The 115,343-nt window shown below is 51.0% G+C and carries 101 protein-coding genes and 5 pseudogenes (2 of these 106 cut by a window edge); 64 read left to right on the forward strand and 42 right to left on the reverse strand.

The genetic code is table 11. The features are described from left to right. Positions 1-308: the 5' portion of a phosphoketolase gene (locus ACM1PF_RS09585; RefSeq protein ID WP_416674260.1), read on the reverse strand. Its footprint begins 1,894 nt before the window's first position; only the first 308 of its 2,202 coding nucleotides appear in the window; the start codon lies at positions 306-308; the stop codon falls past the left edge of the window. Positions 309-665: 357 nt separating this feature from the next. On the opposite strand from ACM1PF_RS09585, the gene ACM1PF_RS09590 reads away from it, so the two are divergent. Continuing rightward, on the forward strand, positions 666-1,304 hold the full coding sequence (locus ACM1PF_RS09590; RefSeq protein WP_416674261.1) for a hypothetical protein: 639 nt from the start codon (positions 666-668) through the stop codon (positions 1,302-1,304). On the opposite strand, the gene ACM1PF_RS09595 is transcribed toward ACM1PF_RS09590, so the two are convergent. The 4 genes from ACM1PF_RS09595 to ACM1PF_RS09610 form a co-directional block, all read right to left on the reverse strand. Continuing rightward, a complete protein-coding gene (locus ACM1PF_RS09595) occupies positions 1,301-1,624 on the reverse strand; it encodes a PepSY domain-containing protein (RefSeq protein WP_416674262.1) in 324 nt (107 codons plus the stop codon). The two genes, ACM1PF_RS09590 and ACM1PF_RS09595, sit on opposite strands and share 4 nt — an antisense overlap. Further along, on the reverse strand, positions 1,617-2,228 hold the full coding sequence (locus ACM1PF_RS09600) for a PepSY-associated TM helix domain-containing protein (RefSeq protein ID WP_416674263.1): 612 nt from the start codon (positions 2,226-2,228) through the stop codon (positions 1,617-1,619). Before ACM1PF_RS09600 ends, ACM1PF_RS09595 begins: the two co-directional genes overlap by 8 nt. Positions 2,229-2,737: 509 nt before the next feature. Beyond that, positions 2,738-3,226 (reverse strand): tRNA (adenosine(37)-N6)-threonylcarbamoyltransferase complex ATPase subunit type 1 TsaE, encoded by a 489-nt coding sequence (gene tsaE, locus ACM1PF_RS09605; RefSeq protein ID WP_416674264.1) that lies wholly within the window; start codon positions 3,224-3,226, stop codon positions 2,738-2,740. 81 nt (positions 3,227-3,307) lie between these two features. Then, complete coding sequence (locus ACM1PF_RS09610; RefSeq protein ID WP_416674265.1) at positions 3,308-3,538, reverse strand: Calvin cycle protein CP12; 231 nt, start codon at positions 3,536-3,538, stop codon at positions 3,308-3,310. A 407-nt stretch (positions 3,539-3,945) separates the two neighbouring features. Between ACM1PF_RS09610 and ACM1PF_RS09615 the strand changes: the two genes are divergently transcribed. The 3 genes from ACM1PF_RS09615 to ACM1PF_RS09625 all read left to right on the forward strand — a co-directional run bounded on the left by ACM1PF_RS09615 (position 3,946) and on the right by ACM1PF_RS09625 (position 8,390). Further along, positions 3,946-5,184, forward strand: coding sequence for an FIST signal transduction protein (locus ACM1PF_RS09615; protein WP_416674266.1), 1,239 nt, complete (start codon positions 3,946-3,948; stop codon positions 5,182-5,184). A 272-nt stretch (positions 5,185-5,456) separates the two neighbouring features. Then, a complete protein-coding gene (locus ACM1PF_RS09620) occupies positions 5,457-5,981 on the forward strand; it encodes a hypothetical protein (RefSeq protein WP_416674267.1) in 525 nt (174 codons plus the stop codon). Positions 5,982-6,782: 801 nt separating this feature from the next. Then, the gene (locus ACM1PF_RS09625) at positions 6,783-8,390 is read left to right on the forward strand and encodes an NAD(P)H-quinone oxidoreductase subunit 4 (RefSeq protein ID WP_416674268.1); all 1,608 of its coding nucleotides are present in this window, start codon (positions 6,783-6,785) and stop codon (positions 8,388-8,390) included. Between the two features lie 104 nt (positions 8,391-8,494). Here ACM1PF_RS09625 and ACM1PF_RS09630 read toward each other — a convergent pair whose 3' ends face one another. The 3 genes and pseudogenes from ACM1PF_RS09630 to ACM1PF_RS09640 form a co-directional block, all read right to left on the reverse strand. Beyond that, positions 8,495-9,361, reverse strand: coding sequence for an alpha/beta fold hydrolase (locus tag ACM1PF_RS09630; RefSeq protein WP_416674269.1), 867 nt, complete (start codon positions 9,359-9,361; stop codon positions 8,495-8,497). Between the two features lie 155 nt (positions 9,362-9,516). Continuing rightward, positions 9,517-11,153 (reverse strand): annotated as a pseudogene (locus tag ACM1PF_RS09635) (acetolactate synthase large subunit). A gap of 95 nt (positions 11,154-11,248) precedes the next feature. Further along, a complete protein-coding gene (locus ACM1PF_RS09640) occupies positions 11,249-12,619 on the reverse strand; it encodes an NAD-dependent succinate-semialdehyde dehydrogenase (RefSeq protein ID WP_416674270.1) in 1,371 nt (456 codons plus the stop codon). A 902-nt stretch (positions 12,620-13,521) separates the two neighbouring features. On the opposite strand from ACM1PF_RS09640, the gene ACM1PF_RS09645 reads away from it, so the two are divergent. The 3 genes from ACM1PF_RS09645 to pntB all read left to right on the forward strand — a co-directional run bounded on the left by ACM1PF_RS09645 (position 13,522) and on the right by pntB (position 16,785). Further along, positions 13,522-14,037 carry a hypothetical protein gene (locus tag ACM1PF_RS09645; RefSeq protein WP_416674271.1) on the forward strand — a complete coding sequence of 172 codons (516 nt, stop codon included), beginning with the start codon at positions 13,522-13,524 and terminating at the stop codon, positions 14,035-14,037. Continuing rightward, complete coding sequence (gene pntA, locus ACM1PF_RS09650; RefSeq protein WP_416674272.1) at positions 14,007-15,137, forward strand: Re/Si-specific NAD(P)(+) transhydrogenase subunit alpha; 1,131 nt, start codon at positions 14,007-14,009, stop codon at positions 15,135-15,137. The genes ACM1PF_RS09645 and pntA overlap by 31 nt, the downstream gene beginning before the upstream one ends. A gap of 211 nt (positions 15,138-15,348) precedes the next feature. Further along, positions 15,349-16,785 carry a Re/Si-specific NAD(P)(+) transhydrogenase subunit beta gene (gene pntB / locus ACM1PF_RS09655; protein WP_416674273.1) on the forward strand — a complete coding sequence of 479 codons (1,437 nt, stop codon included), beginning with the start codon at positions 15,349-15,351 and terminating at the stop codon, positions 16,783-16,785. A gap of 500 nt (positions 16,786-17,285) precedes the next feature. On the opposite strand, the gene ACM1PF_RS09660 is transcribed toward pntB, so the two are convergent. After that, positions 17,286-17,723: a pentapeptide repeat-containing protein gene (locus tag ACM1PF_RS09660; protein ID WP_416676605.1), complete on the reverse strand. Its 438-nt coding sequence runs from the start codon at positions 17,721-17,723 to the stop codon at positions 17,286-17,288. Between the two features lie 223 nt (positions 17,724-17,946). Between ACM1PF_RS09660 and ACM1PF_RS09665 the strand changes: the two genes are divergently transcribed. Together ACM1PF_RS09665 and ACM1PF_RS09670 are read left to right on the forward strand one after the other, a co-directional pair. Continuing rightward, positions 17,947-18,525, forward strand: a complete 579-nt coding sequence (locus tag ACM1PF_RS09665) for a YraN family protein (RefSeq protein ID WP_416674274.1) — start codon at positions 17,947-17,949, stop codon at positions 18,523-18,525. A 164-nt stretch (positions 18,526-18,689) separates the two neighbouring features. Next, positions 18,690-19,601, forward strand: coding sequence for an oxygenase MpaB family protein (locus ACM1PF_RS09670; protein ID WP_416674275.1), 912 nt, complete (start codon positions 18,690-18,692; stop codon positions 19,599-19,601). Positions 19,602-19,631: 30 nt separating this feature from the next. Here ACM1PF_RS09670 and pyrC read toward each other — a convergent pair whose 3' ends face one another. Then, positions 19,632-20,690 carry a dihydroorotase gene (pyrC, locus tag ACM1PF_RS09675; RefSeq protein ID WP_416674276.1) on the reverse strand — a complete coding sequence of 353 codons (1,059 nt, stop codon included), beginning with the start codon at positions 20,688-20,690 and terminating at the stop codon, positions 19,632-19,634. 263 nt (positions 20,691-20,953) lie between these two features. Here pyrC and ACM1PF_RS09680 point away from each other — a divergent pair. From ACM1PF_RS09680 to ACM1PF_RS09710, 7 genes and pseudogenes are all read left to right on the forward strand, one after another. Beyond that, positions 20,954-23,775: pseudogene (locus tag ACM1PF_RS09680) on the forward strand (cyclic nucleotide-binding domain-containing protein). 169 nt (positions 23,776-23,944) lie between these two features. Then, positions 23,945-24,634 (forward strand): NAD(+)--rifampin ADP-ribosyltransferase, encoded by a 690-nt coding sequence (arr, locus tag ACM1PF_RS09685; protein ID WP_416676606.1) that lies wholly within the window; start codon positions 23,945-23,947, stop codon positions 24,632-24,634. A gap of 434 nt (positions 24,635-25,068) precedes the next feature. Then, positions 25,069-25,299: a DUF433 domain-containing protein gene (locus ACM1PF_RS09690; protein WP_416674277.1), complete on the forward strand. Its 231-nt coding sequence runs from the start codon at positions 25,069-25,071 to the stop codon at positions 25,297-25,299. A 3-nt stretch (positions 25,300-25,302) separates the two neighbouring features. Continuing rightward, positions 25,303-25,653: a DUF5615 family PIN-like protein gene (locus ACM1PF_RS09695; RefSeq protein ID WP_416674278.1), complete on the forward strand. Its 351-nt coding sequence runs from the start codon at positions 25,303-25,305 to the stop codon at positions 25,651-25,653. Positions 25,654-25,757: 104 nt separating this feature from the next. After that, entirely contained in the window at positions 25,758-26,150 is a 393-nt protein-coding gene (locus tag ACM1PF_RS09700; RefSeq protein WP_416666324.1) for a helix-turn-helix domain-containing protein, read from the forward strand. Continuing rightward, complete coding sequence (locus tag ACM1PF_RS09705) at positions 26,138-26,704, forward strand: IS630 family transposase (RefSeq protein ID WP_416666323.1); 567 nt, start codon at positions 26,138-26,140, stop codon at positions 26,702-26,704. Before ACM1PF_RS09700 ends, ACM1PF_RS09705 begins: the two co-directional genes overlap by 13 nt. A 197-nt stretch (positions 26,705-26,901) precedes the next feature. Further along, positions 26,902-26,970: pseudogene (locus tag ACM1PF_RS09710) on the forward strand (XisI protein); the annotation flags it as partial. 429 nt (positions 26,971-27,399) lie between these two features. On the opposite strand, the gene ACM1PF_RS09715 reads toward ACM1PF_RS09710, so the two are convergent. Beyond that, a complete protein-coding gene (locus tag ACM1PF_RS09715; RefSeq protein ID WP_416670324.1) occupies positions 27,400-28,299 on the reverse strand; it encodes an IS982 family transposase in 900 nt (299 codons plus the stop codon). Between the two features lie 197 nt (positions 28,300-28,496). Here ACM1PF_RS09715 and ACM1PF_RS09720 point away from each other — a divergent pair, with 197 nt between their 5' ends. Both ACM1PF_RS09720 and ACM1PF_RS09725 read left to right on the forward strand, forming a co-directional pair. Then, positions 28,497-28,733: a hypothetical protein gene (locus tag ACM1PF_RS09720; protein ID WP_416674279.1), complete on the forward strand. Its 237-nt coding sequence runs from the start codon at positions 28,497-28,499 to the stop codon at positions 28,731-28,733. 2 nt (positions 28,734-28,735) lie between these two features. Continuing rightward, positions 28,736-28,972: a hypothetical protein gene (locus tag ACM1PF_RS09725; RefSeq protein WP_416674280.1), complete on the forward strand. Its 237-nt coding sequence runs from the start codon at positions 28,736-28,738 to the stop codon at positions 28,970-28,972. Positions 28,973-29,193: 221 nt separating this feature from the next. On the opposite strand, the gene ACM1PF_RS09730 is transcribed toward ACM1PF_RS09725, so the two are convergent. Continuing rightward, on the reverse strand, positions 29,194-29,547 hold the full coding sequence (locus tag ACM1PF_RS09730) for a site-specific integrase (RefSeq protein WP_416676607.1): 354 nt from the start codon (positions 29,545-29,547) through the stop codon (positions 29,194-29,196). Positions 29,548-29,639: 92 nt separating this feature from the next. Here ACM1PF_RS09730 and ACM1PF_RS09735 point away from each other — a divergent pair, with 92 nt between their 5' ends. Both ACM1PF_RS09735 and ACM1PF_RS09740 read left to right on the forward strand, forming a co-directional pair. Continuing rightward, complete coding sequence (locus ACM1PF_RS09735; protein WP_416674281.1) at positions 29,640-30,539, forward strand: PIN domain-containing protein; 900 nt, start codon at positions 29,640-29,642, stop codon at positions 30,537-30,539. 316 nt (positions 30,540-30,855) lie between these two features. Further along, positions 30,856-32,391, forward strand: a complete 1,536-nt coding sequence (locus ACM1PF_RS09740) for a hypothetical protein (protein WP_416674282.1) — start codon at positions 30,856-30,858, stop codon at positions 32,389-32,391. A 258-nt stretch (positions 32,392-32,649) separates the two neighbouring features. On the opposite strand, the gene secA is transcribed toward ACM1PF_RS09740, so the two are convergent. The 3 genes from secA to ACM1PF_RS09755 form a co-directional block, all read right to left on the reverse strand. After that, complete coding sequence (secA, locus tag ACM1PF_RS09745) at positions 32,650-35,469, reverse strand: preprotein translocase subunit SecA (RefSeq protein WP_416674283.1); 2,820 nt, start codon at positions 35,467-35,469, stop codon at positions 32,650-32,652. Positions 35,470-35,594: 125 nt separating this feature from the next. Next, entirely contained in the window at positions 35,595-36,986 is a 1,392-nt protein-coding gene (locus tag ACM1PF_RS09750; protein WP_416674284.1) for an NAD(P)/FAD-dependent oxidoreductase, read from the reverse strand. A gap of 22 nt (positions 36,987-37,008) precedes the next feature. Continuing rightward, complete coding sequence (locus tag ACM1PF_RS09755) at positions 37,009-38,661, reverse strand: sensor histidine kinase (RefSeq protein WP_416674285.1); 1,653 nt, start codon at positions 38,659-38,661, stop codon at positions 37,009-37,011. Positions 38,662-39,426: 765 nt separating this feature from the next. Here ACM1PF_RS09755 and ACM1PF_RS09760 point away from each other — a divergent pair. The 4 genes from ACM1PF_RS09760 to ACM1PF_RS09775 all read left to right on the forward strand — a co-directional run bounded on the left by ACM1PF_RS09760 (position 39,427) and on the right by ACM1PF_RS09775 (position 46,590). Further along, entirely contained in the window at positions 39,427-41,085 is a 1,659-nt protein-coding gene (locus ACM1PF_RS09760) for a type I secretion C-terminal target domain-containing protein (protein ID WP_416674286.1), read from the forward strand. A gap of 234 nt (positions 41,086-41,319) precedes the next feature. Further along, positions 41,320-43,290: a response regulator gene (locus ACM1PF_RS09765; RefSeq protein WP_416674287.1), complete on the forward strand. Its 1,971-nt coding sequence runs from the start codon at positions 41,320-41,322 to the stop codon at positions 43,288-43,290. Continuing rightward, positions 43,287-46,130, forward strand: a complete 2,844-nt coding sequence (locus ACM1PF_RS09770; RefSeq protein WP_416674288.1) for a PAS domain-containing protein — start codon at positions 43,287-43,289, stop codon at positions 46,128-46,130. Before ACM1PF_RS09765 ends, ACM1PF_RS09770 begins: the two co-directional genes overlap by 4 nt. An 85-nt stretch (positions 46,131-46,215) precedes the next feature. After that, entirely contained in the window at positions 46,216-46,590 is a 375-nt protein-coding gene (locus ACM1PF_RS09775) for a response regulator (RefSeq protein ID WP_416674289.1), read from the forward strand. 103 nt (positions 46,591-46,693) lie between these two features. Here the strand turns inward: ACM1PF_RS09775 and ACM1PF_RS09780 are convergent, their stop codons facing one another. Next, entirely contained in the window at positions 46,694-46,996 is a 303-nt protein-coding gene (locus ACM1PF_RS09780; RefSeq protein WP_416674290.1) for a hypothetical protein, read from the reverse strand. A gap of 126 nt (positions 46,997-47,122) precedes the next feature. Between ACM1PF_RS09780 and ACM1PF_RS09785 the strand changes: the two genes are divergently transcribed. Together ACM1PF_RS09785 and ACM1PF_RS09790 are read left to right on the forward strand one after the other, a co-directional pair. After that, positions 47,123-47,524: a tetratricopeptide repeat protein gene (locus ACM1PF_RS09785; protein WP_416674291.1), complete on the forward strand. Its 402-nt coding sequence runs from the start codon at positions 47,123-47,125 to the stop codon at positions 47,522-47,524. After that, positions 47,485-48,453, forward strand: a complete 969-nt coding sequence (locus tag ACM1PF_RS09790) for a tetratricopeptide repeat protein (RefSeq protein ID WP_416674292.1) — start codon at positions 47,485-47,487, stop codon at positions 48,451-48,453. Before ACM1PF_RS09785 ends, ACM1PF_RS09790 begins: the two co-directional genes overlap by 40 nt. Before the next feature lie 3 nt (positions 48,454-48,456). Here ACM1PF_RS09790 and mnmE read toward each other — a convergent pair whose 3' ends face one another. After that, complete coding sequence (mnmE, locus tag ACM1PF_RS09795; RefSeq protein ID WP_416674293.1) at positions 48,457-49,830, reverse strand: tRNA uridine-5-carboxymethylaminomethyl(34) synthesis GTPase MnmE; 1,374 nt, start codon at positions 49,828-49,830, stop codon at positions 48,457-48,459. A gap of 630 nt (positions 49,831-50,460) precedes the next feature. On the opposite strand from mnmE, the gene ACM1PF_RS09800 reads away from it, so the two are divergent. After that, entirely contained in the window at positions 50,461-51,036 is a 576-nt protein-coding gene (locus ACM1PF_RS09800) for a DUF2062 domain-containing protein (RefSeq protein WP_416674294.1), read from the forward strand. A gap of 6 nt (positions 51,037-51,042) precedes the next feature. Next, the gene (locus ACM1PF_RS09805; RefSeq protein ID WP_416674295.1) at positions 51,043-51,960 is read left to right on the forward strand and encodes a DMT family transporter; all 918 of its coding nucleotides are present in this window, start codon (positions 51,043-51,045) and stop codon (positions 51,958-51,960) included. Positions 51,961-51,986: 26 nt separating this feature from the next. On the opposite strand, the gene ACM1PF_RS09810 is transcribed toward ACM1PF_RS09805, so the two are convergent. Together ACM1PF_RS09810 and cysC are read right to left on the reverse strand one after the other, a co-directional pair. Next, positions 51,987-53,210 (reverse strand): SpoIID/LytB domain-containing protein, encoded by a 1,224-nt coding sequence (locus ACM1PF_RS09810; RefSeq protein WP_416674296.1) that lies wholly within the window; start codon positions 53,208-53,210, stop codon positions 51,987-51,989. A gap of 496 nt (positions 53,211-53,706) precedes the next feature. Beyond that, positions 53,707-54,279 (reverse strand): adenylyl-sulfate kinase, encoded by a 573-nt coding sequence (cysC, locus tag ACM1PF_RS09815; RefSeq protein ID WP_416674297.1) that lies wholly within the window; start codon positions 54,277-54,279, stop codon positions 53,707-53,709. 295 nt (positions 54,280-54,574) lie between these two features. On the opposite strand from cysC, the gene ACM1PF_RS09820 reads away from it, so the two are divergent. From ACM1PF_RS09820 to ACM1PF_RS09830, 3 genes are all read left to right on the forward strand, one after another. Continuing rightward, complete coding sequence (locus ACM1PF_RS09820; RefSeq protein ID WP_416674298.1) at positions 54,575-55,246, forward strand: ParA family protein; 672 nt, start codon at positions 54,575-54,577, stop codon at positions 55,244-55,246. A 76-nt stretch (positions 55,247-55,322) separates the two neighbouring features. Next, positions 55,323-56,135: a hypothetical protein gene (locus tag ACM1PF_RS09825; protein ID WP_416674299.1), complete on the forward strand. Its 813-nt coding sequence runs from the start codon at positions 55,323-55,325 to the stop codon at positions 56,133-56,135. A 119-nt stretch (positions 56,136-56,254) separates the two neighbouring features. After that, a complete protein-coding gene (locus tag ACM1PF_RS09830; RefSeq protein ID WP_416676608.1) occupies positions 56,255-57,553 on the forward strand; it encodes a M16 family metallopeptidase in 1,299 nt (432 codons plus the stop codon). Between the two features lie 154 nt (positions 57,554-57,707). On the opposite strand, the gene ACM1PF_RS09835 is transcribed toward ACM1PF_RS09830, so the two are convergent. Further along, on the reverse strand, positions 57,708-57,956 hold the full coding sequence (locus tag ACM1PF_RS09835; RefSeq protein ID WP_416676955.1) for a hypothetical protein: 249 nt from the start codon (positions 57,954-57,956) through the stop codon (positions 57,708-57,710). On the opposite strand from ACM1PF_RS09835, the gene ACM1PF_RS09840 reads away from it, so the two are divergent. Both ACM1PF_RS09840 and ACM1PF_RS09845 read left to right on the forward strand, forming a co-directional pair. Beyond that, a complete protein-coding gene (locus ACM1PF_RS09840) occupies positions 57,911-58,852 on the forward strand; it encodes a DMT family transporter (protein ID WP_416674300.1) in 942 nt (313 codons plus the stop codon). The two genes, ACM1PF_RS09835 and ACM1PF_RS09840, sit on opposite strands and share 46 nt — an antisense overlap. A 293-nt stretch (positions 58,853-59,145) precedes the next feature. Further along, positions 59,146-59,781, forward strand: coding sequence for a peroxiredoxin (locus ACM1PF_RS09845; RefSeq protein ID WP_416674301.1), 636 nt, complete (start codon positions 59,146-59,148; stop codon positions 59,779-59,781). A 251-nt stretch (positions 59,782-60,032) separates the two neighbouring features. On the opposite strand, the gene ACM1PF_RS09850 is transcribed toward ACM1PF_RS09845, so the two are convergent. Next, positions 60,033-60,644: a hypothetical protein gene (locus tag ACM1PF_RS09850; RefSeq protein ID WP_416674302.1), complete on the reverse strand. Its 612-nt coding sequence runs from the start codon at positions 60,642-60,644 to the stop codon at positions 60,033-60,035. A gap of 204 nt (positions 60,645-60,848) precedes the next feature. Between ACM1PF_RS09850 and ACM1PF_RS09855 the strand changes: the two genes are divergently transcribed. The 3 genes from ACM1PF_RS09855 to cysE all read left to right on the forward strand — a co-directional run bounded on the left by ACM1PF_RS09855 (position 60,849) and on the right by cysE (position 64,517). Next, positions 60,849-62,840: a S8 family serine peptidase gene (locus tag ACM1PF_RS09855; RefSeq protein WP_416674303.1), complete on the forward strand. Its 1,992-nt coding sequence runs from the start codon at positions 60,849-60,851 to the stop codon at positions 62,838-62,840. A gap of 155 nt (positions 62,841-62,995) precedes the next feature. Continuing rightward, positions 62,996-63,463: a resolvase gene (locus ACM1PF_RS09860; protein ID WP_416674304.1), complete on the forward strand. Its 468-nt coding sequence runs from the start codon at positions 62,996-62,998 to the stop codon at positions 63,461-63,463. Positions 63,464-63,743: 280 nt separating this feature from the next. Continuing rightward, positions 63,744-64,517: a serine O-acetyltransferase gene (gene cysE / locus ACM1PF_RS09865; protein ID WP_416676609.1), complete on the forward strand. Its 774-nt coding sequence runs from the start codon at positions 63,744-63,746 to the stop codon at positions 64,515-64,517. 149 nt (positions 64,518-64,666) lie between these two features. Here the strand turns inward: cysE and ACM1PF_RS09870 are convergent, their stop codons facing one another. Together ACM1PF_RS09870 and ACM1PF_RS09875 are read right to left on the reverse strand one after the other, a co-directional pair. Then, positions 64,667-65,248 carry an Npun_F5749 family FMN-dependent PPOX-type flavoprotein gene (locus ACM1PF_RS09870; RefSeq protein ID WP_416676610.1) on the reverse strand — a complete coding sequence of 194 codons (582 nt, stop codon included), beginning with the start codon at positions 65,246-65,248 and terminating at the stop codon, positions 64,667-64,669. A 104-nt stretch (positions 65,249-65,352) separates the two neighbouring features. Next, positions 65,353-65,787, reverse strand: a complete 435-nt coding sequence (locus ACM1PF_RS09875; RefSeq protein ID WP_416674305.1) for an NUDIX domain-containing protein — start codon at positions 65,785-65,787, stop codon at positions 65,353-65,355. 237 nt (positions 65,788-66,024) lie between these two features. Here ACM1PF_RS09875 and ACM1PF_RS09880 point away from each other — a divergent pair, with 237 nt between their 5' ends. The 6 genes and pseudogenes from ACM1PF_RS09880 (at position 66,025) to ACM1PF_RS09905 (ending at position 72,171) form a co-directional block, all read left to right on the forward strand. After that, on the forward strand, positions 66,025-66,447 hold the full coding sequence (locus ACM1PF_RS09880) for an acyl-CoA thioesterase (RefSeq protein WP_416674306.1): 423 nt from the start codon (positions 66,025-66,027) through the stop codon (positions 66,445-66,447). Further along, positions 66,444-67,331: an alpha/beta fold hydrolase gene (locus ACM1PF_RS09885; RefSeq protein ID WP_416674307.1), complete on the forward strand. Its 888-nt coding sequence runs from the start codon at positions 66,444-66,446 to the stop codon at positions 67,329-67,331. The genes ACM1PF_RS09880 and ACM1PF_RS09885 overlap by 4 nt, the downstream gene beginning before the upstream one ends. Positions 67,332-67,563: 232 nt before the next feature. Next, a pseudogene (locus ACM1PF_RS09890) lies at positions 67,564-68,918 on the forward strand (NAD(P)/FAD-dependent oxidoreductase). Between the two features lie 168 nt (positions 68,919-69,086). Then, positions 69,087-69,788 (forward strand): precorrin-2 C(20)-methyltransferase, encoded by a 702-nt coding sequence (locus tag ACM1PF_RS09895; protein ID WP_416674308.1) that lies wholly within the window; start codon positions 69,087-69,089, stop codon positions 69,786-69,788. Positions 69,789-69,926: 138 nt separating this feature from the next. Continuing rightward, on the forward strand, positions 69,927-70,490 hold the full coding sequence (locus tag ACM1PF_RS09900; RefSeq protein ID WP_416674309.1) for a DUF721 domain-containing protein: 564 nt from the start codon (positions 69,927-69,929) through the stop codon (positions 70,488-70,490). Between the two features lie 184 nt (positions 70,491-70,674). Beyond that, positions 70,675-72,171, forward strand: a complete 1,497-nt coding sequence (locus ACM1PF_RS09905; protein ID WP_416674310.1) for an MBOAT family O-acyltransferase — start codon at positions 70,675-70,677, stop codon at positions 72,169-72,171. Between the two features lie 113 nt (positions 72,172-72,284). On the opposite strand, the gene ACM1PF_RS09910 is transcribed toward ACM1PF_RS09905, so the two are convergent. The 3 genes from ACM1PF_RS09910 to holA form a co-directional block, all read right to left on the reverse strand. Continuing rightward, the gene (locus ACM1PF_RS09910; RefSeq protein WP_416674312.1) at positions 72,285-72,773 is read right to left on the reverse strand and encodes a DUF4168 domain-containing protein; all 489 of its coding nucleotides are present in this window, start codon (positions 72,771-72,773) and stop codon (positions 72,285-72,287) included. A gap of 112 nt (positions 72,774-72,885) precedes the next feature. Further along, positions 72,886-73,788 (reverse strand): DMT family transporter, encoded by a 903-nt coding sequence (locus tag ACM1PF_RS09915; protein WP_416674313.1) that lies wholly within the window; start codon positions 73,786-73,788, stop codon positions 72,886-72,888. 126 nt (positions 73,789-73,914) lie between these two features. Beyond that, positions 73,915-74,892, reverse strand: coding sequence for a DNA polymerase III subunit delta (gene holA, locus ACM1PF_RS09920; protein WP_416674314.1), 978 nt, complete (start codon positions 74,890-74,892; stop codon positions 73,915-73,917). A gap of 478 nt (positions 74,893-75,370) precedes the next feature. On the opposite strand from holA, the gene leuC reads away from it, so the two are divergent. The 3 genes from leuC (at position 75,371) to ACM1PF_RS09935 (ending at position 78,232) form a co-directional block, all read left to right on the forward strand. Further along, positions 75,371-76,774 (forward strand): 3-isopropylmalate dehydratase large subunit, encoded by a 1,404-nt coding sequence (gene leuC, locus ACM1PF_RS09925; protein ID WP_416674315.1) that lies wholly within the window; start codon positions 75,371-75,373, stop codon positions 76,772-76,774. A gap of 437 nt (positions 76,775-77,211) precedes the next feature. Beyond that, positions 77,212-77,814 (forward strand): 3-isopropylmalate dehydratase small subunit, encoded by a 603-nt coding sequence (gene leuD, locus ACM1PF_RS09930; protein ID WP_416674316.1) that lies wholly within the window; start codon positions 77,212-77,214, stop codon positions 77,812-77,814. Between the two features lie 70 nt (positions 77,815-77,884). Then, complete coding sequence (locus ACM1PF_RS09935; RefSeq protein ID WP_416674317.1) at positions 77,885-78,232, forward strand: DUF2283 domain-containing protein; 348 nt, start codon at positions 77,885-77,887, stop codon at positions 78,230-78,232. Positions 78,233-78,334: 102 nt separating this feature from the next. Here ACM1PF_RS09935 and ACM1PF_RS09940 read toward each other — a convergent pair whose 3' ends face one another. The 5 genes from ACM1PF_RS09940 to prfB form a co-directional block, all read right to left on the reverse strand. Then, positions 78,335-78,943 (reverse strand): anthranilate synthase component II, encoded by a 609-nt coding sequence (locus ACM1PF_RS09940; protein WP_416674318.1) that lies wholly within the window; start codon positions 78,941-78,943, stop codon positions 78,335-78,337. Further along, on the reverse strand, positions 78,940-79,401 hold the full coding sequence (locus ACM1PF_RS09945) for a diacylglycerol kinase family protein (RefSeq protein WP_416676611.1): 462 nt from the start codon (positions 79,399-79,401) through the stop codon (positions 78,940-78,942). The genes ACM1PF_RS09940 and ACM1PF_RS09945 overlap by 4 nt, the downstream gene beginning before the upstream one ends. Before the next feature lie 147 nt (positions 79,402-79,548). Beyond that, complete coding sequence (ybeY, locus tag ACM1PF_RS09950) at positions 79,549-80,127, reverse strand: rRNA maturation RNase YbeY (RefSeq protein ID WP_416676612.1); 579 nt, start codon at positions 80,125-80,127, stop codon at positions 79,549-79,551. Between the two features lie 299 nt (positions 80,128-80,426). Continuing rightward, positions 80,427-80,687 carry a DUF3285 domain-containing protein gene (locus ACM1PF_RS09955; protein ID WP_416676613.1) on the reverse strand — a complete coding sequence of 87 codons (261 nt, stop codon included), beginning with the start codon at positions 80,685-80,687 and terminating at the stop codon, positions 80,427-80,429. Between the two features lie 96 nt (positions 80,688-80,783). Continuing rightward, positions 80,784-81,915, reverse strand: a protein-coding gene (prfB, locus tag ACM1PF_RS09960) for a peptide chain release factor 2 (protein ID WP_416674319.1) whose coding sequence is annotated in 2 segments (ribosomal slippage) — positions 80,784-81,839 and positions 81,841-81,915 — 1,131 coding nt in all. Because the reading frame shifts where the segments join, the coding sequence is not laid out codon by codon here. 453 nt (positions 81,916-82,368) lie between these two features. On the opposite strand from prfB, the gene ACM1PF_RS09965 reads away from it, so the two are divergent. From ACM1PF_RS09965 to ACM1PF_RS09975, 3 genes are all read left to right on the forward strand, one after another. Continuing rightward, positions 82,369-84,030, forward strand: coding sequence for an AAA family ATPase (locus tag ACM1PF_RS09965; protein ID WP_416674320.1), 1,662 nt, complete (start codon positions 82,369-82,371; stop codon positions 84,028-84,030). A gap of 179 nt (positions 84,031-84,209) precedes the next feature. Then, positions 84,210-86,567, forward strand: a complete 2,358-nt coding sequence (locus ACM1PF_RS09970; RefSeq protein WP_416674321.1) for a protein kinase domain-containing protein — start codon at positions 84,210-84,212, stop codon at positions 86,565-86,567. Continuing rightward, positions 86,564-87,229 carry a hypothetical protein gene (locus ACM1PF_RS09975; protein WP_416674322.1) on the forward strand — a complete coding sequence of 222 codons (666 nt, stop codon included), beginning with the start codon at positions 86,564-86,566 and terminating at the stop codon, positions 87,227-87,229. Before ACM1PF_RS09970 ends, ACM1PF_RS09975 begins: the two co-directional genes overlap by 4 nt. 6 nt (positions 87,230-87,235) lie before the next feature. Here the strand turns inward: ACM1PF_RS09975 and ACM1PF_RS09980 are convergent, their stop codons facing one another. Further along, positions 87,236-87,436, reverse strand: coding sequence for a hypothetical protein (locus tag ACM1PF_RS09980; protein ID WP_416674323.1), 201 nt, complete (start codon positions 87,434-87,436; stop codon positions 87,236-87,238). A 113-nt stretch (positions 87,437-87,549) separates the two neighbouring features. Here ACM1PF_RS09980 and ACM1PF_RS09985 point away from each other — a divergent pair, with 113 nt between their 5' ends. Continuing rightward, positions 87,550-89,484, forward strand: coding sequence for a DUF4394 domain-containing protein (locus ACM1PF_RS09985; RefSeq protein WP_416674324.1), 1,935 nt, complete (start codon positions 87,550-87,552; stop codon positions 89,482-89,484). Positions 89,485-89,500: 16 nt separating this feature from the next. On the opposite strand, the gene ACM1PF_RS09990 is transcribed toward ACM1PF_RS09985, so the two are convergent. After that, positions 89,501-90,013, reverse strand: coding sequence for a hypothetical protein (locus tag ACM1PF_RS09990; protein WP_416674325.1), 513 nt, complete (start codon positions 90,011-90,013; stop codon positions 89,501-89,503). 156 nt (positions 90,014-90,169) lie between these two features. Here ACM1PF_RS09990 and ACM1PF_RS09995 point away from each other — a divergent pair, with 156 nt between their 5' ends. Next, the gene (locus tag ACM1PF_RS09995; RefSeq protein WP_416674326.1) at positions 90,170-91,777 is read left to right on the forward strand and encodes a peptide ligase PGM1-related protein; all 1,608 of its coding nucleotides are present in this window, start codon (positions 90,170-90,172) and stop codon (positions 91,775-91,777) included. Here the strand turns inward: ACM1PF_RS09995 and ACM1PF_RS10000 are convergent. The 3 genes from ACM1PF_RS10000 to ACM1PF_RS10010 form a co-directional block, all read right to left on the reverse strand. Further along, the gene (locus ACM1PF_RS10000; protein WP_416674328.1) at positions 91,732-92,163 is read right to left on the reverse strand and encodes a Uma2 family endonuclease; all 432 of its coding nucleotides are present in this window, start codon (positions 92,161-92,163) and stop codon (positions 91,732-91,734) included. The genes ACM1PF_RS09995 and ACM1PF_RS10000 overlap by 46 nt on opposite strands. A gap of 90 nt (positions 92,164-92,253) precedes the next feature. Further along, positions 92,254-92,556 (reverse strand): fertility inhibition FinO-like protein, encoded by a 303-nt coding sequence (locus tag ACM1PF_RS10005; RefSeq protein ID WP_416674329.1) that lies wholly within the window; start codon positions 92,554-92,556, stop codon positions 92,254-92,256. 264 nt (positions 92,557-92,820) lie between these two features. Further along, positions 92,821-93,291: a DUF1810 domain-containing protein gene (locus tag ACM1PF_RS10010; protein ID WP_416674330.1), complete on the reverse strand. Its 471-nt coding sequence runs from the start codon at positions 93,289-93,291 to the stop codon at positions 92,821-92,823. A gap of 271 nt (positions 93,292-93,562) precedes the next feature. On the opposite strand from ACM1PF_RS10010, the gene uvrB reads away from it, so the two are divergent. Together uvrB and ACM1PF_RS10020 are read left to right on the forward strand one after the other, a co-directional pair. Then, positions 93,563-95,629, forward strand: coding sequence for an excinuclease ABC subunit UvrB (gene uvrB, locus ACM1PF_RS10015; protein WP_416674331.1), 2,067 nt, complete (start codon positions 93,563-93,565; stop codon positions 95,627-95,629). A 200-nt stretch (positions 95,630-95,829) separates the two neighbouring features. Further along, positions 95,830-96,393: a hypothetical protein gene (locus tag ACM1PF_RS10020; RefSeq protein WP_416674332.1), complete on the forward strand. Its 564-nt coding sequence runs from the start codon at positions 95,830-95,832 to the stop codon at positions 96,391-96,393. A 419-nt stretch (positions 96,394-96,812) separates the two neighbouring features. On the opposite strand, the gene ACM1PF_RS10025 is transcribed toward ACM1PF_RS10020, so the two are convergent. Together ACM1PF_RS10025 and ACM1PF_RS10030 are read right to left on the reverse strand one after the other, a co-directional pair. Further along, the gene (locus tag ACM1PF_RS10025) at positions 96,813-98,729 is read right to left on the reverse strand and encodes a GTPase family protein (RefSeq protein ID WP_416674333.1); all 1,917 of its coding nucleotides are present in this window, start codon (positions 98,727-98,729) and stop codon (positions 96,813-96,815) included. Between the two features lie 303 nt (positions 98,730-99,032). Continuing rightward, a complete protein-coding gene (locus ACM1PF_RS10030) occupies positions 99,033-99,965 on the reverse strand; it encodes a methylenetetrahydrofolate reductase (RefSeq protein ID WP_416674334.1) in 933 nt (310 codons plus the stop codon). Between the two features lie 210 nt (positions 99,966-100,175). On the opposite strand from ACM1PF_RS10030, the gene ACM1PF_RS10035 reads away from it, so the two are divergent. From ACM1PF_RS10035 to ACM1PF_RS10055, 5 genes are all read left to right on the forward strand, one after another. Further along, positions 100,176-100,556: a cupin domain-containing protein gene (locus tag ACM1PF_RS10035; protein ID WP_416674335.1), complete on the forward strand. Its 381-nt coding sequence runs from the start codon at positions 100,176-100,178 to the stop codon at positions 100,554-100,556. Between the two features lie 721 nt (positions 100,557-101,277). Beyond that, positions 101,278-102,648 (forward strand): magnesium transporter, encoded by a 1,371-nt coding sequence (gene mgtE / locus ACM1PF_RS10040; protein WP_416674336.1) that lies wholly within the window; start codon positions 101,278-101,280, stop codon positions 102,646-102,648. Positions 102,649-102,698: 50 nt separating this feature from the next. Next, positions 102,699-102,971, forward strand: coding sequence for a DUF7219 family protein (locus ACM1PF_RS10045; protein WP_416674337.1), 273 nt, complete (start codon positions 102,699-102,701; stop codon positions 102,969-102,971). 17 nt (positions 102,972-102,988) lie between these two features. Continuing rightward, on the forward strand, positions 102,989-103,690 hold the full coding sequence (locus tag ACM1PF_RS10050) for an MgtC/SapB family protein (RefSeq protein WP_416674338.1): 702 nt from the start codon (positions 102,989-102,991) through the stop codon (positions 103,688-103,690). Between the two features lie 371 nt (positions 103,691-104,061). Then, on the forward strand, positions 104,062-106,086 hold the full coding sequence (locus tag ACM1PF_RS10055; protein WP_416674339.1) for a hypothetical protein: 2,025 nt from the start codon (positions 104,062-104,064) through the stop codon (positions 106,084-106,086). Positions 106,087-106,274: 188 nt separating this feature from the next. On the opposite strand, the gene ACM1PF_RS10060 is transcribed toward ACM1PF_RS10055, so the two are convergent. The 3 genes from ACM1PF_RS10060 to ACM1PF_RS10070 all read right to left on the reverse strand — a co-directional run bounded on the left by ACM1PF_RS10060 (position 106,275) and on the right by ACM1PF_RS10070 (position 107,788). Continuing rightward, positions 106,275-106,712 carry a peroxiredoxin gene (locus ACM1PF_RS10060; protein WP_416674340.1) on the reverse strand — a complete coding sequence of 146 codons (438 nt, stop codon included), beginning with the start codon at positions 106,710-106,712 and terminating at the stop codon, positions 106,275-106,277. 152 nt (positions 106,713-106,864) lie between these two features. After that, a complete protein-coding gene (locus tag ACM1PF_RS10065) occupies positions 106,865-107,257 on the reverse strand; it encodes a hypothetical protein (RefSeq protein WP_416674341.1) in 393 nt (130 codons plus the stop codon). A 165-nt stretch (positions 107,258-107,422) separates the two neighbouring features. Next, positions 107,423-107,788: a response regulator gene (locus ACM1PF_RS10070; RefSeq protein WP_416674342.1), complete on the reverse strand. Its 366-nt coding sequence runs from the start codon at positions 107,786-107,788 to the stop codon at positions 107,423-107,425. A gap of 395 nt (positions 107,789-108,183) precedes the next feature. On the opposite strand from ACM1PF_RS10070, the gene ACM1PF_RS10075 reads away from it, so the two are divergent. After that, the gene (locus ACM1PF_RS10075) at positions 108,184-108,384 is read left to right on the forward strand and encodes a chlorophyll a/b-binding protein (RefSeq protein WP_416674343.1); all 201 of its coding nucleotides are present in this window, start codon (positions 108,184-108,186) and stop codon (positions 108,382-108,384) included. A 415-nt stretch (positions 108,385-108,799) separates the two neighbouring features. On the opposite strand, the gene ACM1PF_RS10080 is transcribed toward ACM1PF_RS10075, so the two are convergent. Continuing rightward, positions 108,800-110,275, reverse strand: coding sequence for an aminobutyraldehyde dehydrogenase (locus ACM1PF_RS10080; RefSeq protein ID WP_416674344.1), 1,476 nt, complete (start codon positions 110,273-110,275; stop codon positions 108,800-108,802). Between the two features lie 633 nt (positions 110,276-110,908). Here ACM1PF_RS10080 and ACM1PF_RS10085 point away from each other — a divergent pair. From ACM1PF_RS10085 to ACM1PF_RS10110, 6 genes and pseudogenes are all read left to right on the forward strand, one after another. Then, complete coding sequence (locus ACM1PF_RS10085) at positions 110,909-112,246, forward strand: TldD/PmbA family protein (RefSeq protein WP_416674345.1); 1,338 nt, start codon at positions 110,909-110,911, stop codon at positions 112,244-112,246. Between the two features lie 590 nt (positions 112,247-112,836). After that, on the forward strand, positions 112,837-113,169 hold the full coding sequence (locus tag ACM1PF_RS10090) for a Mo-dependent nitrogenase C-terminal domain-containing protein (RefSeq protein WP_416674346.1): 333 nt from the start codon (positions 112,837-112,839) through the stop codon (positions 113,167-113,169). A 30-nt stretch (positions 113,170-113,199) separates the two neighbouring features. Then, positions 113,200-113,448, forward strand: coding sequence for a hypothetical protein (locus ACM1PF_RS10095; RefSeq protein WP_416674347.1), 249 nt, complete (start codon positions 113,200-113,202; stop codon positions 113,446-113,448). A gap of 149 nt (positions 113,449-113,597) precedes the next feature. Then, positions 113,598-113,984, forward strand: a pseudogene (locus ACM1PF_RS10100) (phosphate-starvation-inducible PsiE family protein); the annotation flags it as partial. Positions 113,985-114,056: 72 nt separating this feature from the next. After that, a protein-coding gene (locus tag ACM1PF_RS10105; RefSeq protein WP_416668472.1) for an IS630 family transposase occupies positions 114,057-115,195 on the forward strand; the annotation gives its coding sequence in 2 pieces (ribosomal slippage) (positions 114,057-114,492 and positions 114,492-115,195; 1,140 coding nt in all). 16 nt (positions 115,196-115,211) lie between these two features. Then, positions 115,212-115,343 carry the 5' portion of a hypothetical protein gene (locus tag ACM1PF_RS10110; protein ID WP_416676956.1) on the forward strand. Its footprint extends 9 nt past the window's final position, so 132 of the gene's 141 nt are visible here — the first part of the coding sequence; the start codon lies at positions 115,212-115,214; the stop codon falls past the right edge of the window.

A 115,343-nucleotide genomic window follows, 5' to 3' on the forward strand; every position in this document is an offset into this window, starting at 1 on the left:
TGGTGGCCCACTTCCGTGACGATGTTTTTATACCCCAGCATCACTAATGCGGCGTAGGCTTCCGCTTGACTGGCAAAACCGCCTGGGTGCCCAGAGGCTTTACTGGCCGTCATTTGCAAAATTAAATAGCGCAGCGCATCGGCATACAGTAGGGTCTGATAAATGGCAGTCGGATCAGTTGGATCAGGAATGGACGCTTGCCCATCTGCGATCGCTGGAGTTTTGCCGTATTTCTCAAACTCTGGCGGCAATTCACCAAAGTATTGAATTCCATCGCAGAAGGCAGGAGCAGAGCTTACAGCAACCATGTATCTAGACCTCTCACAAATTGACGGCGGGGTGGACTCGCACGAGTGATTGAATAACTTAACAATCACTTAACACTTCATCCTATCGCTTGATGGAACGTAGCGGGAGAGGGCAGGTAATGGGTCTACCCAGAAATTTGTAATGGTCTACCTAGAGAGAAGCCAGGGAAGGACACTGCGGATCACAGTGCTGATTTCGGAAGGATAAAGTTGGCACTCTGTCAACATCAAGAATTCATGAAACCCTTGTGATCTGGCTAATTCAGTAAAGCTTCAGTCAAGTCCGGGAAATCGTGCCAGGAATCCACTTTTGCCTGAGTAGGCTGGATTAAGAACCATTCAGGCAGGACAAACCCCATGATTAGTGCAACTGAGGAATTGAAGGAGGTTACGAAACTGGTACTGTATGGCTGGGGCTACCCGGCAATGTTTAGCACCTCAGAAGGGCAACCGTTGCAGAATCGGATGGTGCGATTTCCCCTGGATGCGGCTCCAGCGATCGAAGGGGTCAACCCGTCCGCGTTTCGTCCGATTCGCGCCAGGCTAGAACTGGTCAAAGCCAACTATTTGGAGACCATTACTAATCATTCCGGTATCAATCCGGTTTGGGTCTGGATCGATACCCCTGACCTGACCGAGGAAGAAATTGTCAATTATCAGCAGCAATTTATGGTGTGGGCAACTCAGAGGGGGTTGACTGACGAAGAAGTGAACTCAGTCGCCTGGGATTGGAGGCAGTTTGTGCCGCAATTGATTGACCGCTTCACCCGCCAACCCCTAAAAACAGCAAACGCCTGGAAGCGAACCGTTCTGGCAATCAGCTTGGGGATTGTTCTGCTGGTTGCCCATTGGTTAACTTCACCTGCCGCCGCCTGTCCCACTGTCGCTGCGCCCACCGGAATCGATCAATGCGTAGAGACGATCGGCCTTTCGCCTGAATCATCTGGTACGGATTTCGATCGGTCTGGGATACCGACCCACTCGATCAACCCTTAACCCAGAAACCGCTTGAGGCTGGGAACTCTTTGCAGGATCAGGAAATCCAACAGCAGCACCCCGATCAGGGAGATGCCCACTAACGGAAAAACGACTCCCATAATCGCCACGATCGCCAGCGGAATCTTCCATTGATTGCCCTCCATTGGCACGATCGGTGCGCCTAACTGACCTGATGGACGACGGATCCACCACAGTACGACTCCACTCATACAGAGCAGAATCAGGATCAGGCAAGCCAACAGCATCAGCAGTTTATTGGGCAAACCGAAGTATTTCCCCATATGAATGGCAATGCCCATTTCTACTGCCTTAGGCACAAATCCGTCGCCTGCTCTGGCTCCAGAAGCGCGGAATCAACGTTCCGAACAGGCTGAACCGATGACGGGGCAACCAGAGATAGAGTCCGCTAATTAACAAGACCAGCCCCCAACAGGCAGCAAGCTCCACCAAATAATCCCCCCATTTGCCGATCATCAGCTCGCCATGCAGCTTACGGGCGATCGCCTGGAGATTATTATCCTCATCCCGATCGCCTAATACCTGCCCTGTGTAGGGATTGACAAACACAGCCAGATTGCGCTCATCGGTCGTCGTAATCTGCACTTCCGTACTGTGGTCAGGTGCGATCGGCGGAATGATTCTGGTAATTGTTGCCTCTGGATAACCCCGCTCTACTGCGGCCACCTGCTGAGTGTAGGAAACCGGAGTAGCCGTTGGTTGAACCGTCAGCAAATGGGGATACATCATGCCATCGAGCTGCGGCTTAAACAGGTAAATGCTCCCCGTAATGGCCAGCACCAGCATAAACGGAATTACCAGGAGTCCTGCAAAAAAATGCCAGCGCCAGAACGCTCGGTAGAGGCGATTTTCGGGTGTTCCAGAGGGAAGCAATGTGTCATTAGATGAGGCAATTTGAGACATAGAGAATTTTTGTGAAGATATGCTGTGGGCCGAAATTGATCGGGATTTCATCTCCATGCCAAAATCCTGACTGGACTGATTTCCCGATCGTTGAAGAATGCGAATGAATCACCTGAAATCCTTCTGGGGGGATCTTTCCCCCAGTCAAAGCAGCAGAATGGACAGGTGATTTAATCCCCAATCCCTAGCCCAGTCAAAAATTGCCTCACTCAAAGTCAAAAGTCAAAAGACAGCCTGTCAAACCCTGCCTCGATCGCTCAGATTCAGCGGATTCATCCCATCCAGGTCTGCCTCATCAACCAGCCCCCAATCTCATCCTTTGCTTTCCCTTTTCTATCTCCCTTCTCCTTTTGAGACTTACCGCCTCATCCGGTGGGCACTGCCCACCCTACTCCTCTCCGTGAACACTCCCCACTCCTACGGGCTTCGCCCCCACTCCCCACTCCTCACTCCTCACTCCCCACTCCTCACTCCTCACTCCTCACTCCTCACTCCTCACTCCTCACTCCTCACTCCTCACTCCTCCTCAAACAAACCTCCCGTTCCCCCAAAGCTGTATAAGTAAGCTGAATCTTAAGGGCATTGGGAGGAATATAGGACAGCCGATCGGCCCACTCGATCGCCACAATGCCAGGGGGATATTCTCCACCGCTCCAGTAGGTTTCCAGGCATAAAGCTTCTACTTCGGACGGATCCAGGCGGTACAGGTCGAAGTGATAAAGCGGAATTCGTCCTTCCGGGTATTCGTTCAACAGGATAAAGGTGGGACTGGCGATCGGCTCTTTAATCCCCAATCCCTGACCGATTCCCTGCACCAGTGTCGTTTTGCCGCTACCTAAATTGCCCTCCAGCAAGAGAATACTGCCTGCTGGCAAGGTTTTTCCGAGGGAAATGCCGAGCTGACGAGTTGCATCTGCATTGGGCAGCCCCAGGGTGAGAGGATGGATGAAGGGATCAGGAAGAGTGAACCCTGAAGTTGGTATCGGTAAGTCGCCCATAAACACCAAAATTAATGGGCACCCTTGCGGATGCCCGTACCTTAAAACCTAGCCTAATACACTAGTTTTCTGAAAAAAGACTTAGTTGTCGTAAACCCGACACTCATCTGCGTCAGGATTGGCATCACAGTACTGTTCAAAGGAGGTCTTTGACGGCTTTGCCTTCTGCTTCTGGTGAGATGCCTCTGCTTGAAGTTCTTCGACCGCATCCCAAGCAGCAGCACACTCCGAAGACTCGGATCCCTGCGTGTCACATACTACACGCGCTTCAGAACGCTCTCTGTCGATTTGATCTTGGATATTGTTGCTCATGGACTTCCTGTTTTTTATCGATTCGATTAAGGTACGGAACATTTCACATTCCAGAGTAACTCAATCGGAAGCACCGCCAAGTCACCCTGTAGAATGGTTTCTGACTCACCCCTTACTACTAACGCATGAGATGGTGGAGGAGGGCTAAAATTTAATCCATTTATTAGGATTTTACTTTCATCTTCCATAGTAAGCGGCAAACGGCTCGTTGCTTGTGAATTTTGTTACTAAAACCGGGTTACTGAAACGGCAAAGTCCCTCAAGCGGTAAGATCCACAAGTAAGACTGAATTTTGAATTAAAAAATCTAATCTACCGGATAATAGCCGCTCGCTAATCTTTTTACGGAACTTTTACAAAAACTTTTCACAGCAAACTTGTAGCAAATCCTCAGTTTTGGTTGAATCCATGATGAACTCTATGCAGTGGGCAAACGCGCTCTCAACTCGGCCCTCTCTAGAAGCGGCGATCGAAGAGGTTGTGACAGAGGCACAGGCACAACTCCAAACCGATGCAGACTTGGGCTTAGTGTTTATTTCAGCCGCCTTTGCCAGTGAATATACGCGGGTGATGCCTTTGTTACGGAAGCATCTATCAGTGCCTGCCCTGGTGGGCTGTAGCGGGGGTGGAGTGGTTGGCATGAGTGGAGGACAAGCCGAGGAAATTGAGGAAGAAGCGGCTGTGAGTCTAACGCTGGCCCATCTCCCCGATGTTCAAGTGCAAACTTTCCACATTGATACCGAGCACCTGCCCGATCTGGATAGTCCACCTGCGGACTGGATTGAGCTGGTGGGAGTTGACCCGCAAGACAATCCCCAGTTTATTCTGCTGTCCGATCCAGCATCCTCTGGAATCAATGAGCTGTTGCAAGGCCTAGATTTTGCCTACCCCGATGCTGTGAAAGTCGGTGGGATGGCTGGAATGAACCCCATGACCGGATACGGTGGCTTATTTCTGGATGCTGAACGTCTTCGCGGCGGTACGGTTGGCGTGGCATTAATGGGCAATATTGTCCTGGAAACGATCGTGGCGCAGGGATGCCGCCCGATTGGTCAGCCCTACCGTGTGGCGGAAGCAGAGCGCAATATTCTGACGCAGCTCGAAGAACAATCCCAGAGCGATTCTATGACTTGTGGACTGACCCAAACCCCACTGGAAGTCCTCCAAAACCTGATTCAAACCCTGGATGAAGCCGATCGCCAGTTAGCCCAGCGAGCCTTATTTGTTGGAGTTGCCCAGAGCGCATTTAAGCAAAATCTGGAGCAGGGGGATTTTCTTATTCGGAATTTACTGGGGGTTGATCCACGGACAGGAGCCATTGCCATTGGCGATCGAATTCGCGTTGGTCAACGTATTCAGTTTCATTTGCGAGATGCTCAAGCTTCAGAAGCCGATCTGAGAAGTTTATTGATCCGCTATCAATCCCAGCGGAAAATGTCTTCTCCCATAGGAGCACTGATGTTTGCTTGCCTGGGTAGAGGCGAAGGATTATATCAGCAGCCTAACTTCGATTCCCATTTATTTAATCAATATGTTCCTGTGCCAATCAGCGGTTTTTTTTGCAGTGGAGAAATTGGCCCCGTTGGTGATACAACCTTTTTACACGGCTATACCTCTGTATTCGGAATTTGCCGTCCCAAAGCCTGATCTGTCAATCAATTCAGCCCTGCGATAGAGCCAGTTTTCCCCTCCATTGGCAGAGTAGTTTTGAATTCAAGACCGCTAATCTTTTAACTAAGCGAATGCATTGTTTATTTGCAGGTTGTTGGCACTACTCCAACTGAAGATAGTGCGGCAATAGCTAGAAGTTTCCATCAAGATGTTTGGAAAAAGTTGCAGATAAGCGCGGGTATCAAGGTTAAAAAACGGTTTAACGTTCTGACTAAACGCTCTACTAATGAACTAGGAGGATGGTGTTCATGGTTGATAATCATAATTTTCGTAATCGGTCATATGATGATCCCTACAACAACCCGCGGGATTATCCCAATTCCGACGATATGTACGATCGCTCCGGAGATCGGGTTTACTCACGGCATTATTACGAGCCAGGTGAAGAACCTGTTAGTTATTCAACCAGAAATGCTTCCGTAGACCGTCCTTATGATCCAACTGTAAGAACCGATGTGGATCGTTCCGTAGACCGGCGACCTGCTAATCCAACGGAGGTTTCATCGACGCGCGGATTGACCCGCAGAAACCGTTATTCTGACGATCGCCCGGTGGATCCGTACTATCGGAGTGACATTCAGGAAGTGCACCGCAGTAACAACATTGCAATCGGTTTACTGTTGGGGGTTCTCCTGACTTCGATCATCGGTATCCTGGCTGCCATCTTCTATTTCGCTACAGCTGAACCGCAGCCAACCAACCCACCAACGACTGCGCCGAATACAACTGAGCCTGCGCCCACGGAGCCCCAAGATACTCCTACCCAGCCTTAGTGAGCACTCGAGATTAATCGATCGATTAATCTCGATCGAGTATATTGATCGGCTTGGCGTTTCAATCGGTCATTGATATATCCACTCCTGTGAATCTAATCAGGTCAGCCCTATTGGGGCTGGCTTTTTTTATCAAAGGGAAGCAGGAGCTGCGGCTGTGCGCGTTTAAAGAATTGAGTGACCAAAGGGCTGGATGGCTCCGTGGGTTTGTCCTGTTTGCCAGGATTTCTTGACAAACTCGATCGCAGAGACTGCGGAAAATCCTTTTTGAAGTTTGTAAACTAATATTACGAAGGTCGATCGTCGCCACCCCTGTGCTTTCTGGACTAAATCAACTTTGACCCAGGTGGTTGAAGCTTTTGACTGGGAAGCACCTGAGGCTCTCTAGAGGTTTATCTATGCTTCATCTAACGAAATGTTTTCCAAAGAAACACCAGATTTACTGCACGAAAGTTAATTTAACTTAACAAATGAGGTATCCTGGTCAATAGAGGAAAGCTAGGTACATATTCCTAGTCCGTCCGACTGTACTGATCGGGTATTTCAGTCAATGACTTGGTCTGTTAAGCCAAATTTTAGTGGGAGAGGCGTAAGCTTACAGCCGATTAATCACGGGATTAATAGGATTGGCCACCAACTGCACGACTCGCATCTTGCTTTAGCCAGGTTCGAGAATGTCCAGCCTCTAGCCTCCAGTCTCACGCTAGAGATGTGTTTTGACAGACTGAGCGATCGGTTGCTGCTTGTTCCTCTAGTTCGCAGCCTGAATCTTCTGTTTCATTCTCTTTTGGGTAGGCTCTCATGATGAGTATGCAATTTCCCTGGCTAACTGTTCTGATTGCGTTTCCGCTACTGGCCGCTCTGCCGATTCCGTTTCTTCCAGACAAGTACGGTAAAACGGTTCGTTCTTATACTCTGGCGGTAGCCCTGACTGAATTCGCTGCCATGATCTATGCCTTCTGGCAGCAGTATGACTTCAGCAGTCCCGACTTTCAGCTCGTTGAAACCTATGCCTGGGTTCCGCAAATTGGGCTAAATTGGTCTGTCGCAGTGGATGGACTCTCTGTGCCGCTGGTCATTTTGAGCGGATTGGTAACGACGCTGGCAATTTTTGCCTCCTGGAAGATTAAGCACAAGGTTCGCCTGTTCTACGTCCTGATGCTGGCTTTGTACAGTGCTCAGATTGGCGTTTTCGTAGCCCAGGATGTGCTTCTGTTCTTCTTTATGTGGGAACTGGAGTTGGTTCCGGTCTATCTGTTGATTGCCACCTGGGGTGGCCAGCGACGCTTGTATGCTGCAACGAAATTTATTCTCTACACGGCGATCGCCTCTATCTTCATTCTGGTGGCTGCCCTGGCCATGGCCTTCTACGGAGATACCTTCACCTTTAACATGCAAGAACTGGGGTTGAAGGATTATTCCCTCAGCTTCGAGCTATTAATGTATGCCGCGCTTCTGGTCGCCTTCGGGGTTAAGCTACCGATTTTCCCCCTTCACACCTGGCTCCCCGATGCCCACAGCGAAGCTCCGGCCCCGGTGTCCATGATTCTGGCTGGGGTACTGTTGAAGATGGCGGGCTATGCCCTGATTCGCTTCAATATTGAAATGTTGCCGAATGCCCATGTTTACTTCGCGCCTGCATTGGCGGTACTGGGGGCGGTTGGTATCATCTATGCTTCTCTGACTGCCTTTGCCCAGGTCAATCTGAAGCGGCATTTGGCCTACTCTTCGATCGCCCACATGGGGTTTGTGCTGATTGGTATTGCAGCCTACACAGACCTGGGAATGAGCGGGGCAGTTCTGCAAATGGTGTCCCACGGATTAATTGCCGCCAGCCTCTTCTTCCTGTCAGGGGTGGCCTACGATCGGACTCATACCCTGATGATGGATCGGATGGGTGGCATGGCCAAGCAAATGCCCACGGTGTTTGCCCTATTCACAGCCGGTTCGATGGCTTCATTAGCACTGCCGGGAATGAGCGGTTTTGTGGGTGAGTTGGCGGTCTTCCTGGGCTTTGCCACCAGCGATGTTTACAGTACCACCTTTAAGGCTGTGATTATCCTGCTGTCGGCGGTGGGAGTCATTCTCTCTCCGATTTACCTGCTGTCCATGCTGCGTACTGTGTTCTATGGACAGGAAAACAAGGAGCTGGCATCGAGCTACAAACTGACGGATGCCAATCCGCGTGAAGCGTTCATCGCCCTGTGTCTCCTGATTCCCATCATCGGCATCGGGTTCTATCCCAAGCTGGCAACTCAAACCTACGATGTCAAAACGGTGGCAGTCACCGCCGAGGTGCGGAACTCTCTGCCGGTCGTAGCGGCGCAACCCTTCCATCTGAACCTCCCCCTTTCAACGCCAACGGTGTTGGGGGCTGAGACGAAGGAGTTGTCAGGAGTGGTGAAATAGCTGGGTCGTAACGGCAGGGTGGGTATTGCTCACCGGCCTCGGTTGAACCATTCCGTACGGTTTAACTCTCCTAACGTTTGACCGTCTACCCGATCGATGGAGTGCTACAGCGATGTGGCACTCTTTGTCGTTTGGGCGTTCAGGAAGGGCAGAATATGGGTTGCCAGATCGGGCGCGTAGTCCTGGGGAAGATTATGAGCTGCTCCAGGCAGGATCACCAACTGGGCATCGGCGATCTGGTCGGCGTAGGTTTGGCTGTGCCAGAGGGGAATGGTTTCGTCGCAGTCGCCCGTAATCACCAGGGTAGGAATCTGCAACTGATGGATCTCTTTTTCGACCGTGTCGATCGCATCTTCGGGGCGCATTCGATCGAGCAGGAACGAGCGAGGGGCGGGTTGGGCGTTCAGCTCACGGCGAATCCAGCGAATGGTCTGGAGATCCTGGTTTTTTCTCAGTAAGAGGGCGATCGGCTGCATCAGCCACAGAGCCGCATCCACCCCTGGAGTTTGCCAGAGCAGGGGACGCAGATGGTCATACCGACCGCAAAAGCTATCATCCCGAATTCCAGCGGGAGCAGCCAGAATCAAATGGTTAACGGACTGCGGATAGTTCAGCGTATAAGCCGCAGCGACCCACCCCCCCAACGAATGTCCGACGATCGCACCGGGATGACTGCCGATCGCCTCCACAAATCCCCGCACAAAGGCCACTAATTTAGCAATGTCGTAGCGAATCATCGGCTTAGAAGATTCCCCACAGCCCAGCAGATCCAGACAGATACAGCGATGGTGGTCTGCCAGATGAGCAACCAGGGGTTGCCAGGATTCACTGCGTCCCATGAAGCCATGCAGAAACAGAATGGGGGAACCACTTCCCTGCTCCCAGTAGGCGGCTTGATAGGGGGTGGATTCCAGGGAAACCGTCAGGACTTGTTTGGCGATCGGAGGGGGTGGAGCGATCGGTTGGGGCATAGAGGAGTTGCAAGTTGAATGGGTCAGGAGGAATGGGCGGGCAGGATGCCCACCCCACAAGAATAGAGCAGTTACAAGTTGAATGGGTCAGGAGGAATGGGCGGGCAGGATGCCCACCCCACCAGAGGAGGAACTAGAGTGGGGGGAGCTAACCGCTATAGTTCGCAGCTTAAGTCTCCGGCTTTGAGGCTGAATAGGAGATTTTCGCGGTAGTCTATGGGGCAATCGATGACAGCAGGCACATCCTGGTTCAGGGCTTCCTTCAGGGTCGGGACAAAATCGGTGCAGGAGGTAATGCGATAGCCCTTGACCCCCATACTTTCCGCCAGCCGCACGAAGTCTGGATTGCTGAAGTGGACAAAGGCGGATTCGCCAAACTGGTTCATCTGCTTCCATTCAATTAAGCCATAGCCCCCGTCGTTAAAGATGACTGTGACAAAGGGGGTTTTGATGCGCAGCGCCGTTTCTAACTCCTGGGAGTTCATCATGAAACCGCCATCTCCAGTAACGGCCACAACCTTCTGCTTGGGCGCGACTAACTTCGCGGCGATCGCCCCTGGAATGGCAATGCCCATGGCGGCAAAACCGTTGGAGATGATGCAGGTGTTGGGCCGATCGCAGTGATAGTGCCGCGCCATCCACATCTTGTGGGCTCCCACGTCGGAAATGACGATATCTTCCGGGCCAAGCACCTGACGCAAATCGTGGAGCAGCTTTTGGGGCTTGATGGGAAATCCCGCATCATTTACGTAGTCTCCATAGTCCTTGAGGATTTCCTGGCGCAGATGGATCGCATAGGGTTCGGGCTTGCCGGTGCGATCGGTACGTTTCAGGATTTCGTAGAGAGAGTCGGAAATATCTCCCACCACTTCGGCAATCGGAATATAGCTACTATCCACCTCAGCCGGCATTTGTCCAACGTGGACGATCGGCGTTTCACCGCTAGGATTCCAGCGTTTGGGAGAATATTCAATCAGGTCGTAACCCACTGCAATCACCAGATCGGTGTGGTCAAACCCGCAGTTAATGTAATCTCGCTGTTGCAGTCCAACACTCCAGAGGGCAAGGGGATGGGTGTAGGGAATCACCCCTTTGCCCATGAAAGTGTTGGCAACTGGAATATTCAGCCGGGTGGCAAATTCAGTTAAAGCTTCACTGGCATGGCCGCGAATTGCTCCATTACCCACCAGAATGATCGGGTTGACGGCTCTGGCGATCGCCTCGGCTGCCCGTTGAATACTTTGATAGGAGGCATAGACCCGCTCTCGACCATCGGTTCTCAGGGCTTTTCCCTCCACCTTCATGGCCGCGATATTTTCAGGTAAATCGATATGAACCGCTCCGGGTTTTTCGCTTTGAGCTAACTTAAAGGCTTTGCGGACAATTTCGGGGGTGTTGCTGGGACGGACGATTTGCGTGTTCCACTTTGTCACCGGGGCAAACATGGCAACCAGATCAAGGTACTGATGGGATTCGATGTGCATTCGATCGGTGCCCACTTGCCCGGTAATGGCGACTAGGGGAGCGCGATCGAGGTTGGCATCGGCAACGCCCGTCATCAGATTCGTGGCCCCGGACCAAGGGTGGATAGGCAAACGCCCGCCTTGCCCGTCAATCGTCCGTATACATCTGCCATGAAGGCTGCTCCCTGCTCATGGCGCGTGGTGATGAACTGAATTGATGAGTTGCGCAAGGCTTGCAGCACATGAAGATTTTCTTCTCCCGGCAGCCCGAAGACATATTCCACGCCTTCATTTTCTAAACACTGCACTAGCAGTTCGGCCGTATTCATGTCTGTCATAAAATTTGTTCTCCCTCTGATTGAGCGGGTTCCTGTCCCGATGTTGTGAGTCATTTGTAGAGTGAAGGGGGCTAGCTGGAGTCACGCTACTGGATCCAAACGGTTTTGATGTTGACAAATTCGCGGATGCCTTCCACCCCCAGTTCCCGGCCATAGCCCGATCGCTTAATGCCGCCAAACGGTAGACGCGGATCAGACTTGACCATGCTATTGATGAACACACACCCCGCCTCTAGCTCATTCACCAGCCGATCGCGCTCATCGGCGTTTTGCGTCCAGGCACTCGCACCCAGTCCGAAGGAGGTGCTGTTGGCCAGGTGAATCGCGGTATCCAGATCGGGAACCGGAAACAGCAGGGCAACGGGGCCAAAAAACTCCTCCTGGTAGGCCGGACAGTCCGGGGGCAGATCGGTTAAGACCGTCGGCAGGTAGTAATTGCCCTGGGGGGATGTGGACAAGCGATCGCCGCCGATCAGGGCCCTGGCTCCCTGTTGCAGACAGGCTTGCACCTGAACTTCCAGATCGTTGAGAATATCGGGGGTTGCCAGGGGGCCGATGTTCGTTTCCGGGTTCATTGGATCCCCCACCTTTAATTCGGCAAACTTCGCAGTCATTTTTTCGGCAAAGGCAGCGGCGATCGATTCCTGCACAATAAATCGCTTAGCGGCAATGCAGGACTGGCCGTTATTAATCAGACGGGCCGTCACGGCCGCAGAAACAGCCGCTTCCAGATCGGCACTGTCCAGCACGATAAATGGATCGCTGCCCCCCAATTCCAGAACCACTTTTTTGATCTGTTGACCACAAGCACTGGCCAGGCTGGCTCCGGCGGCTTCACTGCCCGTCAGGGTGGCGGCTTTAACGCGATCGTCTGCAACAATCTGCGCCACCTGATCTGAACCTACCAGCAAAGTCTGAAACACTCCCTGGGGAAATCCAGCTTTCGAGAACACTTCTTCGATCGCCAGGGCAGACTGGGGCACGTTAGAGGCGTGCTTCAAGATCCCCACATTCCCCACCATCAGGGCGGGAGCTGCAAAGCGAAACACTTGCCAGAAGGGAAAATTCCAGGGCATCACCGCCAGGATCACGCCGAGGGGCTGATACCGGATAAAGCTCTGGCTGGCATCGGTTTCAATGGTCAAATCGCTTAAAAACTGAGCCGCATGTTCAGCGTAGTAACGGCAAACCCAGGCGGATTTTTCTACCTCCGCAACGGCAGCGGCGATCGGTTTTCCCATTTCCAGGGTCATGATCTGTCCAAATTCCGCTTTGCGATCGTCCAGGATTTGAGCAGCCGCATTCAGCCACTCCGCCCGCTGGGCAAACGAGGTATAGCGATATTGTTCAAAGGCTTGTTGGGCACTTGCTAACCGTTGCTCGATCGCTTCATTCGTCAGGGGGGTAAACTCCTTGAGCATTTCCCCTGTCGCCGGATTAATCGTTGCAATTGCCATCTCATCCTCCTGTTTGACTGGCCTATAGACCAGCGATGGGTTAGATAGTGGCTCATGAACCAGTCTGAATTGAAGCAACAAAACTCCACAATGCACTCATCTGGAATGCTCAATCCGCTTCCCATCAGAATTTGAGGGGATTTCTGCAATGAAGCGAATGTAGACAGAGCCGAACCACCCATCGATCATTCTAGTGTTTTCAATCGGGGACTGTTTGGCATTTTGTTACAGAGGCTAATAAAACTCAGTGTTTGTTTAGAAAAGAAATGCGATCGCGTTAACACACATTATTTACATTCGGGGTATTATTCACAACTCTAAATAAAACGCAATCAAAACACAACTGAAATGCGATTTAACTCATCGTTTTTGCATAAATCTCAAAGAAGTCAGGAAAATTTGAATTACGGTTCGTTTCGTTGGTTTAGTGGTATTAAGGGAATCTATAAAGACAAGCTAAAAAAGGACCGCCTCTGCCCAACTTCCCCTTACGATGCAGTAATGTTTCTGCATAAATTTGCCATCCCTCCAGGGATAACAGAAGCAGGTTATAGGATGAAGTAAGAGGAGGCAGACATGCTGGTACACAAGGGTACTATTGAATCTTTAGATTCAGCCTGACTGGATTTGCACAATGTCAGATCGATTCGATCGCTCACTCAAAATTCAACAAAACGATATGGCATTTCCCACGTTGGTTCAGATACATTGGACACATTGAATGATAACTATTGACGAGATGAAGTACGACAGTGATTCAGAATCGTGACGCTTGCTCATGGTACTTTTCTTAATACTTTGCTATGGGCGGATATAACGTCAGCGACTCTCAATGTCGGCTTTAATTTCCAACCTATTCAACAGCTGAAATCCGCGAAATCGATCGAACTGAAGGAGCTTTCATGACCATCGCAGTTGAACAAGCGACGAATACAACCCTGACAGCTGACATGGAACAGAAAACAGGGATGAGTGTTGGAATTCCCAAAGAAATTTATCCGGGCGAGTGTCGCGTGGCTGCGACTCCAGATACCGCAAAACTTTTACAAAAAATGGGGTTTCGCGTTCTTGTAGAAACCGGAGCGGGGGAAGCAGCAAATTTTCCAGATGATGCATACAGGGAGGCAGGATGCGCGCTCATTTCGGATACGTCTACTCTCTGGGAATCAGCCGACATTATTCTGAAGGTGCGATCGCCCGAATTTCATACCACCTTGGGCAAGCACGAAGCCGAACTGCTCCACGACGGGCAAACCCTAATAAGCTTCATTTACCCGGCACAGAATCCAGAACTACTGCAAAAGCTGGCGGCTCAAAAGGCGACCGTGCTGGCGATGGACAGCGTACCGCGCATTAGTCGGGCCAAAAAATGGATGCCCTCAGTTCCATGGCCAACATTGCTGGCTATCGGGCAGTGATTGAGGCAGCCAACTGTTTTGGCCGGTTCTTTACAGGGCAAATTACGGCGGCTGGAAAGGTGCCACCGGGCAAAGTTATGGTGATTGGGGCTGGAGTGGCTGGATTGGCGGCGATCGGGACTGCCAGAGGGTTAGGAGCCGTTGTTCGCGCCTTTGACACTCGCCTCGTGGTGAAGGAGCAGGTGCAGAGTCTGGGGGCAGAATTCCTGGAATTGCAGTTTGAAGAAGATGGTTCTGGGGAAGGCGGCTACGCCAAGGTGATGAGCGATGAGTTCATCAAAGCGGAAATGGAACTCTTTGCGGCTCAGGCGAAAGAGGTAGACATTATTGTCACCACGGCGTTAATTCCGGGCAAAAAAGCTCCCTTGCTGATCACCAAAGACATGGTGGAAAGCATGAAGGAAGGCTCTGTGATTGTAGACATGGCGGCGGAGCAGGGGGGCAACTGCGAAGTCACAAAACCAGGCGAGGTGTATCGCTACCACGGAGTTACGATTGTCGGACTAACCGATCTCCCCAGCCGCATGGCCCACCAGTCCAGCCAGCTTTATGGCACCAATCTCTGTCATTTACTCAAAGACATGGGCGGTGCAGAGCATTACAAAGTGGACTTCGAGGATGAAGTGGTGCGTGGTGCATTAGTCTCCCACAATGGCGAAATCACCTATCCTGCTCCGAAGCCCAGTACACCTCCCCCTCCCCCCACTCCGGCCCCGGCTCCCGTTCAGCCTGCGGTGGCAGAAACTGCTCAACCCTCCAAAGGCAATCAATTCCTGGTTCCGCTACTATTAGGCGCAGCCCTAGTGGGCATTGGCTTAACCGCTCCCCCCTCCTTCCTGTCTCACTTCACGGTGTTTGTCCTGGCCTGCTTTGTCGGCTGGCAGGTGATCTGGAATGTGAAACCGGCACTCCATACGCCCTTAATGAGTGTGACCAATGCAATTAGCGGCATCATTGTTGTTGGTGGAATGCTGGAAATTTCTGGTTCCCTTCATTCTGCAACCGCGATTTTGGGGGCGATCGCCATTTTGATCGGCACGATCAATATCTCTGGCGGATTTTTGGTAACGCAGCGGATGTTGAAGATGTTTCAAAAGTAGGGAAGGACTGAGGGCTGAGGACTGGGGACTGAGAACTGGGGACTGAGAACTGGGGAGAAAAGACCTTCTATCTTCGCTTTTGACGTTTGCCTGCTTGTGGGGTGGGCATCCTGCCCGCCCGGTTTAGCCAGCTTTTGCCTGCTTGTGGGTTGGGCATCCTGCTCGCCTCATTTAACCAACTTTGGGTTCAGCAATCTTTTTTGGACAACCTATGAATAATTTATTGACCGTTGCATATATTGCAGCAAGTGCTTTGTTTATCCTGAGCCTGGGGGGTTTGTCCGATCAGGCAACGGCTCGACGCGGGAATCTATACGGCATTATCGGGATGTTGATTGCCCTGGGGGCGACCGCAGCGGCCAGCGTCACGGGTTCTGGCTACGGGATATTGGCAGCAGCAGTGGTGCCGGGTGTGGTAATTGGGGCGATCGTGGCTTCTCGCGTGGCCATGACTTCCATGCCAGAACTGGTTGCGATCCTGCATAGCTTTGTGGGCGCAGCGGCTGTTTTGGTGGGCATTGCCAACTACCTGCAAGGGGATCATGGCTTGACGGGTGCGGAAGCGACGATTCACCAAGTGGAAATTTTCATTGGCGTGTTCATTGGGGCGGTGACGTTTACCGGCTCTATCATTGCCTTTGGTAAACTGCGGACGCTGATTTCCAGTAAGCCGTTGATGCTGCCCGCTCGCCATGCCCTGAACCTGGGTCTACTAATTGGATCGATCGCCCTGGGCGTACAATTCATGGCGCTGGAAAGTCCGGCAGGGTTAACGCCTTTGCTGATCATGACGGGACTGGCTTCGCTGCTGGGGATTCACCTGATTCTGGCGATCGGCGGTGCAGATATGCCCGTGGTGATTTCTATGCTCAACAGCTACTCTGGTTGGGCGGCAGCAGCGGCAGGGTTCATGCTCTCCAATGACTTGCTGATTATTACGGGGGCGCTGGTGGGCAGCAGTGGGGCGATCCTCAGCTACATCATGTGTCGAGCGATGAATCGTCACTTTATCAGCGTGATTCTGGGTGGCTTTGGTGCAGGCAGTGGGACAACAGCTCAGGGGGGAACTGCTACCACTGGAGAGGCTGTATCAACCACGATCGACGAAACGGTGGAAGCCCTGCTGGATGCGAAGAGTGTGATCATTACTCCGGGTTATGGCATGGCAGTGGCTCAGGCTCAGCACTCCGTTTCTGATATCACCAAGCTATTGCGGCAGCGGGGTGTGAATGTACGGTTTGGGATTCATCCGGTGGCTGGACGGTTGCCGGGTCATATGAATGTGCTGCTGGCAGAGGCGAATGTGCCCTACGACATCGTGTTGGAGATGGATGAAATCAACGAAGATTTTCCTGAAACCGATGTGGTGCTGGTGATTGGAGCCAATGATACGGTGAATCCGAGTGCGATCGAAGATCCGGGTAGCCCGATCGCGGGAATGCCGGTGCTGGAAGTGTGGAAAGCCAAGCAGGTGGTGGTGATGAAGCGCAGTTTAGCCAGCGGCTATGCCGGGGTCGATAATCCCTTGTTCTACAAAGACAATTCGCGGATGCTATTTGGCGATGCCAAGAAAAATATGGATCTGATCCTGGCTAGCCTGCAAGAGCAAACTGAATCCACAGGTAAAGTCCTGGTAACTGCTCGTTAACCCGGGGAAAACCAAGCTGTAACTCTGGGAGCATGTCACTTTTGTTGCCCTCACCCTAAATCCCTCTCCCCAAGGGCGAGGGACTTCGATCCGGTTCCCCTTCTCCCCGTTTGGGAGAAGGGGTTAGGGGATGAGGGTTAGACTTGCAAACGTGACATGCTCCCTGTAACTCTTGTGGGGTGGGCATCTTGCCCGCCCTTTCGTTTAGTCCAGGACACGGAAAAGGCACACGATCGAAATCATGTGCCTTGCGTCATCCGATGTCATTGTTTCAATTGCAGGTTAGATTGAGCAGCCCCCTTCCTGCAATTGAGGCATCGGTCATTCAAAACCCAAATCGATGGGTTGTTTTTTATGACACTGAACTCCCTCAGATGTTCCTCACCCATTTCCCAACTAGTAGACCCCGGCAGCAATACGCCCACCTTTCGTAGTGCAGGCTTCCAGCCTGCGCGGGCAAGATGCCCGCTCTACGGTTGCTCAATTCACGCTCGCTTCTACTAGAAGCATTCCAACGTATCGCGGGTAGCCCGTCCGGTGATCGGATTCACCCCCTTAGCAACGTCGCACAACTGTTCCTGCATATCCTGACGCATCAGCACATCGGTGAAGTCTGCTCCGTCGATCGTGGCTCGATTGAACTTGGTATTAAAGGCGAACGCTCCTTCCAATACAGCATTCGTCAGATCAGCATCCACCAGACGGGCAGAATCCAGGGTGGCAAACCGCAAATCCGCCCCTTCCAGATTGGCTGCCTCTAAGTTTGCGCCGAAAAAGCTGACCCCTTGCAGATTGGTATGGCTGAGATTGGCTCCTCGCAAATTGGCTTTGGTAAAACTGGAGTCGGTTAAATCTTGACCAGAAAAATCTGCATCTACCAGAAATTCTTTCGTGTAGTTGTCTGCCACAGCCAGGGGCGCGGAAAAGGTACAGAACATTAGCAGAAGTCCCAGAACACAGCAACCCAACCCAAATAGAGCGTTTGAGACAATACGGGAAATTGTGATGCGATCGGACTTCATCATGAAACACCGCCTGCGAACCATACTGAATTCAGTCAAAACACGCAAAGGTTACTTTGATTAAATTGATTAAATTGATTAAATTTAAGTGGTCTATTCTGATACTACTACTTGAACGTCACGCTATTGGATTCCTTTTGTGAGTACTTCACCCAGACGATCGCCCCGTTCATCCCAGTCCCACACACCGCAGCATCAAACAGTGGGACGTTTGGCGGAGGCGTTTGTGGCTCGGTGGCTGGTTGAGCAGGGCTACGAAATTTTACAGGAGCGGTGGCGTTGTCGCTGGGGAGAACTGGATCTGGTAGTTCGGTTTTTGTCATCCCCTGCAACTCTGGCATTTGTGGAAGTCAAAGCCCGTACCGATCGCAATTGGGATGCGAATGGACTGTTATCCATAACGGCTAAGAAGCGGGAAAAGCTCTGGCAGGCGGCTGAGTTATTTCTCTCGGCGCATCCACCGTTGGCGACTTTACCCTGTCGGTTTGATGTGGCTCTGGTTCACTATCAGATCAATCCACATCCGGCAAAACAAAATCCGGCAAAACAAAATCCGGCAGAGCTTTTCAACGAAGAAGCGATCGAACCTGGGAATGCAGTGCAATCCGGTGAACCTCAATGGGAGGATTGTACGGTTCAGATGGGTCAGCCCGTGGCGATCGGCCCCTATCGTCTAACTTTACAGGACTATATTCTCAATGGCTTTGATGAATGTTGATTGACCTGGGTGATAAGCACTCTGACTGAAACCTGGAGATAGTAATTTGTGAGTGGTCAGGTATCTCATTCGTATTGCCACAGGGAGTTTACGTCAATGGTGTTGACACAAGAAGTGGCATCATTAACTGAAGCGATCGCTAATACTGAAAAGAGAGGCTCTCAATGCAGCGATTTGAGCGTTTTCACGCGATTCAACAGCTCGACCCGGAGCGGGATAACTGTGAAATATGCAGGCAGCTTGCAGGCTATGAATTTTCCTGGGATATCACTCGCGCCCTGGAAATCGCCTTATTTCGTACCTTTTGCGTACCCAGCATTGCCATCCTCCTCGATCGCACCGCTGAGTTTCACCAGCGTCCCCAAAAACGCTATGACGATACCGGGTTGATGGTATCTTTGCTCCTTAAATTGGGGCATGACACTCCCAGGGGGCAGTCCGTGATTCAACGCATGAATCAGATTCATGGTCATTTTCCCATTCGCAATGCCGATTTTCTTTATGTCCTCTCCACCTTCATTTATGAGCCTGTGCGATGGATTGAGCGGTTTGGCTGGCGGCAGTTAAGCCAATTAGAAAAGCGGGCTTTATTTTACTTCTGGGTTTCTGTAGGGCAACAAATGGGAATTCAAGAAATCCCCAGTACCTATGAATCCTTTGAGCAATACAATCTGGAATACGAGCGTGAACATTTTCGTTACAACGCAGCCAACCAACGAGTGGGAGAATCTACCTTAAAACTTTTCCTCAGTTGGTTCCCGCCACCCCTACGACCCCTGATTCAACCGTTGGTTTGCGCCATCATGGACGATCGCATGCTCCAGGCGTTTGGCTTTCCATCTCCCCAACCGTGGCAGCGATATGTTGTAGAGCAATTGCTGCAAACTCGTGGAAGATTACTCCACTACTTTCCCCCTCGTCAAACTCCTAGTTTCTACAGCGATGAACCGCAACGGAGTTATCCTCAAGGTTATGAGTTAGCGGATTTAGGCCCGCCTAAGATGCTGGCAGAATTAAAGGAAAAAGGCCGATCAAATCACTCAAATCACTCAAATCACTCCCAATCAAATGGGTGAACTCGGTGCGATCGCAATTGAGAGTGCAGATCAGGGCAAGTTCGCTTCTGCCATGCTGGTATCAAGCATTTGCCACGTCATCTCCTGCCCTGCCCGTAAGGGCACCAGTCCAGATTCAGTGAAGGGAACTTCATCGGGAACACGCCAGGTCGTTCGGGTTAAAGTCATCTGTTCGGTATTGCGCGGGAGTTGATAAAAATCTGGCCCGTAGAAACTGGCGAAAGCCTCAAGTTTATCAAGGGCATCAACGCTCTCAAACGCTTCTGCGTATAACTCCATCGCGTGTAGGGCCGAATAGCACCCCGCACAGCCACAGGAACTTTCTTTGCCGTTGCGAGGATGGGGAGCACTATCGGTGCCCAGAAAAAATTTAGGATTACCGGAGGTTGCTGCTTGCAAAAGAGCCAGGCGATGCTCCTCACGTTTCAAAATGGGCAGGCAATAAAAATGGGGACGAATACCACCCTGGAATAGGATATTGCGGTTAAATAACAAATGTTGTGGCGTAATGGTTGCAGCGATGTTATTGGCAGACAGGACATACTGCACAGCATCTGAGGTGGTAACGTGTTCCAGCACCACGCGCAGGTCAGGAAATCGCTGCTTCAGGGGGATCAAATGCCGTTCGATAAACGCTTTCTCGCGGTCAAACATATCCACATCTGGATCGGTCACTTCTCCGTGCAGCAATAAAGGCAGATCAACCTGCTGCATCACTTCAAAGACGCGATCGCACTTACGAATGTCCGTCACCCCAAAGTCTGAATTGGTCGTTGCACCGGCTGGGTAATATTTGACCGCTTTGACAAACTGAGATTCTTTGGCCGCGATCATTTCTTCGGGGCTGGTGTTGTCAGTGAGATAAAGCGTCATCAGTGGCTCAAACGATCGGCCCTCTGGAATGGCTGCAAGGATGCGATCGCGATAGGCCGCAGCATCAGCAACCGTGCGTACCGGAGGCTTCAAGTTCGGCATGATGATCGCGCGGGCAAACTGCCGCACCGTATGGGGCAGAACCGCTTTCAGTGCCGCACCATCGCGTAGATGGAGATGCCAGTCGTCAGGTCGGGCGATCGTGAGCTTTTGCATCTTTCTATCATAAAACACAAAGAATCATTCACCAGTGCCAGAGCCGACGCGCTAAAACAGGGGGTTGCCAGGAGTCCTTGCGATCGCACTATAATTCAATCCAGCGAACGGTTAACGCGATTGGGCAATTAGTTTATGAACTGTCAAATTCAGGATGACATGGAGTTCTGAGAAATCTAATAGCCAGCCCAGAGAAAATCAATGGCGAAACTTGATAGTCTTCGGCACATAATTGATGAAGACCAGAGAGAAGGGGCTGATTTATGTTTGCACAACTGCCAGAGCGGCGAATGCACTGGGTTCGCTGGGTATTGACTGTTGGTTGGCTTCTGATCATTGCCTCCCTGTTCTATGACCCCTGGACATCAGCACTCACTGTACCCGATCATCCCTGGAGTCCCCTGCGGCTCCCGGATACCTGTATAGAGGTGCAGGGCGAATGCCTGGCTGAACAACCCTATCCGTTAGGAACAACCCTCTTTTGGGGAGCAATTGTGCCCGCTGCCATCTTTGTTTTGCTGGTGTTTGGCCATGAGCTATGGCGACGGATTTGTCCGCTCTCGTTTTTATCTCAGATTCCCCGCGCTTTGGGATGGCAACGGCAATTTAAACGAGAGAACAAAAAGACGGGCAAGGTGCGCTATGAGTTGGCAAAGGTTGACTCGAATTCCTGGCTGGGTCGCAACTATCCCTACCTGCAATTTGGCTGGTTGTTTGCAGGCTTGTGTGGGCGAATTTTGTTTTTCAATGCCGATCGCCTGGTGCTAGCGGGTTGGTTATTGTTCACAGTGGCAGCGGCGATCGCCGTTGGCTACTTCTACGGTGGCAAGTCCTGGTGTCAGTACTTTTGCCCTATGGCTCCGGTGCAAAGTATCTACGGTGAACCGGGGGCCTGTTGAGTAGCAAAGCCCACATGAGTGAGCAACTCGTGACGCAATCCATGTGCCGCACGGTGCTGCCCGATGGCAAAGAGCAGAGTGCTTGTGTTGCCTGTCAAAATCCCTGCATCGACATTGACGCGGAGCGCACCTATTGGAATAGCCTGAAAAAACCCGAAACCGTATTTCTCTACTATGGCTATGTGGGCCTGGTGATTGGCTATTTTGTCTATTACTATCTCTATGCAGGCAACTGGGACTATTACTTCTCTGGGGCGTGGTTGCGGCATGATCAGCTGGCTGCGCTGTTTGACCCTGGACTTTACCTGTTTGGGCAGGCTATCAATATTCCGAAATTGGTTGCGGTGCCGCTGGTGCTGGGAGCATGCACGGCGATCGGGTATTGGGCAGGACGGTGGATCGAAAAACGGGCTAAAGCCCACAGTCGGCGACATCAGACAAACTGGACGATCGAAACCATTCGCCATCGCATCTTTACCCTGTGTACCTTTGGTATTTTCAACTTCTTCTTTATTTTTGCCGGTCGTCCCCTGGTACAGCTTTTCCCCTGGACGGTGCAATACCTCTACGACCTGGGGTTAGTGACGCTGAGTACCCTCTGGCTCTACAAAACCTGGCGACGCAGCCCTGAACTCTATTCTCGTGAAAATCTGGCGAATCGGTTCCGCAAACAGCTGGAGAAATTGCAGCTTAATGTTTCCCAGTTTTTGGAAGGCCGGGCACTGAGCGATCTCAATACCCACGAGGTGTATGTGTTAGCCAAGGTGCTTCCTGGTTTTACCCGCGAGAAAAGACATCAGGCCTACAAGGGAGTGGTGCGAGAATCGCTGGAAGAAGGCTATGTGAACTACGCCAGCAGTTTGGACATTTTGCAGCAAATGCGTCAGGAGCTAGGCATTACCGATGACGAACACCGCATTGTGCTGGAGGAATTGGGCGTTGAAGATCCAGAGTTGCTCAATCCCGATCGCCAGCGCAGCTTAGAAAATCAGATTCGCTTGAGCGGCTACCGTAAATCCCTGGAGCGGTTAATGCTGCTGCAAAGCAAACAGCCTAATCGCACCGGACTTGAGCAATTATCATGGCAAGATTCAGACGCTGTTCGTTCTCTGCGCCGCCAATATTCCATCACGCCCCAGGAAGAAGAGTGGATTTTGAGTGGATTTTCGGTCAATGCCAGTCGTGTCAAAAAGGCAGAGTTTCTGCTCACACAACTCCCCAGCTTGATCGAGTGTTACCGTGCGCTCAATCAACCGATGTTGCATGAGCACAAAGCCGTATTAACCCTGCTGCGAGAAAACATCAGTCATAAAAAAGAACTGATTGTGCGATCGCTGCTGGAAACCCTGGAACTGCTCCAGTCTGATCCGGCAGCGTTGTCCCTGGCACAGTCATTACAGCAAGCCTCCCCGACTGTTTTAGGAGAACTGTTAGACCAGGAGCATTGGGGCGATCGCCTGCCGCCAGAGATTCTGTACTGTTTGACCCAACCGGGAGAAACCCCTGTTTCCTGTTCGTTGGAATTCTCCACTGAAGCGATTCTGGGGCATCTAGAAGCCCTGCTCCAGGATCAAAATCCGATGATTCAGGCGGCAGCACTTTATATGATTGCTCAATTGGATGCAGAAGGCAGTCAGGCGATCGCTCAAAATCATCGCCACGAGTTCAGTACCCATCTAGTTCAGGAAACGATCGATCGGTTACTGTCCTGGCACTCATCATCAACAGCAAATCTATCCCTGCGCGAATTCCCAACGTTGGAGAAATTGGTCTATTTATTTAATAGCGACTTCTTCCACCGAATGCAGAGTGACACATTAATTGCCCTTGTCGATCGAGCAGAGGTGAGAACCTACAGCCAGGGAGACCTGATCACAGAAGCCGGAGATACCTGTCGAGAGTTATTGCTGCTCATTGAAGGTGATGCCAACATTCACTACCAAACGGAATCTGGGGTTCGGATGGAACAGCTTCATCCTGGTCAAACCCTAGATGAGCTGGAGGTTTTAGCCCACAGCAACTCAGAAAATACGATCGTTGCCGATAGCGAAAAAACTCGAATTCTGGCTATTTCTGTCGATACCTTTGATGATTTACTCGACCACGATCCTGATTTTGCCCGCCGAGTTTTGGAATTAGAAAGTCGGCAACTTCAGCGATTCGTGCGATCGGTGCAGCCACTTTAGGGATAAAACGTTCGGGGATGTTATCCCGCACTTTTGACGGTAGTTGCCATAGGCTTTAACAGACTCAGGACAAGCAACTCAATAGATCTTGCGAGAACTAGGAGACAAAATAATTATGGAATTCAACCCAAGCAACAATGTTGTTAAGCTTTGTCTTCAAGGTATGGGCATGGAAGAAAAAGGCAAACCTGAAGAAGCAAGTAAACTATTTCTTCAAGCCTGGAACGAAGCAACATACGACTTTGAAAAATTTATTTCAGCTCATTATGTAGCCCGACATCAAAAAAATGTTACCGACAAATTAAGTTGGCTCGAAACGGCTTTGCAGTTTGCGTTAAAAATCAATAATGATACAGTCAAGAGTGCTTTCCCTTCTCTATATTCAAATATTGCTCAATGCTATGAGGACTTAAACGATCCTGACGAGGCAAAAAAGAATTATGAATTAGCCACTTCGTTTAAGGATCAACCTTCTGACAAAGGCCCTTTTTATCATGGGACGAAAGCAGATTTGCAGGTTGGCGATTTGCTAACCGCAGGGGGGAATTCTAACTATAAATCTGGACTCCAAATGAATCATATTTATTTTACAGCCCTTGTTAATGGAGCGGGACTGGCTGCTGCATTAGCAAAAGGCGATGGACGCGAACGGGTTTATATCGTTGAACCGACGGGAAGTTTTGAAAATGACCCGAATGTCACAGACAAAAAATTTCCGGGCAATCCAACACGCTCCTATCGCTCCCAAGCACCATTAAAAATCGTTGGCGAAGTAACAGACTGGGTGAGGCAGACACCTGAGGAACTTCAAAAATGGCGTGAAAAATTAGCCAACAATACAGGAGAAATTATTAATTAATTTGATAGGGAATGGGAGATGAGGGGCGATCGATCGCCTAACTCGGTTGAGCAGGCGTGGCGGTTGAAGTTGCGACAGGGTAGATGCTGGATAATACCGTTGTCAGGGGTGTTATCCTGCAAAAGTGATGGATAACACTCCTAATCTCCAGGATTAACGATCAAAGGTGACGGATAACACCCCAGATTTCCAGACTTAACCTGCAAAATTTCTGTTTAATTTCTTAAAAGCAGGGTGTTATCCCGCAGAGCTGATAAATAATTCTGAAAAATAGGAGTGTTATTCTGCACTTGTGACGGTGAATGTATTATCGGTAGGGGCATAATCGCACGAAATTTTTGTAACGGAGCTAATGACGTTAGCATTGGTGCAAGCGAATGCCAAAATTGCTCTTGACCCTAAAATGAAAAAGACAACGTACTTTAGGTTTGTTTATGGATCTGCAAACTCGCATCATCCTTGACCCAGATATCCTGGTTGGTAAACCCATCATCCAAGGTACTCGCCTTGCTGTTGAATTCATCATTGACCTTCTTGCCCAAGGCTGGAGTACCGATGAAATCCTTCGCAATTATCCCGGTATCAGCCTTGAAGATATCCAAGCCTGCCTCAGCTATGCCAGTGCTATGCTCAAGTCCGAAAAAGTTTATGCCATTCCGGTCTAGTCCATGCGCTTCCTTGCCAACGAGAACTTTCCTCTGGATGCTGTAGAAGCATTACGCCAGCAAGAACATGACGTGGTTTGGATTCGTACAGAATCCCCTGGCATTTCTGATCCCGAAGTATTGCGTCGTGCCCAAGCAGAAGACCGCATCCTCCTGACTTTTGATAAAGATTTTGGCGAACTTGCTTTTCGGACAAAACTTCCTGCTGCCAGCGGTATTATTCTGTTTCGGATTACAGCACCCTCCAGCGCGGTAGTAGCTCAAAGGGTAGTGGCGGCGATCGCCCTACGAGACGACTGGGCTGGACATTTCAGCGTTGTCGAAGATGACAAAGTTCGGATGAGACTTTTGTAAAGCAAATCTATTTTTGTCATCCCTAAGAGAGCCGTTCTAACCTACAGCACTTTCGAGGTATATGAGGTACACTTAAAAGGAGATTAGAGGTATCAAGAATCCCGATGAAAGCCTACTCCGTTGATTTGAGAGAAAAAATAGTTAATGCTTATGAGAGAGGCGATACTTCAATTAGAAAAGTAGCCACTCAGTTTGGCGTTGCGAAAAGCTATGTCCAAAAGCTGCTCCTCCTTAAGAAAACTCAGGGACACTTGGCACCCAAGAAGCAAGGTGGAACAATGAAGGGACAGTTAGATGAGTACGGTAGCGAATTAACTGCAATGGTACAAAGCCATCCTGACGCAACTTTAGCAGAATATTGCGAGTATTTTGGAGAGCAATACAACGTTTGGGTCTGTCGCAGTGTCATGTGCTGTGCCTTGCAAAAACAACAACTCACGCGAAAAAAAAGACCTTACGCAGCACTCAAGCGAACACAGAGCGGGTGCAAAAGCTGAGAGTAGAGTATTGGGAGAAGGTCAAACCCATCGAGGTAGAGAACCTGGTGTTTCTAGACGAGATGGGAGTTCTACTCGGGTTGACCCGTACCCATGCTAGAAGCAATCGAGGCGATAGAGCGTATGACTTTAAGCCCTACTATCGAGGTGAAAAGGTGAGTGTGATTGGGGGCATCAGTTGCAAGCAGGTGTTGGCTCTCATGACACTAGATGGTTCAGTCAATGGCGATGCCTTCAAAGTTTTTATCGAGCATTTCCTGCTGCCGCAGTTATGGGAGGGTGCAGTAGTGGTGATGGATAATTTGCCTGCTCATAAAGTTGAAGCAATCGAGCCTTTAATTGAATCAGTAGGTGCCAGTGTTTTGTATTTGTCGCCCTATTCTCCTGAATTTAATCCCATTGAGCATTGGTGGTCACAATTGAAAGCATTCCTGAGACTATTTTCTCCAACTACTGCATCTGGTGTGGATGGTTTAATCGGAATAGCACTTGAGTTAATGAATCCTGAACACCTCAAAAATTGGTTTACACATTGCTGCTACTGTACCTCATAAACCCCGAATCCGCTGTATCTTAGCAACGGTAGCATAACACTGCGTTGATGCAGACGGTACAAAGCTTGTCGAACAGGTTTCAATGATACGGTGAAGCGTGCTCTGCAAAAAGCCGGATGGACGATTACGCATATCCATTTCCGCTTCAAATTGGTAAAAAGCGTTTGTCGGCTGTTTGGGTGCAGTGAGGTGTTTGCAAAGAAGATATCGTATCAGGTTTTCGTCATCCTAAAATACGGCAGCATACCGGTTTTGCGGTGGCTTGACTAGTCGGAGCGCTCGCGTCATAACACCCATGCATCCGTGGGCAGCACTAGCTGGTTCCGCACAAATTTTTCGCTTGCTTTTGCAGACTTTTAACGAGTCCAGATTGACCAGTTGATGACTGTTGTGTCAGTTGTGTCAGTCAGTCAAAATCACCAATAGCACCCAATGCCCAAATCCGATCGCCAGTAGCAGGGGTGAAAAGCGATCGACTTCAGCGATTCAATTGGGCGATCGGGTTTGGATAATTGATGATAGGGCATGGGAGATGAGGGCGAGCGATTGCAAGATGAGGAAGGTAAGCCCTGATTTCGGGGAGCATCCCATTTGTGCAAATTGATCAATATCCGCAGCGCAGGCATCTTGCCTGCCAGTGAAGTATGTATCATGAAAATGCAAAATTACGCCTAATGTGAATTAGACAGAGCAGTTTAAGACTGTTGGAAGGTTAACACATGGATGCCAAACTGCTGTTTGAGCAATAACCGCAGGGTATGGCTTGCCAGTTTAGCTGCAATGTGGACACAAAAGCCCTCTACGGTCTTGTTGAGCAAGCGTTCGGGGTTACGTCCAGTGTTTTGAATTTCATGAAACACCCCTTCAATGCGCTGACGCACTTTGGAGATGAAGCGATTGAGGGATGGGGGATGCTGCTGTTTCTGATTTTTGCGCAAGACAGTCCAAATCTGATTGCCGGTGCGCTGCTGCACTTGGAGTTGCCAGTCCTGGTCGATAAACCCCTTGTCACCGTAGATGGTGCACCCTCGGGCGACCGCTAAGAGCGACTCAATGGCAACCCGCTCATCGGTGTTGGCTGGGACTAAATCATAGGCAATCGGAATCCCGTTCCAGGTACTGAGTAAGGCGAGTTTGTAGCCGAAGTAATACATCTGGCGCGACGCACAATAGCCAGGGGTTGCATTGCCAGAAAAATCACTGCGTGTCTTGTCCCGCTTGAGTCCCAGTACGGGAATCGGTTTGGTGTCCACCAGCAGATGCGTTTGCTGGGTCGCTCCTAATGCCACGACCCAACTGCGTCGCAGTGATTCCAGCATCCCATCTAATTGGCGTAAGCGCCGATTGAATTGACTCTGATCCAACAACTGTGGAAACCAGCAGAGATAGTTGGCACGCATAAAGCCGAGAAACTGGGTTTCACCCGGAAAGGGCAGATAGTCCATCAGCAGTGCTAAGGTCAGCATTTCGCTATCACTCAATTGCGCTTGTACTCCTGGTCGGGGGCAGTCTAACGGTGCAATCTGCTGGCGATACCAATCGTCTACCAGAACAAAAATGGTGGTCATCAGGCTGGGAAAGTCTATGCTAGTCATGGGAGAGGTGAGCTTCAAAGGTGGTACTTCGATTCTCAACCTCTCCCACCTTTTTGTCCAATTCACATTAGACGTAAATTGGGATACATCCTGATTTTGTCTACTCCCATGTTGAAAGGTTGTCTGTCGGTAAGTTTTATCGTTAGATGGAATAAAGGACGTTAGTATCAAGTAGCACCTTTCCAGATTGTACTTGTGTGGACTTTGAGATCATTGGTGATATCGCTGATATCGAGGTTATTGCTACAGGAACAGGAATTCGCGATCGGGCACGACTACAGAAGCAGTATGGTCGAGGCAAGTGGAGAAAGTTGAAGGGTGTCGCCCAGATTCAGCTTCCAAACGGTATGATACGATTAGCGGAGATCCACTGGTATGAAGCTCATGGAATTGGTAAAAAAGAATTCAAACTCAAGCTACCGTTCCTGGATTAACTATGAAGACTGAGCAAGCCCGATCGAATCAGTTTGCGGTGTGCCTGAACAATGAAGGCTATAGAGCATCATTGGAAGTCGGCAAAATATACAGAGTGATTGTTGATCAGGAAGCAAGCACAAACGGGTTGATACGGGTCATTGATGAAAGTGGTGAAGATTACGCCTTTTCTGCAAGTCGGTTTTATCCGATTGAAGTGCCAAAACCTGTAGAAGAGGTATTGTTGTCGGTGAGCTAGTAGCGACAGCAGCACCACAACGCTGTCGCAGTAAACTGAATCTATTGATCCCGATCGTTAGCTGGTTCCGCACAAATTTTTCGCTTGCCTTTGCAGACGATCAACGAGTCCAGATTCACCAGTTGATGACTGTTGGTCAGTTGTGTCAGTCAGTCAAAATCACCAATAGCACCCAATGCCCAGAGCCGATCGCCAGTAGCAGGAGTAAAAAGCGATCGGTTTCAGCGATTCAATCGGGCGATCGGGTTTGGGTAATTGGTGATAGGGCATGGGAGATGAGGGGCAATTGTTGCAAGATGAGAGAGGTAAGCCCTGATTTCGTCTACTCCCATGTCTTTTGGGTGACGCTTATTGTGGAACAGGATGGAATCGTAGATGGAGTGAACGTGGGATTTCTCAGTTTTGAGGCTGAAGGACTTGAGATGGATCGATCGCCTGACTAGATCGAGCAGGTGTGGCGGCTGAGGTTGCGATATGGTAGATGCTGGATGATACGTTATCAGGGGTATTATCCAGCAAAAGTGACAGATAGCACCCCAGATTTCTGGACTTATCCTGCAAATTTTCTGTTCAATTTCTTAAGATCTAAGTATTATCCCGCAAATTTGATGGATAATCTTGGGACATTTAGATAGTGTGAACACCAAAATTTTCAAAGTCATTGCAGATGTTAACGCATACACAACTACTTCACCGTGATCTCGAAAAAATTGTTGAGTTAACCGACAAACTGATAGAGATCTCAGATATCAACTACGCTCCTGACAAAGTTGAGCGACTGTCACGCGAGACAAGCGTTGCTATTATGACAATTGTGCCAGACTCGTCTTGGGCAGCACTCAGCGATGAAGGGCGATGTTACCAGCGTAAAGTTTTGGATCAGTGGAATCGCTGGTTGGAGAAAGTCCGCTTACTTTTTACTGAAGATTCTGGAAGATCCCGCCAAGATTTGGAAGATGCGGCTGAGAAAGTCACAAAATGGCTGGATAGATCTGAACCAGATTTTTCAATTCCTAAAAACTTGGCAGATGCTCCATTTGTATTTCGTGAGCATATTCAACCCCTTTTCGACCTACTAGCTCCATTCATGTCTGATGGGTCTTTGGTGGTTGTCCCCGACACGAATGTAATCCTCCGTAATCAGGAGCTACCTTCTTGGGCTGAAGTATTAGGGACGGATGAATTTGTCGTGCTGCTTGTTCCAGGAGTCCTTAGTGAGCTGGATGACCATAAGATAAATCACCGTGTCCCCGAAGTTCGGGAGAAGGCGCGTACCTTTTCCAATCGGATAAAGGGATGGCGCAATCAAGGGGAGTTATCTGATGGAGTTCGGGTACAAGGCAAGGTCTATGTTCGAGTATCAGCTCGTGAGCCAAACTTTCAGCGAACTCTCTCCTGGCTTGATCCACAGGTAGCAGATGACCGTATTATTGCCTCGGTTTTAGAGTGGCAGCGTTCCAACCCCACTAACGCTGTTCAATTGCTTTGTTGTGATTCGATAATGCTTGCCAAAGCAGATGAAGCGGGTGTACCAACTGGTGACGTACCAGACCGAAAGACGGACTAGAGCCATAGCCTAATCATCCAACAACCTTGGTGCAGCAAATTTTCCGAAGCTGCTTGCTGTGCAGAAAAGACCCTGAAAACCGCTGATCAGAAACGTTAGACTGCATCTTGTTGAAAACTGACAAGTAATTAAAACCGTAAAATGCTGTAAAAATGATACAGGCTTGGACATGGGATATATCAAACAATATACATTATTATGTTAGCTAAACTGTTGGAGTAAGCATTCTCCCAAACAGATCGCCCGAATTCAGAAGTTTGTTTTATTAAGAATTGTTTGACTGAGTAATCAACAATCATAGAAGCTGAATTATTTTATGACTCATCCAGGTTGGATAGGTGGTTTTCCAGGAGATTGGACATATCAAGGTGATGCCAAACTCTTAATCGAGGATACTATTCAACCGATACAGATCAGCTTACGCCTCATTTTTGTAGAAGAAGCAGATATTGATGTAGTACTCATTTGGCAGGGTATTACGGATGACGATCGCTTAAAAGCTGCCATAAAAATGCAAGACGTAAAATATCAAGTCCTTATTATTAGAACCAGCATATTCCTTGTAGGTTATTCTATACCTCCCTTTAACACCAACAATGGAACTACAAAATTTAACGTTGTAAGACTAGTAACTTATTCTGGTTGGCCTAAAGAGATTGATATAGGAGATAGCTCTAACTACTTTGTGCAATTAAGGGCTTATTTAAATGATGAATTCTCATCAATGGACGAAATTTTTAATACAGAATTTGAAAACATTCCTAGACAAAGGGATAAAAATTCTAAAATAACTATAGATCAATCGAGTCTTTACTGTGCATTAAACTCAGGCTATCAGGTTAAATGTGGGAAGAAGTACATCACACACAAGGATCATAATGTTTTTAACAGAAAAAACATAGATGTTTTATACAAGCTGAGCTTTATAGATATCCTAGTTCCTTTAAACAATCAACAAATAAATCGTTTTGCTGCTTGTGAAACAAACAACCTTGAGGTTAAGTTAAGCCAGCATTTGGAGGATGTCCTTAATAACTTGTGTGCTTTTCTAAGCATAATTTGTGACTACGAGATTTTACCCGTATATTACGATTATTCGATTTGCTCTCAAAACAAATATATTTCTGGCCGAACAATTCCCATATGGGAAAGGCGTAGAATACCAAGAGTAAGTCGGTCGTGGCCAACCCAAGGTATTCATTTTATGGGAAATATTACCTCATTTCTTGAATGCTGTCCTATTAATAAGCAGATTGCAAGAGGCATTGAACACTTAAAGATAACAGTATATGAATCTACTGTTGGACTAAAACTTATGGCAGCATGTTCTGCAATTGAGTATTTCTACTCCTACTGGTTTTGGGAAATAGGTGGATGTATAAAACTGATCAATGAAAGCTCACAACAAAACAGTCTTGTACATCTAGACAGGAATTCAGTTGAAAAACTTAAGAAGCTCGTAAATCGAGGCAGTGGAAAAACGCCTTATCTTTCAACAGTTATTCGTTTTTTTCTAAGTGACTTGAAGATTGATTGGAGTAAATACATGAGTGATAAGGACACTCCTCAGTTTATTCAAGTTAGAAATGAGCTTTTGCATGGAAGTTTTATTTCGGATGATATATTAATTTTTCAATCTGAAGAGGTGGCTCAAAAACTGGGATCAGAAATATTGTTTTCAATTATGAGAATAATCTCCAAGTCAGATGATTCTCAATTATATGAGAGCTTACCTGTCCGGACACCACACAAGGACTTTTACACTTTATCTGATGGTTGGTTGGAAATCAAAGACTTACTTGACGAGTTGCACAGTGAGCAAAATCTCAAGAGATTTTGGGGTGAAGTCTAGATGCCTTAGTTTTGATGCAAGTGCCTCTAGTCTAACAATCGTCCTAGAACGGATTGAAGGAGGAGCTTGGTGAAGTCTCAGGAGTTTCGGTAAGCACTTAACCAGTAGCAGGGGTAAGAAGCGATCGACAGATTCAAGCGAATAATCTGTCACAGCATCAACTTGATCCCAGTTCGTTTTAAGCCATTACTCAGCTTAAACTTGTGGCAATTGCTGAAGCCATGACAGAGGACACATAATCACCCAAACCCGATCGCCCTACACCATCTCCGAAGACTGCCTTTGCGGTTGCGGTTGCGGCTGCGGTTGGAACTGGAACAGAGCATAGACCACATTCCGACGAATGTTCGTCATCATCTCCAGGAACAGTTCATAACCCTCACTCTTATATTCGATCAACGGATCACGCTGACCGTAGCCCCGTAAACCGATCGCCTCTCGCAGGGCCTCCATTTGTTGCAGGTGCTCCCGCCAGAGCGTATCAATCTGTTGCAGGATGAAGAACCGTTCCGCATCACGCATCAGACCCGGTTTCAGTTGATCGATCTGCGCTTCCTTAATGTCGTAGGCAATCCGAGCCTGCTCATGGAGGAAGGTCTTAACTTCGCCCACCGATAGATCATTCAATTGTTCCGGCTCCAGATCCTTCAGCAGGTAAACAAACTCCTTCACCTTACCCACCACATTGTCCAGATCCCATTCCTCCGGCGGTAACTCCGGATTCACATAGGCATCCACAATGTCATCCATCGTACGCTCAATGTACTTAATCACCTGTTCCTTCAGGTCTTGGCCTTCCAGGACTCGTCGCCGTTCTGCATAGATGGCACGACGCTGGTTGTTCATCACCTCATCGTACTCAAACACCTGCTTCCGGATGTCGTAGTAGTAGGTTTCTACCTTCTTCTGCGCTCCTTCCAGCGATCGCGTCAGCATTCCCGACTCAATTGGCATATCTTCTTCCACCCGGAAGGCATTCATCAGACCCGCCACCCGATCGCCACCGAAAATCCGCAGCAAGTTATCCTGCAGACTCAGGAAGAACCGAGTCGTTCCAGGGTCGCCCTGCCGTCCTGATCGTCCTCGAAGCTGGTTATCAATCCGGCGAGATTCATGGCGTTCTGTGCCGATGACGTGCAAGCCGCCAATTTGCACCACTTCTTCGTGTTCCGCCTTAGTGAACTGTTCGTACTCCTGAAGAATCAGGTTGTAAACCTCCCGCAGCTTCAGGATCGCCGGATCGTCCGTTGGGGCTTTCTCCGCCGCCGTGGCCACCTTATCCTCCGCTTGCAGTTCGGGTAGCGATCGCTCTCCGTAGGTCTTCGCCGCAAACTCCACCGCTTCCTTCAGCTTTTGCTCCGTGGCTTTGGAGAGTTCCGTAGGGAAAATTTGGGGAGAAGCCCGCCAGGTTTTCACCTTTTGGTTGCCCGACGGCATAAAGCCCTTGCCACCCTGACGACCGCTGCCGTCCATCACCTTGGTAATGCTAAAGCCCTCTTCATCTTCCGGTTGGACAATCCGAGGCATCAGGTATTCCCGCACCTTCAGCCGCGCCATATAGTCCGCATTCCCCCCCAGGATGATGTCTGTTCCGCGCCCTGCCATGTTGGTGGCGATCGTCACGGCTCCCTTCCGTCCAGCTTGAGCCACAATTTCCGATTCCCGCTCCACGTTTTCCGGTTTGGCGTTCAGCAGGTTGTGCTCCACCCCAAGCTGACTCAGCATTCGGGAGAGCACCTCTGACTTCTCGACGCTGGTGGTTCCGACCAGGACGGGACGACCTAGTTCATGCATTTCAGCGCACTCTTCTGAGATCGATCGCCACTTGGCTTCCTCAGTCTTGTAAACCACATCCGCCAGATCTCGCCGTCCCGTGGGTCGGTTTGTAGGGATGATGGTAACTTCCAGGTTATAGATTTTCTCGAATTCCGCCTCTTCCGTCTTGGCAGTTCCCGTCATGCCCGCCAGTTTGGGATAGAGTAAGAAGAAATTCTGATAGGTAATTGTCGCCAGGGTTTGGGTTTCCGGTTGAATTTCGACGGATTCCTTCGCTTCGATCGCCTGATGCAGTCCATCACTCCAGCGCCGACCCGGCATTACCCGCCCGGTAAATTCATCTACAATTACCACTTCATCATTGCGGACAATGTAGTTCACGTCCTTTATGAAGAGTTCCTTAGCTTTAATCGCATTAAAAATATAGTGGGCCCAGGGATCCTTGGGATCAAACAGATCCGTCACCCCCAGCAGATCCTCTGCCAGAATGAAGCCCTCATCCGCCAGGATCACATTGCGCTGCTTTTCGTCTACCTCGTAGTGCCCCTCTGGATCATCCTCATCCTGCTTTCGCTTCAGAGCTGCTGCCACCTGAGCTGCCCGCACGTATTTCTCGCTAGGACGCTCCACCTGTCCTGAAATGATCAGTGGTGTTCGAGCTTCGTCAATCAGTACCGAATCCACTTCGTCAATCACGCAGTAGTTAAAGGGCCGCTGCACCACATCCTCGATCGACGTGGCCATGTTGTCCCGCAGGTAGTCAAACCCTAACTCACTGTTGGTGCCGTAGGTAATATCGCAGCCGTAGTTTTTGCGACGTTCAGCCGGAGTCATTCCCTGCTGAATCAGACCGACACTTAAGCCTAAAAAGCGGTGCAGTTGCCCCATCCATTCCGCATCTCGCCGGGCCAGGTAGTCGTTTACTGTAACGACATGCACCCCTTTCCCGGATAGCGCATTCAGGTAAGCGGGCAGCGTTGACACCAGGGTTTTTCCTTCCCCCGTCTTCATCTCCGCAATCTGCCCATCGTGCAGCACCATACCGCCAATCAACTGGACATCGAAGTGACGCATCCCTAAAACGCGCTTCCCAGCTTCCCGCACAACGGCAAAGGCTTCGGGTAGCAAATCATCCAGCGACTCACCATTTTCCAGGCGTTGCTGAAACTCTGCCGTCTTCCCGGTCAACTGCTCATCTGACAAAGGTTGGATTTCCTCCTCCAGGAGGTTGATCTCCACGATGTCATTTTTATATCTCCTAAGCTTGCGTGCGTTGGGGTCGCCCAGCAGATTCTTTAACATGGCAAACGAAAAATGGCTCCTGACGGGAATGACTTATGCTTCCCAGTGTACATTCATCCTATCACTTGGGATTAGGCGTTGGTAATTTGGGTCGGGATTCCCTTAATCAAGGGGAGAAAACCGCCCTAACCTCCCAGCCGATCGCGGATTCCGTATAGCCAATACGCCGATCGCAGGTATTCTCTTCTCAGGAAGGGAAATGGAAATGGTTGGAGCGGTTGCCGAAAAACGGCACAAATTTCAGGCAGGGTAACTTTCTCTGCAACAAGTCGCGCTACCCAACGCCCACTCCAGGTTGCAGCCGCCACCCCATTTCCGTGATAGGCCAGGGCATAGAAAATGCTGGGATCCTGGGGTAGGTTTCCCAGGTGGGGGGTGAGGGATGCGGAAAGGCAAACCAAACCATTCCAGGCATGAGTAATTTCAATTCCTTTCCAGGCAGGAAATAGCTCTCCCAGCCGTCGTACCATCCAGGTTTGATGGCGATCGCGTTCGGTTGGGCTGCCCGTTATTCCACCCCGACTGCCAAACAAAAACCGCCCATCTTTGAGCAGACGATAGTAGAACAGCAGATTGCGAGTGTCGTAAACCGGCGTTTCTGTGTGCCAACCCTGGGCCGATCGTTCGCTGTCCGTCAGGGGACGAGTGGTGATGATTTGGGAGAGGGCGGGTAGGGTACGGCTGTGTAGATTGGGATGGAGAGATGTGGAGGGAATTGGGAGTAGGGAGTGGGGAGTGGGGAAGGAACGATCGTCGGTGTAGCCGTTGGTGGCAATGATCACCGTTTTGGCTCGCAGGGTTCCTCCTGGTGTGTGGAGGAGATGATCGGTTCCGATTTTCTCCCAGGTAATGACTGGACTCTGCCCATAAATTCGGACTCCCCGCTTCAGAGCTGCTCTAGCCAGTCCGCGACTGTACTTAACCGGATTCAGTCCGAACCCGACCCCAACGTGCAAAGCTGCGTGGGCTTCAGGACTGGAAAATCCGTAATCTGCTAATTCCTGGCGTGACCAGAGCTGACAGGGATAGTGGGCGATCTGGGTCAAAAACTCCTGCTCATCGGCTAATAGTCGCAGTCGGGACGGATGATGCGCCACGATAATTTCCCCCTCACCCTGGGGATCGATCGCCATGTTTTCTGTTTTCGCCAAATGCTGCACCCAATCAATTGCCGATCGCTGCTCCTGGTAGTATCGCTGAGTTTCTACCCAGCCAAATTTATGGATCAACTGCTGGTGGGATAAAGCGGTTCCACCCACACAGCAAAACCCGCCATTCCGTCCTGAGGCTCCCCATCCGGGCATTCCTGCCTCCAGAATTGCAGCCTGAATCCCGTGTTCCCTGGCTAAATGCAGAGCCGCAGACAGTCCAGTAAATCCACCGCCAATAATTGCCACTTCACAGGTTTGGGACTGGTTCAGGGGTGAACAATCCGGGTCAATCGGCCCATCCGTTGTTTCCCAATAGCTGCCGATGGGAAGGGTGCGATCGTAAACCGAAGGGTGATACCAGGACATATGGCAACCTATATCAGGCGATCTATTCCTTTTTGCCTGCTAGCGGCAGGAAGATGGTTAACACTTCTCCTTCTTCCGGTCGCTGGCGCACGATCAGCTTACCACCGAGGGCCTGGAACAGATTCTTGGTGACAGACAGGTTGAGGCTGAGATTCCCCGTTTCCGGTTGAAACATCAGCAATTGCCCGATCGACTTCAGATTCGAGGCAAAGCCCATGGAGTGACTGCCCATCTTTTGCTTCACCAGGGGATGGGATTCTAACTGAAGCTTCAACTGGTGTCCCGCCAGGGAGACTTTCACCTCTATATGACTACCGGGGGGCAGACTGTGGGTGATGCGATCGATCAACCCTGTCAAGACCTGATCCAGCATGGCGGGATCGGTGACAACTGAGGGCATTTTCTGCGGCAGGATAATATCCAGCGTGTGATTGTGCTGGTGGGCCTGCTGTTGCCAGCGAGGAATATTTTGCTGCAACACCTGCTCCAGGGAAATGGGAGCCAGGGAAGTTAACAGGTTCCGAGTTTGCGCTGTTTCTAGCTCCGCTGCCCGGAAGATCAGGCTAAACCGATCGATCTGTTCGGTGCATTCTCGATCGATCACTTCCAGCCGTTTAACCACATCGGGGTTCAGATCTTTTCGGCGTAACAATAGCCGCGTTAGCGTCCGGATCGTGGTGAGGGGAGTCCGAACTTCATGGGCGATCGCCTGAAGCAGTTCTGTATCTGAGGTGGGAGGGGGAGCAGGGGGAGCAGAGTTTTCCATCGGGCTGGATGGAACGGTAGGGTGAGCGCTCCGTTTTGCCTTGCTGGACTTGCGACCTTGCCGAGGTGATGGGGCGATCGGTTCTGACCCCTGATCTGCATTCGTGGATGGCATCGACTGAAACGATGTCCCGACCTGCTGAAATACGGGGCTATCGGGGCAAAGCGTCGTCTTCTCTTCCAGTTCAATCCGCTGGGGCAAATGGGCCAGCATTAACCGACTAAATTGTGTCACCAGATGGTAATCCGGCGTGACGGGGGGAAATTGCTTCACCAAACGAGCGATCGCTGGAGCCATCTGTGGAGTAGCCAGCTTGACCCGCGCTTCGAGCGATCGCCAGGCTTGCCGTGCCACCTCTGGGTCAAAGGAAAAAGTGAAGGTCGGAGTTCCGTCTGGGGCTTCTCCTAAAACCATGACCAGGCTAAATTCTGTCGTTAGAGCCAAACAAAACTGTTCAGCCGCTAGGGGGTCTTTGGGCAAAAGGGGCAGGGTCGGAATTTTGTTGTAAACCGAGTCCGTATCATTCGCCGCAGGCAACAGTTGCAGAATCTCTCCGGGGGCCGCCACCGTAAACATCCAGGTGGAAATCCGATCGGCCAGACTGACCTGATCGAGTACCGGAAATGGCCCCGATAAAAGAATGCCTTGCAGCGGAACGATCTCATCTCGATTGGCGGTGCGATCGCTGGCTGGGTCAGAACCTGACGAACTTTCCAAATCCACCTGCTGCTCTAACCCAACAATCCACTGCAACAGATGATTCAGTGCCGCAACCGCCCCCGACCATTCCCGTTCCGCCCGAACCTGCTGTTGAGCCGGAAACTTTAATAGTCGGCTCTGCTCTGGTTCAGCGATCGCCATGATCTCACTAATTGTCGGCAAGTACCACTTATACACAAGATCACCCATTTGACCACTTGCAACAGGCAGTTTAGGTCAGGACAGCCCGTCCTGCTGCTCATACTATGACAATACCGGGCAAAGCGAACCAGGAACAACCTTAAAACCGAACCAAATCAGTCGCAATCTCCAGACTGCGCAGTCATAAAATGCAAATTTTGATCTGGGAGGTGGATGCAACAAGTCAAGGCAGCATTAGTTGCTGAGCCAGCGAGCAGACTGATTTCCTCTAGATGGGGTGGGGAAAAGAAATGATTGAACTCCGTGAATCCTGTAAAAAAAGATCTAAGAGATGTTAGAAAACGATCGAGTCGGGGCAAGATAGATTTAACTGGAACGGAACGCGATTGATGATAATTTGCGCTCTATTTCTTCCTGATAGAGTATTACGTATCTACCGTCACTGGTTACGAAGTTGACAGAGATTTTGGAATTCAATCCTTCTCTATGCGTTGCTTGAATTGGGGGCTTAACTTTAAGGATTGGTTCTAACTTTCCAAAATCCTCGTTGATTTAAGAAATTGTGTTGTTTTTCCCTGAAGTTCTATCATCGCGGCAGCCTATGCTGCCAACTTTGCCTTGCATTGCATCGCTTTGCATTGCCTTGTAATGTTTGACTCTGGATTACGATACGTCAACATTCTTCTGTGTATCCCTAAAGCTTTCGATAATTTGTTCCTGTTTGATTCTCTGTGCAAGATACGTTCTGGCAGCTTTGCCGTATCTTGATTCGGTTTTGTTGGGCTAAAACCTATTCGTTTTCAGGAGTTTTTCATGCCTGTTTCTTCATTGCTCAGCGTTGTTATCAGTCCCGTAGAATCCTTACTTAATCAGTCATTCAACACCATCCATGTCGCCTTTAATTACATTGAAATTTTGGGTTTGGAGGTTTCAGGATTAGGTGTTGAAGACTTTAATTTGACGCGCGATGGTGTGGAGATTGATCTGGATGCAGCAGGTGTAACTATTGAGTGGGATCCTGCCAGCAGTAGCTATAAGCTGACTGGGCTAGCACCACTCATGCAGGAGGATGGAGAGTATTTCCTGGAACTAGTTTCTGACGGCTCTGGTATCACTGCTTCAATTCCAGCAATTGGTGGACTATTAGAGCCTCTAATTGTACCTCTAACCGAAGATGCTTCAGTTGACTGGGTGTTAGATATGACCGCACCAGTAGCATCGATCGTGCCCATCAACGAGGTCACGGAAGCCTTAGACAGCATTCGTATTTCCTTCACTGAAGACGTTACTGGGTTTGATATCCAGGATCTGATTCTGAAGTTGAACGGTGAGGTAGTAGATTTAACGAATGCTAGCTTGGACGGAAGCGGTAGCGAGTATATTCTGAGCGGTCTTGGGGATCTCACGGGTGAAGTAGGGGAGTATATCCTCAGTCTCAAAGAAAATTCTGGCATTGTGGATGCTGCTGGTAACCCAATTCAAGATGCCGTGTTGCAAAGCTGGTCTTTGGTTGAAGCGATCGGTGGCGGCGGTACAGGTGGTGATCCGATCGATGGCGGCGGTACAGGTGGTGATCCGATTGATGGCGGCGGTACAGGTGGTGATCCGATCGATGGCGGCGGTACAGGTGGTGATCCGATCGGCGGCGGCGGCACAGGTGGTGATCCGATCGGTGGCGGTACGGGCACGGGTGGCGGCAACACTCCGATCGGTGGTGGCACTGGCACGGGTGGCGGCAACACTCCGATTGGTGATGGCACGGGCACAGGTGGCGGTAATACTCCGATCGGTGGCGGTACGGGTACGGATGGCGGCAACACTCCGATCGGTGGCGGTACGGGTGGCGATCCGCTCATGCCATTCGATCCCATGAGTGGTGCAACTGCAACCGCACCCATCGATCGCTTTGCAAGAGGAAAGTTTCAGCGACGGATGCGCGGTACGAAAAACGCCGATCGCATGAAGGGCACGAATAAAAACGATGTCATCCTGGGGAGAGGCGGCAACGATCGAATCAATGGCAGGGGTGGCAACGATCACATTGATGGTGGTGCAGGCGATGACCGGATCAATGGTGGCAAAGGCAACGATCTGCTCCGTGGTGGTGCAGGGAACGACACCCTGATTGGTGGTGCAGGGGATGATGTCCTGATTGGCGGTATGGGCAATGATGTCCTGATTGGTGGTGCAGGTAAGGATCGATTCGTCTTCAACTCCTTGAATGAGGGAACCAATACGATCCGAGACTTCCAGGTTGCAGATGATTTGATTGACCTGCGCGGTATTTTCAGAACCATTGGGGCAACACCAGCCGATCTGGCCAAAGTGGTTCAGCTAGAGCAAGTGGGTTCTGCCACTCAAGTCAGCGTTGATACCGATGGATTGGGGGCTGGAACTGTCTTTAAGCCGATCGTGCAATTAAACAACGTGGCAGCATCGACATTGAGTTCTAGCAATTTTGTTGTGGGCTAATTTCCTGAGTAGAGCAGTCCTTTGGTGAGGCTACAGGGTCGTCTTTAATGGTGAAGTGACCCAGACAGTACACAGATGAAATAACGAATGAAGGGGGAGTGAATCCGAATAGTGATTTATTCCCCTTTTTTTATACCGACTTGCAACCCTAACAAAATTTGTAAATTTGTCCTTGATTCCACTCTCATTCCTATGATGTAGGGTAGCAGTGGTAATCACCGATCGCAGCCTGGCATGAGAATTTTACTGATTGAGGACGATGAGGCCATGGCCACCACCATCGTTCAGCACTTTTTGAAGCAACGCTACCTCGTCAACACGGCGGGCAAAAGTGAGACGGGTTTAGAGCTGGCTGAAGCCTACGAGTACGATTTGATTGTGCTGGATGTGGGTTTACCTGACTTAGATGGCATCAGTGTTTGTCGTCAACTGCGTGCTCAGGGTCATCAAATGCCCATTCTCCTCCTCACAGCGCATCAAAGTAGTCATGAGCGGGTTCTGGGGCTGGATGCAGGAGCCGATGATTATTTAGTGAAGCCCTTTGACCTGGAAGAACTGCTGGCTCGTGTACGAGCTTTATTGCGCCGCCAAAGTCAGGTACTGCCACCCGTCATCACCTATGGAGAACTGCATCTTGATCCAAGTGCCAAGGAATTCACTTACCAAAATCACACTTTACGCCTTACCCCCAAGGAATATCAACTCCTGGAACTGTTTGTGATGAATCCGCGCCGGGTCTTCAGCCGCGCTGTCGTGCTCGATCGCCTCTGGTCAGTTGATGAATTTCCCAGTGAAGAAACCGTCACAGCCCATGTTAAAAGTCTGCGTCAACGGCTAAAGGCAGTTGGAGCACCGGCAACTTTGATTGAAACGGTCTATGGTCTGGGCTATCGTTTGTCGGCAGCACCCTCTTCCCAGCGCAGTAACCCCTCCAGGGTAGGAATGCCTCCCGCGACCTCTGCCTCACTGCCACCTCCCTCGGACGATCGGACTCAACAAGCCATTACCAGCATTCAGGCCATCTGGCTCAAATTCAAAGATGGATTTTTGACTCAGGTTAAGCGGTTGGAAGAGGTGGGAGTGGCAGTTCAGTCCAATCAACTGACTCCCGAACTGCTGCATCGAGCCAAACAGGATGCCCATAAGCTGGCAGGTTCTTTGGGAACGTTTGGTCATGAAACCGGATCGCAGTTAGCGCAGGAGATTGAGGCGATTCTCCAATCTGAAGCAACTTTGCAAGCGACTAGTGCTCATTTTCTGGAACTGGTGCAAACCCTTTTCCAGGAGTTAAAGCGACAACCGACGATCGCCCCCTATTCTGAATCGGTGGAGGCAATCCCTTCGCCCTATACCCTGCCTACCAATGCGAAACTACACGTTTTGCTCATTGATGATGATACTCAGCTAACGGAGCGGATTGAACTGGAAGCGGCTCGTTGGAACTGGTATGTGCAGGTTGCCCCCCACCCTGAAGCGGCTCGTACGCTCCTGAGTCAACACCGACCGGATGTAATTTTGCTAGATCTGACCTTCCCGGATAGTGCTGAAGATGGACTGTCGCTGCTCGATCAGTTGACCCATCAAATGCCTAACTTACCCATCCTGATTTTCACGGGACGCGGCAGTTTGAACGATCGCATTGAAGCAGCACGATTGGGCGGAAGAGCGTTTTTGCAAAAACCGGCTGCCCTGGATCAAATTTTTGATGCCGTAACGCGAGTCATGGAACAGGCGCAGATTAACGATGGCAGAGTCATGATTGTCGATGACGATCCGGTGATTCTGGAAACGATTCGCAATTTACTAACCCCCTGGGGACTGTCCATTACTTCGCTGACCGAGCCAGAACAGTTCTGGGATGTGCTGGCCATTACTCGTCCAGACCTGCTGATTCTGGATATTGAAATGCCCAAAATCAACGGCATCCAACTTTGCCAGGTGGTTCGCAACGATCCGCAGTGGGCTGAACTACCGATTTTGATTCTTTCTGCCCACACAGACTCTGAAACCCGACGACAGGTGTTTACCGTTGGAGCGGATGACTATGTGCAAAAGCCGATCGTTGAACCAGAATTAGTGGTGCGGGTGATGAATCGCATTGAACGATCGCAACTGCATCAGCAATTGGTCAAACGGCTCTCCCAAGCCCAAGCCCAAGCCCAAACCCAAGCCCAAATGACTGCCCCTACTGAACAATCACCATGAATCCCAGCCCTGAACCCCCGAACCCTGAACCTTCTTATTACCAAACCGATCCAGGTCAACAAAGCGAAGAATTTCTGCGTGTAGCCCTGGAAGCGGCCGGAGTGGGCGTGTGGAACTGGAATCTGTTGACGGGCGAAGTCCGCTGGTCTTCCGGGCACGAAAAATTGTTTGGGCTGGCTCCGGGCTGCTTTGATGGACAATATTCTACCTTTGAAGCCCTTTTGCATCCAGACGATCGCCTGCCGTTGAACCAGGCAGTGCAGTGGGCTTTGCAGAATTGCAGTACTTATCACCACGAATTCCGGGTGGTTTGGCCCGATGGGAGTTTGCACTGGATTGAGGGACGGGGGCAGTTTGGCTACGACGATGCCGGAGTTCCTGTATGGATGACAGGAATGGTGGTTGGGATCGATGAGCGGAAAGCAGCAGAAGCGGCGCTCCAGGAACGAGAAACATGCTACAGATTATTAGCCAGAGCCACCAATGATGCCATTTGGGATTGGAATTTAGTGACCCATCAGGTGGAGTGGAATGAAGCCATTCAGACGTTATTTGGCTATGCGCCGGAGGAAGTCCGTCCTGATCCAGACTGGTGGCTGGAGCGCATTCATGCAGATGAACGTCATCAGGTACACACTCGGATTTTTCAGGCCATTTATACGGGGGAACAGTTCTGGTCGGAAGAATATCGCTTTCGTCGGGCAGATGGTTCCTACGCCCTCGTGATCGATCGCGGATTTGTCATCCAAAATTCTCAGGGAGTTCCCTTGCGGATGATTGGTTGCATGATCGATGTTGGCGATCGCAGGCGAGTTGAACAGGAACTTCAGATCAAGCAGGAACTGCTCAACAGCATTTTTCAATCCCTGGAGGATGTGGTCTGGTCGATCGCCCTGGATTTTAGCTGCACCTTTTTTGTGAGTTCTGCCACAGAATCTATCTACGGTCGATCGCCTGCCGAGTTTGAAGCAAACCCACAACTGTGGTTGGAAGTTGTTCATCCAGACGATCGCTCTCAGGTCGAAACTGCCTTTAGCAACGGGATGACTACTGGGCATTTTAACCTGGAATATCGCATCTGTCGGATGGATGGAGCAATCCGCTGGATACACGATCGGGGACATTTAGTGTACGACGACAAGGGACAGCCGAACCGGATGGATGGAATTTTGACAGATATTACTCAGCGGAAGGAAACGGAAGCAGCACTTCGCTGTAGTGAAGAAGATTTGCGTTCTGCCAAACAAGATCTGGAACTGCGCGTTGCTGAACGAACTACGGAACTCACTGAATTAACCGATCGCCTACAGCGAGAGCTGGAAGAACGACAGCGGACTCAAAAGATACTCCAGGATCAGGCTCACCTGCTGGATTTAGCGCATGACACCATCATGTCACTGGATCTGGATTTGCGAATTACCTTCTGGAATCATGGCGCAGAGGTGATGTATGGATGGTCAAAATCAACTGCTTTAGGCTGTGTGGCCCCTGAGCTTTTACATACGCAATTTCCCTGCCCTTTACCTGAATTGCACCAGATACTACAACAGAAAGGATACTGGGAAGGTGAACTGATTCATACCACCCATGAGGGCAAAATTTTAACTGTTTTCAGCCGTTGGGTTTTACAGCGAGATACGACAGGGGAGCCGATCGCCATTCTGGAAATCAATAATGACATTACCCCCCGCAAACAGGTCGAAGAAGCCCTACGGCAAAGTGAAGAACGATTTCGTAGTGCCTTTGATCATGCCTCGATTGGAATGGCTCTGATTGGATTGGAAGGACGATGGCTGAAGGTGAACCCTGCCCTCTGCGAAATTGTGGGCTATTCTGAAGCAGATTTGTTGACCACGTCCCCCCAAACGATTACCCATCCCGATGACCTGGAAAGCGATCGTCCATTACTGGAACAACTTTTGCAAGGTGAAATCCGTTCCTACGATGTTGAAAAACGGTATTTTCATCGACAGGGTCACCTGATCTGGATCTTGCTGAGTACGTCCCTACTGCGAGACAGCCAGGAAAGACCGCTTTATTTCGTTTCGCAAATTCAAGACATCACGACCCGTCGAGAAGTGGAGCAAGTCAAAGATGAGTTTATCTCCATCGTTAGCCACGAACTTCGCACACCGCTGACATCAATTCGTGGTTCATTGGGTCTACTGGCTTCTGGCGCGTTAAAAAATCATCCGGATCGGGCCCAACGCATGATTGAAATTGCTGCGATCGACATTGAACGATTAGTGCGGTTAGTCAACGATATTTTGGATCTTGAACGGTTGGAGTCGGGGCGGGTGACGCTGACAATGGAATCCTGTAGTGCAGAGAAACTGATGACTCGCTCCATTGAAGCGATGCGATCGATCGCCAGTAAAGAAAACATTACGCTCACGATGGTTCCGACCTCCGCTCAAGTCTGGGCTTCTCCAGATCATGTGATTCAAACCCTGACGAACCTGTTGAGCAATGCCATCAAATTTTCCCCTCCCCACAGTACCGTTTGGGTCTATGCAGAAGTGATCAATCCCAGCGAAGCCTCTTTGATTCCAGATGCCTCTGTAATTCCATCTCTGCCCCATGTGCAGTTTTGCGTTCAGGATCAGGGCCGTGGCATTCCCCCTGATCATCTAGAAAGCGTGTTCGGGCGATTTCAGCAGGTGGATGCTTCAGATTCTCGCAAGCAAGGTGGCACAGGGCTGGGGTTGGCCATTTGCCAGAGCATTGTGCATCAACATGGCGGAAAAATTTGGGTGACCAGTACCCTGGGGCAGGGTAGCTGTTTCTATTTCACCTTACCGATTCCCAGCAATGAAGAATCAACGGAACTGACGATATAGCTGACTATACAAATGAGAATAGGAACAAACGAGAATAAGATCATAAAATAAACGAAATAGAATAATTTCCGAATCAACCAGCTATATGAAGCGAGTATTAGTGGTCGATGATGAAGAACGAATTCAAGAAGTAGTCCAGGCTTGCCTGGAGATCCTATACGGTTGGCAAGTTTATACAGCCAGTTCTGGAACTGAAGCCCTCGAGCAAGCCAAGGCACATCAACCAGACGCAATTTTGCTGGATGTATCGATGCCGGAAATGGACGGTATTACCCTACTTCAACAACTCCGATCGAACCCAGCTACGGCTAAAATCCCAGTTATTTTGCTAACCGCCAAGTCCCATTCCTTGAACCAACTGGAAGCTTCAGATAAGATATCAGGCAAAGTATCAGGACTGATTACCAAACCGTTTGAACCGTTGAAACTGGCAGAACAAATTATGGCAATTTTGGAGTAGCTAAAAACTAACAGGGGCGATCGAACACCACCCCTGCCGTTAGATGCTTTTCAATTTGCAATCAGTGCTATCTGGCAATCCATACCATACAGCAATTAGCGGTTTATTCAACTGGAATCGATAGATCCAACCGCTGGCGCGGTGGCTGTTCCCGTCGTTGAATTTCTACCTGGTTTTCATTGATCCGAATTTCGGTTTGGGGTTCAGGACGCTCATAGATCTCGACATTGACCCGATCGCCATCCGATGAGATTCTGGGCTGAACTTCTCTTCGCCTTGGAGTGGTTAAATCAACTTCAAAACCATCACCCAGTCGAATGGCTTGAGCCGATGCCGGAACAGCTCCCGTTAATGCCAGCCCAAACACAAAGAGACTCAACACACCACGCTTCAGTACAGTCTTCATGCCTTGACCTCCTTCTGCGTTCTTTTTCTCATGATCGCAAACAATTGTTACAAAAACATCGCTCAAAAGAATTAGTTTGGTTTACGAATTGGGCTTGAACGGGGCATCCTCACATTAATTGCTGTCATGTCACCTGTTATTGAGGGCGCAACCATGAATCGCATCTGCCAAATCGTTGCCAGTGTTGGCATGGGAATGATGTTGACAGGGGTTACTCTGCCAGCCGCATCTCAGCCCCCAGGATTAATTGCCCAAGTCAGTGCAGAGCAGTTTTATCGCATGGGCTTAGAACAGTCCAACCGGGGCGAATACCGGGAAGCGATCGCTAGCTTTGAACAAGCCATTCAACTCAACCCAGTTTATGCAGAAGCTTACTTTCATCAGGGGATTGCCTACAGCAAGTTAGGTGATTTTGAGAATGCTATTTCCAGCTTTGATCGAGCGATCGAGATTAATCCGGATTATGCAGAAGCCCATTTTCAGCGGGGGTGGCCCAGGTGCAGTTGGGCGATCGGACTGCGGCTCTAGCGGATTTTGATCAAGCGATTCTGCTAAGTCCTGCCTATGCCCCAGCTTATGTGCAACGGGGTGTGATTCTGGCCAGAGCCGGACAAATGCCGGAAGCCGTTGCTGATTTCGATCGAGCCATTGCCCTGGATTCCCGCAACGGAGAGGCTTACCTGAACCGATGCACGGCGCATTACAGGTTAGGCAATCGTCAATCTGCCCTATCGGACTGTAATCAGGCAGTGCGATATCTACCTGAATCGGCCCTTGCCGTCTATCAACGGGGTTTTGTCCAATCTTCCCTGGGGAATGGCCGAGCCGCCATGTCTGATTTCAGTCAGGCAATTCGCCTGCAACCCAACTACCCGGAAGCACTGGTGGGTCGGGGCATTATCCGCTTTTCTTACCAGGATGTCACAGGTGCGATCGAAGATTTGAATCAAGCTCTGGAACTCAACCCGAACTACGCAGAAGCCTACAAGGTGCGGGGCCATCTCCACCGCAGGCGTGGCAACCTGACCCAGGCGATTACAGACTATAACAGTGCGATTGCCCTAAACCCCGACTATGATGCAGCGTATCAGGGACGGGCCGCAGCCCGATTGGCTCTGGGAGATATGAACCGGGCCGAGCAAGACTACAGTGAAGCAATTGCGCTCAATCCGGGGAATATTGCCGCCTGGATGGGTCGGGGTCAATCTCGGGCCAGTTTGGGCGATCGCCGCAGTGCAGTGGAAGACTTCACCCAGGTGATCCAGGTTGTCCCGGATTATGCCGATGCCTATTTCTATCGCGGTACGATTCATGCGGAGTTGGGCGAAACTACCAGCGCCATGGATGATTTGCAGCGAGCAGGCAGTCTTTACCTGCAACAGGGCAGAACTCAGGAGTATCGGGAATCTGTGCGTCAGATGAATCTGGTGCAGTACGGTTTTGCTCCCTGGGAATAGCCTCTATTTGCCAATACAGAAACGACTGAAAATTTGATCCAGCACCGACTCAGTGATTTCTTCCCCGGTGATTTCGCCCAGTGCCTGAATTGCCAGCCGCAGGTCAATTGTCCAAAAATCCAGGGGCAGTTGGTCTGCGATCGTTTGCTGGACTTGCTGAAGGGCCGCTTTGGCAGTGGTCAGGGCGGCCGCCTGACGCTGGTTGATGGCAAAATCCAAATTGGCTGCTTGCACTGTGCCCCGTTGGACGATCGCCAAAATCGCCTGCTCTAACTCGTCAATCCCCCGATTCTGAGCTGCAACAGTTTGCACAACTGATGCGATCGCGGCTGGAAAATCAGGCATCCCTCCTGACTGCACCAGATCCACCTTATTAATCACCAGGATCAGAGGGCGATGGTTGACCTGCTGATAGATTGCTTGATCGGCATCCGTCCAACCCGCTGAAGCATCAATGGTCAACAGCACCAGATCGGCCGTTTGAGCCGCCAACCGCGATCGCTCTACCCCAATTTTTTCCACCTGATCCGCCGCTTCCCGTATTCCGGCCGTATCCAGCACTTGCACTGGAATTCCACCGACCACCAACTGTGATTCCACCACATCCCGCGTGGTTCCAGGCAAATCTGTCACAATGGCTCGATCGCTGCGGCTCCAGCTATTCAGCAAACTCGACTTCCCCACGTTGGGGCGACCCACAATCGCTACCTTCAATCCCGATCGCAGTAATTCACCCCGATCGGCCGTCGCCAAAATCTGTTCTACCGTGGTCAACACCGCTGCCAGCTGCACCTTGACCCAGCCTTCATCCAGAGGCGGTAAATCATCCTCAAAGTCAATCCGGGCTTCCACTTCCGCCAAAATTTCTAAACAGGTCGATCGCAACTGCCGAATCGGCTGGGCGAGTTTTCCCTGCAAGCCTGCCAATGCAGATTCTGCTGCCTGGGGAGATTGGGAACCAACCAGATCGGCAATACTTTCTGCCTGGGTCAGATCCAAGCGTCCATTCAAAAAGGCTCTCAGGGTAAACTCCCCCGGTTGGGCCAGTCGGGCCCCCTGCTCCAAACAGAGTTGCAGCACCTGCTGAACTGCCATAATTCCGCCATGACAGTGAAACTCCACCACATCCTCGCGGGTGTAGGAACGGGGAGCCAGCATCAACAGCAGCAAGGCTTCATCCACCACTGTTTGCGTTTGCGGATGTTGCACATAACCATACAAAATTCGATGACTCTCCCAGGTCTGCCGCCCCGGAACCCGAAATAGCTGACGGGCGATCGCTACCGATTCGGTGCCAGACACCCGCACAATTCCAACGCTCCCCTGCTGAGGAACAATGGCAGTAGCAATGGCGGCGATCGTGTCGGTTTGGAGCATGGAGGTCGGGGGTTGGAGATCGGGAGTCAGGCTGCAAGGGGGTATCCCACTTTTGCATTGGTGTGATGGCTAGTTTACTGGTAGGCAAGACTTCGGCGTTAGCTCAGGACTTCGGCGAGGACTTCGGCATGATCTCAGTCGAACGCTGCCCGTCCTACGGGGACATTACACTTCCTTATCCCCCAGATTCCAGGCTACGGTGTACACACAAGTCATCTGCTCTAGCCACGACTGGGTTTGATCCTCCCTAACCCTCCTTAAAAAGGAGGGAACCGGATTAGAAGTCCCCCTTTTTAAGGGGGATTCAGGGGGATGTATCAGGGTTTGAGCCTCTCAGTCAAGATCTGTGTGCACGGTAGCAGATTCCAGGAGAGCCACACTGTTTCAGTCAAATTCAGTCAGATTCAGTTAGAAATTTAGCTACAAATCGTCGTTAATTTGACAGATCAAGCCTCTAAATCCTCCCCTTGGTTCTTCCCTAACGCTTCAATTCCCTACCAGAATAGAGTCATCATCTGCCTACAATAAAATAAGCAGCCCCTCCCATTGTCTTCTGTGTAGTGTCTTCTGTGCAGTGTCCTCTGTGCAGTCTCACATCCATTCAGCGAATTGCCGTTCAGCTAAAATTTTATGCGTCAATTCCAATTTTTAACTTCCTCTCGTTCTCCCCATATCCGCTCCATCCGCTCTCGACCCTTGAAAATCCATCCGCAAAAGTTTCCTGCCAGACGATCGTGGCACCGAACCTTCCGCTACCTGTATTACCGACTGCTGCGGGTGCGAGGCAGTCCAGAGGTGATTGCGAGAGGGCTGGCAATTGGCGTGTTTGCGGGTTGGTTCCCCTGGTTTGGGCTACAAACGCTGATTGCGATCGCCCTGGCAATTTTGCTGCGAGGGAATAAAGTAGTGGCAGCAGCAGCAACCTGGATCAGCAATCCGTTCACCTATGTTCCCATCTTCGCATTTAACTATCAGGTGGGCCGTTGGCTGCTGGGAAGGACAGACGAACCATTTGATATAGCAATGTTATCTAGCTTAGATGGCGTTAAGGAATTGGGTGGAGATATTCTGGCAACGCTGTTTTTTGGCTCCCTGGTGATGGGTAGCATTTCTGCAACGGTGGCCTATGTTTTGGGACATCGGCTGATTCGGCGGGCGCGTCAACAGCATTATGGGCGGCGAATTCGGCGGCGGTTGGGGCGTTAACCCACGATGTCCCCTTCAGTGCGACCCTCAAACTGGCAGGTTTGGCTAATCCTGACAGCTGGAATTCTGTCTGTATCGACGGCTGCGATCTTTATTCGCATGGCGTTTGCCGCAGTAGATACACCGGATGTGGGGTTCAGTCTGGTTTTAGCTGCCTCTCGCCTCACCCTGGCAGCCCTGTTTCTGCTTCCCGTCTGGCGCAACTTTCGCTCTACGCCGTTCCAAGCCAACGCCCTACTATTCTCATCGATCGCCGGTTTTTTCCTGGCAGTTCACTTCGCATCCTGGATTACTTCGCTGGCCTATACCTCGATCGCGGCCTCCGCCACCCTTGTCACCACTAATCCGATCTGGGTCGCCCTGATCTCCTGGCTCTGGTTTCGGGAACAGCCGACTCGGTTGACGATCGGTGGGATTCTGCTCACCCTGCTGGGAGGAGTGTTTGTTGCATCGGGTGGACTGGACGGTAGCTCCATGGGCAGCAATCCACCCTTGGGAAATTTCCTGGCGCTTCTGGGTTCCTGGTCTATTAGTCTCTATTTTTTGTTGGGACGAGAAGCCCAACGACGCGGACTCAGTATCAGTAGCCATGTGGCCCTGACCTATGGAGTGGCGGCGATCGTGTTGCTGCCCCTGCCTTTGCTATTTGGGACTAGCTATGTCGGCTATCCTACCCAGGTATACGGGTGGATCCTGCTGATGGCGGTATTTCCCCAACTGATTGGTCATACCAGCTTCAATTGGGCTGTGCGGTGGATGTCCCCCACTCTTGTGACTTTGACGATCCTGGCAGAACCGATCGGAGCCAGTGTTCTGGGAATTCTGGTTTTTCAAGAAATTCCTGGATGGCAGGTGGGGGTCGGGGCCGCAGTGATTCTCCTGGGAGTGGCGATCGCGGCGATCGGGGCACGGCAACCCCCATAAATCAGTTGATTGCCGCTGACGCAAATCTAATCCACCACCTCAATCACCGACAGTGCAACCCCCTGGTAATAGTGGGACAAAATTTGCTGATAGTTGTAGCCCCGTTCCGCGAACACCCTGGCTCCCCACTGGCTCAGGCCAATCCCATGGCCATACCCCCGTCCCACTAAATTAAAACTATTGGGAACCGTAGGGATATTGCCACCCGCAGCAGCTACCCGACTCAGGACTGGCTCCAGGGTAAACAGGGTACTGCGAATGCCCAACGCACTCCGGGCATCTTTGCCGCTAATGGTCATGCCGCCAGTACTACCCTGGATTTGCAACGACACGACTCGCCCCCGGGAATCGATCGTTGGGGTAATTTCTGCAATTGCGCCGGAGTAACCTATCTGCTGGGCAAATTCCTGGGCATTAAACGATCGCGTCCATTGACAGTCTTGAATATCTGCATCTGGGCTAGGAACGCCGCGCAGGTAGGGCAAGGGGTTCGACCAAACATCTTCTACATTTTCCGTATGTCCCCCTGCACAGGCATGGAACACCGCATTGATCAACTGGTTCCCGTGGGTGAGGACTTGCCCTCTGGTGGCTTCGACCGCAGCGCGAGTACTGGCGGCTTCCTTATCCACCCCCCCATAAACCTGCCATCGGGTGGTGTTGCCCACATCAAAAATGGCGTTCGCGCTATTTTGCCGTTGATACAGAACATAGGTTCGAGCTGCTACCGCCTGGGCTTTTAGGGCTTCAAGGTGCCAGCTTGCGGGCATTTCCGCCCCCACCACGCTGTAGAGGTAGGCTTCCAGGTCAACATAATTCACAGCCGTCAGTCCACCACTGGACTGCACCACGCAGGTAAACCCGCGATACCAGGTGTCATTGATAAAAACCAGTCCATCTGCTCCAGGCTGAAGACAGAACTGACTGGATCGCAGTTGATTCACGCCAATCTGCCCATCTTTGGTTTCCGCCATCACCGCATTCATGGCTGGAATGGACTGAATGGCTTGCCCCGTCGCATCGACCAACGCTGCATCCGTCGAGCTGCCGATTTTAACCTGATTCACATTCTGCTCGATCGCTACTCGTAACGGGAGTTGAGCGGCTGCGGGAAGGGTTGCAGCAAACCATAGTAGCGGTGCAATCCACCAGATTCGCCGATTGGAATGCATTGCCGTGAGCATCCACCGCATGAGCCGAAAGGAACGAGAGGAATAAGCACTTTCGGCAGAGCAGGTTTCAGATGTCATGTTGTTAGACTCCTCACACTGAAAGATCTGAAAAAACTTTCAATTAATCACGTGGAACGATGCAGGTGAACGATGCGGAGGCGACCCCCAATTAACGAACCTTGCATAATAGTACGTTAATTTCACGGAGGATCGAACAAGATTTCATAGGTTTTTTGCTGCTCAAGAAAAAATAGATCTGTTGGGTTTAAGACTGCCGATCAAGACGGGCAAAATTGCAATTGAGTTGCTGAAGGAATCCATCAAAGGCGATCGACTGGATGACTAACTTCCTATTCTTCCCCGTTTGGTCTAAATCCGTACAAGTGAGTCAATAAAAAGTTTTGATGAAGTTCCGAGAAATCTGGGAGACAGTTCACCCCATCCCTGCAATGGGAGCATCCCAATTAAGGCAAACTGCCCCCAGACTGTTCGGCTCGCAGGCAGGATACCTGCGCTACGGTTATCTGCCCTCCAAAATATTTGGCTCGCAGCCAAGATGCCTGCGCTACGGCAGTTAGCGGACACCATTTCCAGGATGAACCACTGAATTGCTGGGTAAATAACCCAAGTCCCTCAACAGGTTCAGAACCTTTGCAGTGCTTTCCTCTAGGGATTCCTGATCCGTACAGCATTCTACTTCAGGTGTGAGGGGAGGCTCGTAGGGGTCATCAATCCCCGTGAACTGCTTGATTTCCCCAGCACGGGCCTTTTTGTACAGTCCCTTGACATCCCGCTCCTCACAGACATTTAGCGGTGCGTTAACGTACACCTCCACAAAACTGCCAATTTTCTGCCGCACTTCATCTCGAACACTGCGATAGGGAGAGATGGCGGACACTAAAACAATCACGCCGTTGCGAGTCAGTAAATGAGCCACAAAGCCAATTCGCCGGATATTTTCATCTCGATCGGCCTTGCTGAATCCCAATCCCTTCGTCAGATTTTGCCGAACAATATCGCCGTCCAGCACTTCTACCTTTAACCCCTCAGCCCGTAAGGCCTGTTCGATCGCCATCCGAATCGTCGTTTTGCCTGCACCGCTCAAACCCGTGAACCAAACCGTCACACCACGCTGTGTTCTGCTCATGTTGTGCCCCTACCTTCTGGCTTTCGTTACTTAAATTTAGAAAACTAAACAGTGAGTCCTTATCATAAGCTTGAGAGTTCCTAACCGGAAACAGTGCGATCGGTTTGCAGGTACGCAGCCAGGATGCCCGTGGGGTGAAAATGCCTCAGGCTGTATTGCGGCATAAGCTCAACCGAACGTAAATGCTCGTGACAAGATTCTTGCTGAATTCCGCCAAGCTGATAATCTTATTGGATGTTCCAGAACCCAGCTTGCTTGGATTCCTAATCTCTAGCCCTCATTGAGGAGAGTTCTAGTGGCATCACCTCCCACATCCCCAAACCTTCTAGTTGTCCTCAACGGTAAGGGAGGCGTGGGAAAGACCACAACAGCCATCAACCTCGCGGCGGCGTTTGCTGAGCACGATCGGGTTTTATTGGTCGATGCGGATCCCCAGGGGTCGGCATCCTGGTGGGCAGAACGCAACGCTCAGGGGATGGAGTTTGATCTGGCTAAGGAAACGAACCCGGCTTTGCTCAAGGAGTTACAGCGAGTTCAGGGATATCAATGGGCGATCGTCGATACCCCACCCGCTTCAGAATCCCAAACCCTGGCCACCGTTGTGGCCGTTGCAGATTACCTGATCTTGCCAACCCCCCCTGCCCCAATGGATTTGTCCGTGCTGATTGAAACGGTAAAACAAAAGGTTGCGCCAGCCCAGATTGCCCATCGAGTGCTGCTGACGCGAGTTGATCCCCGCAGTGTGGGTGAAGCGTTGGATGCTCAGGCAACGCTCACTGAGTTGGGCATTCCAGCTTGCAAGACCTTCATTCGAGCCTACAAAGCCCACGAGCGGGCAGCCCTGGAGGGGGTTTCCATTTTTCAATGGCGCGGCAAAAATGGTCGGGAAGCGCGGACGGACTATCGTAAAGTGGCCGACGAAGTACGGCAAGATTGGGGAACAATGGAAAGGGAAGGGAAGGGCTGACGCAAGTTGTGTCTTCAGGATGCTGACGCAGGTGCTCCTTCAGGATAAAGTGATTCGCAGTTCAATGGAGGCTCTAATGGCTAGGAAAAAATTATCTGATTTAGTGCGGGAAGAGGCAAACAAGCCGAAAGAGACCGAATCAGAGCAGGCTACCCCAGCGCAATCTTCGCCTGACTCCGCTGCCCAATCACCCTCTGATGCATCTTCTAAACCATCGAATGATCCATCAAGCGATGCATCGAAAGCCACTGCGTCTAAGGCTACTCCATCGAAGGCCAGCGCGCCCAAATCCGCTTCTCAAACCCAACCGAAGGCAAATGCACCCTCTGCATCAGAAACGGTGGACGTGGAAGCAAAACCAGTTGAGGCTGAAGATTCCCAACTTTTGGCAGCCCAGAGCAAAGTTCAGGATCTGGAAACCACGATCGCCACTCTCCAGTCTGATCTACAAGCTGCCCAGGACACTGCTCGGAAAACGGAGTCTAAGCTCAAGCAAACCATTCAGGATTTACAAGCTGAATTGGATCAGAAGCAAGAGACGATCGATCAGCTCCAGACGGATAGCAAACAGGTAAGTCAGCTCAGAGCCGAACTGGCAGATGCTAAAAAAATGATCCTGCAACTGTCCCAGGTGAATGCCCAACCTGCTCCTCCCCGGCCCACCCCTGCCTTGAATCGCGCGGCTGAACCTGAACTAGAGTCTGCCAGTGCTGCCATCAAGCCTGCCTCGCCTCCAGAAAGAAGATTCCCACCGAAACAGAATCAGGTTGCCCTGCGGCAAATTCTGGATCACCCGACCCGACCCGGTCAATTGCCTCCCATGTCCTCAGACAAGATATCGCAGAAAGTGGAGGATACGGACAAAATCGATATTGGTTGGATGGATTAGGTTGGATGGATTAAGTTGAATGAATTAAAGAGATTCTTTTGCGAAATGCTACGCGATCGGGGGTAGCGACGATTAAGATAGATGAAGAAATTAGCGGACAGTCGAAAAAATTCTGCTTCATGCCCTCAACCTACATTACGCAACCGAGCACCCTCAACGCACCCACCCTCCACAGGCTTTCTAACGGACTCACCATCATTGCAGAGCAGTTACCCGTCGAGGCAGTCAACCTGAGCCTCTGGCTGGGAATTGGTTCTGCGATCGAGTCTGATGAAATTAACGGCATGGCTCACTTTTTAGAGCACATGATTTTCAAAGGAACCCATCGTCTGGAAAGTGGTGAGTTTGAACGCCGAATTGAAGAAAGGGGAGCCATTACCAACGCTGCCACGAGCCAGGATTATACAAACTACTACATCACAACGGCTCCTCAAGACTTTGCTGAATTGGCTCCGCTCCAAATGGAAGTGGTGTTGAATGCAGCAATCCCAGATGATGCCTTTGAGCGGGAACGGCTGGTTGTACTGGAAGAAATTCGTCGATCTGAAGACAACCCCCGACGACGTACCTACTATCGATCGATGGAGGTGGCCTTCGAGCGTCTACCCTATCGACGACGAGTATTAGGCCCAGCCTCGGTGATTGAAAACCTGAGTGCCCAGCAAATGCGGGACTTCCACGCCACCTGGTATCGTCCTCAGTCGATTACCGCAGCAGTCGTCGGTAATCTACCCGTCGAAGAACTGATTGAAGTGGTATCCAATGGTGTGGCTCTGGCCCAGCCCCATGAGTTGAAAGTCACAGACACCTACAAACCCCTTTTGCCAGACTCCACCCCAGAACCTTACTTTACGGATATTCAACGCCACGAGTACAGCGACGATACCCTTCAGCAAGCCCGATTGGTGATGATCTGGCGGGTTCCTGGCATGGCTGACCTATCCCAAACTTACGCTCTGGATGTGCTGGCTTCCATTTTGGGACGAGGCCGCACGGCTCGGTTAGTTCGTGATTTGCGTGAGGAACGGGGCTTGGTTTCTGGCATCTCCGTCAGCAACATGACCTATGCCCAGCAGGGCTTGTTCTATCTCTCAGCCCAACTTCCGGCTGAAAATTTAGAGGTGGTGGAGGCAGCCATCCTTCAACACATTCAGGCATTACACACTGAACCGATCGCAGAATCAGAAATCGATCGAGTCCGCACCCTGGTCGCCAATCGGTACATTTTCGGCAATGAAACGCCCAGCGATCGCGCCAATCTTTACGGATACTATCAGGCGGTTTTGGGGGATCTTGCCCCTGCCTTTAACTACCCGGCTCAAATTCAGACCCTGAACACAGCGGATCTCCAGCGGGCAGCCCAACAGTATCTTTCTCCTGAAGCCTATCGTGCGGTGGTGCTGAGTCCGGGGCGGTAGAAAGAGAAGTGAGGAGTGAGGAGCGAGGAGTGAGGAGTGAAGAGGGGGAAGTGAAGAGGGAGAAGTGAAGAGGGAGAAGTGAAGAGGAAGGCAGGTTTGCATCGCGTGCTTTATAATCTGGAACTCTTGTGGGGTAGGCATCTTGCCCGCCCAGTCAGCGAAGCAGAACAGTGAACAGGTGATTTAATCCACGATCCTGAACCCGTAGGAGGGAGGATTGCTCAACCAGTAAACTGTCTTCTGTCTTCCCCCGTTCTGGTGAACTACTTGCAGGAAGTTTTGAATTCGCGCTTCCCACTACAGTGAACGGATCGATCGCTTCGTCATAGCGCACTTCATTCGCAGCCAGGGGTTTCAATGGGATTGCATCAAAGTTCAGGGCAGTGGCGTTTGGGATTGTCATTAGCCCTTTCAACTGCTGTCCTCTGGGGAGTTTTGCCGATCGCCCTTAAAGTTGCACTACAAGCTGCCGACGTTTATACAGTGACCTGGTTTCGCTTTCTCATGTCTTTTGGGTTGCTGACGCTCTGGTTGGGACGGCAAAAGCAATTACCGAGTCTGGGCAAGTTACAAACGTCACGGTTGAGCCTGTTGTTTATTGCTACGGGTTCCCTGGCGGCCAATTACTTGCTTTACCTCAAAGGGTTATATGCTACGTCTCCCAGTAACGCGCAGGTGATCATTCAGCTTGCCCCAGTGTTGTTGGGGCTGGGAGGGCTGTTCATTTTCAAAGAACGATATGCGCTGCGGCAGTGGGCAGGTTTGGGCATCCTGGTATTTGGAATGACTCTGTTCTTTCGAGATCAACTGCAACTATTGGCGGTAGCCTCGGGGCAATATTTGCTTGGAAGTTTTTGGATTGTGCTGGCAGCGGCAATTTGGGCGGTTTATGCCCTGGCGCAGAAGCAACTGCTGGATCAACTGTCCTCTCCAGTCATCATGTGGCTGATTTATGGAGGCAGTGCGCTATTGTTTACCCCTATGGCTTCACCGCAGGCGTTGCTCACCTTAACGCCGCTTCAGTGGGGAATGCTGCTGTTTAGCGGATTTAATACGTTGCTTGCCTATGGTGCATTTGCTGAGTCTCTGGATCATTGGGAAGCATCGCGGGTGAGTGCAGTTCTGGCATTGACTCCCGTGATCACCCTAACATCAGTATTCGCGGTTTCTGCCCTGTTGCCCAATTTGCTTGAGCCAGACCCGATGACGGCTCTGGGAGTAATGGGGGCGATCGCAGTGGTGGTTGGCTCGGTCTGTATTGCGCTGGGACGGCGATCGGTGGTTAGCAATCAGGGATAAGGGATCTGCAATAAAACGGCATCCCAATCTTTGAAGAAACCTGCTGTAAGGGCGCACTGCTGTGCGCCCCCTACCGGGTACGTTATTTTGCCGCATACCCCCAAGCGCAGAAAACCACAAAACTCAGGGATTTCTCACATAGTCTTTCTATAGCTCTCAGGTTTGAGCTCTAATCTGTAGAATAGAAATCGTAAAAAGATCTAAACTCCTACAGGATTACCGGAGTTTTATGAGATTATATTTCAGGTATGGCCTGAAATTTGTTCTTGAATTAACAGACAGGAAGCTCAGATATGGTACTGCAACTTGGTGACACCGTTCCTAACTTTACTCAGCAATCGAGTGAAGGCGAGATTAATTTTTATGACTGGGCGGGGGATAGTTGGGTCGTTTTCTTTTCCCACCCAGCAGATTACACCCCCGTTTGCACAACCGAGCTGGGCGAAGTGGCTAAATTGAAGCCTGAATTTGAAAAGCGCAATGCTAAGGTGATTGCGCTCAGCGTGGACGATGCAGATTCCCACAAGGGTTGGATTGGCGACATTAACGAAACCCAGGGCACTAACGTTAACTATCCCATCCTGGCCGACTCTGATAAGTCAGTGTCTGACTTGTACGGCATGATTCACCCCAATGCCAATGCTAAGGTAACGGTTCGGACTGTGTTCGTGATCGATCCCAACCGGAAACTGCGTTTAACCATCACCTATCCCCCCAGCACGGGCCGCAACTTTGAGGAAATTCTGCGGGTGATCGATTCACTGCAATTGACCGACAACTACAGCGTTGCTACTCCGGTGAACTGGAAAGATGGTGAAGATGTGGTCGTCGCTCCCACCATTCCCACGGAGGAAGCCAAACAGAAATTCCCCAAAGGCGTGACTGAAGTGAAGCCTTACCTGCGGATGACTCCTCAGCCGAACAAATAGGGCTGAGTGATTGTCTGGGGCGCAGGCAGCGTTCGACTGAGCTCAAGCCGAAGTCTTGCCTGCCGGTGTAGGGGCGCACAGCAGTGTACCCCTACTAAATACTTCGATCGGGCATGGGAGATGTACCATGCCTTTTTTATTCGACTCACTTCACAGTTTTTTGCCTGGGCGGATAAGATGCCTACCCCACAAGAATTTCAGTTTGTTTAATTCCCATTTCTGGGCAGATAAAATACCCACTTCACAGGCATTCAGGTTTCACTCCCGACTCCCGACTCCCGACTTTTCAACTGCCTCTCCACAATCATCTGCGGCTCTACATTTTCGATCGCAGCAATGGCCTCTAACTGGGGGATATTGGATAATGCCTCGGCAATATCACCCGATCGCGCTTGAACCCAGGCAGTATGAGGAGCATAGGTTGAGCTGGATTCGATCGCGTATCCGGCTGCTTGCAGGGCTGGGGCATGATCAGTGGCGATCGTGTCTTGAGTGAATCGCACAAATAGCCTTCCAGTAGGAACTGCAAGCACCTGACCGGGTGCCAGGGTATAAACCGGACTGATCGCGGTATCAGGAGAGTGATGGCAAAGAACCGTTTCTCTAGGAAAAATGGCGATCGTTCCATCTTCCAGGATGTGATCGGCTTCGCGGGGCGCAGAATCAGGTTGGCTATAGTGTAGGGCGTAGGCGTTCGATCGCTCGTAGAACACATCAGGTCGTTCTGTGCTGAAGCGAACCCGGTGGGGATAGTTGGGGGTTAGTTCGGTGGGGGACATGGGGATGTACCCGGTGAGGAGTAATAGTCCAATGAGCAAAAGTCCAATGAGCAAAAGTCCCACCCATGCAAGACTTAGCTTCACAATCAACACTTGCGTTTATACCTTTATGATAAACACCCTGCATTGGGTTAGACCGAAATTCCTGAACTTTGTCAGGGCATTGAATTTCAGAAAGGGTTATGAAATACTCACTCTGGCGCAAGGAAATATTACAGATGTTTTGAGCTTCTTCGCAGACCTATTGGAGATATCACAGTAAGCAAACCCTATCAGGAGAGACAACCGATGGTCAGTGTGCGCTACGGTGGCAAGAATGGACGACTCTATGAATTTCACCTCAGTAATGAACTGGTGGTGGTGCGAACCCACAGCCGCAAACCTTTGGTCAATCGGGAACGACCGTTTGAAGTCGCTCCGGTGTCCGCTGAGGCCCATGCCGTTTTGGATGATTTCCGAGTCGAGCACCAATTTCGGGAAGCGGGAGTGCAGGTGATTCGAGCGATCGTCCCCCAGAGTGATCCATTTTTGCGGGATGAGGCTCGGATGCAGCTTAGTGCTGAACCTGAAATTCGGTTTGCCGGACGGGCTTTGATCAATCCTCAGGCTGGAACCCCTGTGGTGTATACCGAAAACTTTTTTGTTAAGTTCACCGATCGCACGCCCTCTGAGGTGCAGCAATCCCTTCTACAACAGTATGGCTTGAGCCTGAAGCGGTCGATCGCCTATGCCGCCAACGCCTATTTTGTGGCAGCCCCAGAGGGAACGGGCTTACAAATTTTTGAGATTGCCGCAAACTTACTTCAGGAAGAGGCCGTTGAACTGTGTCACCCCGAATTAGTGCAGGAGAGCCGTTCCCGTCGGGCTTTTCCGCAGCAGTGGCACCTCGCCCCAACTACGATTAACAATACCTTCATTGATGCCCACGCCAATGTGGAAGCCAGTTGGAACCTGAGCCGGGGAGCCGGGACAACGATCGCGGTGATTGACACAGGGACTGACGTGGATCACGAAGAGTTTCGATCGTCCAATAAAGTCGTTGCTCCCCGTGATGCGACCCGTGGAACCAATGATCCCCGTCCTAGAGGTGCAGAAAATCATGGAACAGCCTGTGCGGGAGTTGCTTGCGCCAACGGAAATTTTGGGGCTTCGGGAGTCGCACCAGCAGCGCGATTAATGCCAATTCGATTAGTATCGGGACTGGGTTCCCAGGCGGAGGCCGATGCCTTTTACTGGGCCACGATCAACGGAGCCGATGTGATTTCCTGTAGCTGGGGGCCACCGGATGGAGCCTGGTGGAATCCCAATGATCCGTTGCATGATCAAGTCTTTCCTTTGCCGGATAGTACTCGTTTGGCGATCGACTATGCCGTGGAGCAGGGGCGGAGTGGTCGCGGCTGTGTGATCTGCTGGGCCGCAGGTAATGGTAATGAAAGTGTCGATAATGATGGTTATGCCAGCTATGAGCGGGTACTGGCGATCGCAGCGTCCAATGATCAGAGCCGACGCAGTGTCTACAGTGACTTTGGTAATGCTATCTGGTGTGCATTCCCCAGTAATGATGCGGTGCGTTCCCTGACACCGGGAATCTGGACGACCGATCGCATGGGAGTTGCGGGATACAATCCAGGCAATCTTTCAGAAGGCGATGCAGCAGGTAACTATACAAACTCCTTTGGTGGCACCTCCAGCTCCTGTCCAGGCGTGGCAGGGGTAGCAGCTCTGATCCTGGCGCGCAACCTGGAACTCCGCTGGGATGAAGTGCGGGAAATCCTGCGTCAAAGCTGTGATCCGATCGACCTAGAGGGAGGACAATACGATGCTGAGGGTCGGAGTCCGTTCTATGGGTATGGTCGGGTGAATGCCTTAAGAGCGGTTGAGTTAGCCATTCCGCCTGCGCCCTCCCCCATCAGGACTTACCGGGCTGTCCAGGATGTGCCCATCCGCGATTTAGCTACCGCCAGTTTGTCGATGATGGTTCCCGTGACCAATGCCTTGAAGTCGATCAAGGTGGAAGTCGATATTGAACACACCTATGTGGGCGATCTGATTGTCATGCTGAAACCACCGATGGAAACTGGGGTGGTGTTGGTGACGCTCCACAATCGGGGGGGCGGTAACTTGAGTCGCGTGAGAAATCTTTTTGATGAGGTGAATACACCCAGTTTAAGGACGCTGCACGACAAAAGCCCGAAGGGTCAATGGGTTTTGGAGGTGGTGGATAAGGCAGGAGAGGATGTGGGGATGATTCGCGGCTTTTCGCTGGAGATGCGATTTTAAGGGTTTGTTCAATAGGGGGATAAGACTTCAGTGGGCGCACGGTTGGGGGTGGGTGCGCGGCGGTGCGCCCGTACGGGGTGGGCGGAATAGGGGAGATTGTATAGGATTGATATAGATGAGTCTAGTAGTGATACTTAGATTAGGGCAAAGTCATAATGCTTGAGGTTACGACGAACGCAAATGGGTTAATGCCGATCGAAGCGGTGCAGAAGGTATTGAACCGATCGCGGGCATCGGTCTATCGGTACGCCAACACTGATCCGAAGGTGCTGAACCTGAGGCACGATCCCCAGAAGCTAAACCCTGAATATCGCAAGCACAAAGATGAGCCGCTGTTATTCCATCCTAACGAAGTGGCGCGGTTTGCCAAGGATGTGCTGGGGGTTCAGCCGGTCACGATTGAGGTGAAACAGCCGACCGAAACGCTGACCCACGAACTGCTCCGTGCGATTTTGACAGAACTTCAGGGAATTCATCAATTGTTGGAGTCTAATGTGTTGGAGTCTAATGTGTTGGAGTCTAATGTGTTGGAGTCTAATGCACCAGAATCTAACTCGCTGCACTCCAGTTCTCTAGGAGTGGAATTAGAGGTGGGCGATCGAGATGAGGCTGTTCGAGAATAATGCTGTTCCTGAAAGATGCTGATTCCGAAAAATGCTGATTCCGAAAAATGCTGACTGAGCAAGTAACGACTCTCTCATCAGGCTGAATTTGTCAGACTGGATTTGTCAGACTGGATTTGTCAGGCTGGATTTGTTAGATTTAATGCCCCTCTCATTTAGCAACCCCCACTGAACGTTAAGATAGGTTGGTAACTGGCTAACTGAGCCAGGTAGTTTTACCTGGGGCAAGCCGTTTCGCATCCGCATTCAGATGTTTTGCTAGGCGTGGTAATGGACTGTGCTGACAACACTCTTTAAATCCCTACGGGCTGACTTCCAAATCATTTTCGATCGTGACCCAGCTGCCCGAAACTGGCTTGAGGTATTGTTCTGTTATCCAGGACTCCAGGCTCTGATGCTGCACCGGGTCGCTCATGCACTGTACTGGATGAAACTTCCATTCATCCCCCGGCTGATTTCCCACATCGCCCGATTTTTAACTGGCATTGAAATTCATCCTGGCGCACGGATTGGGCAGGGGGTGTTTATCGATCACGGCATGGGCGTTGTGATCGGCGAAACGGCGATCGTTGGAGATTATGCCCTCATCTATCAGGGAGTCACCCTGGGGGGAACCGGGAAGGAAAGCGGCAAACGTCACCCTACCCTGGGCAGCAATGTGGTAGTGGGAGCGGGTGCCAAAGTGCTGGGCAATCTGCAAATTGGGGACAATGTTCGGATTGGGGCTGGCTCGGTGGTACTCCGGGATGTGCCGTCTGATTGTACGGTGGTGGGCGTTCCGGGACGGGTAGTCTATCGCTCTGGCGTGCGGGTTGATCCGCTGGATCATGGTCATTTGCCAGATTCCGAAGCTCAGGTGATTCGGGCATTGCTCGATCGCATTGAGTCCCTGGAAGAACAGGTTCAGAAGTTGCAAAAGACCACTCCGGTGGCGATCGGTTTGGTAGAGCAATCTGTGCCTACTCATTTACCTGAGTTAAAAGTCGCCTCGACCTCCATTTGCCGGATCGAAAATAAGGTGATTGAGCAGTTTTTGGATGGAGCCGGGATTTAGTGGGATTTAGATGGATGCAGCAGGATGTGTACCCATGCTTTAGAAGCCTGAGGGTTGTGGATTAAGTAACCTGTTCAACATTCTGCTGCTTTGACTGGGCGGGCAAGATGCCCACCCCACAAGAATTTCAGGTTGTTAAATTTGCATTCCTAAGGGTTGATCGATGCAATCCTCCACTCGTCGCCTGATTCCTGTTGGTAAAGGGTGCGATTTTGGGGCTGGCCGCGCAATTCCAGGTGATCAACTTCGATCGGCTCCAGGAGCAGCAGGCAGAAGTTAGGGAGCGGATGGATAGAATCAGGCGGAGCAACTTGGAACGCAGCATCATCAGCTCTGGGTTGTTTGGGATCGGGCCAGGCAAACTGCAATCGAGCGGAATCGGATAAGTCCTGCCATTGAGTTGTTCTAACCTGGCACAACGCTGGATCTGAGTGATCCTGCTCCACCAGAATCAGTCGCCCCAGTAACCGAAATTGCTCACGGGTTTTAGGAAAGTACCAACATACTTCGCCCCAATTTTGTAGAGGAATTTGATCAGCTTTTTCACTCCGGCGATCGGTGACAAATTTGAGGGAGTTAGTCGAATCTAAAAAACCTCGAAAGACGATCGTGCGGTTGGCAGGCTGACCGTTAGGGCGAACCGTGGCAAGCTGAAGGTAGCGGGCATGGGATAACGATCGGTTGTGGTGAAGGGCACGGGACAACGGCGATCGCCAGGGAGCAAGAGGCATGAAGCAGCAAAAAGCGAAAGACTGCGTAGTTTGACCTCCTGAATCATACCAGCAGGAATGAGCGATCGGATACCGGGAGGACGGACGATACTCCAGGAATCGATTCACGTCAGGAGTCGGGGGCGAATTCCGTAGTGGCGGTAATACCAGTAGTCCTGCAAGATGCGATCGTGGTCAAAACAAAGGTTTTTGGGAATTTGCCACAGTTCAAAAAGGCCGAGGGATTTGGCATCATCTCCGGCTTGAGGTTCTCCCTCAGCAGTGGCAAGAAAAACAATGGCGATCGTATGCTGACGGGCGTCGCGGTTGGGGTCTGAATAAACCTGGAATTGCTCTACTAGATTCACTGCCAACCCAATTTCTTCTCTCGCTTCCCGTCGGGCTGCTGTTTCCAGCGATTCCCCATAGTCTACATACCCTCCCGGCAGGGCCCAGCCGTGGGGCGGATTCAAACGTTCGATTAAAACGATCGGTCGATTCGGACGGTGGATTAATTCGATAATGACATCGACAGTCGGTACAGGATTTTTATAGCTCACAGAATTATGCTGGGTAGAAGAACGTTGACTGGAACGCTAACGGAAACCGAAAAATTCAGACAGGACAGCCCATTCGGATGATATCAGTTCCTTCTTTTGAGAGATGAGCGGTAATAACCTGAAATGCCAGGATAAGGCTGACAGAGCCTCTAGAGCGGTCGTCCTTCCTAAAACCCGCTTCTCTGGTATTTACTTATTTATTCCTCAAACTTTTTACTCAGCCAGGATATTTCTTTTATGACTCAGCCATTTACAACTCACGTTAAAGTACGGCATAACGAAATAGACGCTCTAGGGGTGGTGAATAATGCTATTTATCAACAGTATTTAGAGCAGGCTGCCGTTGCCCATTCTGAGCATTTGGGGTTTGACCTGGATCGCTATCGAGATTTGGGTGGGGTATTTGTCATGCGGCGAATTGAATTGGAATATCTGCATCCCGCCATAGCTGATGATATTCTTGCTATCACTACCTGGATTCTAGAAATTCGTGGAGCCTGTGCCATCCGTCGCTACGAGGTTCGCAGGCAGGGTGAGCCTGATTTATTGCTGACAGCAGAAGCATTGTGGGTTTGGGTGGACATTCATACGATGCGTCCTAGAGCCATTCCTGACAAGGTATTAGAGTCTTTCGGTCAATTAGCACTTTGCACCCGATGAATACTTCTTCCCAAACTAATGCATCCTGGCAGCACGATTCCATCATCAGTAATGGGGTACGGCTGCACTACGTGACTCAAGGCTCAGGAGACTTGTTGCTGATGCTGCATGGGTTTCCTGAATTTTGGTATTCCTGGCGGCATCAAATTCCTGAATTTGCTCAGGATTATCAGGTGGTCGCACTGGACATGCGGGGCTACAACGACAGCGATAAGCCTAAAGATCTAGCTGCCTACCGGATGGATGAATTAGTCAGGGATATTTCCGGGGTAATTCGAGGATTAGGATACGATCGCTGTATTCTCATGGGACATGATTGGGGTGGAGCCGTCGCCTGGAACATGGCCTATACTCACCCAGAACAGGTCGATCGTCTGATTGTCCTGAACTTACCTCATCCAGCTAAATTTACTGAGGGAATGACAAATCCTCAGCAGTTGCTCCGCAGTTCCTATACATTTTTCTTCCAGCTTCCCTGGTTGCCAGAAGCGGTATTGCAACTGGGGGACTATCAATTAATTGAAGAAGCATTTACTCGCATGGCGGTTAACAAGTCTGTTTTTACGACGGAAGACATTAAGCAGTATAAAAATGCCGTAGCGAAACCCGGTGCCTTAACGGCAATGCTGAATTACTATCGCAACATTTTGCAAGGCGGACTACTCCAAAAATCCTGGGGCAAGCTGTATGTTCCGACCTTAATGATTTGGGGTGAAGAAGATACGGCTCTGGGCATTGAATTAACCTACGGGACAGAGGCTTATGTGGAGGATTTCACCATTCGCTACATTCCCCACTGTAGTCACTGGGTACAGCAGGAAAAACCAGAGTTGGTGAATCAGTATGTCCGAGAGTTTTTGACCGCGAAACAAGGAGCAGTGTGAGGCAAGACCGGAAATTCTGCACCTCGACAGAGGCAGTTTGATCAACCTCAGGCTATCGTTGCTTCATAAATCCAGAGTAAATTCAAAAGATTGTTTAAAAGTTTTGAATCCTCGTAGCCCTAGTTACCTAGAAGCTTCGTCCCACGGGATATAACAGTGTAAAGAGATATTACGCGATCGGGTGTAGATTGGGCTAAAACGGTTCAAATGCACGCTATGCAAGGAGTTGAACATGGCTGACGGTGCTAAACAGCAGGCTTCGCATCAGGTTGTAATCGTGGGTGGGGGCTTCGGTGGGCTATATGCAGCTAAGGAATTGGGACGATCGCCCGTCCAGGTGACGTTGATCGACAAACGCAACTTTCACTTGTTCCAACCGCTCCTTTACCAGGTGGCGACTGGAACTCTGTCTCCAGCGGACATTTCATCTCCATTACGCGGCATTCTGAGTCAGAACAAGAATACCCACGTTCTGCTAGATGAAGTCGTTGATATTGACCCAACCCAACAAAAAGTGAAGCTGCATGGGAGTGAGCTAGACTACGACACGCTGATTGTCGCCACCGGGGTCAGTCATCACTACTTTGGCAATGAGCATTGGCAACCCACGGCTCCTGGATTAAAGACCGTGGAAGATGCGCTGGAAATGCGGCGACGGATTTTCATGGCGTTTGAAGCAGCGGAGAAAGAAACTGATCCCGTGAAACGGAAAGCCTGGATGACGTTTGTGATCGTGGGGGGTGCCCAACGGGGGTGGAATTAGCTGGGGCGATCGCTGAATTAGCTTACAAAACCCTGAAGCAAGATTTTCGGACAATCAACACAACTGAAGCCCAGATTTTGCTGCTCGAAGGCATGGATCGAATTCTGCCTCCCTATCCTCCTGACCTATCTGAAAAAGCAGCCGAGTCCCTGAACCACCTGGGAGTGACAATTCGCACAAAAACCTTGGTGACAAACATCGAAAACAACGTGGTCGTGGCCAAGCAGGGAGATGCGATCGAAGAAATTCCCGCTAAAACCATTCTCTGGGCAGCCGGGGTGAAGGCTTCAGTCATGGGGAAGGTGCTGGAACAACGAACGGGGGCAAGCCTCGATCGGGTTGGGCGGGTTATGGTGGAACCGGATCTCAGCATTCCAGGACATCCCAATATTTTTGTTGTGGGCGATCTGGCTCACTACGCCCATCAGGATGATAAACCACTACCGGGCGTTGCACCCGTGGCAGTACAGGAGGGGCAGTACGTCGCCCGGCTGATTCAAGAACGCTTGAATGGCAAGAGCTTATCCCCCTTCCGCTATGCCGATGCTGGCAGCTTGGCGGTAATTGGGCAAAACAAGGCTGTTGCGAACTTAGGAAAATTTAAGTTTTCTGGCCCGCTCGCCTGGTTCATCTGGATCTTTGCCCATATTTATTATCTGATTGAGTTTGATAATAAGCTGGTCGTCATGGTGCAATGGGGCTGGAACTACTTCACCCGCCACCGGGGGGCCCGGCTGATTACGGGAGAAAGTTCCCTGGGGCAGGTGGATAATCAGGAGTACAGCGTACCAGAGGGAAAGTCACCCGTTGAGGTCGCCCGCTGAAGTCGCTTGCTGAAGTTCAAGAAGTCTAATGTTCAAACTTTCCCCCAATTCTTGTGGGGCGGGCATCTTGCCTGCCCTGTCCTATTACTGTGATCATCCTGCCTGTTCGGTCGTGCTACTGTAAGCATTCAGGCATTCAGTCAAAATGCGATCGCAGTGGAACAGAGCATGGGCATCCTTTACGGGATTAGTGTCGGCACGGGAGATCCAGAATTAATGACCCTGAAGGGATTGCGGTTGCTGAAACAGTCTCCCGTTGTTGCCTTCCCAGCAGGCGTTCGGGGAAATCCTGGTCTGGCGGAGCAAATCGTTTCTGCCTGGCTGCAACCCCATCAGACTCATCTACCCCTCCATTTTCCCTACGTTCAGGATGAGTCCGTCTTAACCCAGGCATGGCAGGCAGCAGCCGATCGAGTTTGGACTTACCTGCAACAGGGGGATGTGGCTTTTGCCTGTGAGGGAGACATTAGCTTTTACAGCACCTTTACCTACCTGGCCCAGACCCTTCAGGCAACTCATCCCGAAGTTATGATTCAAACGGTTCCCGGCATCTGCTCACCGATGGCGGCTGCCTCTGCGCTGGGCATTCCCCTCACGGTACGCAGACAACGCCTGGTGGTATTGCCTGCGCTTTATACGGTTTCTGACCTGGAAGCGGCCCTCAGTCAGGCGGACGTTCTAGTCCTGATGAAGGTTAGCTCAGTGTACGAAAAAGTTTGGGCGATCTTACAACAGCATCAACTCCTCCAGCATAGTCATGTGGTGGTGCGAGCCACCCAACCCAACCAGCAGATTTACAGCGATCTCCGCGATCGACCTCACCTCGATTTGCCGTATTTCTCGCTCCTGGTGGTGCAAGTTCATCCCTGACTTTCGGTGAGTCTGCATTTGTGAATAGGCTGAATAGGATTTGGGGTCAGATGATAGAAATAAGGTAGTCTGATTCAATTCATCGTCTTAGTCCTGCGGGCTTTGCCCCCACTCAACCCTCAGCATTCAGCACTCCCCATGCCCTTCACCTCCCTCACCCAAGTCCTCGGCGGTTTAGAAAATCAAGACAAGTGGGAAAAACGACGGCAGTTTCGGCAACTGAGCCACTGTTGGACAGAAGTGGTGGGAGTTGCTGTGGCTGCTCAGACTCGTCCCCTCTACGTTCAACGGCAGGTGCTCTATGTGGCCACATCTAGCTCGGTTTGGGCGCAAAATTTAGCCTTTGAACGTCAACGAATCTTAGAAAAACTGAACGCCAAACTGTCCTACACCCTCACTGACATCCGCTTTTCCACTGCCCAATGGCAATTACCCAAGAAACGTAGTGCGATCGCCTCAGAATCAGATATCCTGTGGCAGGATCATCCCAGTCATGTCACGATTCGTGCTCACTCCCAATCTGCCCATGCCCCAAAATCCCTATCCACCGATCCCCAAACTGCCTTCCAGACCTGGGCCAGCACCCTCCGCGATCGGACTCGTTCCCTACCCACCTGCCCGGTTTGCCAGTGTCCCACTCCTCCGGGAGAACTTCAACGCTGGTCGATTTGTGCCCTTTGTGCGGCTAAGCGAATGAAGTGAGGAGTGGGGAGTGGGGAGTGAGGAGTGGGGAGTGGGGAATGAAGCAGCAAAATCATTTTCCTCCTGCTCCCTTCTCTATCCTTCCATCTCTACCTTTCCCATCCCTCTAGTTTTCCATCGCTTATTCCCTCACCCACTCATCTACCCACCCACTCACCCACTCATCTACCCACCCCCTCTGCCTATGACCTTCATCTCCATCCTCTACGGACTCTTCCTCCTCAGCGTACTGGGCATCTATTGGTCGGTAAACAGTCGATCGCTGCGGTTGTGGATTTTGTTGGTGGCGAGTTTGGTGTTCTATAGCTCGTTGCAAATTCAGTATGTGCCGCTCCTGCTGATGATTAGCCTAGTGACGTTCTACATTGGGCGGGCGATCGGGGCACCGATGGACTGGCGAGTGGAAAATGAGCGGTGGCAGTTTGCCCAGCAAGATTGGGATCGGCGGCGGTTGAAGGTGCTGTGGCTGGGAATTATCCTTAATCTGCTGCTGCTGTTGGGATTTAAGTATGTGCCGTTTGTGCTGGATTCGATCGGCGGTTGGTTTGATTTGCCGGTTGCGTTTGATCAGGCAAGCTGGGTGCGAACCAACCTGATTGCGCCGTTGGGAATCAGCTTCTTCAGCTTTGAGTGCATTGCCTACCTGGTGGATGTCTATCGTGGAGCCCCAGCCACCCATGATTGGTTAAAGTTCTTTTCCTACAAGCTGTTCTTTGCCAAACTGATTTCTGGCCCGATTACCCGATTTCATCCGTTTGCCGCGCAAATTCAAACCCTTAAACTTCCAGCATCTACCCAGGTGACGGAGGGGCTGTGGCTGATTGCCTGTGGTGCGGTGAAAAAGCTGCTGATTGCAGACCATTTAGCCACGGTGGTGAATCTGATTTTTGGCAATGCGGAACGGGCAGGCAGTGCAGACCTGTGGCTCGCCACCTTTGCCTATGGCTTCCAGCTTTACCTGGACTTTAGCGGCTATGTGGATGTGGCACGAGGCAGCGCGATCTTGCTGGGCTTTGATCTCCCTCAAAACTTTAATTTCCCCTACCTCTGTACCAGCATTGCCGACTTTTGGCGACGGTGGCACATGACGTTAGGGGAATGGCTGCGAAATTACCTCTACTTTCCTCTGGGCGGATCGCGTCAGGGTTTGAAGCGAACCTGCCTGAATTTGATCATCGTGATGCTGCTGGCGGGCATCTGGCATGGTGCAGCCTGGGGGTTTGTCTTGTGGGGAGTGCTCCACGGGATTGCCTTAGCGGTTCATCGCCTGATGGATGTTTTGTCCAAACGATCGTCCCATCTCCAATCCTGGTGGCGGAGTATTCCCGGTACGCTACTTGCCTGGGGGATGACCCAACTGATGGTCTTTACCTCCTGGATCTTCTTCCGCTTACCCAATCTCCGCGAGTCGGGTCTGGTTGTTCAACGATTATTTGGCCATCCCGCTGATATTCAGTTTGCTCAACGGGTATACGTTGAAGCGTTACAGATCGATCGTCTCCACATTGCCCTGATCCTGGGTTTACTGACGGCAGCAATGGCATTGATCTACTTTGTCCAGAAAGGGTTGAAGCTTCAGCTCAACTGGTCAGTCAAAATTCTGCTGGTGCCGCTCTGCCTGTTTGCCGCATGGTTGTTAGCTCCCAATGAAGCCCCCCCTTACATCTACTTTGATTTCTAAATCTCTCAAAAATCAAGTTTTGAGTGGGCTGCAAACTCAAAACTCTTGACCCAGACGGATACTCCCGAAGCCCTCAGTCCCACTGAAGCCGAAGAACTACTGAAGCTGAAGAACTACTGAAGCTGAAGAATTGCTTGCTGAATCCGGTTGGATAGATCGGGATCTTCTTGATGGGCGATCGTGATGGCATTAAACCGCCGGATGGTCAGGTTATTGCGTTGGGCAATGTTCCTAGCCTGATCACAGTAATTGATGGCAATTTGGCGAATATCGCTGGGTAGATCATTCAGCCGCCGGGGTTGATCGCACTTAATTTCGGGAATATTAGATGACCCTGTAATTTGTCGAATGCGCTCGAAGGCGGAGCGTCGAATTGGCTCCATCTCCAACACCGATCGGGCATAGTTGGTGACTTCTTCATCTGTAACCGCTTGAGCGTACGCCGCCCGACTAAAGCTTAGTTGGGGAACACCCATTTCAGCCGAAACATTAACAGTAGGAACCAGACTCATCAAAAGCCCGGCAGTCGCAAGACCACCGACGAGGAGCGATCGGGTCAAAATGGCGGGAGGATTGGATCGAAACCGTTTAGCGTTGTTCATAACAGGGTTAAAGGTCAAAACCTGAAATACCGATGTTCTCATCTCATTTGAATTATTTTAAGGGCGAGAAGTTCCTGTTTTGTCCGTCCAAATCCTGAACTTTATCTCCCTTTCAAAAAAATCGCTCCCTCTCGCTACCCTGGCTTTCGTTTTCTCCAGTTTTTGCCGGCAGATCGGCTGCTTGGTTTCGCCGCTCTTGACTCAATGCCACGACCCCCGCAATCACCATACCCATGCCCAGGAGTTGACGACCCGTCAGCCCTTCCCCCAGAATGCCCCAACCCAGAGCGGTTGTCAGGGTAGGATTGCTGATGCCGACAATCCCGACGATCGCTGCACTCGTCTGGCGAATGCCCAGGTTGTAAAACAGTTGCCCCGTTAAGGTTAGCAGTCCGGCCAGCAGGCTCAGAACCCACAGGGTGGCCCATACCCCTGGGGGAACCTCTAAATGGATGAACAATAGGCTGAGGCTGGACAGAAACAGCATGACCACAAAGGTTGCCAGCGTGAAGGGAGCCGGATGAATTTCAGGAAAGCTGGTTTGAGCGAACATACTCTGCAAGGAGTAGCCGATTCCCGCGCCAAAGGCGGCCAGTACGCCCAGCAGAATCCCCTCGCCCATTAATCCAGTCAAGCCAGGCGTGATCAAAAAACTGCCAGTGAGAACGGTAATGACGACAAGGGAACGAACCAAAGATGGACGATCGCCAAACCACTTCCAGGACAGCAAAACGGTGATGGCAGGATGGGTGAAAAACAGAACAGTGGCGACTCCGGCGGGAATCTGGGCCAGGGCAATAAACAGTAACGCCATGGCAATGAACAGGAATCCACTGCTGGCCAAAACCCGTTTCAGCAGCGATCGGTTTGCGGGGCGAACTAACTGTTGGAGATCAGCCCAGGTGCCCGGATGAACTCGCGGCGAGATCAGCATCATCAGGGGCAACATCAAGGTCGATCGCATTTGCAACATTAGCAGGGAATGGCCGGGAGTCGGGCCAGAAACCCACCCCATTCCGTGACCCCGAAAATGGGACTTTCCGAAAAAATTGCCCTGAGTAAAACATTCTGCGCCGCCAGACACAGCGAACCGACAAGGACAAAGATGAACCCCAGCATTTTTATTCGATCAAAGAGCAACTTAGTATAACTGGCACAGTTCGATCACCTTCGTCTGTAGTAAAGCGATCGGTTCTGCGCCCTGCTTCAAGCCAAATTCCAGTTCTAGCAACAAAGGCATGGTGCGTTCCAGGCTGGCCAGGGGAAGTCTTGCCACCTCCTGCTTCAGAAAGTAAATGCGCTTAGGGTTACTCACCTCTGCGGCCCGGGCAATCTCTCGATCGTCCCGTTCGCCACTTTCCACCATCAGCTTGACCCAGAGCCACGTCCGAAACTGCCCGACCAACGTTGCGACAATCCGCAGAGCGGGTTCATTCCGGTTGAGCAAATCCGCCACCAGGGTCAGAGCCTGGCCGGTATTCCCCTGACGAATGGTTGCTGCCAGTTGCAGGCTGGTTTGGGTGGAGGCACTCACCAGGGTACTAACGATCGCTGCATCGATCGGCTGCTGGGCAGATCCGGCATACAGAGCCAGTTTTTCCAGTTCGGTGTAAAGTTGCCGCGACTGATTGCCAACGGATTCGGCTAAAAGCTGAACGGCATCCTGGGTCAGCTTGACTCCCACTTCCTGCGCAGTGCGCCGAACTTGTTGGGCAATTAAATCCGTTTTCCAGGGCGGCAGGGGAGAAAACTCACGGATTTCGGTTTGGGGTTGCAGGAGTTTCGTGGATTTCAGGCGACCATCAGGTTTATTGGCACTGGTCAGCAACAGGGTTGTGGTTTCCGGTAAGAGGGGCAGGGATCGCTCCAATTCCCGCAAAACTTCATCGGGGCAGCGCTGGGCCAGGGTGGTTTCCGCCAGCCAAACTAACCGACCGCCCATGCCAAAGGGGGGAGTCATGGCTAAATTTAGTCCCTGCACTACGGCATCTCCTTGTTCAGGGGGGAGTTTGTCGTAGTTAAAGCTGGCCCAGTCCGGATCAAGGGTGCGATCGCGCAGGGTCTTCACCGCTCGACTTAAGGCAAAGTCATCTTCTCCCCAAAACCAATAGATCGGCATTTCCCCTCGTCTTGAAATCAACCCATGCTGAAAGATTCTGACAAAAATTCCTACGGATACAGTTTAGACCAGTCTTTTGTTCCTTAGCGCAGGCATCTTACCTGCCAGTGAGAGATTCATCATGCAAATGCAAAATTGGAATACATCCAGCATCGTCCCCACCGATTCAGAGGAGGGAATCGTTTCTACAAACTAATTAAGATCTTATATGTATTAATTATTCAGGAAATATATATTGGACATACTAATCGATCGCCATTACGGTGATAAGTAGGTTCATTATTAGCAAAGTTTGCTGTAATGAAAGTCTGCTGTCACTCAAAGCTTGTTGGTTGCCTGGGCGGGCAAGATGCCCACCCTACAAGCGTTCAGGTTTGATATTTATTTCCGAATCAACTGAGCGATCGCAGACCCTCATTGAAAACACAACCGACCAGAACATTACCGATCAGAACACTACCGATCAAGAGAAACCGCTATGAGCAAAGGCACACTATTTGACAAAGTTTGGGATGCCCATACCGTTGGAACCCTCCCCTCTGGACAAGTTCAACTGTTTATTGGGCTCCATTTAATTCACGAAGTCACCAGCCCTCAAGCCTTTGCCATGCTGCGGGAACGGGGCTTGCAGGTGATGTATCCCGATCGCACGGTGGCAACGGTGGATCACATTGTGCCAACGGAAAATCAGGCGCGTCCCTTCGTCGATTCCCTGGCGGAAGAAATGATGCAGGAATTGGAGAAAAACTGCCAGGAAAACGGCATTCGCTTCTACAACATTGGCTCCGGCAGTCAGGGGATTGTCCATGTGATTGCTCCTGAACAGGGATTGACCCAACCGGGGATGACCATTGCCTGCGGAGATAGCCACACGTCCACCCATGGCGCATTTGGTGCGATCGCCTTTGGGATTGGTACGAGCCAGGTGCGGGATGTGCTGGCTTCTCAAACCCTCGCCCTCTCGAAGCTGAAAGTCCGCAAGATTGAGGTGAACGGCACTTTACCCACGGGAGTCTACGCCAAAGATGTGATTCTGCACATCATTCGACAACTGGGAGTGACGGGCGGTGTGGGCTACGCCTACGAATATGCCGGAACCACCTTTGAGCAAATGAGCATGGAAGAACGCATGACCGTTTGCAATATGTCGATTGAAGGGGGAGCACGCTGCGGCTATATCAATCCTGATCAGGTGACGTTTGACTATCTCAAGGGCAGAGATTTTGCTCCTAAAGGAGCCGATTGGGATCAAGCTGTGGCATGGTGGACAAGCCTGCGCAGTGATGCCGATGCGGAATACGACGATGTAGTAGTGTTCGATGCCGCAGAAATTCCACCGACTGTCACCTGGGGCATTACGCCTGGACAGGGGATTGCGATCAATCAACCCGTCCCCACCCCCGACGAGCTTCCCGAACAGGAACGGACGATCGCCGCAGAAGCCTATCAGTATATGGACTTACAGCCCGGACAGCCGATCGCCGGCACCAAAATTGATGTTTGCTTTATCGGGAGCTGCACCAATGGGCGGATCAGTGACCTGCGGGAAGCAGCCAAAATTGCCAAGGGTCGCCACGTCGCTGAAGGCATCAAAGCCTTTGTGGTTCCAGGATCAGAGCGGGTCAAGCAGGAAGCGGAAGCCGAAGGACTGGACAAAATCTTTGAAGCGGCTGGCTTTGAATGGCGTGAACCGGGCTGCTCCATGTGTCTGGCGATGAACCCCGACAAGCTCCAGGGTCGTCAGATCAGTGCCTCTTCCTCCAACCGCAACTTCAAAGGTCGGCAGGGTTCCTCCTCTGGACGCACCCTACTCATGAGTCCAGCAATGGTCGTCGCCGCCGCGATCACAGGGCAGGTTTCCGATGTGCGAGCGTTGTTGTAGGGAGCGAACACTGTTCGCGGAGCGTGGGCGCAGCCCGTAGGAGTGAGGAGTGAGGAGTGAGGAGTGAGGAGTGCCTCTTGTGGGGTGGGCATCTTGCCCGCCCAGTCCTCTTGTGGGGTGGGCATCTTGCCCGCCCAGTCCTCTTGTGGGGTGGGCATCTTGCCCGCCCAGTCCTCTTATGGAGTGAGGGCATCTTGCCTGCCCAGTCCTCTTGTGGGGTGAGGGCATCTTGCCCGCCCAGTCCTCTTGTGGGGTGGGCATCTTGCCCGCCCAGTCCTCTTATGGAGTGAGGGCATCTTGCCTGCCCAGTCCTCTTGTGGGGTGAGGGCATCTTGCCCGCCCAGTCCTCTTGTGGGGTGGGCATCTTGCCCGCCCAGTCCGCAAAGATAGGCTTTGTTCAACGATAACTAAAACGATCTAAAGCAGAGGTTAAAGCGATGAGTCAAGTTCAATCAGTTTCCGGTCGTGCCGTTCCCCTGGTTGGGAATGATATCGACACCGATCGCATTATTCCTGCCCGCTTTCTCAAGTGCGTCACCTTTGATGGGTTAGGATCTCACGCCTTTGAAGACGATCGGGCCCAGACGGGGGGAAGTCATCCCTTTGATCAAGCTCAGTATCAGGGAGCTGAGGTGTTGGTGGTGAATCGTAACTTTGGTTGTGGCTCATCGCGGGAACATGCACCGCAGGCCATCTCCAAGTGGGGCATTAGGGCACTAGTGGGGGAAAGTTTTGCAGAAATTTTCTTTGGGAATTGCGTGGCGATGGGTATTCCCTGCGTCACCGCTGCTCCAGGTGATGTGCAAACCCTGCAAAATTGGATTGCTGCGAATCCTCAAAGTTCGGTAACGGTCGATCTGGAAACGATGCAGGTTTGCTTCGGTGAATCCTCGATTCCTGTGCAGATGGGGGAAGGTTCACGGCAGATGTTTACCTCTGGAACCTGGGATGCTTGCGGTCAACTGGTGGCTCAGGCAACTGCAATCCGGGAAACGGCAGCACAATTGCCCTACGTGAACTGGAGTCAGGCGGTGAGTTAGAGATATTGTGACTGAATTGAAAGACCTCCCAACGGCTGGGAGGTTTTGTTGTAATCTGGAAGGTTTTATTGTGAAAGAGTGTCCCTTGCCGATCGTTCCCCGCAACTTTGAGAACTGGATTAACTCATCGATTCATCCACTGCCGATTCGGAAAGAACGAATCAGGTATGATGGCTTCGATCGAGTGAAGAATCTACCCGAACAGCGGTTAAAGGGAAACACAATGAGAGTAATTTACGATACCAAAACCGATATCCTGCGAATTGTCTTTCGGGATGCGCCCGTCGAAGATTTTAGTGAAGATCGGCCGGATGTCACGGTGGAATATGATGCAGACGATGCAGTCATTGCCATGAACATCAAAAATGCCTCGAAGATTATGGATAATCCTCGATCGTTGGAACATACGATTCTTTAAAAAACTTGTAGGGCAGGCATCTTGCCTGCATAAAAGCAATGGGCATCTTGCCTGCTCGAAAGTAACCCATCCAAAACCGATCGTCCGGTTCAGCGAAGCAAGCTACCTGGAGGCGATCGGCTGCTTGAGAGAAAGCAGAAAATTCTTCAAGAGCGACTTGCCCAGCCCCGTTAAAACGCTTTCAGGATGAAACTGCACCCCTTGCAGGTGGGGATAATCCCGGTGGCGCACCCCCATAATTGTGCCATCCTCCACCCATGCCGTGATTTCCAAAACCTCCGGACAGGTCTGGCGATCGATAATCAGGCTGTGATAGCGGGTCGCAATAAAGGGATTCTCCAGTCCTGCAAAAACGCCTTGCCCCGTGTGGTGAATTGGCGAAGTTTTGCCGTGCATTAGCTCAGGAGCGGTAGTAATAGTTCCACCAAAGCAGTGACCAATCCCCTGATGTCCTAAACAGACTCCCAAGACTGGATGGGTTGTGCCTAATTGCCGAATCACGTCCAGGGAAATGCCCGATTCCTCTGGATGCCCTGGCCCCGGAGAAATCACAATCCCGTCTGGCGCGAGTTGCTGAATTTGCTCCAGGGAAATTTGATCATTGCGATAAACCTGAACCTCAGCGGCGACTGGAATTTCTTTTCCTAGCTCCGCGAGGTACTGCACCAGGTTATAGGTAAAACTGTCGTAATTGTCGATAACGAGGATCATAGGAAAGACGGTAATCGCTCCATCAGCGGTGGCAGCAATAGGGAACAGGCAACCACGATCGCCGCAAAGGCTGAAATCAGGACGGCTCCTGCGGCACAGTCTTTAGCGATTTTAGCGAGTTCGTGATAGGTTTGCCGAACGGTAAGGTCAACCACGGATTCAATTGCTGTGTTGAGGAGTTCCATGGTTAGAACCGCTCCGATCGTCAGCCCGATAATGGCAATTTCGACCCGACTTAACTCCAAAGTGATGCCAAGGATGATTGCGGCAATCCCCACTACTAGATGAATCCGAAAGTTGCGCTGTGTCTGAAAAGCATAACTGACTCCTGCCCAGGCATACCGAAAGCTTGTGAACAAGTTTGCAGCCACTTGCCAGGATAGATCTCGGTTGGGCGTTCCAGGCTGGGGAGTCCGAAGTTTTGTATCTTTGGCTAAATCTTGAGTCGTGGACGACATACTGACCTGGGGTAATAAATACAGCTTGATGGAGGGGCGATCGAGTAGAAGCAGAAGACGGTGTACAGAACCTTTTACCCGAAACGGCACCTACTAAAACAGTGATACATAAAATGAGCTGACGTAAGTGTCTATTGGCTGACTATATTACACCTCTTCTGGTGGGTTATTTCGGTATTCTAGCTGTAATAACTGCTGGATTGAATCAGCGTGAACAGTCAGACCCACTGTTTTCAGTAGATTCTCCTGCTGTTCTAGCATACGCGCTAAACCCAATTCATCGGGGTGATCCCATCCCAAAAGGTGCAATAAAGCATGGGCAGCTAGCCAAGCCAACTCGTGCTGAAGGGAATGACCTAGCTGAGAGGCTTGCCGTTGCGCCGTTTCTACTGAAATCACAATATCTCCCAGATATAGGGGATCGGGGGAGACATCGCTCAATGGAGAATACGATTGAGGATAGTCTACCTCCAGGGCGGCAAAGGCTAATACGTCTGTAGGTTGATCTTTCTGGCGATACTGCCCATTGAGCGATCGAATGTCTGCATCATCTGTGAGCCGGAGACTCAGTTCGTAGCCAGAATAGGGGGGGAGCTCTGCCTGAAGCTGCTCTAGCCAGGTCTGAAACCAGGTTTCCCAAGTTGACTGGGCGATCGGTGAAGGGGGGCGATCCTGCTGATGTTGCTCCAGATTGGGATCCAGATCTCGATCTAGATCGGGATCCAGTTGTTGCCCTGCATCTGGGCGATCGACATCCAGTTCAGATCTTTCTTGCTCAGACTGTTCTTGATCCGGCTGTTCTTGATCAGATTCTTCTTGAGCAGACCGAGGAGAATCTAGACTGGCAAAAAAATAGTCCTGGACTGTGACTTCAACGGTGACAGGCAGGACGGGAGAATGGCTCATGTTTTGTTCCCTGGTTTGTTCTGAGGAGCATGGCTTAATAACCCGTGCAACTTACTTCGCTGACTGGGCGGACAAGATGCCCACCCCACAAGAATTCCAGATTATTAAATTCGCAGTCCTTAGCGCGTTAAGTAAGCCAGACCTACCAATAGGGTCAATAGTCCGATCGTGGTCAGGGTAAAGTGATAGAGCGACTTGCCCCGCTTTCGTACCATATTTCGCATCGCCAGTTTGACGTAGCTGGGTTTGGCTTCAGGGGTTGTCTGCGCTGGAGGGAGTGCCTCGGTAGACTCTGGAACGCCTGGAGTAGAGGGGCGGGCCACTTTGGGGACTTCAGGAGCCTGGGGAGTTGGCGCATCGGCAAAGACCGGATCAGCCATGGGAGAGGGAGTTGGTTCACTCATAGGTCAAGATCAAGATAGACACATCAATCCACTATTGTTCACTCTAGCAACCCATCCATTCCTGCTGGATGGTCAAACGGTACTGCTGGTTTCCACTAGCTGATTTTCCTGGCGCAGACAGGTTTCGATAAACAGATCCAGCTCACCATTCATCACATCCTCAATCGCCGTCGTTTCAGTTCCCGTCCGCAGGTCTTTCACCAGTTGGTAGGGATGGAACACATAGTTACGGATCTGGTTACCCCAGGCCGCTTCGACCATATCTCCCCGAATGTCGGCAATTTCCTTGGCCCGCTGTTCTTCCGCAATCACCAGTAGTTTGGCTTTCAGGAGTGCCAGAGCTTTCTCCTTGTTCTGAAGCTGCGATCGTTCCTGGGTACAGCGCACCGCTAATCCCGTTGGTAAGTGAACGACCCGCACGGCCGTTTCCACCTTGTTGACGTTCTGCCCCCCCTTGCCGCCTGCCCGCGAGGTGGTAATCTCCAGGTCTTTCTCGGGAATGTCCAGATTAATGGCATCGTTATCCAGGATGGGCATCACTTCTACGCCCGCAAAGCTGGTTTGTCGCTTCCCGTTGGCATTGAAGGGGGAAATTCGCACCAGGCGATGGGTTCCCTTCTCCACCTTGAGATAGCCGTAGGCATAGCGTCCTTCAATTTCCAGGGTGGCCGACTTAATTCCAGCCTCGTCCCCTTCAGACAGTTCCGCCATCCGCACCTTGTAACCGTGGGCTTCTCCCCAACGGGTATACATTCGCAGCAGCATTTCTGCCCAGTCCTGTGCATCCGTTCCGCCTGCCCCAGCGTTGATGGTCAACACGGCTCCATTGGCATCATGGGTTCCCGCAAGCAATTGTTGTAATTCCCATTGATCGAGATCACGACTCAGGTGGGTAATGTTAGATTGGGCCTCCTGGAGGAGAGCTTCATCTGCTTCTAACTCCAGCAACTCCAGGATGGCCCTTGTGTCTTCCAGGCTGGACTGCCACCGCTCAAATTGCTGAAGGTGGGATTTCAGCTCGTTCAACTCTTGCAAGGTTGTTTGGGCCCGGGTCTGGTCATCCCAAAATTCGGGCTGGGCGGCTCGTTGTTCCAGATCTTCAATTTTTGCGGTCAGTGCCGGAACGTCAAAGATAGTCCTGGGTCGTACCCAGGCGATCGGACAACACTTCAACTTCCCGCTTAATCTCCAGAGTTTCTAGCATACGTAACTCGATTAACTCAATTAACTCAATTTAAGGGTAAACAGCTTCAGGGTAAAAGCAAAATGCGATCGGTTCCGCCAATCATCAGCTGATCTATCCAATCAGACGAGCAGACGATCGTTTAGGAGCGTGGATTGAACAACCTGTAAAGCGTTTTACTTCGCTGACTGGGCGGACAAGATGCCCACCCCACAAGAATTCCAGATTATTCAGTTCGCATTCCTTAGACAACCAGCCTTACCTATCGCTCATGATCTATTATCACGCATCCCCCAATTATCCTGCTATGGTCTCTCACTCTGGTTGTTTGCAGTTTGATGTAGTGCGCCCTGTTTGCAGTTTGTATGGGTGATGCGTCCTGATGACAGGCAGGATGCCTGCGCTACGGGGATCTATTTCCGACTCCCGACTTTCAATTTGCCAAAATAGACTAAACCGATCGCACGGACTGCTATGACGATTGACCCATCTGACATTTCTGGGGGATTTGCTGATAACTGGGCATACTTGCGTACTGAACTGCGCTGGCTGGATCAGGTATTGATGATGGCAGTGGCGCGGCAGCGGAAGGAAACCCATGACGTGGAGCGGTTGTCCCAGTCAAAGGCCGATCGGGCCACGAGTGCCTGGTGGAAGGGGATTATTACCACCGAAGGGAAAGCCGTTTACGATGAACATCGACAGCCCCAAAGTGGCGTTAAAGCCAGCTATCACCAACAGTTAGAAACTCGCATTCAGTCTAGTTTGCAGAAGGGCGTTCTCCTGGCCCTGCCAGCCCTGCGCGATCGATTGAAGTTAACGCTGTTTGAAAAAAATCTGGTGCTGATGAGCCTGGCCCCAGAGGTGAACCGTCGCTATGCCCGGCTTTACCGCTATCTGCAAGGAGATGATCTGCCGAGCAAAACCGATCTGCCTACCCTGGATCTGGTGCTGCGGCTAATGTGTCGAAACGATAGTGAATGGCGATCGGCCCGTCATCGGTTAGTCTCTGCTTCGCCTTTGATTCAGCTCAACCTGCTGCAATTCTCACCGCAAGCGAACGATAGCCTGTTGAACTATCCCCTGAAACTCTCGACCTCTGTTGTGAACTATCTCCTGGCAGAGCAGCCTACCCCGGAATCCCTGGAGGCTTTACTCCAAAAACCGATCGCCCTGCCTCCTGCCTCGCCTCAGTTTCTGCGTCGATCGAGCGGAACCGCAGATTGGGCCGATTTAGTCCTGCCAGAATCCCTCCGGTCTACGCTGCACCATTGCGTTCAGCAGATTCAGGGACAGGCTGAAGCCGAGAAGCGGTGGGGGATTCTCCCTCAGAGTGAGGTTCCTGGAGCAATTGCCCTGCTGATGGGGGCAAGGGGAACCGGGAAAACGCTGGCGGCAAACGTGATGGCCCGATCGCTGCAATCTCCTTTGTATCAGGTGGATTTGGGATTGATTGAGCCAGAAGACTATCCGCAACTGCTAAAGGAAATTGCAAAGCAGGCTCCCGCTGTTCTTTTAATCAAATCGGCTCACCATTGGATCGGGCGATCGGGCTGGATTTCTCCCACGGCAATTCGGCAATTTCTGACCCAACGCCGACAGGTAAAAGGACTCACTTTACTGACCGTAGATCACGCAGCAGCCGTTCCGGTGCAATGGCGGCAGTCGGTTGATCAGGTTGTGTCGTTTCCCCTACCCAATCCAGACGATCGCCTCCAGCTCTGGCAGCGAGCTTTTCCGGCTAAAGTGCCCCTGAGCCAAAGTATTGATTGGGAACGGCTGGCCCAGGTTGGGTTGAGTGGTGGGGAAATCCTCAAGCTGGCTCAAGCCGCTATGGCACAGGCTGCTGCCGTGGGAGCAGATCAGATTGAAATGGCACACCTGGCCACCGTGTTAGCTCAAAAAGGGAAGGCATTTAACAAAAAAGCTGCTAGCAAAAAGGCTTCCAGTCAAAAGGTTTCTGACAAAACACCAACGGTGGCCAACCCCCAACCTGCCCCGGAGCCGATCGATCCAGAGCCGATCGATCCAGAGTTGATGAATCCAAAGCCAACCATTGAACCCGCCTCAGATGCAGCGATCGAGCATTTGCCCCCAAAATCCCGCAAATCAACTCGGAAGAAGTCGGCAAATTAAAACGGTTCCTTTAGCAAACACCCCTGAGTGAGAGTTTTCGCCCATCATTCTGCAAAATATGACTATTGGGAGGGGGAAGGGTTAAGCTGGAATCACAACTGATGATTGATGATTGATGATTCATGCTTCAATCATGAATAAAATTCATTCCTGCTGATCGAAGGGACAGTGATTGGCCGATGGGTGCAGTACTTGCGGGACACTATCATGTCGTTAAGCCCTTAGGAAGTGGTGGGTTTGGGCAGACATTTCTGGCACGGGATAGCCACTTACCCGGACAGCCGCTTTGTGTCGTTAAACAATTTAAGCCCCGGTTTACCTCGTCGGATTCGCTGCACGTTGCCAAACGACTATTTGACCTGGAAGCCAGAACCCTTTACCAACTGGGGAATCATGATCAAATCCCCCGGCTGTTGGCCCATTTTGAGCAGGATGGGGAATTTTATCTGGTTCAGGAGTATGTGGAAGGTTGGTCGCTCGATCGAGAATTGGAGCAAAAAGGCCAACTCACAGAAGCAGAAGTCCGCCAGCTTTTACAGGATATTCTCCACGTCCTGACCTTTGTGCATGGACAACAGGTGATTCATCGAGATATCAAACCCTCTAACCTGATCCGGCGCAAACGCGATCGCAAAATTGTCTTGATCGATTTTGGAGCCGTCAAGCAGGTCAATACAGAGAAACAATCCTCATCGGGGCAAACTAGCCTGACAGTGGCGATCGGCTCACCGGGATATATGCCCGTGGAACAACAATCATCCCTACCCCACTTCAGTAGTGATGTGTATGCGGTCGGCATGGTGGGGTTACAGGCATTGACCGGGTTCAACCCCAGGGATTTACCCAAAAGTGGGCAAACTGGAGAAATTGACTCCTCGCAACTGGCCGTTAGCCCTGAACTAGCTGCCATCTTGGACAAAATGGTGCGCTACGACTACCGCGATCGCTACCAGGATGCCGGGGAAGCCCTGGAAGCTTTATCCACGCTGCACAATGCCTATTCCAGCGATGAAACGGCGGTCTTTGCCAATGAACTCCCAGCAGAAATTCCCAGTGCCCTCCTGCGAAGTTTAGATCCAGAACCCATCGATCAATCGATCGCCCAGAGCTTCAACCCCAGCCTTAACCCGGATATTGTGCGCTACGATGCGGACCCTGGGAGCAAGTCCGGTCAGCCAGAGGATGACTTGATGACGGAACCGGAGATTGAACCCGATGAGGAAACCCGTCCGCCTGATATGGCTCCCCGGTTGATTCAGTTTTTGCCCCAGGTCAGCAAATTAAATTTACCTGAGCCACACCGCAAGCAGTACTCAAACCAGTCAGCCATTGGCTCGCGGCAAGAATACCGCAACCGTCAGGCTCTCCTGTCTAAGGTGAAGCACTATTGGGTCAAGGGTGTTCTGGAAACCTCGCTGCATGATCAGGTGCTGGTGGTGCTGGGCATGGAAGATCGCTCAGATATTGTCTCCTCTCCCTGGAATCTATCCTGGCAAACGCCTCAGCAGGCTGAACGGACTTTACCCCAGGGAACGCCGATCGTTTCAATTTTTGATCAGTTGGGCACAGGGCGATCGCTGTTGATCCTGGGAGAACCGGGAGCCGGAAAAACCACATCGCTCTTGCAGCTTGCACGCGAGCTAATCAGTCGGGCTGAACTGGATGCTGAACAGTTGATTCCAGTCGTACTGAACCTGTCGTCCTGGGCGGGGGGAAATCAGAGTATCGCCGATTGGGTGGTGGAGGAACTGACCAAAAAATATCAGGTGCCGCAAAAGATCGGGCGACCCTGGGTAGAACAACAGCAGCTTTTACTCTTGCTGGATGGATTAGATGAGGTGCGAACGGAGCATCGGGATCAGTGTGTCGCAGCAGTCAATCAATTCCAGGAACAATACGGCACGGAAATGATTGTCTGTAGCCGGATTCGAGATTATGAGGCCCTATCCAATCGGCTGAACTTGCAAACGGCGGTTTATCTGCGATCGCTCACCCCAGCTCAAATTCAGCAATATCTCAATAGCCTGAGCGGTGACTTGACGGGATTAAAATCTCTGCTGAAAGAAGATGCCGCCTTACAGGAACTGGCCCAGTCTCCCCTGATGCTCAATATTATGGTGCTGGCCTACCAGGGCATTGGAGCGGAGGATCTGGATGAAACGCTGGTGGTGGAAGAGCGACGACGGCAGTTGTTTAATGCCTATATTGAGCGCATGTTCAAACGGCGCAGCCTGGATCAAACCTATTCTGAGGCAGAGGCGATCGGCTGGTTGTCCTGGTTAGCCAAGCAAATGCTGCAACAATCCCAGAGCGTGTTTTTGATCGAACACCTCCAACCCGCCTGGTTACAGACGCGATCGCAACAGCGCAACTATCGCATCGGCACGGTTTTATCCGGCATTTTAATGGGGGTTCCCTTCGGCATCATTACAGGCGGCATGACCAACGGCATCATGGAGGGCTGGCAAAGCGGAGTCATTAAGGGGATCATGAATGCCCTGATTTTCGCCTGGCCTTTGGTCTGGTTGCCGGATTGAGCAAGCTCGACATTGATACCGTGGAGACGCTGAAATGGTCTTGGCGCGAAGCCAGACGGAGCCTGATCACAGGCTTTAGAAATGGCATTCCGCTCGGTATTGTGGCAGGTTTAATCTTTGGCATTATCAGCGAACTTGCACCTCAGGTGACTCCTGGACAGGTCAGCCGCCAGGTGGGCAGTGGGCTGTTCCTGGGCATGGTGGGTGGGATTACCGCAGGTATTGTGGGGGGATTAATCTACGGACTGACCCACGGGCTACGCGGTTCTGTGATTGAAACCAAAACGGTTCCTAACCAGGGAATTTGGCGCACGTTGATGAGTGCTGGGATTGGAGGACTCATCGGTGGTGTCATTGATACGATCGTCATTGCAGTGGTTTATAGCCTATTGTTGGGCTGGCAGATTGGCCTGATCTACGGCCTCAGCTACGGCTTTTTTGGGGGACTGATTGCAGGATTCATCTTTGGGGGTGGACTCGCCTGCTTCAAACATCTGGTCTTGCGAATTATTTTGTACCGCGATCGATACATCCCCTGGAACTATTCCCGCTTTCTGGATCACGTTGCCGGACGGGTCTTTCTCCAAAAAGTAGGCGGTGGCTACCTCTTCGTCCACCGATTGTTGCTGGAACATTTTGCCCATATGCGCGGTATGGGCTAATCGCAGTTAGGTACAGTTAGACGGCGATCGAAACCAGATCAACACCAGATCAACAAAATCCTCCATCCACTCTCCCACCCACATTCCCACTGAGTAACTTTCATCACCCAGTAATTTTTCCGTGAAGATTGGGAATGCTGGGTACGGTGCTACTTGGAAATAGCTAGACAGACTTCTAGCCAGATTTTTGACCATCAACGTCCACATTAATCAATTTTTGTGCAGGGGCAGGATAGAGCGCAGGTATTCAAAGAGCTGCTGGTAGTTTTGCCGTTTTTTGTACCGAACTCAACCAATTTTTGTGGAAGGAACTCAGGATAATGACGAAGAATCCAGGTAACAAATTTTCGAGTGCTTTGAAGGTCAACCTGAAGAATGGGCGGTTTTCCTACAAGGGACTCCTAAATGAGTCAAACGAAGGGCATCTCTACCGATTCAAAACCCAAAACCGCTGCAATTTTGATTTGTCCCTGGGGCGGGTCAATGGCAATGCCGAGCTGACGCTGATTAACCGTAAGGGTAAAATAATTGCCCGATCGGATGAGAAGGATGGCAAGCCCGAATTTATCCGGCAGCGGTTGAACGCAGGGGTGTACTTCCTGCGAGTGGGACGGATTAGCGGTGAGTTTCGCTATCACTTCAAGAGTCGGGTGGTTGAACTGGCAGGGAAGAACTTCCGTCAGGCACTCCAGGTAAAAACGACAAAAACCACCAGCAGTACTGGTGTTAGCACAAAACCCCTGAGCTACTTTGGCAGCATTAGCAAGGAGAACAACACCGCATTCTACCAATTCAACCTGAGCGATCGCAGCACGTTCCTGGGGCTTCTGGAAGGGTTGAGTGCCAATACTGAGATTGAGCTATACGACAGCAAGCGGACGCTGATCACCGTGGCGAGCGGTTCCCAAAAGTCCTCTGGCTTACTGAATCAGGTATTGGAAGCGGGTTCCTATTTCATCAAGATTAAAGTTAAGGGCGGCAGCACCAACTACAAGCTGAAGCTGGGCTTTAACTCCATTGCCAGGGGTCTATTCAATATCAGTGATCCAACCCGCCTGATTGGCTTAGGATCCAGTGCTGCCTTCTCAGATCAGTTCTTTGGGGCGATCGGTTCTCGCGTCCTGGATGATGTTTACAAAGTCAACCTGGATACGCCCAGCAGCTTGAACCTGGTGCTGGATGGACTACAGGCGGATGCCAATTTGCAACTCTTGAGCAGTGATGGCACTGTGCTGGTAAATTCCACCAATCCAGGCACCGAGAAAGACTTAATCAGCCAAAATTTGAAGGCAGGCACTTACTATATCCGAGTGCTACCCGGTGAAGGGGGACTGCCCACTCGCTACAACCTGAATGTGTCCCTGGGAGCCTTGAAACTATTTGGCTTGTCGGACAACAATACTCTGCTGGCCTTCAATCCAGATCAGCCCAACGCTGCCGTGGATATTGCTGTGAGTGGGTTAGCTGCCAATGAAACCCTGCAAAGCATTGATTTTCGTCCAGCCACCGGGGATCTGTACGGCTTGAGCAGTGCCAATCAGCTCTATACGATCGACCTGAAAACTGGAGCAGCGAAATCTGTAGGATCGGCTCTGAATCCAGCTTTAACTGGAACTGCCCTGGGATTGGACTTCAACCCAACCGTCGATCGCCTGCGAGTCGTCAGTGATGCTAAGGAGAACCTGCGGCTGGTGCCCACAACGGGAAGCCTGGCAGGAACCGATACCGTTCTGTCCTATGCCAGCGGTGATGCGAATGCTGGAGCCACTCCCGCCATTACCGCAGTGGCCTACACCAACAACTTTGCCGGGACACCCACCACCACCCTCTACGGCATTGATACGACGCTGGGGACTCTGGTACGCATCGGCGATCTCAACGGTAGCCCCACTTCACCCAACAGCGGTCAATTGTTCACAGTCGGCTCCCTGGGGGCAACGTTTGCACCCGGCACAGGGTTTGATATCTTCACCGATCGCAGCCTGACCAACACAGCCTACGCCCTTTCTGGCTCCACGCTGTACAGCATTAACCTGACCACAGGATCGGCGACCAGTGTTGGCATGGTGAGTCTGGCGGTGCCACCTGCTACTTCCAGCCCACTGACTTCCAGCCCATCTTCTAGCCCATCTTCTAGCGCATCACCAACACCAACCGTCACTGCAACAACTGAGGCGATCGGCTCCCCATCCGCCGACTCAACCTCAACTGCTCCCACTCCGCTGACCTTAATTGGTTTAACGGCAAGGGTTTAGGCAGGACGGTAAGGCATTAATCATCAAACCCCTCGTCATCATCTCGAAACATATTGAGGTCGATGCTAGCGAGGTTGCTGACTCCCATGTAGTAATCTGACTCCAAAAATCGATCGCTCACAGGCTGGGGCGATCGGTTTTTGGTGGATTGACTCTTGCTGGACTGGCTTCTGCTGGATTGGCTTCTGCTGGATTGGCTTCTGCTGGACTGCCGTTTCGACCTCTTGCTGCCAGACTTCCGGGTAGACTGCTTCGCAGCGGGAGGTCGTACCGGAGGCAGAGCGGGTTCAGGATCCAGGGTCATATCGTTTTTCAGCATCTTTTTGAGTGCGTGTTTCCAGAGCTTTGCCTGCTCTGGATTGGGGTAAACGCCCAGCAAAAAGATCAGCTCGTTCTTAGACTTTTCCTTCAGGTCAGATGCAATCCGATTTCCCAGCAGACAAACAGCACGGTTGATGTCTTCGGGATCATTCGGAACTCTCGGTGGTAAATTTACGAACTTAGGGAATTGATTTTCGTTGAACGTCATAGCTCCAACTTGTAATTCTGCCAAGATGGTTTAATTTTTTGTATTTTGGACAGTGTAGTACGTTCTGAGGGTATTATGGCAACCTAAAGCCAGATTCCATAAGGCAATGATCTCGATTAAGATCGCTAATACTTTTATTGAAACGGGGCTGAGATTATGCAAAGTCTGGCACTCTCGTCAGGGGGCAACGCTCAGGCGGAGCGGTTTGGCCAACTCAAAGCACAATTGCTCAACAATTGGGATGTACTAGATGATCTCAATGAGGGAGACTGCGATATCCTCGTCGTACCTTCGCTCAGTTTGGATCAGCAAGAGCTACGCAAAATTAAGGGAGTCCATCATTACGAAGAACGGCTTTTGTTCTCTTTGATCCGATTGCGAAACCCACGCACTCGGTTAATTTACGTAACATCTCAGCCTATCCATCCTAGCGTTATTGACTATTATCTACAACTTTTACCCGGTGTGCCCTTTTCCCACGCCCGCGATCGCCTGCTATTGTTCTGTACCTATGATGCATCCCTCCAGTCTTTAACCCAAAAGATTCTCGATCGCCCTCGCTTAATGGAAAGACTGCGCCGTTCCATTCGGCATCAGCGATCGTATATGACCTGCTTCAATGCCACCCCCCTGGAGCGAGAGTTGGCCGTCAAGTTGGATATTCCAATGCTGGCTCTGGATCCTGACTTACTGTATTGGGGCACGAAAAGCGGCAGTCGGCAAATCTTTGCGGAGGCAGGGATTCCCCATCCCGACGGCAGTGAGCTGGTGTGGAATGTGGATGACCTGGCGGCGGCGGCGGCGGATTTGTGGGAACGTCAGCCGGAACTGAAGCGGATGGTGGTGAAGCTGAATGAGGGGTTTTCTGGCGGAGGAAATGCGCTGCTGGATTTGCGTTCCCTACAGTCGGTTGCGCCCGGTTCTGCGTCCACTGCGGCTCGAACTGCGGCGATTCAGGAGCGATTTGAGTTTTTGGGATTTCAGGTGAGTGATGAAACCTGGATGCACTTCAGCAGTCGGATTCCTGAATTAGGAGCGATCGTGGAAGCGTTTGTGGAAGGGGAGGAGAAGCGATCGCCCAGCGTCCAGGGCTATATCACTCCTACAGGAGAAGTTGAAATCCTATCCACCCACGACCAGATTTTGGGTGGCCCGGACGGTCAGGTATTTCTGGGCTGTACGTTCCCGGCTGATGAGGTCTATCGCCTGCGGCTTCAAGATTACGGCTTGCAGGTGGGGAAAAATTTGGCAGAAAAAGGGGCGATCGAACGGTTCAGCCTGGACTTTATTGCCGTGCGTTCTCCAGAGACATCAAAGTGGGATTTGCAGGCGATCGAAATTAACCTGCGTAAGGGGGGCACAACCCATCCATTCATGACCCTGAAGCTGTTGACCTATGGGCGATACGATGCGGCGACAGGATTGTTTTATAGCCAGCAGGGAACCCCCAAGTACTACCGAGCAACGGATAACTTATCTCATCAGAACTATCGCGGGCTGACCCCAGGCGACCTGATGGATATTATTGCCCAGCACGACCTCCACTTTTACAGCACGACGGAAACGGGAACCGTGTTTCACTTAATCGGTTGTCTATCGGAGTTTGGCAAGGTGGGATTAACCAGCATTGGGAATTCCCATCAGGAAGCGGAGATCCTTTATCGAAAGGTGATTCAAGCCCTGGATCAGGAGGCCCAGGCAAACATTAATCCAGATACCTACCTGCCAGCCCCAACCTTTATGAGGAATGAGATTTCTCGATAGTTGGAAGTTGCATAAACCCTACGCTTGACCTCCAGATCCTTCTCCAGGCTGGAGTTAGAGAATTCGATCAGCCAGAAGATGTTTTCTGGGTAGGGATGATGTGCATCATATTCATCATCCAGGGGTTGTACGACGGCAATATCGGGTTCCGGCTCGGATTGGTCAGAGAGCGTCAGCGGTTTACCTTCTCGAATCTCTACCCGATCGCCGAGTAGCTGCCTGAGGTAATTGGCTCCTTTGGTACTCCGGTTGGCGTGGGAGGTTCCTTCAGGAGGCATCTCAATGATTGCTCCGTTCAACAATTCCACATGGCGATCGTCGAGAATCCCGGCTTCAACCATGCGGTGATAGTCGTCTACAGTCCATTTGGCAGTAGTGATGGTCATGGGATTACCTTCTGAAATTACCTCCACTGATGCTCTGAGGGTTGGCAGCTTCTAGCGTTTACCTTCCTGGCTGTGGGTTATGGACTGCCTTCAACTGGCTGTGGGTGCTGGCTTTGGCTCCTTGGGCTTGCGTTCAAACACCTGAATATTGGGTTCGCTCAACACAAACCCCTTGGCAGTCTGTGCCCCAATCTTGCCTGCGATCGCCGCGACCCACATGGGGAAGTTGGCTTGGGCCTCTTCCAGCTTTTTCCAAATTTTAGGCTTGACCGTAACGCTGACGACATGGGTGCCACAGTCAATTTCAAAATGCTTCCAGTTGTTCTCAACGGTTTCAGCTTCAGGCAATTCGTTGATTTTGATGGTGACTTCTAACTTTCCCTCTACTGGCATGATGCGTTCTCCTATCCGTTATTGGGGTGCTGCCGATCGCGCCACACTGGGTGGATTGCCCGCACCTCGGCGATGCTTTGACGGTTGCGCTGAGGTTGAACGATCGCACCAGTGGGTGGTCGTTGTTCCTGTGGCGACCAGTCCTCAGTGGGTGGGCCTTAGGGAATCGATCGGCAAATTTCTGTTTAAGTTTCAGTTCTACCAGAAAAGGAGTCCTCTGTGCAGTCGGAGCACCGTCTTTATCGACACTATTTTTTGGAAGCTTCAACCATTTGTCCCCTCGCCTGATTCGTTCAGCAGACGCAGCGTTTCGGAGTCCCGCTGATCCCGGAAAAATCGATCGAGCAGTTGATGGAACACCGATCCTGCAGGGGAGATGGCGGCAAACAGAGTTGCGCAGGATTTTAGTTTTCGATCGTCCGGGGAACCGAAGATCTGGTTCGCCGATCGTCCCACTACGCCGAGGGCAGCTTCAGCACACTCAATCAGCCGTGCCCCTAAAACCGGATGGTCTAGATAGGCTCTGGCCTCTGCCAGGCTTTTGATGGCGTAAGTTTTGGAGGTTGGACTGGATCCCAGCCCATCGAACTGCGGGAAGATGAACCACATCCAGTGCGTCTTCTTCTGTCCATCTTTGATTTCGGCAAGTGCCTGCTCATAAACCGGGTTCTGCGCCTGCACGAAGCGATTCAGGTTATGGGGATCATTCGCGCCATCAAAAGTCTTGCTGGTCATCACTGAATTTGTCCGCATTACTTGATTTGTCCGATCGATTAATGTTATCTTGTCCCGCTATAGCTGTCTTTTGGGTCTATCATCTCAAAAGAGAGCTGGCCTTCGTTAGAGAATTCGTCTCTAGCGGAGGCTTAATATTATTCCCTGACAGCCACCCAACGAACCCTGGCCGTAAGATTGTCCGAAGGTAGTTTACCTAACCCCCAACCCGGAAAAAACTCGCTACGATCGCTAGTACCTCCTCTACCTGCCAATCTTCCGAGTTCTCCCTATGTCAGAGTTTAAAATTCAGGCACCCTTTGAGCCCAAGGGGGATCAGCCCAAAGCGATTCAGCAACTCACCCAGTTCGTCAATGCAGGGCATCCGTTTCAAACCCTGCTGGGAGCAACGGGAACTGGAAAAACCCACACCGTTGCCCGCGTGATTCAGAATGTCGGCAAACCCACCCTTGTCTTAGCCCACAACAAAACCCTGGCAGCCCAACTGTGTAATGAGCTGCGGGAGTTCTTTCCTGACAACGCGGTCGAATATTTCATTAGCTATTACGACTATTACCAGCCAGAGGCCTATATTCCCGTCACCGACACCTACATTGCCAAAACCGCTTCGATCAACGAAGAAATTGATATGCTGCGGCACTCGGCTACCCGATCGCTGTTTGAACGGAAGGATGTGATCGTGGTTGCTTCCATTAGCTGCATCTACGGGTTGGGGATTCCGTCGGAGTACTTGAATGCATCGATTCCTTTTAAAGTGGGGATGGAGGTGGATCAACGGCAAATTCTGCGGGATCTGGCAGCGGTACAGTACGAGCGCAACGATCTGGATGTGGGACGGGGACGGTTTCGAGTGAAGGGGGATGTGCTGGAGATTGGCCCCGCCTACGAGGATCGGCTGATTCGGATTGAATTTTTTGGGGATGAAATTGACGCGATTCGCTACATCGATCCGATTACGGGCGAAACCTTGCAGAGCATGGATGCGTTGAATGTCTATCCGGCTCGCCACTTTGTCACCCCCGACGATCGCCTGGAGGAAGCCTGTGATGCGATCGAGCAGGAATTGAAAGCGCGGCTGGAGGAACTGGAAAAAGAGAATAAGCTCCTGGAGGCCCAGCGGTTGGAGCAGCGCACCCGCTACGATCTAGAAATGCTGCGGGAAGTGGGCTATTGCAACGGCGTGGAAAACTATGCCCGACACCTGGCGGGACGAGTCGCAGGTTCTCCGCCTGAATGTCTGGTGGATTACTTCCCCGACGATTGGCTGCTGGTGATTGACGAGTCCCACGTCACCATTCCCCAACTGCGCGGTATGTACAACGGCGATCGATCGCGCAAACTGACGCTGATTGATCACGGGTTTCGCCTTCCCAGTGCGGCGGATAACCGTCCCCTCAAAGCCGAAGAATTTTGGCAAAAGGTAAATCAATGTATTTTTGTTTCTGCCACACCGGGGAACTGGGAATTGGAGATTTCCGAGGGTAAATTTGATGTAACTGGGGAAGGCAAAACCGAAACCAGGCTCTACCTTCCGGGAACGGGGCGCGTGGTGGAGCAGGTAATTCGTCCGACGGGCGTGGTTGACCCCGAAATCTTTGTCCGACCGACCGAGGGGCAGATTGATGACTTGCTGCATGAAATTCAGGAGCGGGTGCAAAAGAACGAACGAACCCTCGTGACCACCCTGACCAAGCGCATGGCGGAGGATCTGACGGAATACCTGCAAGAAAGGGCGATTCGAGTCCGCTACCTGCACTCTGAAATTAACTCGATCGAACGGATCGAAATCCTCCGGGATTTGCGGCAAGGAGAATTTGATGTCCTGATTGGCGTGAACCTGCTGCGGGAAGGGTTGGACTTACCGGAAGTGTCTCTGGTGGCGATACTGGATGCTGACAAGGAAGGATTCCTGCGGGCAGAACGATCGCTGATTCAGACGATCGGACGGGCGGCACGTCATGTTCGGGGGCAGGCAGTACTTTACGCGGATAATCTGACCGACAGCATGGCTAAGGCGATCAGCGAAACGGAACGTCGGCGCGCGATTCAACTGGAATACAACCAGAAACACAACATTACCCCCCAACCCATTATCAAACGGCAAAGCAATGCGATTCTGCAATTCCTGGAGGTCTCTCGTCGATTAACCACCCAGGAACTGGAGCAGGCCTATGAGCAAGCCGATGATCTGCCCCTGGAAAACATTCCCGACCTGATTGTGAAACTGGAAACGGAAATGAAGGAAGCCGCCAAGCAATTGGAGTTTGAAGAAGCCGCTAAATTACGCGATCGGATCAAGCATCTCCGCGATCGGCTGTTGGGTAAACATCAGGCGTAAACTCTTGCCCTGGGAGGATGGATCATCCAACCCGAAAGTTGCATCAAATTGCATCTGTGACAACCGGGCACAGTCAAATCCTGCCGTTGCCGATCAAGATTTTCTCTGATTGATCTTCCTTCTCCCACGAATTACTTGCTACTTTTGCAGATCATAGGCATAGTTGAAAGTATCCTGAGGACAGTCCAGAGGATAGTGGGATGAGTAATGGGGAAATCGATCGACTGCCCGTCAATCAGCTAACGGAACGTTACAACCTGGTCAGAAGTGCGGTATACAATCGGCTGGAGGCACTGAAGATCAAACCGGAGCGGATCGGGAATAGAGCCTACGTCAACGCCAAACAATTGCGGTTTTTAGATGAACTGCATCAATTTATTCAGTCTGGTGGTACAACGGCTGAATTTCTGGAAATGAAAGGCATTGCCAAGGAAGAACCTGAACCTCCAGAAATGTCCTCTGGACTGTCTACTGTTCAACCGGACATCATCAAATTGGTCACGATGATCGCCTCTGAACTGGTTTCCAAGCTGCAACCCTCCAGCCCTGAACCGGATCCCCTCGCCTACTTTGAAGCCCTGGAACAGGCGGCTCGTAACGGCTGGCTCCTCAGTACGGCTGAATTGGCTTATCTGTTGGATCTTCCTCCCCTAACTATTCGCCAATCGGGCGATCGATTTTGTGAAGCTGGATTTGTCTTCACCCATGCGGGCTTTCGGGCCGATGGAGATCTAGCGTGGAGAGTCTCGAAGCTATACAATTGAAAGAGCCAGCACAAAGGCTGGCTGAGTTACTCTGGTAGCGTCTTTACTTTTACTTTTACTTACTTTGGTGATGTTGGTGTTTGCACTGGCATCACCTTAGTTTTTGGTGATGGGCTGTCAGTCGCTCTGGCTTTTGTCCGCCAGCAGGAGCATAACCCACCAGTGGGGGCGGTTCTCCCTGAACCCTCCAGCCTTATAAATTTACTTTACCATGTCCAGAGGATTTTCCACCGGACTGTCCTGTGAATTTTCCAGAGGATTTTCCACCGGACTGTCCTGTGGACAGTATCTCCTTCATTCAGAAACCTGTGAACAATTTGTGAACCGCCCCTGGGGTGAACCGTTCCTGGGCGTAGCACAAGGCAGAGGGAGGATCCATAGGATGCAAAGGGTTCAACTGGGTGAATGGTTGAAGTTCGTTACTCCAGATAATACTCAAACCGTTGACGGAGTTGGGCGATCGAAAGATCCTGCGTCCAGTATTCCACCAGGGCATGACCAAAGGCCCAGGCATTGCGATCGGGGCTGGAGGTATTTTCGAGCAGCAATGGCCAGAGGGCACGCAAATCAAAGCTGATTTCTGTCGGATGATCGGAGAGTTCGACCCCTTTACTGAATAAGGAAAACAAATCGTAGGCCATTTGGAGCTTGCCAATAACGACCGGAAGTTGCTCAACGGGAATCTGCTCTGCCAAAACGTAGGCAAGGGCAGGCGATCCGGTCGTCAGCGTCGAGACGAATTGCAGAACCGGACTTTTTAGGAGCGCAGTGATTCCTTGAGTCGTGGTCAGCTGGAAGGTGTAGTGGTCGATAATTTTGGCTGCGGCGACTGTGCGGCTTTCCAGGTTATCTAAAAATCGTGCCAGACGAATCTGCTTGGCGGGATCGATCGCCTCCATCAATGCCACTGATAGGACATCATCCCCCCAGGCGGTGCGGTTTGCCTGAAGATCTCCGGTCACAACGGGTAAAACTCGATTGCAGTACTCGCCCAGCCGATCCGCTCGATACTGGGTAGCTTCCCGGATTGAGATTTCCTTAGGTCGATCGCCCCCTTGCCAGTCGTAGGGAGGTTCCCATTCCCGCATGGGCCGCAGCCGATCCACCTGAGTCACAATGGCAACGGCAGGCAGGTTCGGTACGTCCGTTTTCAAGTCCTTGAGAAAATCTGCATCCATCTGCAATGCCGGATCAAGGGCAGGAGTCACCAGCAGCAGTAAATCCGCTGTCGCTGCATAATCCAGCACCAGTTCCCGCAGATCCGATCGGCTCACCTGTTCATAGCCCGGAGAATCCCATAGGGTTAACGTTTCTCCCGTGGGCACTTCCCAGTGATAGCTTTGAATCCGATCGGTGCTGGGCAGCACATCCACTTCCGCGCGATCGGACTGAAACAGGGTGTTGATCAGGCTACTTTTGCCTGCGCCAGTACGGCCCACCAGCAGCAGATTAATGGGTTTCTGCTCCACGGCTTCAACGGGTTGTGCCTGGGTCAAAATTTCTCGTAACGTTTGGGTTTTCGCCTTGGGCAGAGACGGAGTAGCCTTGGAAGTTGTCTCACTGGCTCGCTTGCCGCTGTAGAGGAGAACCGCTTGCCGCGACAAATTGCGCAGGGCAGATTCGCGCAGTAAATGACCTAAATTCACCAAAAGTTGTTGAGTCGCCCGATCGCTTGACTGTTGGCTGACCTGCCGGGCTGCCGCCGCCGCCGGATTAAAAACCCACTGCACCCACGTCCAGGTACGCCAGAGCTTACGGGCAGAGGGTTCTAGCTGTTGATACACTTCATAGGCTTGAACGGCCTGTCCTACGGTCACCTGATTCAATACCGGGGACAGCTTTTGCATCCACTGATCGACATCATCCACCGTGCCCCGAATCAGCCCATAAGCCTGAGGAATGTAAATATTCAGCAAAGGATATTTGACAGTGGGGTAATAGATGTGGGCGATCGCGTTGACCAGTTCCTGACAGCGTTTCCAGAACCGTTCCCAATCTTCCCAAATCGGTGGATCGGTCTGGGCAGCGGCGAGTACCGTTTGTAAAGCTTGCTCTGCCTGATTGGCAACTTCTCCTGGAGCCTGAGTCGCAGCCTCTCGCTCGGCTTGCAGATCCTCCTCCACTTCTGCCACCACGGCCTGCATTTGCTTCAGGGCAGGCTGAGTCCACTGCACTAACAACCACCGCCAACCAACAAACACCAGGGTAAACACCGCCCAAATCCAGTTTATTCCCCAGGCATGAATCTGCGATCCTGCCGCCACCAGCAAAAACCCAATCACTCCGGCGATCGGGAGTCCGAGTCCAAGCCATTGCCACCACTTTAATCGCACCATTTGAGTTACACCATTTGAGTTACACCATTTCGTCTCTAAGTACCCATCGTTTTCACCCGGTCATGGTTCTCGATCGAGGCTGTGGGAAGCCCCTCACCTGTTCAGGATGACCCTGATCGGGGGACGACGACAAAAATCGCGTTACTTGACATCTCTATTTAAAGATTAGAATTTAAAAATGAAAAAAGCCCCCAACTGGTCTCGTTTGAGGGCTTGGAGTTCCTGAAAATCGTCACTGAGCTAATAATGGCAACCTGGAGAAAAATTCACAAGAGGGGCGAGACCCATCTTCTGCTCCCTTGCCTACGGCTGAATTGGCTTAATTCCAGCCCGATCGAGAATTTCTGGAATTAAATCTTCTCGACGAACTGCCATCATATGAACGCCCTGGCAAAGTTGTTGGGCTGTTTTAACTTGCTCTGCGGCAATCGTAATCCCTTCATCCAGGGGATTGGTCGCTTGAGCTAAACGATCGATAATATGCTGCGGGATTTGGACACCAGGTACGTTTCGATTGATGAATTGAGCATTTTTAGCTGACTTTAACAAGAAAATTCCGGCCAGAATGGGCCGGTTGCAGCCAACGGCAATCTGATTCATGAATTTCTCCAGGCGATCGAAATCTGAGATCAGCTGGCTTTGAAAAAATTGCGCTCCGGCTGCCAGTTTGCGTTCAAACCGACGCTGTAACCCAGACCAACTGGGACATTGAGGATCAACCGCTGCCCCCACGAACAGTTCCGTCGCTCCATCGTTCATGGACTTGTCGTTCAGATCAAAGCCTTGATTCAGCTTACCAATGAGCTTCAACAACCGCACCGATTCCAGGTCAAACACACTTTTGGCCGTTGGATGATCCCCAGCTTTCACCGGATCTCCCGTTAACGCTAAAACATTCCGAATCCCCAATGCCTGTGCCCCCATCAGGTCAGCTTGCAGGGCAATCACATTGCGATCGCGGCAGGCAATTTGATAAACCGGTTCCAACCCACGCTGCACCAAAACGGCGGAAGCAGCCAGCGAGGACATCCGCAACACCGCGCGGCTCCCATCGGTGACATTCATGGCGTGAACTCGTCCCTGTAACCGCATCGCCATATCCACCATGTGGGAAACATTTCCTCCCTTCGGCGGCATCACTTCAGCCGTCACCAGAAATTCGCCTGCATGAACAGCACGACAAAACCGAGAGGGCACAGGATGATGAGGTGAGGGCTGAGCGCGTAAATCAGACATAAGCTAAATTGAATCGAGATCTAATCGTACAGTGATCAACCAAGGAACCTTAAGGGTTATTTAAGTATTGTCAGCCAGTATGCCTCAGTTTGCTACCGTCTGGCATCCCCTACGGCAAGATATTAAAGTTGCCATAAAGCTTCTACTGAAACCCCTGTAGAGCCTTTAGAAAACGGCAAACTGTAGGTGAGCACCATCCCCAGGAGTCCTATGAAGCAAACTGCCCTGCGCCAAATCCCGGAAGAGTCAGTGTCCCACAATCCAGCCATCAAAAAGAAGGTGATGCTGCGTCTGGGGGATTTACCCCATCTCACAAATTTTTCTCAGGCGCGATTTGCCCCCGGTCAGATTGCTGCTGCCCATGCCCATCAGGATATGTGTGAGGTGTTTTTTGTAGAGTCTGGAACGGGAGTTATTCAAGTGGATGGGCAGGACTATGTGCTAGAGGCGGGTGTATGTATTGCGGTAGAAACTGGAGAAGTGCATGAAGTGAAAAATACTGGCAGTGAAGAATTGGTATTAACTTACTTTGGATTGCGATCGGAGGCTAACTTAGCACCATCAGCCCACAAAACAGGTTGCACAATTTAAGTTTTTGCCTTAGCATGACGAAGGCACTTGGAGATTTTTCTAAGTCAGCCAATCTTTTATTTCTACTCTAGGAGAACGATCGCAATGGATGCCTCTGGTAGTAGTTGCTTAACTACAAATCAGAAATGGGTTCCATCTGATGAAGAACCACACCATAGTTGCCGCTGTGGTCAGTGGACGATCGCTTTGATGAATTTGGCTTTGGCTCTGGGATAGAGCTTTGCGGTTCATCTCTGGTCGCTGCTGGGCACGGCGACTGTGAATCAGGGAGATGAGCCATGAAATTAAACAATCAGTTGAGTAATTTTCCATCAATTAAACAGGCACATCCTGCATTTGTAGCAGGGTGAAGATTAACCTTCCCCTGCCTCTCCCAGGAGGGAATTTTATGGTCATTGTAAGGGTAGTGTAAATCTAACCTGTAGGAAGATTCTGCATTACTGAAATCAAACCGTTTGCAAGCGGGAATGTTTTTGATCAGCAGAGTGTTTGTGCGCTGGTTGGGCTGATAGTGCATTCAACTTTGCTATAGAAAAAGTGAGTTGATTGGTTAAAGTGCGATCGCAAAATGTTGGGCGATCGGGCAATCTTTTTGATGCAAACCTGCTGAAATCTGATCCATTCATGCGTTCATTTCTATTATTTTGCTTCTTCAATGAGTCGCTTTTCTTCAATGAGTCGCTCAAGACTAGCAAACTCTAAAACCTTGCGGAGGTGTGCCATGCGCCAAAATGTTTTGCGAGATTTACTTCAACCCTTTTCCCTGGAAGCGGCAAAAAAGCAGGCGAATCAAATTGCGCCAGCCGAATTAGTGCAACTGCTAATGGGGATTGAACCTCAGAAGCGAATTCTGGCTTTCCGGTTGCTGGAGAAGAACAAAGCGATCGCCGTTTTTGAATATCTTCGTTCTGAAGAACAGGCGGATCTAATCCGGGCCATGGAAAGCCCAGAGGTGATTCAACTGGTTGAAGCCCTTGATCCAGACGATCGGGTGCGGTTGTTTGAAGAGTTGCCCGCGAAAGTCACGAAACGACTGATCGCCACCCTCAGCCCAGAGGCAAGAGAGTCTGTGAACGTGCTGTTGGGCTACCCGGAGCGTACAGCCGGACGGATCATGAGCCTGCGCTATTTGGCCGTTCGAGATTCAACCACGGTGGCGGCAACCCTTGCCAGTGTGCGGGAATCGGATCTGCGTGATAACGAACTGGTCATGGTGTTTGTGGTGAACCGCGATCGGTTTTACCAGGGTTTTGTTCGGACTGTGCGGTTGATTAAAGCCGATCCTGATCTGCCCATAGCAGCTTTGCTGGAAGGAACTGGCACTGCGGTACTGGCCAGCGATCGAGACTTGTATGCCGTGCGATTGCTAAAGGATAATGACCTGCCTGCGGTTCCCGTTGTCGATAGTGAAGGGCGACTGGTTGGCGATATCACCTTTGATGATGTGATTGATCTGGTGGAAGAGGAAGCCACCGATGCAGCCCTGGCTCAGGCGGGGGTGGGAAATCTCCTCAGCCGGGACAAGGTTTGGAGTGAGCGACTGGTGCGCGGTTCGTCCTGGTATGCAATTCGCCTGCGGATTTTGTTCTTACTCGTCACTCTGATTGGCGGAATGCTGGTGGGGGGAGTAATTGAGCGATTTGAAGAAGTCCTGGAGGCGGTCGTTGCAGCCGCAATCTTCATCCCACTGGTGATGGATATGGGCGGTAATGTGGGCACTCAATCAACAACGATTTTTGCCCGTGGTCTTGCCTGGAATCACATTAACGTCAATCGGTTTTTGCCCTATTTATTCCGCGAAATCCGGATTGGAGTTGTGATGGGACTGATTTTGGGACTAGCGGCTGGCATTATTTCCTACGTCTGGCAAGGTGCGCCCAATGGCATCCCCCAACTGGGAATAGCTGTCGGAATTGCCTTGTTCTGTGTGGTAACGCTGGGTGCAATGCTAGGAGCAATTTTGCCCTGGATCATGCTGAAGTTTGGGTTTGATCATGCCCCCGGAGCAGATCCTTTTATCACCACCATTAAGGATTTCACGGGATTGTGGATTTACTTCACGCTGGTCGGCATGTTGATTGGGATTGAGTAAATGGCGATCGCCCGACGGTGTAAACCAGATAACACGGTAGGAGGTGGATCATGACCTACACTAAAGCTTTGAATCAAACAATGTTTCCCTATGCCCGGTATCGTGGCAAGTTCACGCCAGAAAACCTGGTTTTCAATGCAAATCTGCAAGAGTTTGCCCATCGGGTTAGCACGATCAGTGCATTGCAGACGGGCGGTAAGCTGGGTGCGATCGAGGCCTTTCAGCAAATTGAAGCCCTCTGGCAACAGTTGGAAGCCTCTCAGGAAGAACTGGGGATTGACGATGGGGAGGAACCACAGATAGCGGTAATCACTCAGGACTGAGGAAACGGGGGTAAAGGATGGAGTGGACAGATTTTGCAGTGCGGCTGGCGGCGGCCTTCTTGCTGGGATCAGCGATCGGGCTGGAACGGCAGTGGCGACAACGCATGGCGGGATTGCGGACGAATACGCTGGTGGCAACGGGAGCAGCTTTGTTTGTCATGCTCTCTGTCCTGACCCCCGATGAAGCCAGTCCGACGCGGATTGCAGCGCAGGTGGTGTCTGGAATTGGTTTTCTGGCAGGAGGCGTGATTTTACGAGAAGGGTTAAGCGTCCGGGGACTGAATACAGCGGCGACAATCTGGTGTGCAGCGGCGATCGGGGCGTTGGCAGGAGCCGGATTTCTCAGTCAGGCCTTCATTGGTTCGATCGCAGTTTTAATCTCCAATGTAGTCCTGCGGCCGTTAGGCTATCGGATTAATCAGGAACCGCTCCAAGGAACCGAACTGGAATTGTGCTATCAATGTTCTTTGATCTGCCACAGCAAAGATGAAGCCCATGTGCGGGCCTTATTATTACAGTCGTTGGGAACCAGCCAGATGAAGCTCCGTTCCTTGAATAGTGAAGACCTGGATGAATTTGGGAATAAGGTCGAAGTCGAGGCAGAGATGGTGACTCAAAGCCGTGACGATCATCTCCTGGAGGAAATTATTAGTCGGCTTATTTTGGAACCCAGCGTGACAGCGGCCAGTTGGCGAATTATTGAGCAGGAGTTCGGCTAATATCCCAATCATCAGTCCGGTAAAACGATCGCCCAGGTTATTCCCATTATTCTAAACATGAGGAACGCTTCACCTGTTTAATTCACCACAGCGTTTCTACACTTCGCATTCTGCCCAAAATTAGTAGGACAGTTTGATAGGTGGTCTACACAACCCGGAACAGCATGATGCGGCTGCGTAGGAAATGATAGCTTCCGCTAAATCTGCATTAGAAGCTCCATCAGGCAAGCGTTGACCGTTTTTTAGATCTGCACCGTTTTTTAGATTTGTATGGTTCGTACCAAAGACTCACCCCCTGAGTCTGACTTTGCGATCGCATAAACGGCAACCCCGCATCACGCAAATACCCTTTATGTGTAAATCACGCCCCCATGAATACTATTGAAATTCTAAATCCTGTTTCCAGCACGAATGGTTCCGTAACTTCTACCTCCACTGGAACCGCTGTTCTGAATGAATCTTTGACGCAATCTGATATCAACCATTCATCCTGGTTATTCGGCACCCTGGGAACATCCGATCGCCCCTTCTTGACCGCCAGACCGACCGATACCGTTTCGTTGGGCGGATTCCCTGGTGCACCGGATCTGCGTTTAGATGCGGATGGTGAAGGCGTACTGCGTTTAACCAATGCCAAAACCAATCAATCCAGCTTTGTATTGTTTGATCAACCCCTGAGAACTAACCGGGATTTAACTGTTTCCTTTGACTTCTTCGCCTACGGTGGTACAGGTGCAGATGGGATTAGTCTCCTCTTACTCGATGGGTCTAACCCTGCCCCAACTCTGCCTGGAGCCTTCGGTGGAGCTTTGGGATACACCCAGCGGGATGAACCCAACTTACCTTCGATCGCCGGAATGTCTGGAGCCTACGCCGGAATTGGGTTTGATGCCTTTGGCAACTTTTCTAATCCCACCGAGGGTCGGATTGACGGAACAGGGTTTACTCCGAATGCTGTAGTGGTGCGCGGCAGTGAAGCGAATCAGTATAAATATTTAACGGGAAATACCGTTCCCTTTAGTATTGATAATCCTGGGCAAGATGCAACCCGTGAAGAGTCTCTCCGCCGAGCTACTGTTCATCTCACAACAGAAGGTCTACTCTCTGTCACCCTACAAGCTGACCTGAACCAGGATGGTGATTTTGACGACCCCAATGAAACTATTAAACCGATCGATGCCTTTGATTTAACTGCAACTAACGGCATTTTACCCTCGACTTTAAGAATTGGATTTGCAGGCTCAACGGGCAGTCAAACGAACATCCATGAGATTCGGAATGTTCAGATCGCCGGAGATTTTCTGAAAGATTCTGATCCTAACGGTGGAGGTAACGGTGGCAATGGAGATGATGGTGGAAATAATAGCGGAAATAATGGCGGAAATAACGGTGGCGGTAACGGAGGCAATAATAGCGGAAATAATGGCGGCAATAATGGTGGCGGTAACGGCAATGGTAATAATAGCGGCAACAATAATAACAATGACAATACGGGTGGTAAAGACAACATAAATGGCGAACCTAACGGTGGCGGCAATAATAGCGAAAACTCAACTCAAGATGAGACGACCACCAATCAGGACTGTACTGACTGCGGCTGCAAACCTGGACGTACGATCGAAGGTAATCGGCGGAACAACACCCTGAACGGTGGAGAGGGTAACGACTTTATTCTGGGACGAGGTGGAGACGATCGGCTGTCTGGTGGTGACTGCAACGATACCCTTGTGGGTGGATTAGGTCATGATACGCTGCGGGGTGGTCGAGGTAATGATGTCCTATACGGCAACCGGGGCAATGATGTCCTGATGGGCGGAGTGGGGAATGACACCCTAATCGGTGGACGGGGTGACGATACCCTGAAGGGTGGCACCAATCACGATGTCCTACGCGGCAACCAGGGTAACGATAAGCTCTATGGCCAGAGGGGAAATGATACTCTGGAGGGCGGCTTGGGCCATGACACCTTACGCGGCGGCATGGGACACGATCTGCTGATGGGTGGGCGCGGCAATGATGTCCTGTTTGGCGGTAGTGGTAACGACACGCTGCTGGGCGGTAAAGGCCATGATGTGTTAACCGGTGGCAAAGGCAATGATGTGCTGACGGGCGGTGAAGGACGCGATCGGTTTGTGTTCCAGACCGCCGAAGATGGACGCAACCGCATTACTGACTTTGATCCTTCCGAAGATCTGCTTGACCTGCGGCCAATCTTTGTGAATCCCGAATACAGCAATCCAGATGCCTTCAGTCGCTATATTCGCCTGATTCAACGGGGAGCCAATACCGTTCTCCGAGTGGATGCTAATGGGGATGCTCCTGGCGGATTTACGGCCCTGGCGATTCTAGAAAATTTGCAAGCCTCAACCTTAAATACCACTAATGTTCTGGTTTGATGGCAAGGTGACGTAAACTTGCCAGGACTGACACATTTTCTAACTGAATACACCATTCTGGTAGGGACGTGGCAGTGCCATGTCCCTCAATTTTTCCCCGCCTGGGAGGAACCAGGGGTGGGTAATTCCCCTGAAGGTGCCAGGCGCGTTGCCAAATTACCCCATAGGAAATTCAGACGGATGGAGCTTTATGCGCCAATTTCAGCCAGGATATCGCTGGCATGGGTTTCCGTATTGATGGTCGTATAAACCTTGGCAATTTTGCCGCTGCCATCAATCACATAAGTCACCCGCTTGGCATAACCGCCGCCGTCCACGTCGTAAGCTTTTGTGAGTGAACCGTCCGTATCCGCTAGAAGAGGAAAATTAAGGCTAAATTTGTCAGTAAAGGCCTTGTGAGAGGCTTCATTATCCATGCTTACCCCAAACACAACAACATCCTTGCCCTGATAGTCTGCGTAGGCATCGCGGAAACTGCAAGCTTCCTTAGTACATCCGGGGGTGTCATCCTTGGGATAAAAGTACATCACAACGGTTTTACCAGCATAGTCTGCCAGGGAAACGGTATTACCGTTGGTATCTTTAACCGTGAAATTGGGGGCAGTATCACCAACAGATAGAGGCATAGGTCAATTTCCTTCCAATTTTTATCGTTATTACCATTCGGTTACAGATTGTAACGCCGATCGACCATAGGAGGAAATATCCCAGCCGACTTGTTTCTGGTGAGGAGACTGACTCATTTTCAGGCAGGGGAATCCCAGAGCACTGGAGAATCCTAATTTTCTTGCTCAGATTCTTCCGACTCAGAAAAACGAGAAAATAGTCCAGCTTTAATCGTAAAGTCGATTCTGGACAAATTAGCGATCGGAGTTGAATTCACGGAGCCGCCTAAGGTTGATGAGGTGTGCAGCGAAGTTGGGGCATGGTGACAGAGTAGGGTGAGAATGCAGGAGCAGATTGCCAGCAGGCAAAAGTCAAGATTTCTCCCCGAACGAAGCCACTGAATCAGATACAACTGCGTAGCAGCCCCAGAAGGATGGGCAGGCGGTTGTGGTACCAGTTCAGCCGCTCGTGGCTCAAAGGCGGACGGAATAGCCGAGAATCGTGGTTCTGGCTGAATCGGGCTACCATACCCTGACTGTGTTGGTTTCGTACGTTGCTTCACCATTGAAAGCCTCAATTCCAATTACCAAATCCCTATAATAACGTTGACCTGCAAAAGGCTACCCAGGTTCTCAAAATGTATTTCAGGGCAATTTGTTTCAGAGTTTGTTTTAGAGCTTGTTTCAGAGAACGATTGCAGAACCCGCCAAGAATTTCCTGGTTTCAACCTCTACCGCCTTAACAACTGTTTCACCGTCTTCATCATCTCCACCGGATGAAATGGCTTTGTGATGTAAGCATCGGCTCCCTGCTTCATGCCCCAGTAGCGATCGAACTCTTCGCTTTTAGTAGAGCAAATCAGGATCGGTACATTTTGAGTCGCAGGTTCATTTTTAATCCAGCGACACAGTTCATAGCCATTCATCTGCGGCATCACGAGGTCAGTAATTACCAGATCGGGAACTTTTGCCTGAATTTTTTCTTTGGCTTCTACGCCATTCGTGGCCTCGACAACCTTCAGCCCACTATTTTGTAGCAGTTCCGTGAGCATCTGCCGCAGGGTTTGGCTATCATCCACAATCAGAACCGTACTCATATCTCCCTTTTGCCCCTCAATTCAGGTAAACAGCACACACCGCGAAACAGTTGAAAGTAGCTCATTGCGATCGATGAAGTTGAGCTGGGACACCGGGCGATCGACCCATCGTTGACTCACTCCTTTAGGATTATTCCCACAACTACAGCCCTAATCCTCACACTTTCTGGCAGAGTTACCAAATTTTGATTCGTGGGGCAGATCCGGATTTTGGTCAGATAAAGACTCATTGTGAAGCGGTGGAATTTTGATTGAAGTGATCCTCAATACCTTCTCCCTGGCTGCAACTCAGCCTAAATTGCCGGGCTGTTTCTACCGATCGACAGAGAGACGTAACAATTTATTGCGTTAAGTTAACAATTACTGCGATAACTTGAATTTAGGGAGCAGCAATTATGCAGACTAATCCTGGTAACGGTAACTATTCTCAGCAGTCTGAGCGCAAGTATGGCGAGTTTGCCACCAAGTTTCAGTTCGGTTCTAACCCCAGCGCTGAAATCTGGAATGGTCGCCTGGCGATGATCGGTTTTCTGGGTGCCCTGATCGTTGAATTGACGACTGGACAGGGATTCTTCCACTGGTTGGGCTTGTTCTAAGACATACAAGTTGAACAACCTAAAACTCTTGTGGGGTGGGCATTTTGCCTGCCCAGTCACTCAGGTAAAGGGATTAGCAGGGTGTTTAACTTGGCTGGCTAACCAATCTTCTGAAATAATACCAATTTGATTAGCAGAAATTGCATATCCCGGTAAGGGCGCATTGCTGTGCGCCCCTACAGGCAACCCATCTGCCGCGCAAACGATTTGAATCGGTATAACTTTTCAAAGACCTCACTGAACAACGGAAGACGGAACCTCGATCGGGGTGTCCGTCTTTTTTTGTATGGCAACAGATGAGTTGGTTAGGACAATCTCAGGTTACTGAAACCTGAAACGGATGGATTTGGAGCAGAAAATTGTCCCAATTGTCCTGTGTACTGCTATACAAGTTCTTATTCAATTCATGCTGGTCTTAAAAATCAAACAGAACCGTATGGCCAGCCTTTTTCTGATCGCCTGTAAGCTCAAAAACCACATGCTTGACGATCGTGAATTCCTCCAGGGCATAGTGGGACATATCCTTGCCAAACCCGCTCTGCTTGAAGCCACCGTGGGGCATTTCGCTACAGATCGGGAGATGATCATTCACCCAGACCGTACCGCATTCCATCGCTGCCGTCATGCGCATGGCTCTTTGAACGTTGCTAGTCCAGACGCTTCCCGCTAAACCGTAGGGCACATCGTTCGCCAGATGGATGGCTTCTGCCTCATCTGAGAATCGATTCACAACGACAACCGGGCCAAAAATTTCTTCCTGAACACAGTCTGCTGCCTGGGGCGCTTCCACCAGAATCGTGGGCGGATAGTAGAAGCCTTCCCCCTCTGGTAAGGTGCCTCCCGTGGCGATCGCAATGCCCTGCTGCTTGGCTTCTTCTACATAGCCGCTCACCTTCAGCCGTTGGGTTTGGCTAACCAGGGGGCCCATGTCTGTATCTTCTGCAAAGGGATCACCGATCTTGAGTTGGTTGGTCAGTTCCGTAAAGCGGCTGAGGAATGCATCGAACACTTCATTCTGCACATAAAAGCGGGTGGCAGCGGTACAGTCCTGTCCCGTGTTCATAAATGCAGCCAGGAGACCTCCCCGAGCAGCAGCTTCAATATCCGCATCAGCAAACACCACGAAGGGTGCTTTCCCACCTAGTTCCAGCGTGACTCGTTTCACTAACGGGCTGGTCAGTTCCGCAATCCGCTTCCCGGTGCGGGTGCTGCCGGTGAAGGTGATCATCCGGGTATCGGGATGGGTGCAGATCGCTTCCCCCACTTCAGCTCCACCCGTAACGACGTTAATCAGTCCCTCCGGCAAGCCCGACTCCAGGGCAATCTTCGCCAGTTCGATCGTCGTGATGGGTGTGTTCGGGGCTGGCTTAATCACGATCGCATTTCCTGCGGCCAGGGCAGGGCTGAGCTTCCAGAGGGCCATCATGAACGGATAGTTCCAGGGGGTGATCGCTCCCACTACCCCGATCGGTTCTCGCCGCAGCAGGCTGGTATATCCTCCAATGTATTCTCCGGCGGCAGCTCCCTCCTGACGACGCATCACGGAGGCAAAATAGCGCAGGTTATCAATGGCAAAGGGAATATCTCCCCCCGTGGTCAGCTTTAAGGGTTTACCAGCATTGCGGCTCTCTAATTGGGATAGTTCGTCACTTTTAGCCTCCAGGGCATCGGCAAATTTCAGCAGGGCAATGCTCCGTTCGCCGTAGGACAACGCTGCCCATTCCGCCTGTGCTCGTTTGGCGGCCTTCACCGCTCGATCGACCTCTGCTTGACTGCCCAGGGCAACCGTTGCGAAGGGTTTTCCTGTGGCGGGTTCAATTAAGTCTTCGCTGCCTGTAGGGACTAGCTCTCCGCCAATGACCATTGGGTAATGTGTCAGTTTCTCGTCCATAAAAACCTCGTGTTCCACCAATGAATACCGGATGATAGCGATACCTGAAGGGGTAGCTGCTCGCTTCAAACCCTGTTCAGCTTAGGATACCTGGGAACGTGCTATCGTCTCGCGCAATACACGATTTGCAGGTTGATCAGGTTAAAAGTTGATTGGATTGAAACGGGTCAGCCGTACCCATTCTATGAATCTATTGTGGCGAATCAGCGATCGCTGCCTTTGCAGTTTGCAATAGTATCGTGGACTACATTTTCTCCCACAGCATAAATAGGCTGCTTTTGAATGTGATTGAAAACACAAAATAATGCGACCTCGATCGCCCTATCCTACCCTCAAATCACCGATGCTAATAGAGACTCAACTCTAGCCGAGTCATTAACAGGGAACACACGACTTGCCGACAGCAACCGAAAGGAAGCTGTTGGTTTTTTATTTGCCCCTGGGAATCCCGATGATGCCTCATGATCCCCCCGATATGATCCCCCCAATCCGCGATCGAACTGTGGGCGCGTATCCATCGAGCCGATGCACTGCAAGCGATAATGAACCAGGGATACTATCCATGAAAGATAATATTCATGAAAGATAATATCCATAAAAGATAATCACCCTGACGGTGCAAAAAAGGAATAGATGGACAGTTTGAGTTTGGAAACGACGTTTGATCGCCTTGTGACGGCTTTATTAGACGAACTCCATGAGGACGAATATCTGACGCTGCGGCTCCTGGGAGAACAAAGCCAGTTCGTTCGGTTTAATCAAGCCAAGGTACGCCAGGCGGGATGCGTGAGTGATGCAGAAGTGCGCCTGACCTTCATGCAAAACCAGCGTACGAGTTCGTTTGCTTTCCCGGTCACTGGAAACTGGGAAACGGACTGGAATCGGGGGCGATCGGCGTTGTCGGACTTGCGGGAAGAAGTCGCTCAATTACCGGCGGATCCATACCTGGTTCTACCGGAAGGGGATGCCACCAGCCGAGATGTCCATACGGGGGCATTGCTGCCGCCTGAAGCAGTGGTGGATGCCATTTTGCCATCCGTTGCCGATTTGGACTTCACAGGTTTTTATGCTGCTGGTTCCCTGGTGCGGGGCTATGCCGATTCGATTGGGCAAAAACACTGGTTTGCGACGGAATCCTTTGCCCTGGATTATTCTCTGTTCACGGAGGCAGGACAGGCGGTGAAGTCCACCTTTGCGGGCAGCCAGTGGGATCAATCTACCTATACAGCCAAACTCGCCCTTGCCCGACAGCAGCTTGAACAACTCATCCAGTCCCCCAAGGTGATACCCAGGGGGCAATATCGCACCTACTTAGCTCCCGCTGCCGTTTCAGAACTGTTGCAAATGTTCTCCTGGGGCGGATTGAGTGAGTCATCCCTGCGGCGAGGAGGTAGTGCGTTGCGGCTGCTTCAGCAGGGTGAAAAACGCTTATCAACTGCCTTTCACTTAACTGAGAATTTCCAGCGGGGATTGGTGCCTCGCTTTAATGAGTGGGGAGAAGTGGCTCCTGTAAAACTCCCCCTGATTCAGGCGGGACAGTTAGCCAATACGCTGATTAATTCTCGAACCGCCAAGGAGTATAACCTGACCCCCAACGGTGCCAATATTCGAGAGTCCCTCCGATCGCCTGAAATTGCGCCGGGAGATTTGCCCCAATCTGACGTTTTGCGGGCCCTCGATCGCGGTTTGTATGTTTCCAACTTGCATTATCTCAACTGGAGCGATCGACCTACTGGACGGGTGACAGGCATGACCCGTTACGCCTGTTTTTGGGTCGAAGATGGCGAAATTGTTGCCCCGATTCAAAACCTGCGTTTTGATGAAAGCCTCTATCGCTATTTTGGGGAAAATCTGATCGCCCTGACGGATTTTCAAGAGTTTATTCCTGAAGTGGGAACCTATGATCATCGAGATTTAGGAGGTAGTTGGGTGCCAGGAGCGTTGGTGGAAGCCTTTACCTATACGCTGTAGGCGATCGAGCATCATCCTGCTTAAGCTGCAGGACAAATTTACGTTAGGACAAGGAGGGACAGTGCCCTCATGCAGGGGTTCCCCCCCTGCACCCCGGACTGATCCAAATGCGTAGCCCTGATTTCACTATCCTGATTTCATCATCCTGATTTCATCATCCTGATTTCATCACCCTGATTTCATCATCCTGGAGCTTCACAGCAGGGAGCAGGAAGGGCGATCGGTTTCTTCGGCTTCTTCCTGTAACTGCAAGAAAAAAGTTAAGCAGGAATTATGCAATATAAATAAAATTTATATTATTTCCCCATTTCAATTTGCCGTTTTTATGGTTAAGCTACGAATATAGCCAGTTGAATGGCTCTGGACTAAAGGGCTGTTGCGCTGACACTAGTAGACCTTGGCGTGCGTTTAGCTACCGTAGAGCGGGCATCCTGCCCGCGCAGGCTAGAAGCCTGCCCTACAGATGGTAGGCATATTCAAGCCGCAGTGTACTAGGGGCTATCAGGGGCATTAACGACTGTTGACTTCAGCTCAGTTCTCTCATTTCGTTCTGCAATTCATTTAGTCCTGCAATTCCTCTCCCCATCGCTATGCTTAACCTTGTTTTAGAACGGCTCAAACGCAATCGATCGACGGGTACTGCAACAGACACCCAGCGGCTTTCCTTCGATGGGTTATCCCCCCTGCGCCAGTGGTTAAATGGGCTAGAAATTCGTCATGCTGCTCTGGCTCATTTCATCTGTCGCACGATTCCGGTGCAATGCCCATTTGCACGAACCATTTCCCTGTTCGGTTACACCATTCTCCAGATTCCGCCCCTGTGTAAACTCAATCCACTCTACGAGGAGGTCGTTTCCCTGCGGTTTCGAGCACTCTGCTATTTAACGGACGAATGTGGTGAAGATGTGCGCTGTTATTGCTAAATCGACAACTTCAACAATGAGAGCAGAATCATGAATAAAGCCTCCTATCAACTGCAAGAAGCTCTAGGCAATGGCTGGTCTATACAAATTTACAGCCGCGATCGTCGTCTGCTGTGTTCGCTTGATCCATCCCACGGTTGGATGTTTCTCATAGGTGTTGTATTGGGCTTTATCATAGCCCTGGTGAGTTTAAGCGGACAAGTTTCTGCCCAGTCTCTACCCACAGCCTCCTCTTCTTCCTTTTCAGCCCCAATTACTGCTCCATTGAGTTTGGATTAGGAATAGGGATTCATAGTCTGGAATTTTCGTGGGGTAAGCATCTTGCCTGCCCAGTGAGTGAAGTCAAGCACTGTATTCGTTTAAGCAACGCTCTCTGATTCACTTGATTATTTTGATCCATCAACCAGTTGTTAATTGGTAATCCTTCTATGAACGGTCATCAATCTTCTTCTCTTCCGTGGTATCGCTGGTTGAATAGCGATCGAGTTCTTCGGTTACTGGAGACTGTCCAGGATTTCATTATCATTTGTCTCTGTATTGGTTTATTCAGCTTCATGGTAATCCAATTGCGAGAGATGGTACTATCTCTTCTCCCACCCCTGGACTTTCAAAATGTCACGTCAGATATTTTGTTCTTGTTGATTTTGGTTGAGTTATTCCGTTTGCTGATTATCTATTTGAAAGAACATCGAGTATCAATCGGCGTTGCAGTTGAGGTATCCATTGTCTCCGTTCTGCGAGAGATTATTGTTCGTGGCATTCTGGAAACACCCTGGATTCAAGTATTGGTTACTTGTGTTTTCCTACTTGCACTAGTAGATTGTCAGCCTTGATTTGAAGGGTAAATGGATTGATAATTTGAGCTATCTCCAATCAGTCAAACCATTATGGCGCGAAAAAAATACATCGTTTCTCTAACTGCTGAAGAACGAAAAGAGTTGGAGCAACTCACTACAACTGGCAAAGTTGCTGCTTACAAAATGAACCATGCACGGATTTTGCTCAAAGCCGACACCAACCAAGAAGATGGAGGATGGACGGATCAAGCAATTAGCCAAGCACTCGACATCAGTGTAGCGACGATTGAACGGGTGCGGCAACGCTTTGTTGAAACAGGTCTAGAGAGTGCCTTGAGTCGGCAAGTGCAGCAACAACGCAAACCGCGCCGCCTCGATGGATCCCAAGAAGCACATCTGATTGCGATGACCTGTAGTGAGCCTCCCGAAGGACAAGCCCGTTGGAGTCTGCGCTTGTTAGCTGAGCGAATGGTGGAATTAGAGGTGGTCGAAAGCATCTGCCATGAAACCGTTCGACAAACGCTGAAAAAAACGACCTCAAGCCCTGGTTGAAAGAATGCTGGGTGATTCCTCCCGAGTCCAATGCGACGTTTGTCTACTACATGGAAGATATCTTAAGTGTCTACACCCGCTCTTACGACTCACGCTATCCCGTAGTTTGTTTTGACGAAACCAGCAAACAGTTAGTCAAGGAAACCCAAGTCCCTTTACCGATTGAACCGGGTCAACCGCCGCGCTATGACTACGAGTATGAACGAAACGGGGTCAACAATCTGTTCATGTTCGTTGAGCCCTTAGCGGGTTGGAGACATGTCCAAGTCACAGACCGGCGCACCAAGCACGATTATGCCCAGCAAATGAAATACTTGGTCGACGAGCGTTATCCGGATGCGGAGTGGGTCACGGTTGTCCAAGACCAACTCAACACTCATGACCCTTCGGCATTGTATGCCACCTTTGAACCCCAAGAAGCCAAGCGGATCCTCGATAAGTTGGAATTTCATTACACCCCGGTTCACGGCAGTTGGCTCAATATGGCTGAAACTGAACTCAGTGTTTTAGCCCGCCAATGTCTAGATCGCCGCATTCCAGATCAACCGTCATTGCAACAAGAAACACTAGCGTGGGAGCAGCGCAGGAATGCTCAACTGCGAACCATCGATTGGCAATTTACCACGGAAGATGCACGGGTTAAACTCAAACGACTTTACCCTTCATTTCAACCTTGACAGACCACTAGGAGCATTGCTCATCATCCGCGTCTGGTTACCGCCAACGTTTGATGGAATTGATCCAGAACAATTCATCTCAGAACGCCATCGATCGCGTCTGGGAAATCGATCGCAACTGAACTATCATCCTAATGATCAGCACTCC

This window comes from Egbenema bharatensis FJBBOT/2019, from assembly GCF_048077055.1.
Classification (GTDB): Bacteria; Cyanobacteriota; Cyanobacteriia; order Elainellales; family Elainellaceae; genus Egbenema; species Egbenema bharatensis.

Coding starts and splice junctions, on each gene's coding strand:
- ACM1PF_RS09590 (WP_416674261.1), top strand. CDS start 666: ATGATTAGTGCAACTGAGGAATTGAAGGAGGTTACGAAACTGGTACTG.
- ACM1PF_RS09600 (WP_416674263.1), bottom strand. CDS start 2,228: ATGTCTCAAATTGCCTCATCTAATGACACATTGCTTCCCTCTGGAACA.
- tsaE (WP_416674264.1), bottom strand. CDS start 3,226: ATGGGCGACTTACCGATACCAACTTCAGGGTTCACTCTTCCTGATCCC.
- ACM1PF_RS09610 (WP_416674265.1), bottom strand. CDS start 3,538: ATGAGCAACAATATCCAAGATCAAATCGACAGAGAGCGTTCTGAAGCG.
- ACM1PF_RS09615 (WP_416674266.1), top strand. CDS start 3,946: ATGATGAACTCTATGCAGTGGGCAAACGCGCTCTCAACTCGGCCCTCT.
- ACM1PF_RS09620 (WP_416674267.1), top strand. CDS start 5,457: ATGGTTGATAATCATAATTTTCGTAATCGGTCATATGATGATCCCTAC.
- ACM1PF_RS09625 (WP_416674268.1), top strand. CDS start 6,783: ATGATGAGTATGCAATTTCCCTGGCTAACTGTTCTGATTGCGTTTCCG.
- ACM1PF_RS09630 (WP_416674269.1), bottom strand. CDS start 9,361: ATGCCCCAACCGATCGCTCCACCCCCTCCGATCGCCAAACAAGTCCTG.
- ACM1PF_RS09640 (WP_416674270.1), bottom strand. CDS start 12,619: ATGGCAATTGCAACGATTAATCCGGCGACAGGGGAAATGCTCAAGGAG.
- ACM1PF_RS09645 (WP_416674271.1), top strand. CDS start 13,522: ATGACCATCGCAGTTGAACAAGCGACGAATACAACCCTGACAGCTGAC.
- pntA (WP_416674272.1), top strand. CDS start 14,007: ATGGCCAACATTGCTGGCTATCGGGCAGTGATTGAGGCAGCCAACTGT.
- pntB (WP_416674273.1), top strand. CDS start 15,349: ATGAATAATTTATTGACCGTTGCATATATTGCAGCAAGTGCTTTGTTT.
- ACM1PF_RS09660 (WP_416676605.1), bottom strand. CDS start 17,723: ATGTTCTGTACCTTTTCCGCGCCCCTGGCTGTGGCAGACAACTACACG.
- ACM1PF_RS09670 (WP_416674275.1), top strand. CDS start 18,690: ATGCAGCGATTTGAGCGTTTTCACGCGATTCAACAGCTCGACCCGGAG.
- pyrC (WP_416674276.1), bottom strand. CDS start 20,690: ATGCAAAAGCTCACGATCGCCCGACCTGACGACTGGCATCTCCATCTA.
- arr (WP_416676606.1), top strand. CDS start 23,945: ATGGAAGAAAAAGGCAAACCTGAAGAAGCAAGTAAACTATTTCTTCAA.
- ACM1PF_RS09690 (WP_416674277.1), top strand. CDS start 25,069: ATGGATCTGCAAACTCGCATCATCCTTGACCCAGATATCCTGGTTGGT.
- ACM1PF_RS09695 (WP_416674278.1), top strand. CDS start 25,303: ATGCGCTTCCTTGCCAACGAGAACTTTCCTCTGGATGCTGTAGAAGCA.
- ACM1PF_RS09700 (WP_416666324.1), top strand. CDS start 25,758: ATGAAAGCCTACTCCGTTGATTTGAGAGAAAAAATAGTTAATGCTTAT.
- ACM1PF_RS09715 (WP_416670324.1), bottom strand. CDS start 28,299: ATGACTAGCATAGACTTTCCCAGCCTGATGACCACCATTTTTGTTCTG.
- ACM1PF_RS09725 (WP_416674280.1), top strand. CDS start 28,736: ATGAAGACTGAGCAAGCCCGATCGAATCAGTTTGCGGTGTGCCTGAAC.
- ACM1PF_RS09735 (WP_416674281.1), top strand. CDS start 29,640: ATGTTAACGCATACACAACTACTTCACCGTGATCTCGAAAAAATTGTT.
- ACM1PF_RS09740 (WP_416674282.1), top strand. CDS start 30,856: ATGACTCATCCAGGTTGGATAGGTGGTTTTCCAGGAGATTGGACATAT.
- secA (WP_416674283.1), bottom strand. CDS start 35,469: ATGTTAAAGAATCTGCTGGGCGACCCCAACGCACGCAAGCTTAGGAGA.
- ACM1PF_RS09750 (WP_416674284.1), bottom strand. CDS start 36,986: ATGTCCTGGTATCACCCTTCGGTTTACGATCGCACCCTTCCCATCGGC.
- ACM1PF_RS09755 (WP_416674285.1), bottom strand. CDS start 38,661: ATGGGTGATCTTGTGTATAAGTGGTACTTGCCGACAATTAGTGAGATC.
- ACM1PF_RS09760 (WP_416674286.1), top strand. CDS start 39,427: ATGCCTGTTTCTTCATTGCTCAGCGTTGTTATCAGTCCCGTAGAATCC.
- ACM1PF_RS09765 (WP_416674287.1), top strand. CDS start 41,320: ATGAGAATTTTACTGATTGAGGACGATGAGGCCATGGCCACCACCATC.
- ACM1PF_RS09770 (WP_416674288.1), top strand. CDS start 43,287: ATGAATCCCAGCCCTGAACCCCCGAACCCTGAACCTTCTTATTACCAA.
- ACM1PF_RS09775 (WP_416674289.1), top strand. CDS start 46,216: ATGAAGCGAGTATTAGTGGTCGATGATGAAGAACGAATTCAAGAAGTA.
- ACM1PF_RS09780 (WP_416674290.1), bottom strand. CDS start 46,996: ATGAAGACTGTACTGAAGCGTGGTGTGTTGAGTCTCTTTGTGTTTGGG.
- ACM1PF_RS09785 (WP_416674291.1), top strand. CDS start 47,123: ATGTCACCTGTTATTGAGGGCGCAACCATGAATCGCATCTGCCAAATC.
- mnmE (WP_416674293.1), bottom strand. CDS start 49,830: ATGCTCCAAACCGACACGATCGCCGCCATTGCTACTGCCATTGTTCCT.
- ACM1PF_RS09800 (WP_416674294.1), top strand. CDS start 50,461: ATGCGTCAATTCCAATTTTTAACTTCCTCTCGTTCTCCCCATATCCGC.
- ACM1PF_RS09805 (WP_416674295.1), top strand. CDS start 51,043: ATGTCCCCTTCAGTGCGACCCTCAAACTGGCAGGTTTGGCTAATCCTG.
- ACM1PF_RS09810 (WP_416674296.1), bottom strand. CDS start 53,210: ATGACATCTGAAACCTGCTCTGCCGAAAGTGCTTATTCCTCTCGTTCC.
- cysC (WP_416674297.1), bottom strand. CDS start 54,279: ATGAGCAGAACACAGCGTGGTGTGACGGTTTGGTTCACGGGTTTGAGC.
- ACM1PF_RS09825 (WP_416674299.1), top strand. CDS start 55,323: ATGGCTAGGAAAAAATTATCTGATTTAGTGCGGGAAGAGGCAAACAAG.
- ACM1PF_RS09830 (WP_416676608.1), top strand. CDS start 56,255: ATGCCCTCAACCTACATTACGCAACCGAGCACCCTCAACGCACCCACC.
- ACM1PF_RS09840 (WP_416674300.1), top strand. CDS start 57,911: ATGGGATTGCATCAAAGTTCAGGGCAGTGGCGTTTGGGATTGTCATTA.
- ACM1PF_RS09835 (WP_416676955.1), bottom strand. CDS start 57,956: ATGACAATCCCAAACGCCACTGCCCTGAACTTTGATGCAATCCCATTG.
- ACM1PF_RS09845 (WP_416674301.1), top strand. CDS start 59,146: ATGGTACTGCAACTTGGTGACACCGTTCCTAACTTTACTCAGCAATCG.
- ACM1PF_RS09855 (WP_416674303.1), top strand. CDS start 60,849: ATGGTCAGTGTGCGCTACGGTGGCAAGAATGGACGACTCTATGAATTT.
- ACM1PF_RS09860 (WP_416674304.1), top strand. CDS start 62,996: ATGCTTGAGGTTACGACGAACGCAAATGGGTTAATGCCGATCGAAGCG.
- ACM1PF_RS09870 (WP_416676610.1), bottom strand. CDS start 65,248: ATGCCTCTTGCTCCCTGGCGATCGCCGTTGTCCCGTGCCCTTCACCAC.
- ACM1PF_RS09880 (WP_416674306.1), top strand. CDS start 66,025: ATGACTCAGCCATTTACAACTCACGTTAAAGTACGGCATAACGAAATA.
- ACM1PF_RS09885 (WP_416674307.1), top strand. CDS start 66,444: ATGAATACTTCTTCCCAAACTAATGCATCCTGGCAGCACGATTCCATC.
- ACM1PF_RS09895 (WP_416674308.1), top strand. CDS start 69,087: ATGGGCATCCTTTACGGGATTAGTGTCGGCACGGGAGATCCAGAATTA.
- ACM1PF_RS09900 (WP_416674309.1), top strand. CDS start 69,927: ATGCCCTTCACCTCCCTCACCCAAGTCCTCGGCGGTTTAGAAAATCAA.
- ACM1PF_RS09905 (WP_416674310.1), top strand. CDS start 70,675: ATGACCTTCATCTCCATCCTCTACGGACTCTTCCTCCTCAGCGTACTG.
- ACM1PF_RS09910 (WP_416674312.1), bottom strand. CDS start 72,773: ATGAACAACGCTAAACGGTTTCGATCCAATCCTCCCGCCATTTTGACC.
- ACM1PF_RS09915 (WP_416674313.1), bottom strand. CDS start 73,788: ATGGGGTGGGTTTCTGGCCCGACTCCCGGCCATTCCCTGCTAATGTTG.
- holA (WP_416674314.1), bottom strand. CDS start 74,892: ATGCCGATCTATTGGTTTTGGGGAGAAGATGACTTTGCCTTAAGTCGA.
- leuC (WP_416674315.1), top strand. CDS start 75,371: ATGAGCAAAGGCACACTATTTGACAAAGTTTGGGATGCCCATACCGTT.
- leuD (WP_416674316.1), top strand. CDS start 77,212: ATGAGTCAAGTTCAATCAGTTTCCGGTCGTGCCGTTCCCCTGGTTGGG.
- ACM1PF_RS09940 (WP_416674318.1), bottom strand. CDS start 78,943: ATGATCCTCGTTATCGACAATTACGACAGTTTTACCTATAACCTGGTG.
- ACM1PF_RS09945 (WP_416676611.1), bottom strand. CDS start 79,401: ATGTCGTCCACGACTCAAGATTTAGCCAAAGATACAAAACTTCGGACT.
- ACM1PF_RS09955 (WP_416676613.1), bottom strand. CDS start 80,687: ATGGCTGATCCGGTCTTTGCCGATGCGCCAACTCCCCAGGCTCCTGAA.
- ACM1PF_RS09965 (WP_416674320.1), top strand. CDS start 82,369: ATGACGATTGACCCATCTGACATTTCTGGGGGATTTGCTGATAACTGG.
- ACM1PF_RS09970 (WP_416674321.1), top strand. CDS start 84,210: ATGGGTGCAGTACTTGCGGGACACTATCATGTCGTTAAGCCCTTAGGA.
- ACM1PF_RS09980 (WP_416674323.1), bottom strand. CDS start 87,436: ATGTGGACGTTGATGGTCAAAAATCTGGCTAGAAGTCTGTCTAGCTAT.
- ACM1PF_RS09985 (WP_416674324.1), top strand. CDS start 87,550: ATGACGAAGAATCCAGGTAACAAATTTTCGAGTGCTTTGAAGGTCAAC.
- ACM1PF_RS09990 (WP_416674325.1), bottom strand. CDS start 90,013: ATGACGTTCAACGAAAATCAATTCCCTAAGTTCGTAAATTTACCACCG.
- ACM1PF_RS09995 (WP_416674326.1), top strand. CDS start 90,170: ATGCAAAGTCTGGCACTCTCGTCAGGGGGCAACGCTCAGGCGGAGCGG.
- ACM1PF_RS10000 (WP_416674328.1), bottom strand. CDS start 92,163: ATGACCATCACTACTGCCAAATGGACTGTAGACGACTATCACCGCATG.
- ACM1PF_RS10005 (WP_416674329.1), bottom strand. CDS start 92,556: ATGCCAGTAGAGGGAAAGTTAGAAGTCACCATCAAAATCAACGAATTG.
- ACM1PF_RS10010 (WP_416674330.1), bottom strand. CDS start 93,291: ATGACCAGCAAGACTTTTGATGGCGCGAATGATCCCCATAACCTGAAT.
- uvrB (WP_416674331.1), top strand. CDS start 93,563: ATGTCAGAGTTTAAAATTCAGGCACCCTTTGAGCCCAAGGGGGATCAG.
- ACM1PF_RS10020 (WP_416674332.1), top strand. CDS start 95,830: ATGAGTAATGGGGAAATCGATCGACTGCCCGTCAATCAGCTAACGGAA.
- ACM1PF_RS10025 (WP_416674333.1), bottom strand. CDS start 98,729: ATGGTGCGATTAAAGTGGTGGCAATGGCTTGGACTCGGACTCCCGATC.
- ACM1PF_RS10030 (WP_416674334.1), bottom strand. CDS start 99,965: ATGTCTGATTTACGCGCTCAGCCCTCACCTCATCATCCTGTGCCCTCT.
- ACM1PF_RS10035 (WP_416674335.1), top strand. CDS start 100,176: ATGAAGCAAACTGCCCTGCGCCAAATCCCGGAAGAGTCAGTGTCCCAC.
- mgtE (WP_416674336.1), top strand. CDS start 101,278: ATGCGCCAAAATGTTTTGCGAGATTTACTTCAACCCTTTTCCCTGGAA.
- ACM1PF_RS10045 (WP_416674337.1), top strand. CDS start 102,699: ATGACCTACACTAAAGCTTTGAATCAAACAATGTTTCCCTATGCCCGG.
- ACM1PF_RS10050 (WP_416674338.1), top strand. CDS start 102,989: ATGGAGTGGACAGATTTTGCAGTGCGGCTGGCGGCGGCCTTCTTGCTG.
- ACM1PF_RS10055 (WP_416674339.1), top strand. CDS start 104,062: ATGAATACTATTGAAATTCTAAATCCTGTTTCCAGCACGAATGGTTCC.
- ACM1PF_RS10060 (WP_416674340.1), bottom strand. CDS start 106,712: ATGCCTCTATCTGTTGGTGATACTGCCCCCAATTTCACGGTTAAAGAT.
- ACM1PF_RS10065 (WP_416674341.1), bottom strand. CDS start 107,257: ATGGTGAAGCAACGTACGAAACCAACACAGTCAGGGTATGGTAGCCCG.
- ACM1PF_RS10070 (WP_416674342.1), bottom strand. CDS start 107,788: ATGAGTACGGTTCTGATTGTGGATGATAGCCAAACCCTGCGGCAGATG.
- ACM1PF_RS10075 (WP_416674343.1), top strand. CDS start 108,184: ATGCAGACTAATCCTGGTAACGGTAACTATTCTCAGCAGTCTGAGCGC.
- ACM1PF_RS10080 (WP_416674344.1), bottom strand. CDS start 110,275: ATGGACGAGAAACTGACACATTACCCAATGGTCATTGGCGGAGAGCTA.
- ACM1PF_RS10085 (WP_416674345.1), top strand. CDS start 110,909: ATGGACAGTTTGAGTTTGGAAACGACGTTTGATCGCCTTGTGACGGCT.
- ACM1PF_RS10090 (WP_416674346.1), top strand. CDS start 112,837: ATGCTTAACCTTGTTTTAGAACGGCTCAAACGCAATCGATCGACGGGT.
- ACM1PF_RS10095 (WP_416674347.1), top strand. CDS start 113,200: ATGAATAAAGCCTCCTATCAACTGCAAGAAGCTCTAGGCAATGGCTGG.